The 115,343-nt window shown below is 58.5% G+C and carries 92 protein-coding genes and 1 pseudogene; 46 read left to right on the forward strand and 47 right to left on the reverse strand.

Annotation, left to right across the window (positions count from 1 at the left end; translation table 11 throughout):
* Window positions 1-39 precede the first annotated feature (39 nt).
* Both AMS69_RS14440 and AMS69_RS14445 read right to left on the reverse strand, forming a co-directional pair.
* Window positions 40-831 (reverse strand): aldo/keto reductase, encoded by a 792-nt coding sequence (locus AMS69_RS14440; RefSeq protein ID WP_053968753.1) that lies wholly within the window; start codon window positions 829-831, stop codon window positions 40-42.
* A 124-nt stretch (window positions 832-955) separates the two neighbouring features.
* Complete coding sequence (locus AMS69_RS14445) at window positions 956-1,549, reverse strand: hypothetical protein (RefSeq protein ID WP_394325232.1); 594 nt, start codon at window positions 1,547-1,549, stop codon at window positions 956-958.
* A gap of 121 nt (window positions 1,550-1,670) precedes the next feature.
* Here AMS69_RS14445 and AMS69_RS14450 point away from each other — a divergent pair, with 121 nt between their 5' ends.
* The 6 genes from AMS69_RS14450 (at window position 1,671) to AMS69_RS14475 (ending at window position 8,066) form a co-directional block, all read left to right on the forward strand.
* The gene (locus AMS69_RS14450) at window positions 1,671-2,495 is read left to right on the forward strand and encodes a M48 family metallopeptidase (protein WP_053968755.1); all 825 of its coding nucleotides are present in this window, start codon (window positions 1,671-1,673) and stop codon (window positions 2,493-2,495) included.
* A 124-nt stretch (window positions 2,496-2,619) separates the two neighbouring features.
* On the forward strand, window positions 2,620-3,624 hold the full coding sequence (locus AMS69_RS14455) for an alcohol dehydrogenase (RefSeq protein WP_053968895.1): 1,005 nt from the start codon (window positions 2,620-2,622) through the stop codon (window positions 3,622-3,624).
* A 122-nt stretch (window positions 3,625-3,746) separates the two neighbouring features.
* Window positions 3,747-5,081, forward strand: coding sequence for a metallophosphoesterase (locus AMS69_RS14460; RefSeq protein ID WP_053968756.1), 1,335 nt, complete (start codon window positions 3,747-3,749; stop codon window positions 5,079-5,081).
* Between the two features lie 215 nt (window positions 5,082-5,296).
* The gene (locus AMS69_RS14465) at window positions 5,297-5,869 is read left to right on the forward strand and encodes a helix-turn-helix transcriptional regulator (protein WP_053968757.1); all 573 of its coding nucleotides are present in this window, start codon (window positions 5,297-5,299) and stop codon (window positions 5,867-5,869) included.
* Between the two features lie 8 nt (window positions 5,870-5,877).
* Complete coding sequence (locus AMS69_RS14470) at window positions 5,878-7,632, forward strand: Nramp family divalent metal transporter (RefSeq protein WP_053968758.1); 1,755 nt, start codon at window positions 5,878-5,880, stop codon at window positions 7,630-7,632.
* Entirely contained in the window at window positions 7,620-8,066 is a 447-nt protein-coding gene (locus AMS69_RS14475) for a hypothetical protein (RefSeq protein WP_053968759.1), read from the forward strand. Before AMS69_RS14470 ends, AMS69_RS14475 begins: the two co-directional genes overlap by 13 nt.
* Window positions 8,067-8,097: 31 nt before the next feature.
* Here the strand turns inward: AMS69_RS14475 and AMS69_RS14480 are convergent, their stop codons facing one another.
* Window positions 8,098-11,142 (reverse strand): FAD-binding and (Fe-S)-binding domain-containing protein, encoded by a 3,045-nt coding sequence (locus AMS69_RS14480; RefSeq protein ID WP_053968760.1) that lies wholly within the window; start codon window positions 11,140-11,142, stop codon window positions 8,098-8,100.
* A 25-nt stretch (window positions 11,143-11,167) separates the two neighbouring features.
* Complete coding sequence (locus AMS69_RS14485; RefSeq protein WP_053968761.1) at window positions 11,168-12,946, reverse strand: L-lactate permease; 1,779 nt, start codon at window positions 12,944-12,946, stop codon at window positions 11,168-11,170.
* Window positions 12,947-13,618: 672 nt separating this feature from the next.
* Between AMS69_RS14485 and AMS69_RS14490 the strand changes: the two genes are divergently transcribed.
* The gene (locus AMS69_RS14490; protein ID WP_053968762.1) at window positions 13,619-14,359 is read left to right on the forward strand and encodes a ThuA domain-containing protein; all 741 of its coding nucleotides are present in this window, start codon (window positions 13,619-13,621) and stop codon (window positions 14,357-14,359) included.
* A gap of 191 nt (window positions 14,360-14,550) precedes the next feature.
* Here AMS69_RS14490 and AMS69_RS14495 read toward each other — a convergent pair whose 3' ends face one another.
* Complete coding sequence (locus tag AMS69_RS14495; RefSeq protein WP_053968763.1) at window positions 14,551-15,129, reverse strand: NAD(P)/FAD-dependent oxidoreductase; 579 nt, start codon at window positions 15,127-15,129, stop codon at window positions 14,551-14,553.
* 112 nt (window positions 15,130-15,241) lie between these two features.
* Between AMS69_RS14495 and AMS69_RS14500 the strand changes: the two genes are divergently transcribed.
* Complete coding sequence (locus tag AMS69_RS14500) at window positions 15,242-16,282, forward strand: zinc-dependent alcohol dehydrogenase family protein (protein WP_053968764.1); 1,041 nt, start codon at window positions 15,242-15,244, stop codon at window positions 16,280-16,282.
* 449 nt (window positions 16,283-16,731) lie between these two features.
* On the opposite strand, the gene AMS69_RS14505 is transcribed toward AMS69_RS14500, so the two are convergent.
* The 11 genes from AMS69_RS14505 to AMS69_RS14555 form a co-directional block, all read right to left on the reverse strand.
* A complete protein-coding gene (locus tag AMS69_RS14505) occupies window positions 16,732-17,952 on the reverse strand; it encodes an ABC transporter substrate-binding protein (RefSeq protein WP_053968765.1) in 1,221 nt (406 codons plus the stop codon).
* A complete protein-coding gene (locus AMS69_RS14510; RefSeq protein ID WP_053968766.1) occupies window positions 17,949-19,154 on the reverse strand; it encodes an ABC transporter substrate-binding protein in 1,206 nt (401 codons plus the stop codon). The genes AMS69_RS14505 and AMS69_RS14510 overlap by 4 nt, the downstream gene beginning before the upstream one ends.
* Before the next feature lie 136 nt (window positions 19,155-19,290).
* Complete coding sequence (locus AMS69_RS14515; RefSeq protein WP_053968767.1) at window positions 19,291-20,223, reverse strand: ABC transporter ATP-binding protein; 933 nt, start codon at window positions 20,221-20,223, stop codon at window positions 19,291-19,293.
* Window positions 20,223-21,338, reverse strand: a complete 1,116-nt coding sequence (locus tag AMS69_RS14520) for a FecCD family ABC transporter permease (protein ID WP_053968768.1) — start codon at window positions 21,336-21,338, stop codon at window positions 20,223-20,225. Before AMS69_RS14520 ends, AMS69_RS14515 begins: the two co-directional genes overlap by 1 nt.
* Window positions 21,338-22,318 carry an NAD(P)/FAD-dependent oxidoreductase gene (locus tag AMS69_RS14525; protein WP_053968769.1) on the reverse strand — a complete coding sequence of 327 codons (981 nt, stop codon included), beginning with the start codon at window positions 22,316-22,318 and terminating at the stop codon, window positions 21,338-21,340. The genes AMS69_RS14520 and AMS69_RS14525 overlap by 1 nt, the downstream gene beginning before the upstream one ends.
* Before the next feature lie 243 nt (window positions 22,319-22,561).
* Window positions 22,562-24,022, reverse strand: coding sequence for a carotenoid oxygenase family protein (locus AMS69_RS14530; RefSeq protein WP_053968770.1), 1,461 nt, complete (start codon window positions 24,020-24,022; stop codon window positions 22,562-22,564).
* Between the two features lie 52 nt (window positions 24,023-24,074).
* Entirely contained in the window at window positions 24,075-25,064 is a 990-nt protein-coding gene (locus AMS69_RS14535; RefSeq protein WP_053968771.1) for a DMT family transporter, read from the reverse strand.
* 303 nt (window positions 25,065-25,367) lie between these two features.
* Window positions 25,368-25,637 (reverse strand): DUF7571 family protein, encoded by a 270-nt coding sequence (locus AMS69_RS14540; RefSeq protein ID WP_053968772.1) that lies wholly within the window; start codon window positions 25,635-25,637, stop codon window positions 25,368-25,370.
* A 124-nt stretch (window positions 25,638-25,761) separates the two neighbouring features.
* Window positions 25,762-26,379, reverse strand: coding sequence for a class I SAM-dependent methyltransferase (locus tag AMS69_RS14545; RefSeq protein ID WP_053968773.1), 618 nt, complete (start codon window positions 26,377-26,379; stop codon window positions 25,762-25,764).
* 135 nt (window positions 26,380-26,514) lie between these two features.
* A complete protein-coding gene (locus tag AMS69_RS14550) occupies window positions 26,515-26,727 on the reverse strand; it encodes an SHOCT domain-containing protein (RefSeq protein WP_053968774.1) in 213 nt (70 codons plus the stop codon).
* 218 nt (window positions 26,728-26,945) lie between these two features.
* Entirely contained in the window at window positions 26,946-27,380 is a 435-nt protein-coding gene (locus AMS69_RS14555) for a pyridoxamine 5'-phosphate oxidase family protein (RefSeq protein WP_053968775.1), read from the reverse strand.
* A 102-nt stretch (window positions 27,381-27,482) separates the two neighbouring features.
* Here AMS69_RS14555 and AMS69_RS14560 point away from each other — a divergent pair, with 102 nt between their 5' ends.
* On the forward strand, window positions 27,483-29,318 hold the full coding sequence (locus AMS69_RS14560) for a bacteriohemerythrin (protein WP_053968776.1): 1,836 nt from the start codon (window positions 27,483-27,485) through the stop codon (window positions 29,316-29,318).
* 56 nt (window positions 29,319-29,374) lie between these two features.
* Here AMS69_RS14560 and AMS69_RS14565 read toward each other — a convergent pair whose 3' ends face one another.
* Entirely contained in the window at window positions 29,375-29,848 is a 474-nt protein-coding gene (locus AMS69_RS14565; protein WP_053968777.1) for a hypothetical protein, read from the reverse strand.
* Window positions 29,849-29,954: 106 nt separating this feature from the next.
* Here AMS69_RS14565 and AMS69_RS14570 point away from each other — a divergent pair, with 106 nt between their 5' ends.
* Entirely contained in the window at window positions 29,955-30,725 is a 771-nt protein-coding gene (locus tag AMS69_RS14570; protein ID WP_053968778.1) for a hypothetical protein, read from the forward strand.
* Between the two features lie 208 nt (window positions 30,726-30,933).
* Here the strand turns inward: AMS69_RS14570 and AMS69_RS14575 are convergent, their stop codons facing one another.
* The 3 genes from AMS69_RS14575 to AMS69_RS14585 form a co-directional block, all read right to left on the reverse strand.
* The gene (locus AMS69_RS14575; protein WP_053968779.1) at window positions 30,934-31,782 is read right to left on the reverse strand and encodes a hypothetical protein; all 849 of its coding nucleotides are present in this window, start codon (window positions 31,780-31,782) and stop codon (window positions 30,934-30,936) included.
* An 84-nt stretch (window positions 31,783-31,866) separates the two neighbouring features.
* Window positions 31,867-32,787: a hypothetical protein gene (locus AMS69_RS14580; protein ID WP_053968780.1), complete on the reverse strand. Its 921-nt coding sequence runs from the start codon at window positions 32,785-32,787 to the stop codon at window positions 31,867-31,869.
* 304 nt (window positions 32,788-33,091) lie between these two features.
* Window positions 33,092-34,390 carry an amidohydrolase family protein gene (locus AMS69_RS14585; RefSeq protein ID WP_053968781.1) on the reverse strand — a complete coding sequence of 433 codons (1,299 nt, stop codon included), beginning with the start codon at window positions 34,388-34,390 and terminating at the stop codon, window positions 33,092-33,094.
* 142 nt (window positions 34,391-34,532) lie between these two features.
* On the opposite strand from AMS69_RS14585, the gene AMS69_RS14590 reads away from it, so the two are divergent.
* The 3 genes from AMS69_RS14590 to AMS69_RS14600 all read left to right on the forward strand — a co-directional run bounded on the left by AMS69_RS14590 (window position 34,533) and on the right by AMS69_RS14600 (window position 38,934).
* Window positions 34,533-35,876 (forward strand): dihydroorotase, encoded by a 1,344-nt coding sequence (locus AMS69_RS14590; protein WP_053968782.1) that lies wholly within the window; start codon window positions 34,533-34,535, stop codon window positions 35,874-35,876.
* Between the two features lie 159 nt (window positions 35,877-36,035).
* Window positions 36,036-37,295: a threonine synthase gene (gene thrC / locus AMS69_RS14595; protein ID WP_053968783.1), complete on the forward strand. Its 1,260-nt coding sequence runs from the start codon at window positions 36,036-36,038 to the stop codon at window positions 37,293-37,295.
* A 232-nt stretch (window positions 37,296-37,527) separates the two neighbouring features.
* Window positions 37,528-38,934, forward strand: a complete 1,407-nt coding sequence (locus AMS69_RS14600) for a uracil-xanthine permease family protein (RefSeq protein WP_053968784.1) — start codon at window positions 37,528-37,530, stop codon at window positions 38,932-38,934.
* Between the two features lie 2 nt (window positions 38,935-38,936).
* On the opposite strand, the gene AMS69_RS14605 is transcribed toward AMS69_RS14600, so the two are convergent.
* The 4 genes from AMS69_RS14605 to AMS69_RS14620 form a co-directional block, all read right to left on the reverse strand.
* A complete protein-coding gene (locus tag AMS69_RS14605; RefSeq protein ID WP_053968785.1) occupies window positions 38,937-39,971 on the reverse strand; it encodes an LLM class flavin-dependent oxidoreductase in 1,035 nt (344 codons plus the stop codon).
* Window positions 39,972-40,070: 99 nt separating this feature from the next.
* On the reverse strand, window positions 40,071-41,063 hold the full coding sequence (locus AMS69_RS14610; protein WP_053968786.1) for an ABC transporter permease: 993 nt from the start codon (window positions 41,061-41,063) through the stop codon (window positions 40,071-40,073).
* On the reverse strand, window positions 41,063-42,163 hold the full coding sequence (locus AMS69_RS14615) for an ABC transporter permease (protein WP_053968787.1): 1,101 nt from the start codon (window positions 42,161-42,163) through the stop codon (window positions 41,063-41,065). The genes AMS69_RS14610 and AMS69_RS14615 overlap by 1 nt, the downstream gene beginning before the upstream one ends.
* Window positions 42,163-43,827: an ABC transporter ATP-binding protein gene (locus AMS69_RS14620; RefSeq protein ID WP_053968788.1), complete on the reverse strand. Its 1,665-nt coding sequence runs from the start codon at window positions 43,825-43,827 to the stop codon at window positions 42,163-42,165. Before AMS69_RS14620 ends, AMS69_RS14615 begins: the two co-directional genes overlap by 1 nt.
* Window positions 43,828-44,135: 308 nt before the next feature.
* On the opposite strand from AMS69_RS14620, the gene AMS69_RS14625 reads away from it, so the two are divergent.
* Complete coding sequence (locus AMS69_RS14625) at window positions 44,136-45,278, forward strand: BMP family ABC transporter substrate-binding protein (protein WP_053968789.1); 1,143 nt, start codon at window positions 44,136-44,138, stop codon at window positions 45,276-45,278.
* A gap of 195 nt (window positions 45,279-45,473) precedes the next feature.
* Window positions 45,474-46,592: a BMP family ABC transporter substrate-binding protein gene (locus AMS69_RS14630; protein ID WP_053968790.1), complete on the forward strand. Its 1,119-nt coding sequence runs from the start codon at window positions 45,474-45,476 to the stop codon at window positions 46,590-46,592.
* Between the two features lie 97 nt (window positions 46,593-46,689).
* On the opposite strand, the gene AMS69_RS14635 is transcribed toward AMS69_RS14630, so the two are convergent.
* Window positions 46,690-48,405, reverse strand: a complete 1,716-nt coding sequence (locus tag AMS69_RS14635; protein WP_053968896.1) for an N-acyl-D-amino-acid deacylase family protein — start codon at window positions 48,403-48,405, stop codon at window positions 46,690-46,692.
* Between the two features lie 149 nt (window positions 48,406-48,554).
* On the opposite strand from AMS69_RS14635, the gene AMS69_RS14640 reads away from it, so the two are divergent.
* The 9 genes from AMS69_RS14640 to yqeB all read left to right on the forward strand — a co-directional run bounded on the left by AMS69_RS14640 (window position 48,555) and on the right by yqeB (window position 58,835).
* Window positions 48,555-49,787 carry a Zn-dependent hydrolase gene (locus AMS69_RS14640; RefSeq protein ID WP_053968791.1) on the forward strand — a complete coding sequence of 411 codons (1,233 nt, stop codon included), beginning with the start codon at window positions 48,555-48,557 and terminating at the stop codon, window positions 49,785-49,787.
* 232 nt (window positions 49,788-50,019) lie between these two features.
* Window positions 50,020-50,574 carry a (2Fe-2S)-binding protein gene (locus AMS69_RS14645; RefSeq protein WP_053968792.1) on the forward strand — a complete coding sequence of 185 codons (555 nt, stop codon included), beginning with the start codon at window positions 50,020-50,022 and terminating at the stop codon, window positions 50,572-50,574.
* Window positions 50,567-53,017, forward strand: coding sequence for a xanthine dehydrogenase family protein molybdopterin-binding subunit (locus AMS69_RS14650; protein ID WP_053968793.1), 2,451 nt, complete (start codon window positions 50,567-50,569; stop codon window positions 53,015-53,017). The genes AMS69_RS14645 and AMS69_RS14650 overlap by 8 nt, the downstream gene beginning before the upstream one ends.
* A gap of 124 nt (window positions 53,018-53,141) precedes the next feature.
* Window positions 53,142-53,711 carry a (2Fe-2S)-binding protein gene (locus AMS69_RS14655; protein WP_053968794.1) on the forward strand — a complete coding sequence of 190 codons (570 nt, stop codon included), beginning with the start codon at window positions 53,142-53,144 and terminating at the stop codon, window positions 53,709-53,711.
* A complete protein-coding gene (locus tag AMS69_RS14660) occupies window positions 53,708-56,188 on the forward strand; it encodes a xanthine dehydrogenase family protein molybdopterin-binding subunit (RefSeq protein WP_053968795.1) in 2,481 nt (826 codons plus the stop codon). The genes AMS69_RS14655 and AMS69_RS14660 overlap by 4 nt, the downstream gene beginning before the upstream one ends.
* A 100-nt stretch (window positions 56,189-56,288) precedes the next feature.
* Window positions 56,289-56,660 (forward strand): DsrE/DsrF/TusD sulfur relay family protein, encoded by a 372-nt coding sequence (locus AMS69_RS14665; protein WP_053968796.1) that lies wholly within the window; start codon window positions 56,289-56,291, stop codon window positions 56,658-56,660.
* Window positions 56,657-57,010: a DsrE family protein gene (locus AMS69_RS14670; protein ID WP_053968797.1), complete on the forward strand. Its 354-nt coding sequence runs from the start codon at window positions 56,657-56,659 to the stop codon at window positions 57,008-57,010. Before AMS69_RS14665 ends, AMS69_RS14670 begins: the two co-directional genes overlap by 4 nt.
* Before the next feature lie 2 nt (window positions 57,011-57,012).
* Window positions 57,013-57,258, forward strand: coding sequence for a hypothetical protein (locus AMS69_RS14675; RefSeq protein ID WP_053968798.1), 246 nt, complete (start codon window positions 57,013-57,015; stop codon window positions 57,256-57,258).
* On the forward strand, window positions 57,255-58,835 hold the full coding sequence (gene yqeB / locus AMS69_RS14680; RefSeq protein WP_053968799.1) for a selenium-dependent molybdenum cofactor biosynthesis protein YqeB: 1,581 nt from the start codon (window positions 57,255-57,257) through the stop codon (window positions 58,833-58,835). Before AMS69_RS14675 ends, yqeB begins: the two co-directional genes overlap by 4 nt.
* A 17-nt stretch (window positions 58,836-58,852) precedes the next feature.
* Here yqeB and selD read toward each other — a convergent pair whose 3' ends face one another.
* Window positions 58,853-59,890 carry a selenide, water dikinase SelD gene (selD, locus tag AMS69_RS14685; RefSeq protein WP_053968800.1) on the reverse strand — a complete coding sequence of 346 codons (1,038 nt, stop codon included), beginning with the start codon at window positions 59,888-59,890 and terminating at the stop codon, window positions 58,853-58,855.
* 2 nt (window positions 59,891-59,892) lie between these two features.
* Window positions 59,893-60,141 carry a sulfurtransferase TusA family protein gene (locus AMS69_RS14690; protein WP_053968801.1) on the reverse strand — a complete coding sequence of 83 codons (249 nt, stop codon included), beginning with the start codon at window positions 60,139-60,141 and terminating at the stop codon, window positions 59,893-59,895.
* Between the two features lie 94 nt (window positions 60,142-60,235).
* Here AMS69_RS14690 and yqeC point away from each other — a divergent pair, with 94 nt between their 5' ends.
* The 6 genes from yqeC to phnE all read left to right on the forward strand — a co-directional run bounded on the left by yqeC (window position 60,236) and on the right by phnE (window position 64,748).
* Window positions 60,236-61,021: a selenium cofactor biosynthesis protein YqeC gene (gene yqeC / locus AMS69_RS14695; RefSeq protein ID WP_053968802.1), complete on the forward strand. Its 786-nt coding sequence runs from the start codon at window positions 60,236-60,238 to the stop codon at window positions 61,019-61,021.
* 42 nt (window positions 61,022-61,063) lie between these two features.
* Window positions 61,064-61,681 (forward strand): nucleotidyltransferase family protein, encoded by a 618-nt coding sequence (locus tag AMS69_RS14700; protein WP_053968803.1) that lies wholly within the window; start codon window positions 61,064-61,066, stop codon window positions 61,679-61,681.
* 32 nt (window positions 61,682-61,713) lie between these two features.
* A complete protein-coding gene (locus AMS69_RS14705) occupies window positions 61,714-62,094 on the forward strand; it encodes a Rid family detoxifying hydrolase (RefSeq protein ID WP_053968804.1) in 381 nt (126 codons plus the stop codon).
* 89 nt (window positions 62,095-62,183) lie between these two features.
* Window positions 62,184-63,059 carry a phosphate/phosphite/phosphonate ABC transporter substrate-binding protein gene (gene phnD / locus AMS69_RS14710; RefSeq protein WP_053968805.1) on the forward strand — a complete coding sequence of 292 codons (876 nt, stop codon included), beginning with the start codon at window positions 62,184-62,186 and terminating at the stop codon, window positions 63,057-63,059.
* Entirely contained in the window at window positions 63,056-63,877 is an 822-nt protein-coding gene (locus AMS69_RS14715) for a phosphonate ABC transporter ATP-binding protein (protein ID WP_053968806.1), read from the forward strand. Before phnD ends, AMS69_RS14715 begins: the two co-directional genes overlap by 4 nt.
* Window positions 63,870-64,748, forward strand: a complete 879-nt coding sequence (phnE, locus tag AMS69_RS14720; protein WP_053968807.1) for a phosphonate ABC transporter, permease protein PhnE — start codon at window positions 63,870-63,872, stop codon at window positions 64,746-64,748. The genes AMS69_RS14715 and phnE overlap by 8 nt, the downstream gene beginning before the upstream one ends.
* A 22-nt stretch (window positions 64,749-64,770) precedes the next feature.
* On the opposite strand, the gene AMS69_RS14725 is transcribed toward phnE, so the two are convergent.
* The 6 genes and pseudogenes from AMS69_RS14725 to rdfA all read right to left on the reverse strand — a co-directional run bounded on the left by AMS69_RS14725 (window position 64,771) and on the right by rdfA (window position 71,236).
* Window positions 64,771-66,105 carry a 5'-deoxyadenosine deaminase gene (locus AMS69_RS14725; protein ID WP_053968808.1) on the reverse strand — a complete coding sequence of 445 codons (1,335 nt, stop codon included), beginning with the start codon at window positions 66,103-66,105 and terminating at the stop codon, window positions 64,771-64,773.
* A gap of 119 nt (window positions 66,106-66,224) precedes the next feature.
* Complete coding sequence (locus AMS69_RS21185; RefSeq protein ID WP_053968809.1) at window positions 66,225-66,422, reverse strand: 30S ribosomal protein S17; 198 nt, start codon at window positions 66,420-66,422, stop codon at window positions 66,225-66,227.
* Window positions 66,423-66,567: 145 nt separating this feature from the next.
* Window positions 66,568-67,416, reverse strand: coding sequence for an NAD(+) synthase (gene nadE / locus AMS69_RS14735; protein ID WP_053968810.1), 849 nt, complete (start codon window positions 67,414-67,416; stop codon window positions 66,568-66,570).
* A 405-nt stretch (window positions 67,417-67,821) separates the two neighbouring features.
* A pseudogene (locus AMS69_RS14740) lies at window positions 67,822-68,645 on the reverse strand (hypothetical protein).
* Between the two features lie 156 nt (window positions 68,646-68,801).
* Window positions 68,802-70,592, reverse strand: a complete 1,791-nt coding sequence (locus AMS69_RS14745) for an archaea-specific SMC-related protein (protein ID WP_053968811.1) — start codon at window positions 70,590-70,592, stop codon at window positions 68,802-68,804.
* A complete protein-coding gene (gene rdfA, locus AMS69_RS14750) occupies window positions 70,589-71,236 on the reverse strand; it encodes a rod-determining factor RdfA (protein WP_053968812.1) in 648 nt (215 codons plus the stop codon). The genes AMS69_RS14745 and rdfA overlap by 4 nt, the downstream gene beginning before the upstream one ends.
* Window positions 71,237-71,790: 554 nt before the next feature.
* Between rdfA and AMS69_RS14755 the strand changes: the two genes are divergently transcribed.
* From AMS69_RS14755 to AMS69_RS14780, 5 genes are all read left to right on the forward strand, one after another.
* Window positions 71,791-74,955 carry a GAF domain-containing protein gene (locus AMS69_RS14755; RefSeq protein WP_053968813.1) on the forward strand — a complete coding sequence of 1,055 codons (3,165 nt, stop codon included), beginning with the start codon at window positions 71,791-71,793 and terminating at the stop codon, window positions 74,953-74,955.
* A gap of 70 nt (window positions 74,956-75,025) precedes the next feature.
* Entirely contained in the window at window positions 75,026-75,289 is a 264-nt protein-coding gene (locus AMS69_RS14760; RefSeq protein WP_053968814.1) for a HalOD1 output domain-containing protein, read from the forward strand.
* A 497-nt stretch (window positions 75,290-75,786) separates the two neighbouring features.
* Entirely contained in the window at window positions 75,787-76,329 is a 543-nt protein-coding gene (locus AMS69_RS14765) for a DUF7344 domain-containing protein (RefSeq protein WP_053968815.1), read from the forward strand.
* Between the two features lie 1,662 nt (window positions 76,330-77,991).
* Window positions 77,992-78,744: a UTP--glucose-1-phosphate uridylyltransferase AglF gene (gene aglF / locus AMS69_RS14775; protein WP_053968817.1), complete on the forward strand. Its 753-nt coding sequence runs from the start codon at window positions 77,992-77,994 to the stop codon at window positions 78,742-78,744.
* A 625-nt stretch (window positions 78,745-79,369) separates the two neighbouring features.
* A complete protein-coding gene (locus AMS69_RS14780; RefSeq protein WP_053968818.1) occupies window positions 79,370-80,176 on the forward strand; it encodes a glycosyltransferase family 2 protein in 807 nt (268 codons plus the stop codon).
* Window positions 80,177-80,272: 96 nt separating this feature from the next.
* On the opposite strand, the gene AMS69_RS20695 is transcribed toward AMS69_RS14780, so the two are convergent.
* Window positions 80,273-80,446, reverse strand: coding sequence for a hypothetical protein (locus AMS69_RS20695; RefSeq protein WP_170084326.1), 174 nt, complete (start codon window positions 80,444-80,446; stop codon window positions 80,273-80,275).
* 497 nt (window positions 80,447-80,943) lie between these two features.
* Between AMS69_RS20695 and AMS69_RS14785 the strand changes: the two genes are divergently transcribed.
* The 5 genes from AMS69_RS14785 (at window position 80,944) to AMS69_RS14805 (ending at window position 88,478) form a co-directional block, all read left to right on the forward strand.
* Complete coding sequence (locus AMS69_RS14785; RefSeq protein ID WP_053968819.1) at window positions 80,944-82,080, forward strand: Gfo/Idh/MocA family protein; 1,137 nt, start codon at window positions 80,944-80,946, stop codon at window positions 82,078-82,080.
* A 224-nt stretch (window positions 82,081-82,304) separates the two neighbouring features.
* Window positions 82,305-83,810, forward strand: coding sequence for a lipopolysaccharide biosynthesis protein (locus tag AMS69_RS14790; protein ID WP_053968820.1), 1,506 nt, complete (start codon window positions 82,305-82,307; stop codon window positions 83,808-83,810).
* 58 nt (window positions 83,811-83,868) lie between these two features.
* Window positions 83,869-84,369, forward strand: coding sequence for a hypothetical protein (locus AMS69_RS14795; RefSeq protein WP_053968821.1), 501 nt, complete (start codon window positions 83,869-83,871; stop codon window positions 84,367-84,369).
* A 656-nt stretch (window positions 84,370-85,025) separates the two neighbouring features.
* On the forward strand, window positions 85,026-87,206 hold the full coding sequence (locus AMS69_RS14800; protein WP_053968822.1) for a carbohydrate-binding domain-containing protein: 2,181 nt from the start codon (window positions 85,026-85,028) through the stop codon (window positions 87,204-87,206).
* A gap of 12 nt (window positions 87,207-87,218) precedes the next feature.
* The gene (locus tag AMS69_RS14805; protein WP_053968823.1) at window positions 87,219-88,478 is read left to right on the forward strand and encodes a hypothetical protein; all 1,260 of its coding nucleotides are present in this window, start codon (window positions 87,219-87,221) and stop codon (window positions 88,476-88,478) included.
* Between the two features lie 46 nt (window positions 88,479-88,524).
* Here the strand turns inward: AMS69_RS14805 and AMS69_RS14810 are convergent, their stop codons facing one another.
* The 7 genes from AMS69_RS14810 to asnB form a co-directional block, all read right to left on the reverse strand.
* Window positions 88,525-89,820, reverse strand: a complete 1,296-nt coding sequence (locus tag AMS69_RS14810) for a hypothetical protein (protein ID WP_053968824.1) — start codon at window positions 89,818-89,820, stop codon at window positions 88,525-88,527.
* 70 nt (window positions 89,821-89,890) lie between these two features.
* Window positions 89,891-91,072, reverse strand: a complete 1,182-nt coding sequence (locus AMS69_RS14815) for a glycosyltransferase (protein WP_053968825.1) — start codon at window positions 91,070-91,072, stop codon at window positions 89,891-89,893.
* A 73-nt stretch (window positions 91,073-91,145) separates the two neighbouring features.
* On the reverse strand, window positions 91,146-92,342 hold the full coding sequence (locus tag AMS69_RS14820; protein ID WP_053968826.1) for a sulfatase-like hydrolase/transferase: 1,197 nt from the start codon (window positions 92,340-92,342) through the stop codon (window positions 91,146-91,148).
* Window positions 92,343-92,453: 111 nt separating this feature from the next.
* Window positions 92,454-93,410, reverse strand: coding sequence for a glycosyltransferase family 2 protein (locus AMS69_RS14825; protein ID WP_053968827.1), 957 nt, complete (start codon window positions 93,408-93,410; stop codon window positions 92,454-92,456).
* A gap of 64 nt (window positions 93,411-93,474) precedes the next feature.
* On the reverse strand, window positions 93,475-95,265 hold the full coding sequence (locus AMS69_RS14830) for a hypothetical protein (protein ID WP_053968828.1): 1,791 nt from the start codon (window positions 95,263-95,265) through the stop codon (window positions 93,475-93,477).
* Between the two features lie 235 nt (window positions 95,266-95,500).
* Window positions 95,501-96,691, reverse strand: coding sequence for a glycosyltransferase family 4 protein (locus tag AMS69_RS14835; RefSeq protein ID WP_053968829.1), 1,191 nt, complete (start codon window positions 96,689-96,691; stop codon window positions 95,501-95,503).
* A gap of 130 nt (window positions 96,692-96,821) precedes the next feature.
* Window positions 96,822-98,711 carry an asparagine synthase (glutamine-hydrolyzing) gene (gene asnB / locus AMS69_RS14840; RefSeq protein WP_274378013.1) on the reverse strand — a complete coding sequence of 630 codons (1,890 nt, stop codon included), beginning with the start codon at window positions 98,709-98,711 and terminating at the stop codon, window positions 96,822-96,824.
* A gap of 266 nt (window positions 98,712-98,977) precedes the next feature.
* Here asnB and AMS69_RS14845 point away from each other — a divergent pair, with 266 nt between their 5' ends.
* Entirely contained in the window at window positions 98,978-100,150 is a 1,173-nt protein-coding gene (locus tag AMS69_RS14845) for a glycosyltransferase (protein ID WP_053968831.1), read from the forward strand.
* Window positions 100,151-100,217: 67 nt separating this feature from the next.
* On the opposite strand, the gene AMS69_RS14850 is transcribed toward AMS69_RS14845, so the two are convergent.
* The 4 genes from AMS69_RS14850 to AMS69_RS14865 form a co-directional block, all read right to left on the reverse strand.
* Window positions 100,218-101,132 carry a DUF1616 domain-containing protein gene (locus AMS69_RS14850; protein ID WP_238378510.1) on the reverse strand — a complete coding sequence of 305 codons (915 nt, stop codon included), beginning with the start codon at window positions 101,130-101,132 and terminating at the stop codon, window positions 100,218-100,220.
* 123 nt (window positions 101,133-101,255) lie between these two features.
* On the reverse strand, window positions 101,256-102,098 hold the full coding sequence (locus AMS69_RS14855; protein ID WP_053968833.1) for a glycosyltransferase family 2 protein: 843 nt from the start codon (window positions 102,096-102,098) through the stop codon (window positions 101,256-101,258).
* 381 nt (window positions 102,099-102,479) lie between these two features.
* Window positions 102,480-104,330: a hypothetical protein gene (locus AMS69_RS14860; RefSeq protein ID WP_053968834.1), complete on the reverse strand. Its 1,851-nt coding sequence runs from the start codon at window positions 104,328-104,330 to the stop codon at window positions 102,480-102,482.
* Window positions 104,331-104,728: 398 nt separating this feature from the next.
* Window positions 104,729-105,010: a winged helix-turn-helix domain-containing protein gene (locus AMS69_RS14865; protein WP_053968835.1), complete on the reverse strand. Its 282-nt coding sequence runs from the start codon at window positions 105,008-105,010 to the stop codon at window positions 104,729-104,731.
* A 791-nt stretch (window positions 105,011-105,801) separates the two neighbouring features.
* Here AMS69_RS14865 and AMS69_RS14870 point away from each other — a divergent pair.
* Window positions 105,802-106,437 (forward strand): DUF7344 domain-containing protein, encoded by a 636-nt coding sequence (locus AMS69_RS14870; RefSeq protein ID WP_053968897.1) that lies wholly within the window; start codon window positions 105,802-105,804, stop codon window positions 106,435-106,437.
* A gap of 59 nt (window positions 106,438-106,496) precedes the next feature.
* Here the strand turns inward: AMS69_RS14870 and AMS69_RS19805 are convergent, their stop codons facing one another.
* The gene (locus AMS69_RS19805; protein ID WP_077067813.1) at window positions 106,497-107,642 is read right to left on the reverse strand and encodes an alpha-D-ribose 1-methylphosphonate 5-triphosphate diphosphatase; all 1,146 of its coding nucleotides are present in this window, start codon (window positions 107,640-107,642) and stop codon (window positions 106,497-106,499) included.
* A 708-nt stretch (window positions 107,643-108,350) separates the two neighbouring features.
* On the opposite strand from AMS69_RS19805, the gene gfo6 reads away from it, so the two are divergent.
* Complete coding sequence (gene gfo6, locus AMS69_RS14875) at window positions 108,351-109,421, forward strand: D-xylose 1-dehydrogenase Gfo6 (protein ID WP_053968836.1); 1,071 nt, start codon at window positions 108,351-108,353, stop codon at window positions 109,419-109,421.
* Between the two features lie 898 nt (window positions 109,422-110,319).
* Window positions 110,320-111,534 (forward strand): ABC transporter substrate-binding protein, encoded by a 1,215-nt coding sequence (locus tag AMS69_RS14880; protein ID WP_053968837.1) that lies wholly within the window; start codon window positions 110,320-110,322, stop codon window positions 111,532-111,534.
* A 23-nt stretch (window positions 111,535-111,557) separates the two neighbouring features.
* On the opposite strand, the gene AMS69_RS14885 is transcribed toward AMS69_RS14880, so the two are convergent.
* A complete protein-coding gene (locus AMS69_RS14885) occupies window positions 111,558-112,244 on the reverse strand; it encodes an NADH-quinone oxidoreductase subunit B (RefSeq protein ID WP_053968838.1) in 687 nt (228 codons plus the stop codon).
* An 88-nt stretch (window positions 112,245-112,332) separates the two neighbouring features.
* Between AMS69_RS14885 and AMS69_RS14890 the strand changes: the two genes are divergently transcribed.
* A complete protein-coding gene (locus AMS69_RS14890; RefSeq protein WP_077067814.1) occupies window positions 112,333-112,989 on the forward strand; it encodes a helix-turn-helix domain-containing protein in 657 nt (218 codons plus the stop codon).
* A 925-nt stretch (window positions 112,990-113,914) separates the two neighbouring features.
* Window positions 113,915-115,159 carry a Cdc6/Cdc18 family protein gene (locus tag AMS69_RS14895; RefSeq protein ID WP_053968840.1) on the forward strand — a complete coding sequence of 415 codons (1,245 nt, stop codon included), beginning with the start codon at window positions 113,915-113,917 and terminating at the stop codon, window positions 115,157-115,159.
* Window positions 115,160-115,343: the final 184 nt, after the last annotated feature.

Below are 115,343 nucleotides of genomic sequence, written 5' to 3' on the forward strand. Positions count from 1 at the left end.
GCCGATTGGCATATGCTACCGATAACGCCCTGAATCGACTTACTCCCACGCGGCCGGCGCGAAGTCCGGGTTGATGCGCCGGTCGACCGTCTCGATGCCGTCGATGCGGTCGATTTCCGCGTCGGAAAGCGACAGGTCGAGGCTCGCCAGGTTATCCGTGATGTGGGCCTCGCTCGTGGCCTTCGGAATCGCCGTCACGCCCTTCTCGCGGAGCCACGCGAGGCTGACCTGGGCCTCGCTCACGTCGTGGTCGTCGGCGATGGCTTCGAGGACCTCGTGGCCGAACACTTCCCCGCGGGCCAGCGGCGAGTACGCGACCAGTTCGTAGTCGTGTTCCGCCGCGTGCTCGCGCAGTTCCGACTGCTGGAGGAACGGGTGGGCCTCGACCTGGTTTGCGAACACCGGTGCGTCGAGTACGTCCATCGCCGTTTCGACGTGGTGTGGTTCGAAGTTCGAGACGCCGACGTTGTCGATGAGGCCACGGTCGACGAGTTCATCGAACGCTGGGAGCGTGTCCTCAGGTTCGTACTCGCGCGCCGGCCAGTGGACGTACAGCAGGTCAACAGAATCGACACCGAGTTTGTCGAGGCTCTCCTCGGTCGTCTCGATGACATCGTCGTGCGAGAGGTTCGATATCCACACTTTCGTCGCCAGGAAAATATCGTCACGGTCGACGGCAGCCGCGGCGATACCGTCACCGACGGCGCTTTCGTTGTCGTAGGCCTGTGCGGTGTCGATATGTCGGTATCCGGCCTCTAGAGCTTTTCGGACGCTCTCGGCACACTGGTCTGCGTCGTCGTTCTGCCAGGTGCCGAGACCGAGCATCGGCATCCCGTTCGCTCGCGGGCCGCCTGTCGGGGACTGTTGCTTCGTCATATCCGATAGCCGGTGCTTGCGACTTTAAGACGTTTTGAAGCCGGCGCGGAAGACCGCCTGTGCAACGGGGCGTGGGCATTCAGAACCCATAGGCCCCGAAGAGCCAGAGCGCGGCGACGGGCGACGCGGCGAGGAGGACACCGAGGACCACCGTCCCGAGGACCGCGTCCAGCCCGATCTCGGCGAGCGGGCTGTCGTATCGCCACAGCTGAACGACGACGTAGACGGCGGCGACTGCCGCGCCGCCGAGCGTCAGGAACGGCGGAACCCCAAGCCCCGGAAACCGTACCGCCTGTAGTGGGTTCGAGCCGCTCGAAACCGCGAAGTCGATGCCGACGGCGACAGCGCCGACGGCGGTGGCCGCGACGACGTACGAGACGCCGGCGACGGCGTGGCGGAGCGCCGCGGTTGGCGAGAACGGCTCTCCGGCGGCCGGAGCCGCGTAGGTCCCCAGTCCGGCGTAGGGGAACGGAACGGTCAGGACGGCAACGGCGACGGCGTACGGGAGGACCGACGAGACGGCAACGATGAGTACTGCGACGGTCAGCGCGTACGTGCGGGCGGTCGCTTCCCCGAGCACGAGCGGCGGGACGAGAGTGACCGTACCCGCCACCAGAGCGAACAGACAGACGGGGAGAGAGTAGGGCCGGAACCGACCGACGTAGCGTTGGATCGACACGTCGGAGCGGTTCCAGACCCAGGTGTATAGGTGTTGCTACCCCGCACGGAAAGCGGAACGAGGCGACAGCATCATCAGTCAGACGGTTTATACGGCCGGACAGATTTGACCCTGTATGACAGACTTCGGACTACAGGTGCGGATGCTGGTGGTCGGTGCGATTCTGTTCGCGTTCTACGTGTTCGCCGGCACGGCGCTGTCGGTGCTGTTGGGCCTGCCGCTCGTTCCGGTGCTCCTCGTCGGCATCCTCGTCGTCCCGGCCGTCCAGTACAAACTCGGAAAGTGGTTGGCACTCCGCGGTGCGGAGGATATGCCGGACGACCAGCGGTTCGGCTACGTCCACCAGATGGTTCGGCGGCTCTGCAGAGACATGAATATCGAAGAGCCACGGCTGATGGTGATGGACATGGGCGTCCCCAACGCCTTCGCCGTCGGGCGCAAAGGCGCTGGCGTCGTCGTCGTGTCAAGCGAACTGATGCAACTCCTCGACGATGATGAACTGGAAGGTGTCATCGCACACGAACTGGCGCACATCAAGAATCGGGACGTCATCACGATGGTAGTGGGCCAGTCCATCGGGATGCTCGTCGGCTACGTCGCCTACTTCGCAGTGCTGTTCGGCGGCGAGCGGAACATGGGGTCGTGGATTCTGGCGATGATCGCCTCCTCGCTCGCAAACGCGCTCGTCATGGTGTTCGTGCTGGCGATCTCGCGGTATCGCGAATACGTCGCCGACGCGGACGCTCGCCGCGCCATCGGCACCGGCGAGCCACTTGCTCGTGCGCTCGAAAAAATATCTCGCGGTGCCGAGGGGCGGGAATCGACAGTCGAGGACAGCATGAACGCCCTCTGTATCTTCAACGCCGACACAGGGCTGTTCGAGCGTCTGTTCTCGACCCATCCGCCGACGGAGAAGCGCATCCAGCGGCTCCGATCCTGAGCCGACGGCCGGACTGTCGCTCGGCGGTATGTCGTGGCCCTGCCGGCTCTGTAGCCCCCGTAAGGATGTCTGCTAACTGGCTGTTTATCAGCGTCGAGCCGGAAGTATCGCTATGTCAGACACGATGCGAGCGGCGGTCGTGCCCGAAGCGGGAGCGGACTTCGAGGTCGTCGAACGTGACATCCCCGAGCCGGACGCCGGGGAGGTACGAGTCGCAGTGGACGCCTGCGGCATCTGCCACAGCGACGTGTTCGCAAAGGAGGGGACCTACCCCGGCGTCTCCTATCCGCGAATCCCGGGGCACGAGGTAGCGGGCCGCATCGACGCCGTCGGCGACGGCGTCGACGCCTGGGAGGAGGGCGACAGGGTCGGCGTCGGCTGGCACGGCGGCCACTGCTCGACCTGTGACCAGTGCCGGCAGGGCAACTTCCTGCAGTGCGAGAACGGCGAGGTCACCGGGGTGAGCTACGACGGCGGGTACGCCGAGTACATGACCGCACCAGCGGAGGCGCTCGCGAAGATTCCGGACTCACTTGATGCGGCGGCCGCAGCACCACTGCTCTGTGCGGGCGTGACAACGTTCAACGCGCTCCGAAACAGTGATGCGAACGTCGGTGACCTCGTCGCCGTACAGGGCGTCGGCGGCCTCGGTCACCTCGGCATCCAGTATGCACACGCAGCCGGCTTCGAGACGGCCGCCATCTCCCGGACGCCGGAGAAGGAATCGCTAGCAAAGGAGCTGGGAGCCGACCACTTCATCGACGCGGCGGAGACGGATGCCGGCCAGCGGCTGCAAGAGCTGGGCGGGGCCGACGTGGTGCTGGCGACGGCACCATCGAGTGACGCGATCAGTTCTATCGTCAGCGGAGTCGGTGTCGATGGGTCTGTCGTCGTCGTCGGTGTCCCCGGTGAACCGGTTGAAGTGAGCGCACAGCAACTCGTCCAGAGTCGGGGCGCTGTCGAGGGCTGGGCCTCCGGACACGCACGGGACTCACAGGACACGCTGGAGTTCAGTTCGCTCCGCGACATCGCGCCGGAGATAGAGACCTACCCGCTTGCGGACGTTAGTGAAGCGTACGGGCGGATGATCGACAACGAAGCGCGGTTCCGAGCCGTGCTTGAACTGTAATCAGCCAGTCCAATACCGGCTGGAACGGGGCTCTGACGCACGGTCATAGTTGGGATCTCGCCGCCCCGTCGCGATTTCCCGGAGAGCAACGCCTTTGTCCGTGGGTCAAGAACCCGTATTCAATGGACGGCACCGCCGACGACCGCGTCTATTACGTCATCAGCGATCTTCACATCGGCGGCGACGAGCAGCTGGAGGACGTCGAATTTCTCGACGAACTGCTCGATTTTCTGACCCGGTTAGAAACCACCGACGAGGACGCCGAGTTGCTCATTAACGGTGACGCGTTCGGGCTATGGGAGTTTACCGGTATGTCGGGACTGGAGAAGTTCGACGCCCTCGAAGAGACCTATCCAACTCTGTTCGAGCAGTTTCGAAAGACCGGCGAGAACATCGAAATAACCCTGATTCCGGGGAATCACGACCACGAACTCGCAGCCTACGACGAGTACGTGGAGCGGTTCGCGGCGTACAACGTCACTCTCGTCCAGTCGAAGTCGGTGACCCGGCCGGTCGGTGACAAGGCCATCCACCTCGAACACGGTAATCAGCAGGACCCGAACAACCGCATCGAGGACTGGGGCGACACCAACGTGACGCCGCTTGGCTACTACTACAACACACTTGTCACGAGTCGGGCCGGTCAGCTCTCGGACCGGGGTCGATACAACTGGCTCAAGGATGTCCAGGCTGTGACGCCGACGGAGCGGGTTCCGGTGTGGATGCTCTCGAAGTACTTCTATCGCGAGATGAACCCCCTGTTGCGGTATGCACTGGTACCGTTCCTCTTGCTGTTCAATATCAGCGCACTCCTGGCGATTCTGGCAGCGCTGAACCTCCTCGGCGTCTGGTCCGCGCCGGTCGAAACGACGACATCGTTTCTGGGCCAGTTCGGCACGGTCGGCACCGCCATCTGGGTGCTACTTGTGGTGAATGCGTCGCTGGCCGGCCTGCTGCTGCTCGTTGGCATCCCGTTGTATCTGCTGCGCCGGGACATCAAGAAGACGATCAACCGCTTCGGGGTCTTCGAGACTGATCTGACAGTCGACACCCAGACACCGTATAAGCAGGCCGCCCAGGAAGTGTTCGGGAAAACGGAAGACGTCGTTGTCTTCTGCTACGGCCACACACACCGGCCGAGCGTACAGTCGGTTGACGGCGGCCTGGTCGTCAACACCGGGACCTGGCTCAAACGCCTCCACCGTCGGGACGGCATCATCGGGCTTCTGCCCCCGGTGTTTTACCCCTCCTACCAGCTCTGTGCGGTGCGCATCACCGCCGAAGACGGGCGGGTGGTCGTCGAGTACGAGGAAGTACAGAAACCGAGTCCCAGTCCGGAGGAGTTGACACTCACAGAGCGCCTGCTGACGCTCGGTCGGAGACCCAATCCCGAACTGCCGGAGCGTGCGGTCGTAGAAACCGAGCAGTCGGTACCTACGCCGGAGCCAGCTGAGTGACGCTCGGACCGATCCAACGGTCGGGATGGCTGGCGGCGGTGACCCGATGAACAGGGGGTTTCGGCACCGCAGTATTGCTGGGTCTGCTGAGTGGGTCCGTTCCTACCTTCGTGTGTGATTGAGACCTGTCGAGCGTCAGACGGAGGGTGAGCGTTTGCTCCCGAAACGGAGATTCGTGCAGAAAAGTCTATTACATACGACTGTAATGGCTACGTATGAGCAATACCGCGGACGATGGTCGGGCTGACGGGTCGCCACCGTCCACGGCAGAGTTCACACCGGAGCGAGTGCTCTCGGTGTTTCAAGATCGGACGGACCAAGCGAAGCCGTTGACAGCAACCGATGTGATGGACGCGCTCGGCTGTTCCCGGAAGACGGCACACAACAAGCTCGACATACTCGTGGAACGAGGGGAGCTGGAAACGCGAAAAGTCGGCGCACGGAGTCGGGTCTGGTGGATCCCGTTCTCCCAGCTCGTCGGCACAGGCACGGAGCCACACCAGGACCGCGAGCCACCAGTCGAGCGCAGCATCGCCGATGCGGACCTACCGGGGACGGGGGAGACACTGGACGACCGACGTACGGCGTTGCGGGCCGCGTACGATTATCTTCGTGAAAACCCTGATACCGATGCCGGGAAACTCATTACCGAGGTGTTTCAGGAACACCCGGCGGGCTACAAAACCGCTGACGAGTGGTGGGACGCTATCGGACCCGCTCTAGAGGACCTCCCACAGGTTGACCTGGCTGCCGACCACGAACACGTCTGGCACTACGTCGGTGGGTGAGTCCATCGATGCCAGAGGAAAAGCCGACGGAACAGTCGGACGTAGCAGAAGAGACGGAGTCAGAGACAGCAGAGGTGTACGCCTCTCGAAAAGAGCAGCGGTATCCCATCTCATCGTACACCCCAGTCGCGTATGACAATCTCGAAGCGGCACCGGAGAGTGATGCCCATCCGGACACGGGAACGGGCGGGCGGTTCAGAGAACTCTCGTTGCCGAAAGTACCGAAGCTCCGCCACGTCGTCGGTCCCAGCGCAATCATGCTCGGGGCATCGCTCGGGAGCGGTGAGACGCTGTTCTGGCCGCATCTGGTCGCCAGCTACGGCTGGGGGCTGTACTGGCTGTTCCTCGTGGCTGTCAGCCTCCACTTTATCATCAACACCGAGATACAGCGGTGGACACTCGCGACCGGTGAGAGCGTGTTTCGGGCGTTCGAACGGGTTCATCCGGTCCTCCCACTGGCCATGCTACTGGGCGGGTTCGTCAGTCTCGGCTGGCCGGGCTGGGCCGCAAGCGCCGCGCGAATCGGGGCTGAAGGGCTCGCTCTCGGCACATATGACTTCGCCGGCGTCGACATCGTCGGCTGGCGGCTGTTCGGCATCGGGCTCATGGTGTTCATCTGGGTTACCTACCAAGTGACGCCGCTGATGTACAACGTCGTCGAGAGCCTCCAGCTTGTTCTGGTGGCGCTGTCCATCGCGTTCACACTGTTGCTGTTCGTACTCATCGGGTCGGTGGACGTGCTGTTTGGCGTCCCGGGAAGTCTGACTGAAGTCGGTGACTACTCGCCGGTCGGGACCATCGCCGTGCTGGTCGGCGCGCTGGCCTACGCCGGGGCGGGCGGCTACCTCAACCTCTCACAGAGCCTCTGGATACGCGAGAAAGGCTACGGAATGGGCCGGTATCAGGGCCGGATCAAGAACCCCTTCGCCGGCGATGACCCCGAAACCGTCCACGAAGACGGGTTCACGTTCACCCCAGACACGCAAAACCTCAAACGGTGGCGGGGCTGGTGGCGCGTCACACAGCTCGAACACCTCTTGACCTTCCTGCTTGGTCTCCTTCTGGTCACGACGATACTGGTCGTCATCGCGGTGTCGCAGGCACCGGGGACGACGAGTGACGCAGTAGATATGTGGCTCATCGAGATTGCGCCGTCGGTCGGCGGGGTCACGACGAGCGTCATCTACGTCACGCTGTTTCTCGCTCTGTTCACAACCGAATACGCGATCATCGAGTCGTTCGTCCGGAACAGTTCCGATATCATCTACGAGCTGTACGGGCGAGAAGCGGGCTGGAGCCTGCCGCGGCTGTTCTGGGGGTTGCTGACCGTCTTCTGTGGCTGGGGCGTGCTCATCCTCACCCTGCCGATATCGATATCCGACCCCTTCGGACTCCTGGTCGTTGGGGCAGCGATGTCCGGGTTGTTGATGTGGCCCTACATCGTCATCGTCCAGCTCGTCAACACAGTCCGGCTCCCGGAACATACGATGCCGGGCTGGGGGCGCGTCGTCGCGATGTGGGTCGCCGCCGCGTTTTTCGGGTATTTCAGCGTCCTCTTGATTGGCACGGGACTGACGACACGGCTGGGATTACGGGCGTTCACCGTCAAGCCAACCGTACTCGGCAGTGGACTGGGAGGGTACGTCCTCTGGGCAGTCTTCCTGCTCGTCCAGGTGTATACGATGTATCGAGTCGGACGTGCGAAGGTTGCGGCAGACGGAACGGTCGCTGACGCGGCCACTGCGAAAGGGTGGTTCTCGTGACCGACGAACTCCGCGTCCACTTGCACTATACGATGCGGGGCTCGTACCCGCTTCGGCTGGTCGACGTGTTGTTCTGTACAGAACGGGCGTACTTCGTCGAGTACGACTATCTGACACCCGTCGACCTGGTGTTCGGATCGCCGGGTCAGCGGGCCGCCGCGTTCGCCTCACGGGTGGTCGAAGAGGGCGTCCCGGCGGCCATCGAGACAGCCGAACAGGTCGACACGCAGTCATACGACACACTCGACAGCGTCGATATCCACACGGGTGGCCGAGTCGGTCGGCCGAAAATCACAGCACGGCCTCGAACAGAATCCGCAACGACGGTTCGCGTCCACGGGCAGTTCGACGCCGACCCGTTCACACAGGCGCTTCGGTCGACAGTGGACGGGCACGACGTCACCGTCAGACAAAGGGACGGTATCGGGTTCTAACTGCACACGGCGGTTGTCACCGGACACCCAGTTACCGTATCGCCGCTGCGACCATCTCGATTGGATGTGGCGGTTCCGCGTCGCCATCGGCGAAATCGTCAATCTGAGACCGACAGGACGCGCCGGGGGCGACAACCTGCTCGGCGGGCGAGTCAGCGATCTGTCCCAGCAGGAGATCAGCGATGCCCTCGCTCATCGAATAGTGTTCGGCCTCGTAGCCGAAGGAGCCGGCCATGCCACAACAGCCTGAATCGAGCGGGTCCACATCGTAGCCGGCCCGCCGGAGGACGCCCACGGCGTGATGGTCCTTCTTCGTCGCCTTCTGGTGGCAGTGGCCGTGGTAGGCCAGCGACTCGCCAGCCTCACTAAAGGAGATAGCCTCCCCAAGCCGGTACGTGTCGATGTACTCGCAGACGCCGTACGTGTTCTCTGCGACGGCATCGACGTCGTCGCCGGAAAGGAGGTCCCGGTAGTCGACCTGGTACATCACCGCGTCGGAGGGCTCGATAGTGACAACGTCCCAGCCCTCACGGATTCGCGGCGCGAGGGCGTCCACGTTCGCCCGTGCCGTCTCGCGAGCGTGGTCCAGCATACTCTTGGAGAACGCGGGCCGGCCGCTGTCTGTCACGTCGTCTGGCATGACGATGTGGACGCCCGCCGCCTCCAGCACTTCTACGGCCGCTTTCCCGACATCAGGGTGGCTGTAGTTCGTGTACGGGTCGGCGAGCAACAGCACCTTCCGGTCGGCTCTGCTCGCCGCGACAAGCGCCCCGCCGCGGTCGGCCCACCAGTCCCGGAACGTGGACCGGTGGAAGGCGGGCAGGGTACGCTCTTCCGTGATGCCGACCGTTTTCTCCATGAGGCGGCCCGCCCCCGGGAGGTCCATCAGCCAGTTCGACACTGGAGCGAATGCACTCCCGACCGAGAGTACCGTCTCGACGTTGGCGAACAGCCGGTCCCGGAGCGAGATACCCTCGCGCTGGTGGTGTTCGTGGACCACCTCGGCCTTGAGCTTCGCCATGTCGACGCCACTCGGACAGTCCTTCTTGCAGCCCTTACAGCCGATACAGAGGTCCAGCACTTCGGTGACAAACTCCTCGTCGAATGGGTCGTCGGGGAGGTCGCCGTCCATCGCCGACCGGAGCATGTTGGCCCGGCCGCGAGTACTGGTGATTTCCTCCTCGGCAGCGCGGTAGGTCGGACACATCACCCCGCCCGTGGTCTCCTGATGGCCGGTACAGCCCGCACACCCGTGGCAGAGTTCGACCATCCCCTGGAACCCGTTTTCGTTATCCCAGTCGAGCGCGGGCTCGAAGCCCGCGTCGAACGCGTAGTCGGGGTCGTACCGGAGGTCCTCGGCCGGGTCGTGGTCGCCGCAGATGTTGCCCGGGTTCAGCCGCCAGTCGGGGTCGAACGCCGATTTCAGGTCGCGGAAGGTTTCCCAGAGGTCGTCGCCGTACAGTTTCCGGTTCCACTGGGTTCTGGCGCGACCGTCGCCGTGTTCCCCCGACACTGACCCGTCGTACTGGACGACGAGATCCGTGATGGCGTCGGAGATGGCTTCCATCGTCTCGATGCCATCGCCGGATTTCAGGTTCAACAGCGGCCTGATATGCAACACGCCGGGGCCGGCATGGGCGTAGTATGAGGCGAAGGTGTCGTGCTCGTCGAACAGCTCCCGGATATCGGCGACGTACTCCGGGAGGTTCTCGGCCGGGACCGCCGTGTCTTCGACGAACGGCCAGTGCTTGTCGTCACCCGTTCGCGATAGCAGAATCGGCAGCCCGGCTTTGCGCATCTTCCAGAACTTGGCCTGCCGATCCGCGTCGTACGCCTCCAGCGCGTCGACGGCGTGAACGGGGGCGTCGGTGACCGACCCCGATCCCTCGCTCGGCGACGCCTTAGCGTCGTAGCCCGGGAGCCGGTCGGCGAGTAGGTCAGCGACCTTCTGAGCGCCGTCCTCGGCCGAGTCCGCGTAGAACTCGACGAGCAGCGTCGAATCCGTTTCTTCGGGAAGCATGCCGACGACATCGGCGAACTCCGGCGTCTCTGCGGCGAGGTCCAGCAGCACGTCGTCCATCACCTCGACCGCCGATGGGTCGTGGTCGAGAATCGGGGCCACGTCCCGCATCGCCGAGATAATGTCGTCGTAAGTCAGCATGGCGACGGCGGTGGCCTCGGGGACGGGTTCCAGCGAGACTGTCGCCTCCGTCACGACTGCCAGCGTTCCCTCGCTTCCGGCGAGCAGTCGGGCGAGGTTGACCTCGCCGCGCTCCCTCGCGTTGTCGACCAGTTCGTCGAGGTTGTACCCGGAGACGTTGCGCTTGAGGTCGGGATACCTGGCATCGATTTCGGCGGCGTCCTCCGAGATTATCTTGGCGACTTCGGCGTAAATCCGGGTTTCGAGATCGGCGTCCGGCCCGGCCTCGGCCGCCCGCGCTTCGAGGTTATCGATGTCGACCCAGCCGAATGTTGTTCGAGTGCCGTCTGCGAGGACGACCTCACATTCCTCGATGTACGCGTCGGTCTTGCCGTACTTCAGCGAGTGCGCGCCGGTCGTGTTGTTCCCGATTGCACCGCCGAGAACGCTCTTGTCGCCCCACGCGGGGTCCGGCGCGAATTTCAGGCCGTGGGGTTCGAGTCGGTCGTTGAGTCGAGCGATGGTGATGCCGACCTGCGCACGGGCCTGTTCGGCCTCCGGGTCGACCGACAGCGGTTCGTCCATGTGCCGCTTGAAATCGAGGACGACCGCCTCGTTTACCGACTGTCCGGCGAGACTGGTCCCGCCGCCCCGTGGGAGGACTGGAATGCCTTCCTCGGCGCAGTACTCCATCACCGCGACCACATCGTCGGTCGAGACCGGCGAGACGACGCCGATTGGGAGCTGTTCGTAGGCGCTCGCGTCAGTCGCGAACAGTTCCCGGGTGTACGCGTCGAAGCGTACGTCGCCGTCCACGCGACGCTCCAGGGCCGAAACGAGGTCCGGCCGGTTGACGCTGTCGCCCTGATAGTCGTAGTTCGCGCTCGGGTCTGTCGCCGGGTCGTGCTGTTGGGGGGGTCGGGAGTCGTATGCCATGAGTGAGAACGGAAAGGTAGTCGAGTTAGAACGCGCCCGGTGCCACGACGTAGGCCAGGATGAGCGTCAGTATGCCCGTGAACACGCCGTAGTACAGTACCGGAATCAGTTCGAGGCGGATGACGCGTCCCTCCTCGCCGATGAGGCCGACCACGGTGAGCGCGGCCACAACGTTGTGAATCGCGATGAGGTTACCGATTGCGCCACCGACCGCCTGTGCGGCGACGATGATCTGCGTCGGCGCACCGATCTGCTGGGCGGCCTGGAACTGGAACAGTCCGAACAGGATGTCGCTGACCGTATTCGAGCCAGCGATGAACGCGCCGAACGCACCGATGAAGCCCGAGAAGAACGGGAACATCTGGCCGGTCGTGCTCGCAGTAATCTCCGACAGCAGGCCGAGCATCCCGGAGTTGATCGGCGCGGTCTCCAGCACGACGGCACTGCCGGTTCGTTGCATAATCATGACCGTGGCAACTGCGAACCACAGCGCGACGACGGCTGGTGCGATGTTCCGGAGTGCCTCACTCCACGAGGCTTTGATACCGTCAGTGTCCATCCCGTGGAGCGCGTAGGTGATCACCGCGACCAGCACGAAGAGGCTGCCGGGGAGGTAGAACAACTCGACGCCCTCTGAGAACGGCGTGCCGAGAATGTTGTTCCACATGAGAACGCCGTTGGTCGCCAGGAACTCCTGAATCGGACCGACGACGCGAGTCACGACGAGCAGCGCAGCCACGAGGAGGTACGGCAGCCAGGCCATCCCCAGCGACATGTCCTGCGAATGGGATTGTTCAAACGTTGCCGTGCCGCCGTCGGCCGCAACCGTACCCTCTCGGCTGTCGCCCGTAGTGGTGCCGACACCCTCTCCGGGTTCGATGCTGCCGATCCAGTGGTCCGGCCACTGGTCCTGTGGACCGAAGTCCCACTCGTCGTCGGGAAGGAAGTAGCCGGCCCGGAGCGTCGTCGTGACGACGAGGAGTCCGACCATCGCACCCAGCAGGCCCGGGAACGTCGGGCCGAGGAAGTACGCAGTCGCGACGTAGGGAATTGCGAAGGAAGCCCACGCGAAGAGACACAGCGGCAGGACTTCGAGTGCGGGCTTGATCGACCGCTCCTCGCCGAAGAAGCGGGTCATCATCGCCACGCCGATAAAGGGAATGGCGATGCCGACGATAGCGTGGATGATCGCAGCCCAGACGCCTATCTGGGCGACGTATGCGCCGACGCTCTCGTAGCCGCCCTGCTGAAGCACCTGCTGTGCAGCGCCCGTCCCCTCTGCGAAGACCACGTCACGCAATCCGATTATCAGCGGCGTGCCGACCGCACCGAACGTGATCGCGAGGATGTTCCCCGTGAGCGCGACGACCACGGCGGCAAGCGGCGGGAAACCGAGGCCGACCAGCAGCGGGCCGACGATGGCCGCAGGCGTCCCGAAGCCGGCTGCTCCCTCGATGAACGACCCCATGAGGAACACGAGCAGGATGACCTGTACGCGCCGGTCGTCGCTAATCGAGGAGAACCCAGCATTGATCACCTCGAACGCACCGGACTGTTTCAGCGTGTACAGGAGGAGTATCGCCCCGAAGACGATAACGAGAATTCTGGTCGCTGTCAGCGCACCGCGTATCGACGCGGCGGCGATGAATCGGGGGGACATCTGCCAGCCGACGAAGGCGGCGATAGCCGCCACCGCCCACGCAATCGGCATCGTGCGTGTCGCGGGCTGGTACAGCCCGACCATCAGCACCGCAATCGTCGCCAGCGGCAGCAGTGCCAGGAGCACCAGTGTGTGCTCAGACATCGAGTCTCACCACCGAGAGACGCTCGTCCGGACAGGGGACACTTGCACCGCCTATCCGCCCCGGGAAACGATCCCGGGTACTCATTTCGGAACCACCTCGGTCCACAGCTCTATCGCTCGAAACCTTCCGAGACAGCGGTTTCTGATGGAATGCATCAGTCACGTCGTTTAGCAGGGAGTATATATACCTATCTACCGTTTACATTATAGTCTGCCCAGAATAGCGTCGAAACGGGATCGAGAGAGGTTGATACAGCAAAAATCAGGGATTATTTTGTACGAACCTCCGATATCGGATACACTCGTGTGTATCCGGTATAGCAGTTCTTTACTCGGGGATTTCACTCGACTGTACTCCTGCTGAAACGCCATACAGTCGTCTGTATTTGACGGTTTCAGAGCGACAGTCGCGGTCCTGTGGAAGGGGTTGGAGATCGAGTCGCATTGGCGTGCAGCGTCGGGGCCGTCATAGCCACTGTCGAGCGGCGCTGGCGCGCGCTGGGCGAACCGGACACGCAGCGCTGAACTACACGGAGCGGTATCTGAGGTGTGCAACGGTGCTGTAGAGAGTCCCGCAGCGAACAGTCGCTGAGACGAGACCGTATCGCGTTCGCTTGTCGTACGGATTGCCGCTTGGCGAACGCCGTTACGGCGGAGGTGGAAACCACGGGTATGACGCGCGTCACAGTCTGGAACGAGTACGTCCACGAGCAGGAACACGAAGCGGTCGCAGACCTGTACCCCGACGGGATTCACGGCGCTATCGCCACAGCACTGGAAGAGCGCGGGTTCGATACGGAAACCGCGACGCTCCAAGAACCCGAGCACGGTCTCACCGAGGACGTACTGGCAGAAACGGACGTTCTGACCTGGTGGGGACACGCCGCACACGACCAGGTCGACGACGAGGTGGTCGCCCGGGTGAAAGAGCGGGTCCTCGACGGCATGGGACTCATCGTGCTCCACTCGGGTCACTACTCGAAGATTTTCCGCGAGCTGATGGGGACGACCTGCAGTCTGAAATGGCGCGAAGCCGCTGAAACCGAGCGATTGTGGGTCGTCGAACCGGGCCATCCGATCACTGATGGTATCGACGAATACATCGAACTCCCGGAGACCGAGATGTACGGTGAGCGCTTCGACATCCCCGCGCCGGACACGCTCGTATTCAATTCATGGTTCGAGGGCGGCGAAGTGTTTCGGTCAGGGTGTTGCTACCGCCGCGGAGCGGGCCGAATATTCTACTTCCGGCCGGGCCACGAGACCTATCCGATTTACCACGACGAAGCGGTCCAGCAGGTCCTCGCCAATGCTTGCGAGTGGGCTGCGGCCGAGGACGGACCGGAACCGTCGTTTGGCAACGCCGACCCCATCGAAGACATCGACGAAAACGACGAACGGTCGGTCCACTGATCTCAGCCTCGCGTACAGCTGAATCGTGTGTAATGGATGTGTGATTGCGTTCTATGACATCGTATACGCACAGCAACGGACCCAATGCGGTCACTGTGGAAACACGGGCCGTGTTTTCGCTCGCCACCGTTTAGCACTTCCGAACTGCTCTACATCGAGCTGCATCCCCGTCTTGAGGGTCGATTCGATGCCTATGCTTCGGGGCCGAACATCTCGTCCGCGTCGGCGGGCGTATCGAAGTCGTGGAAGTGCTCTCCCTTCTCCTTCGTGAGAATATTCAGCGCTGCGGCCGCGCCGTCTCCGGCGGAGATGACGGCCTGCCACTCCTCGGCTCGGACCATACCCCCCGTCGCGTAGGCGTCGTCGACACTCGTCTCCATCGTCACGTCTACGTCGACCGTATCCTCGTCGGTCATGTCACAGCCCAGTGACTCGGCGAGGTCGCGGTTGGCACCCGTGGCGAGGACGAGGTAGTTCGCTTCTTGCGTGTCGTCCTCGGTGGTGACCTCGAATCCGGTGTCAGTTTGCTGTACGTTAGTCACCTCTGTCCCCTGCTTCCGGTCAACGCCGAAGCTATCGACCTGTGACCGGGCGGTTTCCATAAACGCGGAGCCGTCCTGAGAACCCACGCCGAGATAGTTGAACAGGTGTGCTTTGTGCATCCACGTCCCGTCAGTGTCGAAGACCGTCGTCTCCAGTCCGTTTTTCTGTGCAAACAGTGCCGCACTCAGGCCGGCGGGGCCGCCGCCGACGACAATGACATCGGTCATGTTCCTGCAATTATATTCCATCGCTGGTAATTGTTTTCATCCAAGAATACTGCCAGTCGGATTTGGTACACGGTATGAGAACGGTTTTGCACAGCCGACCCGAAGCAACCCCATGCGCGCAGCCATCTATCGTGGCCCCGGTGAGATTACCGTTGAAGAGGTTCCCCGACCCGAGATTGAATCGCCAACTGACGCGATTGTACGTGTGACCCACACCGCTGTCTGTGGCTCCGACCTGTGGTTCTATCGCGGCCAGAGCGACCGCGAAGAGGGGTCCCGCGTGGGCCACGAACCGATGGGTATCGTCGAGGAGGTCGGGGACGACGTTCGCTCAGTCGAACCCGGCGACCGGGTGTTCGCCCCGTTCGTCATCAGCTGTGGCCGGTGTGAGTTCTGCCGGAAGGGCCTGCATACGTCCTGTGTCAACGGCGATTCGTGGGGCGGCGACAACGGCGGCGGTCAGGGTGAGTACGTCCGAGCCCCGGAAGCCGACGGGACGCTGGTCCGCGTTCCCGACCGTCACGCCGACGACGAGGACACGCTGGAAGCGATTCTGCCGCTGACAGATGTCATGGGAACCGGCCACCACGCGGCGGTGAGCGCCGGTGTCAGTGAAGGGGACACCTGTATTGTTGTCGGTGACGGTGCCGTCGGACTGTGCGGGGTTCTGGCGGCACGCCGCCTCGGTGCAGAACGCATCATTGCGATGGGCCACCACGAGGACCGCCTCGAACTCGCCGAGTCGTTCGGTGCGACAGAGACTATCGCCGCTCGCGGCCAAGAGGCCGTGGACGCCGCGGACGACCTGACCAACGGCGGTGCAAACCACGTCCTCGAATGTGTCGGTGCGGCTTCAGCAATGGAGACTGCCATCGATGTCTGTCGCCCGGGCGGGACCGTCGGCTACGTCGGTGTCCCGCACGGTCTCGATGACTCCGGGTTAGATATGTTTTCGCTGTTCGGCGATAATATCGGACTCAACGGCGGTATCGCACCGGTTCGTGCCTACGCCGACGACCTGCTGGCCGATGTGTTGCAGGGCACGCTTGACCCGTCACCGATCTTCACGAAAACGGTCGATCTCGACGGCGTTCCTGACGGGTATCGGGCGATGGATGAACGCGAGGCGATCAAGGTTCTCGTCAAGCTGTAGTCGGTCTGTGGTGACGGACAGTTATGCGAACCGCAGCTAGATGTTATCCGCCCAGTTCTAGACAGTTCATACGGCCGAAGCTTCGGTACGACCGGTGCTGTTCCTGTGGCGAGTTACCTGATATCTATAGACGCAGCTAGACGAGCTTGCCGCACGAGCGACAGCGCGGGCGGTCAGCCGACGGGTCATACGCCAGCGCAACGTCGTTGCAATGACGGCAGTATCGGTCGGAGCCAGTGGTGTAGGAATGCGTGTTCCCTTCGTGTACTAACATATGTGGACTGATGGCATGGTAGTATAAATTCTTTCTGGACAAAGGGACCACTATACCCTTATAGACCATATATATTTGCAAGGATTGCTATAGTAGTAGACCATTCATCCACATATACGGCTACAGACCTCAATACAGCCACTCAAGCCGGTTCGGAGAGTGTGGCAGAGAGCGGTTAGATTTCCCCGTTGATGATGTCTGCCACTCGTTGTCGGTCGAACAGTTGCTCCGCGTCCGAGGTAGTACCAAGGCCGTGCCACTCGCCGAACGCCTCAGGGTAGAACTGTTTGGCGGCGGCTTCCGTCTGGAACAGATTAATAATCGGTCCCTGGTACGAAGTCCCACCGCGGTAGAGCCGGTCGTTCTGAACCGCTGCGAGTTGCTGACCGAGAGGGTCTTCGCGCATCGTGGTCATTCGGTCCTCGAACACCTCGGTCGAAACGTGCGAGAAGCCGTACTGGAACAGGAGGATATCGGGGTCGACATCCAGAAGTTGCTCGTAGTCCCACTCGGCGTAGCTCCCGTCGATAACATCGTCGAACGCGCCGCGCATCCCCAGGTCACGGTACTGCTTGTGCCCGTTCCCATCGTGGACGGGATAAGCGTAGAACGACCCGCCTTCGAAGTCGGAGTTGATCGAGAGCAGACCGACCGTCGGCCGTTCGCCTTCAGGCGGCAGCCCGTTATTGATTTTTGTGAGTAGCGAATCGTGGAGGTCAGCAAACGCCGCGTAGCGTTCGCGTTCCTGAAACACGTCGGCGATTCGGTCGAAGGCTTCGTACAGCGAGTAGTACCGGTAATCGTGCCAGTCGTCGTTCCGTCGTCGGATGCTGTTCCCGATGATCGGGCCGATTTTGGTTCTGACCTCAGTGGAGTCCGCATCGGACCAGGTGTCGTCAAGCACCCGGACGAAGTTCGGGTCGAACAGGTGGACGTCAGCGTCGATCTCGTAGAACGCCTCTTTGCCGAGACTCCCCTCGCGCATCAGTTGTGGAATATCATCGAACGTCACGTCGACGTTCGGGATGGCGTCGAAGAACGCCATGGGCCAGTTCTCAGTAAACAGCAGCCCCGCAAGGCCCTCAAGTTGCCCCAGCGCGATAGCCATGTCCCCGTAGGTGCTGAAGTAGGCCATCCACCGCTCAGGAGCCGAGTCGAACTGGACCTCGCCCATCGGCTCCATCGACACCGTGTATGAGTCCGCTGCAGTCGGTGTCGTCGTCGCGTCGGGGGTTGCAGTGACTGTCGACGCGTCACTGCCTGTCGATTCCGGCGTCGACTGTGAGTCGGCATCGCCGGTACAGCCGGCGAGCAGCCCACCACTGATAACTGCCCCGCCGTATTTCAGATAGGATCTGCGCGTCCGTGCGTCTGTTGTCGTGTCGTTGTCACTCATGCTTCAAATGCTCCGTTGATGATGTCTGCCACTCGCTGTCGGTCGAACAGCTGTTCCTCGGGCGGAATCTCAGGATACGGCCCCGAAGTGTAGGTCGGCCACTCGCCGAACTGCTCTGGATACAGTTGCTTTGCGGTCATCTCCAACTGGAAGAGATGCAGTATCGGGCCCTGATATCTCGCCCCCTGTGGGTAAATCCGGTCGTTCTGTACGGCCGTGATTTCCGACCCGACCGGGTCGGATTTGAACGCTTCCCGTCGCTCCGGAAGGCTCGTACTCGGTTCGAACCCACCGAGATACAAGATTACATCCGGGTCGGCATCAAGTAGGGTCTCGAAGTCGACTACGGAGTTCGTCTCGACCGACCCCTCGAAGGCGTCCCGTGGCCCGAATGGACGGGTATGCGCGGTCAGGAATCCGGGGTTGTCAAGCGTGTAGGCGTAGATTTCGTCGAGGTCAGCCGCGGCGAGCATCACTGCCGACGGGCGCTCAGCCTCGGGCGGCAGGTTCGCGTCGATAGTCGAGCGCATCTCGTCATGAATCGCCGCCAGCGCCTCGTAGCGGGCCTGTTCCTGAAACGCCTCGGCCACGCGTTCAAACTGCTCCCAGAGGGTGTAGTACTCGTAGTCCGCCCATCCGGACGGAGGGTCAGCGTGCCGGTCACTCAGTGAGTTGCCGAACCAGGGTGAGACGTTAGTGGCGATCTCCTCGAAGTCCTCCCGATCCCAGTTGTCCTGTTTGGCGATCCAGGCCGGGTCTGCCAGATGGATATCGCTGTCCAGTTCGTACAGTTTCTCCTTGCTCGGCTTCCACGAGGAGTACAGCCCAGTCCAGTCCAGCGACACCCCCGGAAGTCGGTCGACGAACTGGTTCCAGAGCCCGCTGTAGTACTCGGGAGCGTGCATTGCCGTGACGGTATCCCCACGCCCCAGCGCGAATGCCATGTCGGCATGGTGTGTGAGCCGCGTAAAGACGGTCTCCGGTGGCGAGTCGAAGGTCACCGTTCCCATCGGCGACATCGATACAGAGTACGAACCATCCCCAGTGGGGGTGTCCGTCTCCGCTCCGGATGCCGTTTCTGTGGCTCCCTGCTCGGCGTCACTGGTGCAGCCTGCAAGCAGCCCGCCGCTGAGAACCGCTCCCCCGTACTTCACGTACTCTCTCCGCGTCAGTGCCTCGGCGTCTGTAGCGTCGCCAGCCATCGTTTTTAGGCTAGCCTAAAAGTTATATATGTGTTCCGGTTCACCGACCCAAGACACTCCGGTATCAACCGCTGACTCCGGCGTCCGTGTCAGGAATCCGTCGGACAGAGCTCGATTTCGTGGTGGTCCGATGCGGCTACTCCGCAACGACCTCCTCAGCGCGGTCCGGTTCGGCAGAATCGTCACCAGCAGTGTGTTCGTCGCCGTCGTGGCGAGCGCGGATTGGATTCACGCGTGGACCGTGTGCCGTGGCCGAGACCTCTGCTTCAATCTCGAAAACGTCCGCAAGTAGTTGCTCGGTGACGACATCCTCGGGTCGTCCCCGTGCCTGTATCTCGCCGTCTTTGAGTGCGACCATCCGGTCGGCGAGCCGAGCCGCCTGCTCGATGTCGTGCAGGACGACCACGATGGTGATATCGCTCTCGTCCCGGAGCGTTTCGATTATCTCCATCACCTCGAGCTGGTGGTGCAGGTCGAGGAACGTCGTCGGCTCATCGAGTAACAGCACGTCGGTGTCCTGTGCAAGGACCATCGCGATCCAGGCGAGCTGTTTCTGGCCGCCACTGAGGCTGCCGACTTCACGCTCACGGATGTGTCCACAGCCGGCCAGATCTATCGCCCGCTCGACGGCAGCCTCGTCCTCTTCTGTGACACTGTCGAAGAACCCGCGGTGTGGGTAGCGACCGTGAAACACCAGATCCTCGACAGAGATACTGTTTGGCGACGTACTCTCCTGAGAAAGCAGGCCTAGTTTTCGGGCAATCGCTTTGGTCTCAAGCGTCTGGATGTCTTGCCCGTCGAGCAGTACCGACCCCGCGTCGGGTTCGAGCTGATTTGCGAGACCTTTCAGCAGCGTGCTCTTGCCCGACCCGTTCGGGCCGACGAGCGCTGTCACGGCCCCCGGTTCAGCGGAAATCGACTCGCCGTCAATGACCGGGTCATCCGCACTGGAATACGAAAGTACCACGTCGTCGCCGACCAGCGGCCTGTCCCAGCGGCCTGACTGGGACCCAGCAGCAGTGTCGTTGGTCGAGGCGATACCGTCCGAGTTCGAATTGTTCTGTGACATTAGATCTCACCCATCTGTTCCTGTCGCCGCATCAGGTAGAGGAAGTACGGGCCGCCGACGACGCCGGTGACGACGCCGACCGGCACCTGCGCGGGGTTCAGGGCCAGCCGCGCACCGACATCTGCGACGACCATCAGCGCCGGCCCGACGAACACGCAGCCGATGAGGAGCCGGCGGTAGTCGCTCCCGACGATAAGTCGGACGATGTGTGGCACTACGAGGCCGAAGAACCCGATGATGCCAGCGACGGAGATCGCCGTACTGGCCGCCAGAATGGCGACCGCGGACAGCATGAACCGGACCCGCTCGACACTCATCCCGAGCGAGCTTGCGGTCTCCTCACCGAGCAGGAGGAGGTTCAGTTGGCGCGCCCCGGCCAGCGCGAGTAGCGTCGCGGCCAGCGTCGGGATGGTAGCGATGCGGAACTCCTCCCAGCCGACGCCAGTAAGCGAGCCAGTAATCCAGGCCAGTGCTGACTGGACCACGCCCAGATCGTCGGCGAAGAAGAACAGCCCCCGCTGGAGGGAGGTAAACACCATGTTGACGATGACACCGGCAAGGACCAGTCTGACCGGGCTCGTGCCGCCCTTCCACGCAATCATGTACACGAGCAGGAACGCGATGGAGCCACCGACCGCAGCAAACAGCGGGAGGAACGGTGCGAGACTACTGAACAGAACGAGGGTTAGCAGGACAGTGAGCCCCGCCCCGGAACTCACGCCCAGCACGAACGGACTTGCCAGTTCGTTTCGCGTCACGGCCTGGAATATCGCTCCGGAGACGGCGAGACACATCCCCGTAAGCACTGCGACGATTACCCGCGGCATCCGGATGTTCCAGACGATGAGCGTCCGTTTCGGTAGTTCGGGGAGTTCGGCCCCGAGGAAAAACGACTGCCATGCCTGCACACTGAACCACACCTTCGGATCGAACACGGCCTGCCACGCCTGAAGAATCGTCATCGAATACGCCCCGAAGCTCACCTGAAGCAGCCCAGCTCCAAAGGCGACAGCAACGCTTGCGACACACAGCCCGAACAGGGACCCATCGAGAGTGGCGAGCCAGGATCTGGCTTGCGACCGTGCATCGGTAGCGCCCTGTGTCTCGCTGGACATTACTCGCTCACCTCCGTCCGTCCGTCGCTCGCAGTGAGGTAGTCCCGGATTGTTTCATCGTCCATCGCATCGAGAACAGCAGTCTGATCTAGCCCCGAAACGACCGCTGCGGGGTCTAGGTATCCAGCCAGTGTTTCCTGCCCTGTTTCTGTCCGGGCAGCTATCTCATCGGACGTGATATACGACGACCGCCGTTCGTCGATGACCGCCTCACGGACCCGCTGGAACTGATCCGAATCCGGCGCAACGGGGGCATCCTCGGCGTATCGGTCGTCGAAATAGTCGACCCAGGTTGCTCGCTCAGTCCATTCGTCGTCTAGCTCGGCCTCGCGACGGACCCAGTCCACGCCGTCAGCGACAGTCTCCCACCAGCCGTCATCTATTCTCACATCCGCGATTACCCGGCGGGCGACCCGCGCGCCCCGGCCGGCCGCAATGATCGCCTGCATATCCGCTTCGTCGGACGGTGACGCAACGTAGAGACCCGGAACCGGTGTCGTGCCGTCCGCGTTGGCATACTCACGGTCGAAGGTTTCGCGTTCCTCGCCGTCGTGTTCGTACGTCTCGAACATCGCCGCGTCGTCGTCGAGGCCACGCATGTACTCGCCGTCGTAGCGGGTCGCCGCGATGACACGGCGAGTCGTGGCCGTCTCTCCATCCTGCGTCTCAACGACGAATCCATCCCCGTCATCGGTTCTGTCGAGCGATTCGACCAGTTCGGAGACGACGGTACAGCCAGCGGCCGCAGCGTGGTCCTGAATGCGGTCGTACAGCGTCTCGATGTCGATACCGGCCGGGAAACCGAGGTAGTTTTCGAGGTGGGCGCAGCGCTTGAGCGACGAGCGGCCGCGGTCGTAGAGTACCGTATCGAGGCCCGCTCTGGCCGTGAACACGCCCGCCGAACAGCCGGCCGGACCGCCCCCGACGATGGTGACGTCGTGGTCGAGCGTCGTCTCCGACTGGTTCCCCACTCTCACCATGTTCACGACGCTCCGTTCGATATCCGTGATATCGACAGCCGGCGTGGCAGTTCAGCGGTGTCGATCAGTGCATTCAACATACTGTTTAGGGCAGCCTAAATGGATAAAGCGTTTTCGAATTTTAGGCAGGCCGAATATCATGTGTGCCAGTCACAATTTCTACCAGAGGGGGACTCCGGGCTGGTCGCTCAATAGGACTCTTTCTCGACTGACGAACTGCCAGCGGGCAAAGCGCCAGCAGCGTTAGTTGCCGGTCGCCACCCGAAGCTCGGGGAAGTATCGGCCGTGGAAATCAAACGGAGCTGCGTGGGGGAGCGACGCTCTGGCGCGCTCCGCAAACGTCTGACCGTCAAGGACGAGTAACCGGGACTGGTCGTCGTCCGCGTCCAGCGCAACGACCAGCACAACGCCGTCATCTTCGGCGTCGTCGTCGGGTGCGGGGACAAACACCGGCTCGCCGAAGTAGTCCCCTCCGTCGTCAAACGTCTCGACAGCACCAGTGTTCGTGTCGAGTTTCAGCACGCGACGGGCCCACTCAGTAACGGGGGTGTCCATCCCCATCGCGTACACGTAGCGGTGCGGGCGACACCAGCGCGACGGTGAGACGGTCGGCAGCGCGCTGCCGTCCGGGTACAACATCTCTCGCGACACCGTCACATCGGCAGGGCCGTAGCGGGTCACCCCGCTCCCGGTACCGAGGTCGACGATGAACCGCTCGATGCGGCCGACGATAGCGCCCATCTCGCCCGCACGAAGGGCGTCCAGATACAGAGAGTCGATAGTTGTCGCGTCGGGGACTGTTTCGAGATCGAACACGAGTTCCCTGCCGCCGGCTCGTTCGAACGCGTTGATGTGGTGAAAGCCAAATACGGCGTCGATAACCGGCTCGGCCACGACCGTCCCGGTAGTCCGGTCCATGATAACGATCCGGGTCCCGCGGTCGGGGTCCCACTCGAACTGCTCGATGAAGGGGGCTTGCCGGCCGGGCTTGAGAAACCGTCGCGGGTCGAGTCGAAGCGGGAACTCCGTCAAGACGACGTATCGGGGCGTAAGCGCGAAACTGTGCATGTACGCCGGCCGGTCGGTGTCGACGCTCCCGACGTGTCGCCGGGTCCCGTCGGGCGACATTGCGGTGACGTGGTACTGGCTTGTCCGTCCGAACGCCGTATCGACGTTGACGAGGACGCCGCTCATCGGGTCGCGCTTAACATGGGCACAGGAGAGTTGTCCTGTCGGCACGTCGTCGTCGTGTTCGAGGTGACCCGTCGTTTCGAGCGTGTTCGGGTCGAACCGCACCTTCCGGGGCGATTCAGTCAGTGCGAGGTACTCGCCACCGAACCGCTCGGCGATGATATTCGTGTTGTCGTACGGGTCGGTCAGGAACGTCGCCAGCCGCGAGCGAAGCGTCGTCTCGCCGGTCGCAAAGCCGCCCTCGAACTCGCCACTCGTCGCCGCCTTGTACGCGTCTGTCCGGAGGAAGCGGTTCCGGTAGTGAACAGTGTCGGTGTCAGGATCGAAGGTAAATCGGTACAGCATCGCGAAGCCGTCGAACCAGTGGTCGACACTGCTACCGTTCGGGAGAGAGAACGCGCCGGGTCCGTTCCGGATGAGACTGCCACGGAGCCAGTCAGGGAGGTCACCGGTCACGGAGATGGATGCCGCCGCCTCATCATACAGGGAGTGGAACCCGGGGTGAGAAGCCATACCGTTACATGGGGTGGCAGCGGCTAAGGCCTGACGCCCCTGCTCAGGGGCATCACTCGCGGGTCGTGTACGCGTTCCCGCTGACGACGACGCAATCGTCTCGTGGCCCATACGATCGATACGATGGCGAGTCCGTCCGGCGACGGCGTAACGACCGAAGCACGTCGGCTTTCACCCACGCGAAGCCGACCACGATGACGGCGAAGCCGGCGACGGTTACCGGGCCGAGTGTCTCCCCGAGCAGGAGCCAGCCGCTGATGGCCGTCACTGCCGGAACCACGTAGGACACCAGGCTGGTTTCAGCGGCCCCAACTGTGCTGATCAGGCGGAAGTAAAGGAGGAAGCCGATTGCGCTGGCGACGATGCCGAGATACGCGATTGCGGCTATCTGTTCGAGGCCAACCGTGACGGTTCCGAGTCGCTCCGAGGGCAACCCTGCGCTGACAGCGTGCAGGATGCCTGCCCCGAGCAGCGTCATCCAGGCCTGCAGGCTCACGAGCGGGAGCGAACTGGTGTAGCGCTCGGTCAGGACTGCGCCGACAGCGAAGGCGACAGCCGAACTGATGAGCAGGGCGACACCGAGCGGCCGACCGCCGACCGCTCCCGGTGTGGGGTTCGCAATGATGACCACACCGATGAACCCACAGACGGTGCCGATGAGTTCGTGTGGTCGAGCCCTGTAGCTCGGTATCAACGTCGATGCGAACGCCGGCGTCACCACCGGCGTGAGACTGAGCAGGATTGCGCCGAAGGAACTCGGGACGTACTGCTGGCCGAGAAACAGGAGCGCGAAGTGTGCCCCGATGAGGACGGTGCCGCCGATGAAAATCAGCGACCAGTCATCGCGAGTCTGTGGGCGCAATGACCGCCCTCGCCAGAGGGCGTAGCCAAGCAGGACGACTGCAGCGATGTCGTGTCGAACAGCTGCCAGCAACACCGGCGGGACGCTTTCGAGACCAGTCTTGATCGCCACAAATGAGAGTCCCCAGATGAGTGCGAGCGCAGCAAACAGCAAGCCGATATATCGTGTCGAGTGTGTCATTCCGGTAGAGACCATTCGTATGTGCTGGAGGTGTATGAAGCTTCTATCGCCACTGTGACGCACACACACGGCTTCTACGGGCCTCTCTGCTGTTCAGAAATTCCCGAAAACAGTGAGTATCCGCAGTACTATCGCGACTACTTGTACCGAGACGTATCGTTATTCTCGGCTCCGGAACACGGAGTGCCTATTTGGTCACCAGACAGTCTCTCAGTACGCTGTCAGTAACAGCAAAAGCGAGGATGATACCCACGTCGGCAGTCCCAGGCTCGCACCCGGGTCAGCAGCTAACGATGGCCGTGGTCAGCTGGACATCGTGTCGAAATGCCAGCCCGGGTCGCTCCCGGTCTTGTCGATGTACTCAGACCGGCACGCGGGGCAGCAGTCAGGAACCGCGGATTTGGACCTGGGAACGTACACCGCGCCGTCGCACTCCACACAGGCGTCTGCGACGACAGTCACGCAATCCGAACAGAGATTGAAGTCGTCGACTGTGAGGTCTCGCAGGGGTTCGAGTTGTTTGTCCAAGAGGTACTCGTCGATAGTCGCCTGACAGTTTTGGCACAGTTGCATAGCGATCCAACTTGACGCATGATACCACGACACAAATAGTTGCTGCCCGGTTATCGATTGTGAAGTTATCGACGGATGGCTATTCAAGAACGGCATCACCGAGAAGTGACAGCTACGAGAAGGGCTACGGCGCACGGAACACGCGAATGGTGTCCCGGGACGTGGGTTCACGGATTAGCTGCGCGAACCCGAGTTCCGAAAACACCTGCTTCCAGTTGCGGTGATACAGCGGGAACTCGTCGTCGACGTAACTCACCGCAGTGTCTTCGCGTCCACGTTCGGGGCTGTTCCCCTCGTTTTCGGCGATGATGAGGAGGTCCCCGGCGATACGGGCGACCTCTTCGAACACCCATGCGTCATCGGGGTGGATGTGCTGGAGCGTTTCGACCGAGTACACGACATCGAAGGCGTCGTCCTCGAACTCGGTGACGATGTCTTCGAGGGCACCGGTGTGGAACGTCCCCGACTCTGCGAGTCGAGGGTAGTGCTCAGCCATTACGTCGAAGGATTCGTCGTTGATGTCGATGCCGAGGAGATTCCCGTATCCGTTGGTCTGCAGGTGCGCCAGATGGCGACCCGAGCCACAGCCCAGTTCGATGATCCGGGCGTCGTCGTGGACGTAGTGGTCGAGTACATTGACCAGCGTCTCACTCACCTCGTTCGGTCCGAGTTCAGCGTAGTACGCCGGCGAGAACTTCCCGGAACGGGAGGCCCAGTCGTTGCGAACGTCGTCCGGGTCCATACCTACTGTTCACCGTTGCGGAATAAATGTACCACGAAGTGCGTGGCGGACAGTCGGTGGGCGCTAGCAACCGTTTACTGTGGTACAGGTGACGATCCAACCGGACTGAGAGCAGGTTAAACTGCCGGTGACGGCCTATGACTCGTACTGGAGCAATCGGTCAGCCCGTGTTTCAAGCTCAGTCTCGTCAATCTCGCCCGATGCGTACTGTTGTTTGAGCGTCTCCAGTGAATCCGGCTCGACGGTCGCTTCCCTCCGAAGCTGTACGTACAGCAAAGCACCGACCGCGATAGCAGTGATGATGAATACTGCGAACAGCAGCCACCAACCGCCCGGAGTCATGCCCATACCCATTCCCCCACCATGGGGCCCCATCGGTCCGTGCTGGAGTAGTGCAGTTGTTACCGGTAGCATCTGGGACACCTCTGTTTGTAGATACGAATCTCACGGTATAACCACGTGCGCTGGTTCCCACAGACTGAGAATACAGAGCGGGGCGAGTGGCTGTGAATGGAGTGCTGAAGGTGGGTTTGGAGCCAGTGGTATCAGTGGGTCGTGTCACCGGTTCACCCGACTCGGAATTCCCGTCCGTACCAGTCGTCGATTCGAAGTTCGTACGGCGTCGTCGTCGATGTGTCGTCCCAGCTAACTGGGTTCGGGGCGAACTGTGTGTTGCTGGCCAGCGAGGCAAGGGCCGGCTCTACCTCGTCGTACGTCGCCTCCGCCAGTTCACCCGTGACCACGACGCTCCGCCACACCGATTTAGGTTCGGTTTCCTCGTATACCGTGAACCCGACTGTGGCGTCTGCGCTCAGATACTGGTGTTTCTGGCTATCGTCACTCTCTGACAGGTGAAACGCCAGGCTATCCGTCGCTGGATCGTAGCCGAACGCCACCGGGATCGGATACGGGGCCGTCCCTGTTGGACTTGACAGTGCCAGCACGCCGATTCCGTTGTCGGTGAGGACATCGACGACCGCGTCGTCACTTAGTTCTTGCATCCCGAATACAACGCTATCTGGCAACTACTTGGGAATTAGACCGCATTTTCACTCGGTGGGAACGTGAGAGTTCCTTTTCAAATAATAGGTAACAGAACAGGTATGGGCACAGACTCGACGGGGGCGTTCGCCGAGTGGGACGAAGAACGGTACAGCACCAATATCGAGCGGTTCGACGAGCAGCACAAGCGCCTGTTCGGGCTACTGAACGACCTCCACACGGCGATGAACGAAGGCCACTCGGAGGAAGAGGTCGGTGACATTCTCCGGGAACTGGAACGCTACACGGAGTACCATTTCGGTGACGAAGAGGAGTTCATGCAGAACTGTGGCTACGCCATGGACTGCAGCGACTGTTTCTACAACCACCGTGAAATGCACGAGGAGTTCGCCGACAAAGTACGCGAACTCCGCGAGAAACACGAAAACGGGGAGTACGTCACGATGGAAGTCCTGACGGTCGCCCGGGACTGGCTCGATGCACACATCGCTGCCGGGGACGAAGACCAGAACTACGCGGACTACTTCCAGAACGAAGTCAGCGACGACTACGAGTACGAACCGGGGCAGCTCTATCATGACCGGACGGCATCAGAAGACCCGGTCCCAGTTGATCGCCAGAGCGAGGACGCCGGCGTTCGCCTCGACAGCGATATCTACGACGGGGGCTCGCTTTCGGTCCCGGAGGGGTCAGTAGCGGCCTGGTTCGAAGCTGTCGTTTCGGAGCACGGGGATCGGACCGCGGCGCTCGTCCGGGATGACGGCGAGTTCGTCGAGCGGAGTTTCGAGGAGCTGGCCGAGCGGGCGAAAGCAGTCGCTGGCGGCCTCCTCTCGACGGACCTACGTCCGGGGGACCGACTGGCAATCAGGGCACAGTCCCAGTACGAGTGGTCCGTCCTCGACTTAGCCTGTCACTTCGCCGGACTGGTCCCGGTCGCGCTCTACCCGTCTGCGAGCGATGACCGGGCAGCCCAGATTATCGAACGGACCGGCGCAACCGGACTCGTAGCAGCGGGGGACGTGACCGAAGACCTCGCGCTGGCCGTCGAAACCGTGCTTGCTTTCGAGGACGTACCGACCGAGGAAGCGAGAGTGCTTCCCGGCCTACAGACGGACGGTGACGAGGTTGCGACAGTCGCGTTCGACGTGGCATCCCCTGCGGAGAAGGCCGGCTGCGCGCTGACACACCGAAATCTGCTGGCGGCCGCAGAGAGCCTCCGAGAGGCGCTTCCCACAGGCCCCGACGCCACCGGAACGTGTTCGCTCCCGCTTGCACATATCTATCAGCGCGTCTCGACGTACTACCTCTGGGCGACCGGGAGCGCCGTCGCCTACCTCGGGGCCGATGAGTTCGTCGACCAGCTCGCGGCTGTTGAGCCGGATGTGCTCGTCGGTGTCCCGAAGATGTACCAGCAGCTCTACGGAACCGTTCAGGACCGTCTCGGCGACATGGGCTGGATGAAACGGAAGGTCGGCGGTCGAGTGGCGTCCTACGGAGAGGGTATCGTCGAGGGACGTGGGACGCCGCTGAAATACAGAGCCGCCAATCGCCTCGTCTACAAGCCGCTCCGACAAGAAGCGGGGTTATCGAACCTCACTTACGCGCTCTCAGGGACGGGCCGGCTCGACGATCATCTGCTGTACTTCTTCCGGGGGCTGGGCGTTCCGATATGCGAGCTATACGGCTCCGTCGGCACAACCGGTGTGGGCGCACTGAACTCGGCAAACTCCTACGTCGAAGGGTCGATTGGGGACCCGATGCCGGGCATTGAAATCGCCGTCTCCGAAAACAGAGAGCTACTGGTCCGAGGCCCCACCGTCCTTGGCGGGTTCCTTCACGACGATCAGACCGGCGCGCAGACGCTCCTCGACAACTGGTACCACACCGGCGAAGTCGGTGAAGTGGGACCGGATGGCACGCTTTCGCTCGGTGAGTGAGGGCGGCCCGTGAAGCCGAGGACAGTGCAATCGAGCGGTGCCGCGGTCACACCGGGTCAGACGAGCCGAAACCCGAGCGCGACAAGAGGCACAAGAACGAGTAGGTATCCGGCCGCCGAAATCGCCCAGTCGCGTCGGATGTCTGCGATTCGGGCCGATGGCAGGCGGGAACGTGGGAGCACGACGAAGACAAAAAAGCCGACCATCAGCGTGTAGAGGACAGCGGCAGCGAGGACCGCTGCGACTATCGATGGCCCACCCAGCAGCCCTTCACTGGTGAAAAGTACCCAGACGAACAGCGGGCCAGTCAGCCAGCCGGCAATGTAATGGACGACGCTCGCGAGCCGCTCAGGGGCGTTCTTCGGGGCGCTATCGGTCAATACGCCAGCGGCAATGAACGGTGGTGTTTCGCCTTCCGGCAGTCTGGCCATTACCAGATCCATCACAGCCGTCGCGACGACACCTGCGGCCACGCCGATAACAAACCGGAGTGACACCGTAACCGCCGTGACGAGAGGGACCGACTCCATGTACTATTGAGAGGACGGACCCGTATTCTGTCTGACGGTTCGGGCCGACAGCGGTACCGATTTGTTGGGTGCGAAAGCCTCTAAGGCCGTACGTCGTAAACTGCGCATGCGCACACAGGATGCGGGACACCGAGCGGCGGCAGTCGACGCCATCGCTGACCGGGACTACCGGCGCGCCGGCGACGAGTACACGCGGGCAGGCTGGCGTGTTCTTGCGGATCCGCGAGACGGTATCGAACCATTTGCGGCCGACGAGAAGGGGTGGGTCGGTGACGGGCTTCAGTACCTCGCGACGAGCGCGGTCTGTTACCGCGTCGCCGGACAGGATACGCGCGCCACCCGTCGCGGTGTCGAGGGCGTCGCCGTGGCCAAGGATTTGACCAACGGGCTTGAACACCCGGTTCAGCACGCCTGTCTCAAGGAATTCGTCGCAGACTTCCGGGCCGTCGGGGGCCTCGACGGGGTCGAGACGGCATACCGCGAGGCTGAGGCGGCATACAACGACGCCGGAAGTGCTGTGGACAATCCGCAGGCGTGGGGGACAACGCCGCTGTTCGAGGCCGCTGCGACCCTCATCCAGCATGTCGCTCGTGGCCCGGCTAACGGCGAAATCGCTATTCCCTGGGAAGACCTCCACGGCGCAGATCCGGACGACCCGGGCAGCTTCCTCGCACAGCGAGCCATCGTCAAGCGCCAACGGTTCCCGACTCTCGTCGAGCAGGTAAGCAACGACGGCTTCCTCGCCACCCCTCGTGGAACCACGGAGTACGACACCGACCACCACCGCTGTCCACATTGTGATTCAACAGATGTGAACTGGGTCGCAGAGAGCGTCGTTTGCCTGCGATGTTCCCGTCCGACAGCCGAAACAGGCTAAGACACACCGTCTTCTCCCAGAGTATGGCGAAAGTTCGCAAGACCTTACCCATATTTTGGTTTTTAATTGTCGGTATTACGGGTATAATATTGTCTGAGGATTTTTGGCTCATTTTGGTACTAATCGGTCTCTCTTGGCCAGGTATGTAGTTATTCGGCCAGCAAGAATCGGCGAGTAGAGGACAACAGCTGTGCAGAGACTGCGTCGGTCACGTTGTCGGTTCGGACGACTCGGGCAGTGACGCCGAATCAGTACGCCCTTCGAGAAGCAATCGGCGATTAACAATGTGGTCGACAACAGTGGTACTGTCGAGGATTTCTGTGTCACCGTCGTGGGTTTCTGGGTCACCGGCGTACCGCCGGATCTTGAACGAATCCATCGCGTTCCGGTTCTCCGAGACTGGTTCGATGACTTCGAGGTACTCTCCGGTGGCGGAGTTGCGGTAGGTTTCGCCCGTGGCAAAGCCGACAACAGGGACATCCGCCGGCCATTCCCACGAAAACTGCCGAAGATACTGGTCGAACTGCCAGACGAGATGTGCCGGGTCGAGATCGTCGTCAAGCGCACCGACAGTGGCAGAGTCGAGCGTCCGATCCCAGTAGTCGACGACGCACTCCCTGAGGTCGTCTTGCAGGCAGTCTTCGACCAGTTTCTGCTCGATCGGATAGCCGATCTCGATGGCAACGACGGCGTGTCTGTCAAGATGGGTGAGACAGCGCTGGCATTCGATCTCGAACACGGACAGGCCAAGCGGGTTATCAGCAGTCAAGTGCGCCAGTTCGTTCCCGCAACTGGGACACCAGAGAAACAAGACCCCGTTGTCCGCACCGGAGAGTTCGCCGAGTACGGTCAGATCCTCGAAGGTGGTGTCAGGGTCGGTCATCCGGGCCTCGGATGGCGACTCCGGAACGGGCGCTGTGTCATCGTCCGCGTACTTGGCCAGCTTCCTGTCTTTCAGTAGTGACTTGATAACCGAGTCATGCGAGGAATGCGACTCTGTGTCTCGTATTTTCTCTATCTGTTCTTTCGTCCAGTCGCGCACGCGAATGGTTGCCATTTATCCCACATCCAAACCAGACTACAAAAACGTTTTCCTTTTATAATGAAGGTTAATTCTCCGCGCGACCACCGGGGAGGTTCGTCACTGACTGGTGCCAGTGATACGGCGCTTGATTTCGGCGTTTGAGACACGGATCTGATTTGCTGCTAGCCGATGAGTGACGAGGTCAAGGAGATCCAGCTCCGACAGTAACCTCCGTGCGTGCGTCTGGCTCAACTCAAGCCGCTGGGTTACCTCGTCCAGAGACGTGGCCTGGGTAACAGTCTGTGCGAGCTCAGCCACCGTCACGTCCCGAGAGATACCGAGTCCATCGGCGACGAGATTGTCGTCGCTGTCCTGCGAGTCCGCCTCAGCGAGCAGTTCAGCGACAGATCTGGCTCCCAGTCCGTCCGGTCTTTCGGCTTGACTGGTGTCGCTCTCCCTGTCGTCAGAAGGGTCTGCCCCGTCGGACGGAGCGGAATCGGTGTCGGAATCACCCTGCACGTCTGCGAGGCTGAGTCCGCCTGCCTGTGGCGTCGTGTCAGTCGGGTCATGGATATCGTACTCCACCATGTACCGACGGACCGTTTCGGAGGTGACATCGGCGTCAAGCGCTTCGGTCATCTCCGGGAACGTATCGCAGGCGTCGTAGGCCGCCCGGAGTGCCTCGGGGTCTTTGTATGCTGGCACGGAATCCGACTGCGAGAGGGTGTCCGCCAGTTCGTTGGCCGTGTCATTCTCCCCGTCTGATGGAACCGGTATGTCGGTTCCGACGGGGACGGTAACAGTCACGTCAATCTCAATCCGTTTGTCAGTCACATCGAACTCCTCCGCGTCAACGGATACGTCATCGTGGATCGAGATCCCACCGAACACCGGCGTTGCGAGCGTCAGATCGGCGCTGATTTCATCGTTATCCGCGGTCGTCTGACCCTTCACTGAGACCGACTTGACCTCAGTGTCAGACGAGTCGAGGCATTCGAGTACCTGCGTGAAAGTCTCAAAGGCGTCACTAACTACCATATGACACTCACGCACACAGCCCCACTATTACATATGGGAACCAGAAATATTTGCTACAATATACTGTGTAGACAGATTTGGCCCCTCGTCCACGCTGGAGGGGAATACCGTGTGTACAGAATGTGCACATTGGCGGTGAAATCAGAATTCCAACCAATAATATACACCCTAAGGGTGTAAATATATGCGCTGTCGGAGAAGCGCCGTCACGAGAGATATCACCAAACTAAATTCACACACTAAGGATGTTATTGTTCGGGCCTGAACGGCAACAAGTGAGGATTACACCGATCCGACAACGTGCTTACAACCGGTCCCAGAGTTCGGCACTCGCATCGCCGACGGCGGCCATGTCCGAATCGTCGACACCAGCGACGCCTGAGTTCTGGTCGTACACAGGCACCCCGTCGATAATCGTCCGGGTCACGTCCCCACGGCTTGCGGCGCTAACGACGTAGTAGGGCGCACTTTCGTCCAGCACCGGATTCGGTCCCAGATCCAGCGTGACGAAATCACCGCGTTTGCCGACCTCGATACTACCAACAGCGTCGTCCATTCCCAGCACCGCCGCACTGCCGATTGTCGCCCATTCGAGGGCGGTGGCCATGTCGAAGCCGCTCGGGTTGCGTTGCTTGAGTTTGTGTATACCGACGGCCGAACGCATAGTCTCGAACATATCCGGATCCCACCCGTCATCACCGAGTCCGATTGTCATCTCGTGGGCTTGCATCGTTTCCACATCGGCGACACCGACGGCGTTGTTGATGTTAGAATAGGGGTTGTGAGCGACGCTCACATCGTTTTCCGCGAGAATTTCGATTTCGGACTCGGTGGAATGGACGCAGTGGGCGGCGATGACTTCGGCGTCGAAAAAGCCCATGTCTTCTAACGCTGGCACCGGTCGTTTCCCGTAGTCGGCAATGGATTCGTGAACGTCGACCAGTCCCTCTTCGAGATGTATCTGGATAGGGCGGTCGTCGTCGGTCGCCCTGTCGACGCACTCTCCCACGATGTCTTCGGTGTTGGTGAACAGCGTGTGGAGGCAGTAGTGGCCGGACACGGAGTCGTACCGGTCTTCCGCTTCGTCGATGAATCGCTTGTTCTCCGCGATGCCGTCTCTGGCCTGGGCCTCGGAGTTTCGGGCTGTCGTCTCGAAGGAAATCATCCCGCGGATCGGCGTCTGTGACACCCCCTCGGCAACGGCATCGAGACCGCCCGGCAGCGTGTTCGGCCCAGAGTAGTTGTCACAGAACGTAGTGACGCCGCTTTGAAGCATTTCGGCACAGGAACCCAGTGCAGACAGGCGAGCGTCACGTTCGGTAAACGCCTCGTCGACGTTCCACCAGATGTCGACAAGCGCTTCGTAGAAGCTCTCAGGTGACGCATCGAGGGGCGCGCCGCGTATCGGGAGCGCGTACATGTGGGTATGGCAGTTCACCAGTCCCGGAATAACGACTTCGTCAGTGGCGTCAATCACGTCGCCCCCCGACGCGTAGCCGTCCTCGATAGCGACGATATCACCGTTCTCGACAACGACGTGTCCCTCCGACCGGACCGTTCGCTCATCGTCCATGGTGATGAGCGTCCCTGCGTTCAGTATCACAGGTAGGGGGAAACCATCAACCGACTAAAAGCTACGCCGCCCCAGAACAGCCTTAGCAGCCACTGTATCACAACCAGTGTGTGCGACAGATGTGGCGTCTCACACACCAACTGTTTTCGTCATTCGCCCGGGCCGTTACAGCATGACAGAGGTTCACATTACAGACGCACAGCTGGTGACGGGGGGAGGCGTTCAACACGGCGAAATAGCTATTTCCGGCGGGACGATAGACGCTGCTGGTCCGCCGTCGTCGGTCCCGACACCCAGTGACCCGGAGACTGTCATCGACGCGGACGGCATGATCGCGCTTCCGGGGGCTATCGACGTGCACACGCACATGCACGACGACGAGCTGTTTCCGGACGGGATCGACTTCGCGTCACAGACCGCGAGTGCGGTCGCCGGTGGAGTGACGACGGTCATCGAGTTACCGACGCAGACACCCATCACAACCCCAGAGGCACTGCAGGAGAAGGCGGAGACGTGCTCGGCGCTGGCCCACGTCGATTTCGGCCTCGTTGCGGGCAACGTGCAGGACCCGGACATCGACGTGGCCGGCATCATGGACGCCGGAACGGCAGATTTCAAGACATTTACCGCTGACCCGTATCTGGCTGACGACGAAACCATCGCTCGGCTCATGCGGCGTGTCAGCGATGCCGGCGGAGCAGTACGCGTTCACTGTGAGACGCAAGGACTGCTCGACGACGCACGGTCGACTATCGACGGCGACGAGCCCGACGTGTACATGGACTCACGACCGCTGGAAGCCGAACTTGACGCGATCTCTCGGGCAGGCTATGTCGCAGAATACGCCGACTGTCCATTACACGTCGTCCACATCTCAAGCGGGAGCGGCGCGCGCGAGGCCGGGCGCTTCAAATCACGAGCCAACGTTCCGGTTACGCTCGAAACCTGTCCACAGTACCTGGCCTTCTCGAAGGGTGACGTTGCCGAAAAGGGACCGTTCTTGAAGGTCAATCCAAGCCTCAAATCCGACACCGAGCGAGAGCGGCTCTGGGATGCTGTACAGGACGGGACAATCGACCTTGTCGGCACAGATCACTTCCCGACTTACCGCGAGACACGCGAAGCCGGCTGGGAGGACATCTGGGAGCCCTACGCCGGCCTCCCGGGCGTCGAAACGATGGTCGAGTTCCTCGTCAGCGACGGCGTCCACGAAGACCGCATATCTTGGCCGCGGCTCCGCGAACTCGTGTGTGCGGCTCCGGCCCGGAACGCTGGTATCTATCCCGAGAAAGGCTCGCTGCAGCCCGGAACAGATGCGGACTTGGTGCTCATTCGGACTGAGGAGTACGAGGTCACTGCCGACGACTATACGTTCGTCGGTGGCTGGACGCCATACGAGGGACAGCACTGGAGTGCGCGCGTGGACACAGTCATCGCTGGCGGTGAGATCGTCGCAACGGACCACGAGGTACAGTCAACAGCGGGCCGTGGCCAGTTTCTGGACCGCCCGCTGTAGCGTTTTGCTGTCCGTCGACCTGATATTCAGTTCACAAATAGATGTGTGTCCTGTGCGGGGCGTGTGTGAGGGTGTGGCAGCCACGACAGAGGCGCTTCGCCTCACAATCGAGTTGGAGCCACAGTACGGTTTTATGCCCGGTTGTACTCAGAGTGTAGTATGGGCATGACGCAAGTCACAACCCTCGAGTGTACACTCTGTGGGGCGGAGTACGACCCGAACCAGGTCATCTACACCTGCCCCGAACACGAGGGCGTGAAGGGGATTCTCGAAGTAACGTACGACTACGACGCCATCGACGACGCCTTCGACGGCGACCTCGGCGGGCCGATAGCGAGCCAGTGGAAGTACGAGGCGTTCCTCCCGGTCGCGGAAGACGCCGACGTGGTCACGCTCAACGAGGGCGGGACGGACCTCTTCGACGCGCCGAACCTCAGCGACGCGCTGGGCGTCGAGACGCTCGTCAAGGACGACGGCCGCAACCCGACGGGCTGTTTCAAGGACCGCGCCAGCGCTATCGCGGTCACGAAGGCCAGACACGCCGGCCGCGACATCATCACCTGCGCCTCGACGGGCAACGCCGCCGCATCGCTGTCGGGCTATGCCGCCCGCGGCGGGATGGACTGTCGCATCTTCGTTCCCGGTGACGCTCCCACGGGCAAACTCGCGCAGCCGCTCGTCTACGGTGCGGACGTCCTCGCTGTCAACGGCAGCTACGACGAAGCCTACGACCTCAGCGTCGAAGTCACCGAGAAGTACGGCTGGTACAACCGCAACGCCGCCATCAATCCGTTCCAGGTCGAGGGCAAGCGCACCGTCGGTCACGAACTCGCTGACCAGTCCATCGCCCGCGGACACGTCCCGGACTGGGTCGTGTTCTCGATGGGTGACGGCTGTACGATAGCCGGTGCCTGGAAGGGGTTCAAGGAGTTCTACGACCTCGGCTACGTCGACGACCACCCGAAGATGCTCGGCGTCCAGGCCGAGGGCGCGTCGGCCATCCACGACGCCTTCCACGACCACGAGGACATCGACGACATCGCCGAAACGCTGGCCGATTCAATCGCGGTCGGACGGCCGCGGAACACGATCAAGGCCTGCCGCGCGCTGGAACAGAGCGGTGGAACGAGCGTGCTGGTCTCCGATGAGGAGATTCTGGAGGCCGAAACGCTACTTGGCAGCACCGAAGGGATCTATTCTGAGCCGGCGGGAGCAGCGCCTATTGCCGGCGTCCAGACGGCACTCGACCGGGGTATCATCGGACAGGACGAAACCGTCGTCGTAGTATCCACCGGTTTCGGTCTGAAAGACACGAAAAGCGCCGAGAAGGCGACCGGTGGAGTAGACCGAATCGACCCCAAAATCGCGGAGGTCGAAGGCCTGTACGGCACGGCCGAGGAAGCCGCGGCCGACGACTGACGCTATCGGACGGTTGCCCCAGCACGGACCAGCACGCTTTCGTTTTGCGATCAGATTCGGCACACTGGCAAGACAAGCGGCTACAGTTTGAAAGTGAAGCGGATCACATATCCGACAAATATCACCTGTTCGAGAGACAGACGAATAGGTATCTCGGGTAAAGTTAAACACATATATTGGTATAAGGATTCTAGTAGGTGGATTGAAAAGACAGGCGACTGGATGGCGTCTCATGAGCGGCCCGGAGAGAGAACAGCAATCAGTCGTACTGTACGATATCGAGGACAAACCGCCGCTGGGGAAGGCAATCCCGCTCGGCATCCAGCACGTGCTCGCGATGTTTCTGGGCAACGTCGCGCCCCCACTTATTCTCGCGGGGGCCGTCGGCTCAGTCACAGGTGAGACGACGTTTCTCGTCCAGATGGCGCTCATCGTCGCCGGTATCGCAACCATTGTTCAGGCGTACCCGGTCGGGCCCGTCGGCGCGCGGCTTCCGGTGGTCATGGGAACCAGCTTCGCGTTTCTCGGCCCACTTATCGGCATCGGCAACCAGTTCGGTATCGCCGCTGTCTTCGGTGCGTCGCTGCTTGCCGCGCCCGTCGAGGTCATCATGGGAGTTTCGTTCGACCGGTTCAGGCGGTTTTTCCCGCCGCTGGTCACCGGCATCGTCGTGATGCTCATCGGGCTAACGCTCATCCCCACCGGGATGAACTACGCCGCTGGGGCCTCGGCCGGCCCATCGGCGGAAGGGTACGGCTCTTTCGTGAACCTCGGCCTCGCGGGGCTCGTTCTGATTGTCACAGTCGGATTGAATCAGTTCTTCGAGGGGTTTCTCCGCGTCATCAGCGTGTTCGTGGGCATCGTCGTCGGCTACCTCGTCGCGCTCGCGCTGGGCGTGGTCGACCTCTCGGCCGTCGCCGCTGCCGGCTGGGTTACGGTTCCGGTCCCGCTCAAGTACGGCCTCGCCTTCGAGCCAAGCGCCGTCGTCACCGTGGCGTTCCTCTACATCGTCACCGGCATGGAGACTATCGGTGATATCTCGGGGACGGTGTCCGCCACCGGCCGGGACGCTACCCGGGAGGAAATCCGCGGCGGCCTCGTCGCCGACGGCGTGATGAGCGTATTCGGCGCTGTGTTCAACGCGCTCCCGAATACGTCGTTCTCGCAGAACGTCGGCCTGGTGAACTTCACCGGGGTCGCCAGCCGGTACGTCGCCGGCATCGGGGGCGTCGTCCTGCTGGCACTCGGGTTTGTCCCAAAAGTCGGCGCGGTCGTTTCAGCGATGCCCGACGCGGTGCTGGGCGGCGGCGCGCTTATTCTGTTTGCGATGATATTCTCCTCAGGAGCACGCCTCATCACACAAAACGTCGAACTCGACCACCGTAACTCGACTATCTTAGCACTGTCGATGGCGCTGGGCCTTGGGGTCGCGTTCCGCCCAGAAATCCTCCAGAACTTCCCGTCAGAGGTTCAGACGCTGTTCGGGTCCGCGCTCGTCACCGGCGGGATGGCTGCCCTCGTTCTCAACATCGTGTTCCCGGGTGGGAGCGTCGGAACGGGGCCGACGGAATACACCGCCGGGCTGGAGCCGAGTCCGACCGACACCGGTGCCGGCGCGCCGCCGGTTGACGACGACTGAGCCTACAGGTAGCCGTCGGCAAACTCGTCGATCAGCAGCCGCCGGTCGTCGCCCAGCGGGTAGAGAATGGGACACTGACAGCCAGTCTCTGCGTACTCCCGGACTTTCTCTCGGCACTGTTCTGGCGTGCCGCTGGCGGTGAGTTTGTGAACCACGTCGTCCGGAATGAGATGCATCCCCTCTTGAATGTCCTCGTGGTCAGCCGGCCACCCGCCGATTGTCTCGCCCACCTCGTCGATGAGGTCCTGGCTGACGCCGCTGGCCTTCATGATATGGGGCTGTTGCCCGAGGTACTGCGTGATGAGTTCGCGGGCGTTATCCAGAGCTTTCTCCTCGTCGTGGTCCATCGAACAGACGACCAGTTGTGGTCGGTCGATGTCGTCAAGCGAGCGGTCTCCGCGCTCCGCTCCGGTCTCCAGTGCATCAAGGGCCTTCTTGTTGTACTCCGGACTGACGAGGTAGTTCAACAGCGCGCCGTCGGCGAAGTGACCAGTGAGTTCCAGCATCTTGAACCCGGTCCCGCCAACGTAGACTGGCACGGTGCGTGGCCCGTCGTCGCCGTGGACGACGTCCAGTTCCACGTCCCGCATCTGGACGAACTCGCCGTCGTAGGTGACGTTCTCCATATCGAGCAGGTCCTGCGTCACCTCGACGCATTCACGCATCGCCCGCAGTGCGCCGCTGCGGTCGATGCCGACTTTCTCAGCCAGTGGGTCCCACCAGGCCCCGATACCGCACATGATGCGGTCCGGACCGGCGAGTTCTTCTAGCGTGCTCATCGACTGCGCTATCAGCGCCGTGTTACGCGTCCAGTTGTTGATGACACCGGTCCCGAGTTTGATGTCGTCGGTGACCGCGGCGTACGCGCCGAGCGGGGACACGGCGTCGCGTGCGAGTCGCGATTCGGCCTGCCAGATTTCGTCGATGCCCTGCTCCTCTGCGTACTGCACGAGTTCTACGTTCTCTTCTAGCGAGTGTTTGTCCTGGAGGTAGAGACCGACACGGTCGCCTCTCTCGAAGACCTGATTGGCGCTCATGAGACATGCGAGATTCAGCGAATATGGATAAATAGATTTGGCCACACACACGGTCTGTGGGAGGTGTGGCCGCCGATACTGGCGCGCGTCGCGGACCAATCAATCCGTCTCGCGGCTATAGGACTGCAACAGCGCCGACGGGACCGCGAGCTGGTCGCTTTTCGTCCGGATGACGGCGTAGGCCAGCACGATAATCGTCGCCAGATAGGGGTACGTCCCCATGATCTGTGGCGTCATGAGGAACTCGACGATCGGGTTAATAACCCCGGCGAGCGGCGCGTCAGGACCCAGCGTCAGCGAAATCGACTGCGAGCGAATGCGCAACGCGTCGAGCAGCCCGAACAGGTACGCCCCGACGAGCATCCGGCGCGGCCGCCACTGCGCGAAAATGACCAGTGCAACGGCAATCCATCCCCGGCCCGCGGTCATGCCGGGGACCCAGAGCTGTGAGAAGGCCAGCGAGAGGTGGGCTCCGGCCGCACCGGCGAACCCACCACCGATGAGTACCGCCAGATACCGCAGCCGGAACACGGACACGCCCATCGTGTCCGCCATCTCGGGGTCCTCACCAACCGCAATCATCTCCAGTCCGAGGTTCGAGTGGTGTAGGAAGTACCAGACCACGACCAACAGGCCGAGGGCGAGGTAGTCCGTCGCCGTACTCCTGAAGAGCGCTTCGCCGATAACCGGGAGGTCGACGAGATACTGTCCGACGAGCGGGAGGGTCATCTGCGGGAACCCGTCGATGGACTCCTCGACCCACCCGGAGCCGAAGAACGTCGTCAGCCCGGTCCCCAACAGCGTCAGCATGACGCCGCTGATGACCTGATTCGACTTCAGCGTGATACAGAGGAACGCATGGACCAGTGCCAGTACCATCCCGAGGAGGATGCCGACGCCGAATCCGAGCCAGTGGCTCCCCGTGACGACAGTGGTGATAAACCCACCAAGTGCGCCGACGAGCATCATCCCCTCGACGCCGAGGTTGAGGACGCCCGCCCGCTCGCTGATTAGTTCTCCCATCCCAGCGAGGAGGAGCACAGTCGCCGCCTGAACTGTGGCATCAAGCAGGCCGGCGATGAAGGTCACCATCAGTCGTCACCCCGCTGTGGCTTGGCAGGCGTCTCTGCTGGCCCGCGTTTTAGATCGATACCGACGCGGTAGCTCTTGAAGAATTCCGCCGTGATCAGGAAGAGAATGACCAGCGCCTGAATGATCTCGACCAGCGCCGCGGGCACGCCGAACGCCACCTCCATGCTCGACCCGCCGACGAACAGGACGGCGAAGAACAGGCCCGCGAGCAGCACTTTGACCGCGCTGTTGCGTCCAAGCAGCGCAATCGGAATGGCCGTAAAGCCGTACCCTGGTTCGAACCCGGCGCGGTACCGTCCCTGGGCACCGGCAATTTCGCTGATGCCGCCCATAGCCGCGAACGCGCCCCCGACGACGAACACGAAGAGATACACGTAGTACTTGCTCATGCCCGCCTGCTGGGCGGCTTCGTCGTTCGAACCGACGAACGTGATCTCGAATCCGAGCCGCGTTCTCGTCATCAGGACGTAGGTCACCGCGACCATCACGATGGCGACGAGCAGACCGGCGTGGACGCCGCTTACCAGTTCAGGAATCGTCGCGGCCTCGGAGAACCGCTCCGACTGCGGGAAGTTCCCGGTCCCGCCCTGCATCGGCCCGCGGAGCAGGTAACTCTGGAGTTCGAGCGCGACGAAGGTAAGCAGCAGCGACGTGATGATTTCGTTGACATCCCACTTCGCACGCAGGTACGCCGGGATACCAGCCCAGATACCGCCGGCTACGGCCGCAGCGACGAACATCAGCGGGACTAGCGCCAGACCCGGGAGCGAGACGTTGAGGCCGATCCAGGTCCCCGCGAGCGCGCCGGCGACGAGCTGGCCCTCGGCCCCGATGTTGAACAGGCCCGCCTTCAGCGGGAGATACACCGCAAGGCCGGTCAAAATCAGTGGCACTGCCTTCGTCAGCGTCTCAGTGAGGCCGAACTCGGTAACGAGCGTGTCGACGAACATCGTCGCGTACGCCGCGATAGGGTTCACGTCAAGGACGACCAGCGCGATAGCGCTGACCGCCAGCGCGGCGAGAACCGTGAACACGGGTGTCCCGTACGCCAACCAGACGGGAATGTCCTCGCGTGCGTCGACGGTTACTGCGACGTTCATCAGCTCTCACTCCCCTGCGTGACTCCGGGGGAGGGCGGCGATGTGTCTACCTCGCCCCCATCGTCGCCACCACCGCCAGTCATCTCCAGACCGATCCGTTCCCGGTCGGCCTCGGCCGGTGTCGTCTCGTAGACGAACTCGCCCTCGTAGACGACGAGAATCCGGTCGCTCAGGTCGAAGATTTCGTCCAAGTCCTCCGAGAGGAGGATGATGCCGGTACCTGCCTTGCGCTGTTCGAGCAGCGTCTCCCTGATGAACTCGATTGCCCCGACATCGACGCCACGGGTGGGTTGGTTGGCGACGAGCAGGTCCGGGTCGCGGTAGATTTCCCGCGCCAGGATGAGCTTCTGGAGGTTCCCGCCGGAGAGGTCACCGGCTTTTGTCTCGGTCACGTCGCTGACACCGCGAACATCGAACTCATCGACCAGCGTTTCGGCGTAGTCACGGAGTTTCCCGTAGTCAAGGAACGGCCGGTCGCCGAACCGGCCGTCTCTGAAGTCCTTCATCGTGGCGTTGTGCATTACCGAGAGATCCTCCGCACAGCCATACTGGAGTCGATCCTCGGGGACGAACGAGACACCGCTGTCGACGAACGTCTTCGGTTTCGCGCCGGTGATATCTTCACCGTTGACCAGTATCTCGCCGGCCGTCACGTCACGGATGCCAGCCATGACCTCGGCGAGTTCTTTCTGGCCGTTGCCGCTTACGCCCGCGATACCGACGATTTCGCCCTGCCGAACCGTCAGGTCGACGCCCGAAAGGGCTTCGATATTTCGGTTATCGGTGGCCTTTACTCCGCGTGCGCGCAGGACCGGGTCACCGAGGTCGACCGCGTCCCTGTCGATCTCGAACAGGACTTCACGGCCGACCATCATCTCCGCGAGGTCTGCACGGGTGACCGACGACACCTCGGCGGTGCCGACGTTTTTTCCCTCCCGGAGTACTGTCACCCGGTCGACGATAGCGTCGACCTCTGTGAGCTTGTGCGTAATGAAAATTATCGAGAGTCCTTCGTCGGTCAGCCGTTCGAGCGAGTCGAAGAGCCGCTCGGCCTCGGTCGGCGTGAGAACCGCGGTCGGTTCGTCGAGAATCAGGAGGTCAACATCGCGATACAGCGCTTTGAGTATCTCGACGCGCTGTTGCTGGCCGACATCAAGCTCCCAGATCTTTGCACTCACGTCGATGTCGAACCCGTACTGGTCCGCTAACGCCTGAATCCGTTGTTCGGGCACGTCGAGGCCTAACGAAAACTGGCCGGCAAGCGATTGGACGAGACTGTTGTTCCGAACTGCCGCCGGAAGCCAGCTGTCCGCCGAATCGCTGCGGAACGCTGTGGCCGGTTCGCGTTCACCGAGTACGACGTTCTCGGCGACGGTCAGGCGTGGTATCAGCATGAAGTGCTGGTGGACCATCCCGATACCGGCGTCGATGGCGTCCTGTGGCGACTCAAGATCGAGTCGCTCGCCGTCGAGATAGATGTCGCCGTCGTCCTGCGAGTAGAGCCCGTACAGAATCTTCATCAGTGTACTCTTTCCCGCACCGTTTTCGCCGAGGAGGCCGTGAATTTCGCCGCGCTCGACGGAGAGGTTGACGTGGTCGTTGGCGACGACCCCGGGGAACTCCTTCAGAATCCCCTCCATCCTGAGCGTGGTGTGTTCGGACATGCTCTCTGGTCTTGGCCGGGTATCAACAATGTAGTGGCATAATTGTTTCCAAAGGTAGCCATATTCGCCGTCCAGACCGGGAAATGCCGGACATTTGCCAAGTATCAGTTGTCGTGTGCTAGCGACTGTTGTCGATCTGGGTTGCGTTTGTCGACGCCGACAATAGTATTAACATATAATCCAGATAGTTGCCAGATATAGCTATATTGGTCCAATTCTATAGCGGATATCTGAATAATAGGGTAGCGAAAGCTGCGTGAACGGAACAATTTAAGTCACTGATTCTGCAATGGCTACCCGGTTAGTCAATGGTTGACAAGAGTCACACTAGATCGAGACGAGAGTTACTGGCAGCGCTTGGGGCAGCAGGAATTACCGGACTGGCCGGTTGCAGCGGTGGCGGTGATGACGGCGACAACGGGGGCGGGACCGGCACCGCCGACGGGGGAGCCGCTGCGGGGACCGGGACCAGCAGTGACGGCATGGATTCGGTCACCGCCGCGTGGGTGTACAATTCCGAGGTCGGTGACCTCGGCTGGTCCTGGGCACACAATGAGGGTCGGAAGGCAGTCGCAGCAGAGTACGACTGGCTAGAGACAGAGTACACCGAGGCTGTTGCCCCCGCTGATTCCGAACGGGTGTTCGAGCAGTACGCACAGGGCGACGCCGACATCATCTTCGGCTGTACGTTCGAGTATCAGGACCCGATGGCGTCCGTGGCGGAGCAATACCCCGACACATACTTCGAACACAACACCGGCTACCTGACGATGGAGAACATGGGACGGTACATGGGCCGGATCTATCAGCCCCGGTATCTCGCCGGACAGGCCGCGGGGACCGTAACAGAGACCGACACGCTGGGATACGTGGCGGCGTTCCCGATTCCGGAGGTCATTCGTGGCATCAACGCCTACGCACTCGGGGCCGCGTCTGTCAACGACAGCGCGACGCTGAAAGTCAGATGGACGAACTCCTGGTTCGACCCGCCGACCGAGAGCGAGGCGGCGAACGCCCTGCTGGACGAAGACGTCGACGTAATGGCCCAGCACCAAGACTCCCCCGCAGCGCTCAGAGCGGCCTCTGATGCAGGTATCTGGGCGACCGGCTACGACGCTCCGATGGGCGACATCGCCGGCGAGAACTATCTCACCTCCCCGATCTGGCACTGGGAAGAGTTCTACGGTCCGACTATCGAGTCCGTCAGAGACGGGACCTGGGAATCCGACGCGTACTGGAAAGGCATCGAGTCGGGCATCTGTAGTCTGGACGACTGGGGGCCAGAAGTGCCCCAGGAAGCGAAAGACACCGTTTCGGAGTCACGAGCAGCGATACTCGACGGCGACCTGAACATCTGGGCCGGTTCGGCATTCGAAAGCGAGGGCGACGAGTTCCTCTTCCAGGAGATGAGTAGCTACGTCGACGCCGTCGAAGGTGAGGTCCCGAACTGATCCCGCCACCGCTTTTCGACTGCAGTACTCGCCTGGGGGTTGCTGTGGTCCGCAGGCGTATATAACCACGTTCGTAGTACTATTCCGGATTGTATGGAGTTTCTGCCCAATTTTAATCAGATCTATTCGTTCGCTGCAAGGTCAAGAATGGTATCGCTTAAGTAGGAGTTTCCGCTACCTCTACCCAGTTCAGTAATGGTGAATACCAACCGAACGATATCGCGGCGGGAGATGCTGGGCGCGCTTGGGGCAACAGGAGTAACCGCACTAGCCGGCTGTAGTGGCGGGAGCGGCGACGGTGAGACGACTGACGGGACAACGACCGGCGGCGATGGAGGCTCCGGGTCCGACTCCGTCACCGCCGCCTGGGTGTACATCTCAGAGGTGGGCGACCTCGGGTGGTCCTGGGCCCACGATGAAGGCCGAAAGACGGTTGACGAAAAGTACGACTGGCTGGAAACCGAGTACACAGAGGCTGTCGCGCCGGAAGACTCGGAACGCGTATTCGAGCAATACGCGCAGGGTGACGCCGACATCGTCTTCGGGACGACGTTTGGCTACCAGGACCCAATGTTCAACATTGCGGAACAGTATCCCGACACCTACTTCGAGCACGCGACCGGCTATCGAACCCGGGAGAACATGGGGCGGTACATGGGTCGGATCTACCAGCCCCGGTATCTCGCCGGGCAGGCCGCCGGGATGGTGACCGAAAACAACACCATCGGCTACGTCGCCGCGTTCCCGATTCCCGAAGTCATCCGTTCTATCAATGCGATGGCGCTCGGTGCGCGGTCGGTGAACCCGGACGCGACGTTCAAAATCCGGTGGGTCAACGCGTGGTTCGACCCACAGACCTCGAAACAGGCCGCCAACTCACTCATCGACGAGGGCTGTGACGTTATCTCACAGGAGCAGGACTCTCCCGCTCCGGTCAGGGCCGCAAACGAGGCGGACGTGTGGGCCTCCGGCTACAACGCGCCGATGGGCGAGTTCGGCGGTGACAACTACCTCATTTCGCCGGTCTGGAACTGGGAAGAGATCTACGACCCGACCATCTCTGCGGTCCGGGACGGGACCTGGGAATCCGACGCCTTCTGGGGCGGCATGGAGACGAACCTCCCTGCGCTCGACGAGTGGGGGCCGGCGGTCCCACAGGAGGTCAAAGACACCGTCGCCGAAACGGAAGAGAAAATCGTCAACGGCGACCTCGACGTCTGGGCCGGCTCGCCGTTCGAGGGTGAGAGCGACGAGTTCCTCTTCCAGGAGATGAACAGCTTCGTCGACGCCGTCGACGCCGAGGTTCCGGAGTAAGAGGGGTTCTTCCGTTTTGCAGTTCGACACCGCCGACCGGTAGCTAGCAGTCGGGCCGGTCAGTCACGGTCAGCCGGTGGCAACAGGCACCAGCCGCTCACTCGTCGACAGCGCGGTCGAGTTCCGGACGGGACGCCCCGCCCCACTCCTCGTAGGAGCGAAGCACGTCGCCGTTTCGCTCGCCGGTCAGTTCGCCGTCTCGGACGGCGATCTCGCCGCCGACGAGGACGTACTCCATCCCGTCGGAGAACTGGAACGGGTTCTCGTACGTCGCATTCGCCGACACCGAGGTGAGGTCGAAAGCAACGAGATCCGCGACGTATCCCTCGCGGATGTAGCCGCGGTCCCTGAGGCCAAGGATATCGGCCGGGTTGCCGGCGGCCTTGTGGACCATCAGTTCCGGCGAGAGCACGTCCCGCTCCTGGACGTATCGTTCGAGGATGCGACTGAACGCCCCGATAGCCCGCGGGTGGGGCTTGCCGCCGAAGATCCCATCCGTACAGAACGTGCCGCGGTCGTCCGCGAGAAACCGCTCGATGTCCTCTTCGGCCATCACGAAGTCCGCCATCGTCACGTCCAACTCTTCCGCGACAAGCAGGTCACACATCGCGTCGACCGGCTCGCTGTCAACCTCGGCGGCGATGTCTGCGATGGTGTCGCCCTGATAGCGTCCGCTTCCCGTCCGCGTAATGAGGATGTTGTCCCACGAGCCAGCGGCGTACGCGAGATTCTCCCAGTCGCCCGGCTGAGAGATGTCGGCTGCGATGCGGTCCCGAACTGCTGTGGAGTTGAGGCGGTGACGGATGGCTTCCGAATCACCCTGTCGCGCCCACGGCGGCAATAGCGCGGTGAGCATCGTCGATCCGGCGGTGTAGGGGTACTGGTCGAAGGTGACCCGCTGGCCCCGGGCAACGGCATCGTCGAACAGGTCGAGGACAGCCTCGGAATTCCCCCAGTTCTGCTGGCCCCCGACTTTGAGATGGGAGACATGGGCGTGACAGCCGCCGCGGCGGCAGATGTCCAGATACCGGTCGATAGACTCAACCACGCGGTCCGTCTCGTTCCAGACGTGTGAGATCATAAACGAGTCACGCTTGGCGAGCGTGTCCGCCAGCGCCACCAGTTCGTCGTCGCGGGCGTACGAACTCGGCGGGTATATCATCCCTTTAGACATACCGAACGCGCCTTCTTCCAGCGCTACTTCGAGCTCCTGTCGAATCGCGTCGAGTTCACCGGGCGCTGTGTCGTGGTCAGCCGTCGGTCTGTGCAGTCGATGACTGGTGACTGGCCCGGCGGCGACGACGTGTTCACCGCTGAGTGGGCGGTCCTCGAATCCGGCCAGCATCGACCTGATGTTGCCATGTGGGGCGTAGTACGCACAGTTGACGGCGGGTTCGGCGGACTCGAGCGCCTCGAGATAGCCGGAAACGGTGTGCCACGGCCACGTTTCGCCGAGCGTGCCGTCGAGTGACTTGACCCGTTCCGCCCACTCGTCAGTGAGGGTTGGCGGCACCGGCGCGACGCTGACACCGTCCTGGCCGAGGACTTCCGTCGTGATCCCCTGTGTCAGTTTCTCTTTTGCGCCGGGCTGTTCGAACAGTCGAAGCTCCGAATGCGCATGCATATCGATGAACCCCGGCGCGAGATAGGACCCGTCGAGATCGACGACGCGGTCGGCGTCAAGCGGGGCCTCGCTGACGGCATCGATTCGACCGTCGGCGACACGCACGCTCGCAGTGAACGGAGGGCGACCGCTCCCGTCCAGCACCCGCGCGTCTCGGAACGCGATAGACGCGACACTCGGCTCGGTCATGTCTGTCGACTCGCGGAACGGTCGTTTGGCTCTTTCGGTGGTCTCAACCGTGTGTGACAGCGGGCGAGCGCGTGCCACACTGCGTCTGTCAATCTGTGTGTCACCACCCCGACGCAATCTTCAAGACGACACCGCAGAACAGCTACCCAATGCCATCGGTCAGTCTCGATAGCGAGCGGTTCAGACGGCGCTTCGATACGTTTAACGAAATCGGCGCGACAGAGGCGGGCGGCGTGAACAGGCCGAGCCTCTCAGACGAGAACAAGGCGGCCCGGGACACGCTGGTCGAGTGGTTCCGCGAGGCCGGGCTGGAGGTCCGTATCGACACAATGGGCAACATCTTCGGTCGCCGAGAGGGGGCCGACGGTGACGCCGCGCCGGTCCTGTTCGGGTCACACATCGACAGCCAGTACAACGGCGGGCGGTACGACGGCGTTATCGGCGTCCTCGGTGGACTGGAAGTCATCGAGGCGTTCAACGACGCCGGGGTGACGACCGAACGCCCGCTAGAGGTCGTCGCCTGGAGTAACGAGGAGGGCGTCCGCTTTCAGCCGGATATGCTCGGCAGCGGGGTCTACTGTGATATTTTCGACTTCGACTACGCGTACGAGCGCGAGGACAAGGACGGGAAGCGGTTCGGCGACGAACTCGAACGCATCGGATACAAGGGCGAAACGCCCTGTGAAGCGGACGATATCCACTGCTACTTTGAGATGCACGTGGAACAGGGGCCGTTTCTCGAACAGCAGGACATCCCAGTCGCCGCTGTCGAAGGCGTGTTCGGCTTTTCCTGGCTGAACGTCACTTTCGAGGGCCAGGCAAACCACGCCGGGCCGACGCCGATGGATATGCGCCACGACGCCTTCGTAGCGACGGCGGACGTAACCCGCGCTGTGCGGCGAATCACGGCGACCGAAGGAACGGACCTCGTCGGCACAGTCGGCAGTGTCGACGTGTGGCCAAACGCCATCAACGTCATCCCCGAGACGGTGGAGTTCACGCTCGATTTCCGCTCATACGACGATGCCGTTGTCGATGCGGCCGTCGAACAGATCAGAGAGGAGATCGCCCACGCCGCCGAGCGCGAAGGGCTTGAATACGAGGTCGAGGAAATCATGCGAGTCGATGCAGACCCGTTCGATCAGGGCTGCATCGATACGGTTGTCGAGGCCGCCGAGACGGTCGGCTGTGAGTACACGCGGCTGGTCAGCGGCGCGGGCCACGATGCGAACTACCTCAACAAGATAGCCCCGACGAGCATGATTTTCGTCCCGAGCGTCGACGGGATTAGCCATCGCGAAAGCGAGTTTACCGAGTGGGATGACATCGTCACCGGGACGGAGGTGCTGCTGAACGCCGTGCAGGCGAAGGCCGCCGAATGAGCGGGTCCATTTACAGGAAGTATTTGTCACAGATTTGCCACATGTCACACATCACCCGGCACGTCTGTCGTAGCTGTGTCAGTTTAGTCTCATGTAGTGGGACGTGGCCGTGATTTCTTCTGGCAATATCGCAATCGAGTACCTGTGAAGCATACCTATATGAGAGAGTGCTGTACAGTTGTTCACTAAGAGGTGCGTGTGCGTATCGCATACCGCAACTGGAGGGACCCCTGTGGACATCGAACTCACAATCAACGGCGAGCGGACGACAGTCGAAGCCGGGTCGGCGGACGACCTGGCGACGGTATTGAGACAGCACGGGTACATCGGCGTGAAATGTGGCTGTGACGGCGGAACGTGCGGCGCATCGAAGGTGTTCGTTGACGGCGAAGTCCGGATGGCTTGCGGAATGGCCGCAGTGGACGCCGATGGGAGTGAGATACAGACCGTCGCAGCGCTCGGGACACAGAACGACCTGCACCCGGTACAGCAGGCGTTCGTCGACAACTTCGCCGTCCAGTGCGGGTTCTGTATCCCGGGAATGGTTATCCAGGCGGTGGCACTGCTGGATTCGAACCCCGACCCAACGGAGCGGGAGGTCCGGGAGGCGCTAGACGACAACGTCTGTCGCTGCACCGGGTATCAGAAGCCGGTCGAAGCCGTACTCGACGCGGCAGAGCGAATGCGTGGAGCGCAGTCGGTAGCCGCCGACGGCGGCCACTCTGTCACTGTGTCGCCGAATGCGAACGAGTCGACCCGCTGCTGCGGAGGTGACTGCGATGAGTAGCGACGACGAGGCACCCACGGCCGACGGGGGGACGGCCTCGCAATCGGAGGCTGTCGAGGATAGGCGGTCCGAAGAACACCCGCTCGAATGGGACGAACCAGAGAACAACGACAAGGCACCCGACGAACGCGACAGTGTCTCCCACCGGACGGAGAAGTACGACGACCGAAAGCTCGTCACCGGGCAGGCGAAGTACACCGCCGACTACGAGGAGCGGTATCCCGACCTGGCGTACGCGGCGGTCGTCCGGAGCGACATCCCACACGGCCGCGTGACCGACATCGACACAAGCGACGCCGAGGCGATGGACGGCGTCGACGCGGTCTTGACACCCGAATCCGACGCAGTGCCGGACGGAAAATACACCAGCGCCGGACAGTCCTATCCTGAACCGAGCCCGTGGGATATGCACGTATTAAACAAGCACGTCCGGTATATCGGCGACCCGATTGCCGCCGTCGCCGCCGAGGACCGGACAACTGCAACGGCCGCCGTCGAGGCCATCGAGGTGTCCTACGAGGAATACGACTACGTCACTGACCCGGAGGCGGCCTTCGACGAAAACGCGCCGCAGTTGTTCGAGGACGTCGAGGTCGAGAACGAGATCGTCGGCCACGATTACGACCGCAACCGGATGGCACACATCGGGGGCGAACTGGGCGACGTGGCCGCGGCGCTCGACGGCGAGACTCACGTCCACGAGACCGAATGGGAGACGATTCGACAGTCCCACGCCAACGTCGAGAAACACACCTCGTTGGCGTACACGAACGAGGATGACCGCCACGTCCTCATCACCAGCACGCAGGTGCCCAACCACACCCGGAGACAGCTCGCCCACCTGTTCGACATCCCCATCCGTGACATCCGTGTGCAGAAACCCCGCGTCGGCGGCGGGTTCGGCGGGAAACAGGCGATGGTGGTCGAGCCGATTCCGCTGGCGCTCTCGCTCGCAACCGACCGCCCGGTCCTGTACGAAGCCAGCCGCGAGGAGGAGTTCTACGCGATGCGCTCGCGCCACCCGATGAAGGTCAAAGCGAAGACCGCCGTCACCGACGAGGGCGACATCGTGGCCATCGACATCTACGCGCTGTCGAACACCGGCGCGTACGGGAGCCACGGCATGACCGTCGCGGGCAACGTCGGGAGCAAGCCGCTGCCGCTGTACTCGAAGGTCCCCAACGCCCGCTTCGAGGCCGATATCGTCCACACGAACACGCCACAGACCGGGGCGATGCGGGGCTACGGCGCGCCACAGGGCACGCTCGCGCTGGAAGGCCATCTCGACGAGGTGGCTCGCGACCTCGGTCTCGACCCTATCGAATTCCGGCGGCGGCATCACATGGAAGTCGGCGACCTCGACGAGATCGCGGGAATGATGGGCGGGGAGGGAGCGAACCGCCGTATCCGCTCGTGTGGCCTCGACGAGTGCATCGAGCGTGGCAAGGACGCCATCGGCTACGACGACCTCGAACAGCCCGACGAGGACCATCTGCACCGCGGCATCGGGATGGCGCTGTCCGCACAGGGGACCGGCGTCGCCGGGGACGAACTCGGGGCCGCCCAGATAATGATGAACGAGGACGGGAGCTTCCATCTGCAGGTCGGCGGCGTCGACATCGGGACGGGCGCTGACACGGCGTTCCTCCAGATTGCCGCCGAGGTACTGGGCTGTGACGAGGACGACATAATCGTCAAATCCGCTGATACTGACGTAACACCCTTCGACTACGGGGCGTACGCCTCTTCGACAACATACATCAGCGGCATGGCCGTCAAGAAAGCCGCGGAGGATGCGAAAGCGCGAATTCTCCACTGGGGGTCGAAGCTGCTAGAGGAGCCAGTCGAGGAGCTGGAAACCGGCGACGGAACCGTGTACAGCGAGGCCAGCGGCGATTCGGTCACACTCGAAGACATCGGCTACGAGGCCGCCTACGGCGGCGACGAGCGCGAACACATCTTAGGGAAGGGGACCCACTGCACCGAGGAGAGTCCCCCGCCGTTCGCTGCGCAGTTCGCCGACGTGACGGTCGACGAGACCACCGGGGAGTTCGAAGTTCAGAAACTGGTCGTCGCCGTCGACTGCGGCGTCGCAATCAACCCCGGCATGGCCGAGGGCCAAATCGAGGGCGCGAACCACATGAGCTACGAGATGGCCGTCAGCGACGGAATCACGCTCGACGACGAGGGACGGGCAGAGATAGCTGACTTCGACGAGTACGGCCTGCCATCGGCGACAGAGACGCCGCCAATCGAGTCGATTCTGGTCGAGACCCACGAACCGACCGGTCCCTTCGGCGCGAAGTCGGTCGCCGAAGTCCCGACCAACACGGTTCCACCGGCGCTGTCAAACGCCGTCAGAGACGCCGTCGGCGTCCGTATCCGGGAGATGCCGATTACCGCCGATAAGATCAAGACGCAACTGGACGAGCGCAACTCCTGACTCGGAACGGGGTGCCAGTCACGGCAAAACCCGGTGTGGCGGCGTGCCATATCGCAAATCCGCGATAGCTATTTACCGTTCTGTTCGTCACGTACCTGACATAGCTAGCGAGCTGATGAGCCATATGGAAATCGAACTGGAACTGAACGGTGTGGAGCGGACTGTCGAAGCATCGAAGTCCGATTCGCTGCTCGATGTCCTTCGACGGAACGGGTACACTGGCGCGAAGCGGGGGTGTGACACCGGCGCGTGTGGCTTCTGTACGGTACACGTCGACGGTGAGCCGGTGAAATCCTGCGTCGAGCCGGTGACGAAAGTGCAGGGCGCATCCGTCGAGACAATCGAAGGGCTGGGTACACAGGACGACCTGCATCCGGTGCAACAGGCATTCGTGGAGAATACTGCGCTACAGTGTGGGTTTTGCATTCCCGGGATGATTATGCGCTCAACGGCGCTACTAGAAGCGAATCCGGCCCCGACCGAACAGGAGGTTCGGGAAGCGCTGTCGGACAATCTCTGTCGATGTACTGGCTACAAGAAAATCGTCGAAGCGGTACTGGACGCCGCCGAGCAGATGGACGACGGGACAGCCGTGGCCGCGGACGGTGGACGGGCACTCGATAGCGACGATGGAGCCACCACCGAAGTCGAGTGTTCACGCACCGACTGCGGCTGCACGGAGGGCGAGAAGTGAGCGATTCCGACCGTGCCCGGGAGACGGCCGAGCAGTCCGACAGGACAGGAATAGAGGAAGCGGATGCTGCCGAAGCCGAGAGGGAGGCAGCGGCGGACATCGCACGCGAACCCGACCGGAAAGCCGAATCCGAGCGCGACGCCATTACCGTGAACGAAGAGAAAGACGACGCGCGGAAAATCGTGACTGGTGAAGCCCGTTACACGGCGGACTACCGCGACCGGTTTCCGGACCTCGCTCACGGGACGGTAGTTCGCAGCGACATCGCTCACGGCTACGTCGAAGCAGTCGATACGAGCGCAGCCGAAGCGATGGATGGCGTCGACGCCGTCATCACGCCGTTCGACGATGTGGTTCCGGACAAACTGTACTCCAGTTCGGGCCAGTCCTACCCCGAGCCGAGTCCGTGGGATCTGAAAGTGTTGCGCGAACACGTCCGCTTCGTCGGTGACCCGGTCGCCGCAGTGGCAGCTGACGACCCGGAAACGGCCGACCGAGCCGCACGGAAAATCGAAGTCGAGTACCAGGAGCTGGACGCCGTCTTCGACCCCGAAGAAGCACTCGACGAGGACGCGCCACAGCTGTTCGAAACCGACGACGTGGAGAACAAGCAGTCGGGCGCAGACTACAGCCGAAACCTCGAATCACACTTCGAGGGGGAACTCGGTGACGTTGCTGGGGCGGTCGAACGAGCGGAGAGTGAGGACGACCGGCACGTCATCGAGACGGAGTGGGAAACGCCGTACCAGTCCCACTGCGTCCCGGAACCGCACACAACCATCGCCTACACGGACGAGGATGACCGGCACACGTTCATTACAGCGACGCAGGTCCCCTTTCACACCCGCCGCCAGATAGCACACCTGTTCGACGTGCCCATCCGCGACGTGCGAGTGAAGAAGCCGCGAATCGGCGCTGGATTCGGGTCAAAACAGGAGATGGCAATCGAGCCGATAACGTTCGCACTGCATCTGGCGGCCGACCGGCCGGTCAAACTGGAGATGAGCCGGCAAGAGGAGTTCACCGCGCTTCGCTTTCGGCATCCGATGCAAATGCGGATGCAGACCGCAGTGACTGACGACGGCGACATCGAGGCAATGGATCTCTACACACTGTCGAACTCTGGAGCCTACGGAACCCACGGCATGACTGTCGCAAACAACGTCGGAACGAAGCCGCTCCCGCTCTATCCACGCGTCCCGAACGTCCGCTTTTCCGGGGATGTGGTGCATACGAACCTCCCGATGGGGGCGGCCATGCGAGGGTACGGCGCGCCGCAGGGCCATTTCGCCGTCGAGTCACACATGGACGAGGTGGCCCGCCGCCTCGACCTTGACCCAATCGAGTTCCGCCTGCAGAACGCGGTCCGCGAGGGTGATCTCGACCGGAGCGTCGCAATTCTGAAAGACGGTGACCGCTTCACCAGGGAGATTCGCTCGTGTGGCATCCGCGACTGTGTCGACCGCGGGAAGGAAGCCATTGGCTACGACGACCTCGAACAGCCCGACGAGGACCACCGCAAGCGCGGGGTCGGAATGGCGCTTATCGCCCAGGGAAGCGGCGTTGCGGGAAAGGAACTCGGCGCGGCACAGGTACAGATGAACGAAGACGGGAGTTTCCACCTGCAGGTCGGCGGCGTCGACACCGGCACGGGCGCGGACACGATGTTCTCTCAGATCACCGCCGAGGTGCTGGGCTGCACGCCGGACGATGTCGTCGTCATCGCCGCCGACACCGATCTGACGCCGTTCGATTACGGCGCGTACGCCTCCTCGACGACGTACATCAGCGGTCGAGCGGTGAAGAAGGCCGCAGAAGACGCGAAAGAGCGGGTGCTGGAGTGGGGGTCGAAACTGCTCGACGAGCCGCCGGAAGCGCTCGACACTGGCGACGGCGGCGTGTACAGCGAGCGAACCGGGAACCGTGTCTCGCTGGAGGAGATCGGCTACGAAGCGACCTACGGCGACGACGAGCGCGAACACATCCTCGGTGACGGCAGCCACTCGACCGACGAGAGTCCACCGCCGTACGGTGCGCAGTTCGTCGACGTAACTGTCGATACGGAGACCGGCGAGTACGAACTCAACAAACTGGTGTTCGCGGCGGACTGCGGCGTCGCCATCAATCCCGCGCTGGTCGAAGGCCAGATAGAGGGCGGCGAGCACATGAGCCTCGAATACGCCACGAGCGGCGACCTGACCTTCGACGAGGACGGGAACCCGGACGTACTCGGCTTTCGCCAGTACGGGATGCCGCGGACGACCGACCACCCAGAAATGGAGACGATTCTCGTGGAAACACACGAACCCACGGGTCCGTTCGGCGCGAAGTCCATCGCGGAACTCCCGACAAACGGGGTCCCGCCAGCCCTTTCGAACGCGATCCGCGACGCCGTCGGCGTTCGGCTGACCGAGCTACCGTTCACTGCGGACGACCTGAAGGCGGCATTTGATGAGCAGTCTGCAGACGGTAGATAGATTTGTTTCGGGCAGTTTTCCGCTTCGTAATATCACACACGGAGTGTTTTTCAGTGTGTCGAGCAAACTATTAAGCGCTGTTCGGGAAAACTTCGTCAGTATGGCGTACATCGGTTTTCTGCTGACAGGGGGACCCTTCGACAGTGAGCGGTGGCGCACCGCCTACGAGCTGGGGCGGGCGGCGCTGGATCAGGGCCACGAGGTGAGCTACTTCCACTATCTCGACGGCGCGCTCGTTCCTGTCGCGGACCAGACCCTGCCCGGCTGTTCGGACAGCGGGCTGTACGACGAGATGCCGACAGAGAAGTTTCAGGAACTCATTGCGGACGGAGCGGCGGTCATCTGCTGTGGGCTCTGTGTCGACGCACGCGGCATCGACGCGCCCGCCGACTACCCAGATGGCGTCGAAGTCGGGCTGCTGCCGGACCTTGCGGACATCATCGGCGAGGCCGACCGGGTGGTCTCGCTATGAAACGGGATGTCGTCGTCCTGCTCACCCGTGCGCCGTGTGGGCGTGTCCATATCCCGGAGGGGCTGCGCGCCGCCCGTGGTGTTGCGGCCGGCTTCGACATGCACGACGTGACCGTGATATTCACACAGGACGGCGTGTACGGCGCTCGAAAGGCCGTCGACCGCAACGCGCTCAACATGGGCGGACACGTCGCCGATCTGGAAGAACAGGGCGGACAGATGGTTGCGGACAGCGTGGCGATGGCCGAGCGCGGTGTCGACGAGAGGGACATCGCCGACGACGTGGCCGTCTGGTCGGACGACCGCGTTACCGCCCGCATCCGTGATGCCGACCGAACACTGGACTTCTGACAATGCTGTATCTCATCGACAAGCCGATGGCAGAAATCGGGCTGCGTACCGCCGCCGGGGACCCCGAGGCACGCGTCGTTCTGATTCAGGACGGGGTCTACCTCACGCCGGATATCGACGCCCCCGTCTCAGCGGTCGCGAGAGACGTGGATGTGCGTGGCGTCTCGCTACCACCGGACATCGACCGAATATCATACGACACCGTAGTCGAGCATCTCGTCGAACAGGAGGTCAAGAGCTTCGTATGAGCCTGTTCGAACGACTCGACGAACTGGCCGCGAAGGGAGAACCGGCAACACTCCTGACTATCGTCCGCAAGGACGGCAGTGCACCGCGGGACGTAGGAGACAAGATGATAGTCACAGGCGACGACGAGTACGGGACCATCGGGGGTGGCACGGTCGAGCATCTCGCCGTACAGGACGCCCGGTCAGTGCTTTCAGGGGCCGACGACCCCGGCGTCCGGACGTACGAACTCGAACCCGGCGGCAACACGGGTATGGTCTGTGGCGGCGAGATGGACGTGTTCATCGACCGCGTTCGCGGGCAGGCACGGCTCTATATCGCCGGCGGCGGCCACATCGGCGTCGAGCTGGCTCCGCTGGCCGAGCGGCTGGGGTACGCCGTCACCGTAGTCGACGACCGCGAGGCGTACGCCGACCCGGGGCAGTTCCCAGACGACACGGACGTGATTCACGGCGACTACGGCGACGTACTCGGTGACCTCCCGATGGGGACGGAGACAGCCGTGGCCGTCGCGACGCGAAGCGGGACGTTCGATCAGGAGGCCGTCGCAGCGGCGCTGGACGGTGGGGCTGGCTACGTCGGCCTCGTCGCCAGCGAGACGAAGGCCGACCACGTCCTCGACTCGCTCGTCGAGTCGGGGTACGCCCGACGGGACCTCAGCCGGGTCCGAACGCCGGTGGGACTCGACCTCGGCGGGAGCGGGCCGGCCGCCGTCGCGCTCTCGATTCTCGCCGAGGTCACTATGGACCGCCACGACGCGACCGGCGAGCGGGCGACACGGTTGAACCTCGACGACCTGGTCGTCGTCCGCGGCGGCGGCGACCTCGGGAGCGGCGTCGTCTATCGCCTCAAGCAGGCTGGCTTTCCGGTGATTGTCACAGAGGTCGAACAGCCGACCGTCGTCCGGCGGGCGGTCGCCTTCGGCGCGGCGCTGTACGAAGACGAAGTGACGGTCGAAGGAGTCACTGGCCGGGCAGCCGCGGACATCGACGAGACACTGGAACTGCTTGCCGACGATGTCGTGCCGGTACTCGTTGACCCCGAGGCGGCCGTCGCCGACGAACTCGACGCCACAGTCCTCGTCGATGCTATCATGGCGAAAGGGACGTTCGACACCGGTACTCGAAGGTCTGACGCCGACGTCGTGGTCGGAATGGGGCCGGGGTTCGAGGCCGGCGAGAGTGTCGACGCGGTCGTCGAGACTGACCGCGGGCACGAACTCGGTCGGGTGTTCTACGAGGGGACAGCGAGCGAGTACGACGGCGAGCCGGGCGAGCGTCGCGGCTACACCCACGAACGGGTGCTCCGCGCGCCGACTGATGGTGAGTGGACCCCAACAGTCGCCATCGGCGATACTGTCACAGCTGGCGATGTGGTCGGTACGGTCGGTGACCGGCCGGTCGAGACAGAAATAGACGGGCTGGTTCGTGGCCTCGTTCACGCCGACCTCAGCGTCAGTGAAGGCACTAAGCTCGGCGATGTCGACCCCCGTGGCGAGTCTGTCGACCCGACGAAGATCTCCGACAAGGCGCTGTGTCTCGGCGGCGGGGTGCTGGAGGCAGTGCTGCGGTTGCAGTAGAAGGGTCCTACTCGACGTTACGAACTGACTTCTTCGATGGTCGGGTCGTCAATCGTGACGCCGCGTCCGGCCGTAACGCGGCCAACAGCGCGATAGAACACGTCGGCGTCGTCGAACGCCGATTCGACGGCAGCAGTCGCAGCCGGTGGGACGGAGACGAGCAGGCCGCCGCTGGTCTCCGCGCTCTCTCCGTCAGGTAGCCCGTATCCGAAAAGCGTCGAGAGAGCGGGCGTCCCTGCGATGACTGGCAGGTGCGTCAGGTCGATACCGACGTTCGATCGGGCGGCCACCACGCGGCTCTGGCCGGCGAGGCCGAAGCCGGTGATGTCGGTCGCCGCGGTCGCGTATTCGCGGCATGCGACCATTGCGTCCCGGTTCGGGGTCGTCATCCACCCGATGGCCTCCGAAGCAATGGTGTCGAGCGGGCGGTCAGTGGCGTCGGTGACTGTCTCGACAAACTGCTCGTCGGTCACACGGGTCGCCCCCATCGCCGGTTGTGTCCCGAGCGGTTTTGTCAGGTAGAGTCGGTCGCCGGGGCTAGCCCCTTGTGAAGTGAGCAGGTCGTCGGGTCGTGCTGTCGCCGAAATCGCTCCGCCGGCGAAGGGCCATGGACTCATGATGGTGTGGCCACCGGCGATGACGCCGTCCATCGTGTCCAGCGCGTCAGCCATGCCGGCGAGGATCGGTGCTGCGCTCTCGGTCAGTTCCCGCGGCAATCCGAGGACGACGAGGCAGTCAACGTTTTCGACCGCACCTGTAGCGAACCCATCGCTAGCGGCGTTACAAGCGGCGATACGGCCGAAGTCGTACGGGTCGTCGACGATAGGTGTGAAGAAATCCACCGTCGAGACCAGCGCTATGTCGTCGGTAAGTTTCCGCGCAGCGGCGTCCTCACCGATGCCGAACAGCAGCGCGTCGCTCTCACCGGTGAGGCCGGCATCGGCGAGCAGCGAATCGAGGTCGCTCTGGCCGACTTTGCAGGAACAGCCGTGGAGTTCGGCGTACTCCGTCAGGCGCGTCGTCTCGTCGTCCTCAGTCGTCACGTCGGTACCCACACTCAGGCCTCCGACAGCGACGCCATCTCGGTCACCCGGAGTTCGAGTTCGAACTCGTTGGACTCGCCAGCGGTCTCCGCGGTCGTCACGTCAATGCCGTGCGTCGTACACATCCGCCGAAGGTTCTCTTCAGCGGGGGGGTAATCGCCCCGCACGACGAGCGTCTCACCGGTATCAAGGTCCGAAAGCGCCTGTCGGACGATGAGCGCCGGCCGGGGACAGATTTCACCACGAACGTCTACGCGAGCCATACCGCTACGTGTGTCACCATGTCACAAAAACGCTATCACCGCCACACGCCGTTGCCCCGGTAAGCTATTTGTGTGTCTTCCGCGGAGCCACCGTATGCATCTGGCTGCTGCGCTGGGCTTGGGGTCCAGCGCCGCTGTCGCCTTTGTCGGGGCCGGCGGAAAGAAAACCGCGATGGGACAATTGACGGTGGAGGGAACTGACGAAGGGTACGACGTGGGCTACACGACGACGACAGCGATGCCACCGCCGTCTGACCTGCCGCTGACGGTCACCGGTCCGGGCGCGTGGCGCGCCGACCTCGAAGCACACGACCCACCGATTGCCGTCGCTCGAGAGGAAGTAGCCGACCCGGCTCGAGTCGACCGGAAGGTTCGCGGGTTCGAGCCGAGTGTAGTAGAACAGCTATCCAGTGCCGGACTGTTCGACTGGCTCCTCATCAAGGCTGACGGGGCACGCAGGCGGGAGTTCAAAGCGCCTGGCGACGGGGAGCCAGTCGTCCCACGCACGGCCAGTCACGTCGTCCCGGTCACCTCGGTCACCGCCGTCGGTGAACCGCTGACGACAGACGTGGTCCATCGACCGGAGCGGGTAGCGGCTATCACCGGCCTCAGTGTGGGTGATACGATCACTGCGACGGCTGTCGGAACAGTACTCACACATCCCGACGGTGGCCTCCGAAACGCGCCGTCCGGGGCGTCTGTGATACCGGTAATCAACAAAGCGGATACCGAGCCACAGCAGCGTACCGCCAGAGACGCACTCACGCACTCGCTTTCACAGACGAAGCGGTGTTCTCGGGGCGTCGTCACGTCGTTTGCCTCCGATATCTGTGAGGTGGTCTCAGCAGCAGATCTGCAAGAGTCCGATAGCAATGACTGACGGTGAGGAAACAGCCAGTATTGGTTCGAGAGGGGAGCGAGCATGACCGGTCGGCACCAGACCGAAGTCGGCGGCGTTATCCTCGCCGCTGGTCGGAGCACACGGTATGAACCGGGTAACAAACTGCTGGCGACCACCGACGGGACGGCGGTCGTCCGGCAGGTGGCCGAAACCGCCAGCCAGTCACCGATGTCGGACGTTGTCGCCGTCCTCGGCTACGAAGGCAAGGCCGTCGCTGCGGCGCTCGATGGCCTCTCGCTGTCCCTCCGCCACAACAGCGATTACGCGACTGGGCAGAGTACGTCAGTTCGACACGGCGTCGAGTTCGCCCGTTCGGCCGGCTGGGACGCCGTCCTGTTCCTGCTTGGCGATATGCCGTTCGTCCGCGTCGAAACCATCGAGACACTTATCGAAACGTATCGTACAGGGTCGGCAACCATTGTCGTTCCCACACACGATGGGAGGCGTGGGAATCCGGTGCTTTTCGACAGTTGCCATTTCGACGCCCTCGCCTCGGTCTCCGGCGACCGCGGCGGGCGAGACATCATCGAGACCAACGAGAAGACAGCGTTCATCGAGGTTTCGGACCCCGGAATCCACTGGGACATCGACACTGCCGCAGACCGTGCCGAGTTCACCGACCGCCGCGACGGCCTGTGAATTTAAGATGCTGATGGTGGAACTCCCGATTGATGAAACGGACTATCAGCACAACCGATGCCCCAGAGGCGGTCGGCGCGTACAGTCAGGCAACGACAAACGGCTCGCTCGTGTTCACCGCGGGCCAGATTCCGATGACGCCCGACGGCGACTTGCTCGACGACGAGCCGATAGCGACACAGGCGGAACAGGCGCTATCGAACGTCGAAGCGGTGCTGGCTTCCGAGGGGCTTGAGATGAGCGATGTACTGAAGGTGACGGTCTATCTCGACGATATCGACGATTTCGAGGCGATGAACGACACCTATGCCGGCTTCTTTGACGACGCGCCGCCGGCCCGGAGCGCAGTTGAGGTCGCTAATCTGCCGAAGGGTGTCGGCGTCGAAATCGAAGCCATCGCAACGAGCGACTGAGGCCGACAGACACGTACTGCACTTGTGGGCCACACAGCCGGGGTGTGGCGCACCAAAGTTTCAAGCCCGGCGACTCGCATCGAAGCATAATGCGACCCACGAGGCGTGAGTTCCTGGGTACAGCGGCAGCACTCTCCCTGTCGGGCTGTCTCGGCAAGACGGTGACGCCGACGCTAACGGTTGGCGTCGTGCCCGACGTGGACCCGGATACCGCCATCGAACAGAACACTGAACTCGCGACGTATCTGGCAACTGAACTCGACGTCGAAACCGAGCTACGCACAGCGGCTGACTACGCCGGGATGGTACAGGCGATGGTCGCGGAGCAGGTCGATATTGCCTACTACGGCGGTGTGTCGTACATCCTCGCGCATCGTCGAGCGGGCGCAAAGCCAGTCGTCGTCGGGTCACGGAACGGACAGACCGAGTGGCACTCCGTGTTCATCGCCCCATCAGACAGTGACCTGACAGCGATGGCGGACGTGGTCGAAACCGCAAGCGAGACCGAGCTGGTATTCGGTGATCCGCTCTCGACCAGCGGGACCGTGATGCCGACGTATCAGCTGCAGACGAAGTACGATGTCACCACCGACGCGTTCGCACAGGTCACACACGTCGGTGCCCACGACGCAACGGCAGAGACAGTCGGTCGGACGAACGGGGTCGTCGGGGCGCTGAACGCCCGCATCTACGACAGACTGCTCGCAGACGACGCCGTTGAAGGAGTCCGAGAGCTGTGGCGAACACCCGGGTTCCCGGATTATCCGTGGGCCGTCGCCCCCTCGCTGGAGGCGACGACAGCGGACGCTGTGCGTACAGCGTTCACCAGCCTCGATTCGAAAGGACGAACGGACATCCTCAATCAGCAAGCCGTCGACCAGTACGTCGAAGTGAGCCACGACGCGTTCACCTCGCTGGAAACGGCGGTCGAGATGGCTGGCATCGAGCAGGGAGGCGAGGAATGAAGAACGGGCACAGGGCGCGGTCAGAGGGAACACAGTCAGGGCACGGGCTCGTCTTCGACAGCGTCACCAAGCGTTTCGGCGGGAATGTCGCGGTGCGGGATGCCTCGCTCAGTTTGGATCCCGGTGAACAGGTCGCCGTCATCGGCCCATCTGGTGCCGGCAAGACCACGCTTCTCAGGCTGGCAGCCGGTGCGTTGCGGCCCGATGCAGGTACGGTGACGTTCAGCGGGAGCAACGGTGCGGGGTCGACTGCGACACTTGCGTATCAGGGGGAGACGCTCGTGGACCGGCGGACGGCACTGTCGAACGTCCTCACTGGGCGTCTCAGAGACCTGTCCTGGCTCCGCGGCTTCATCGAACCACTGCTACCCGCGCACCCAGAGCCGGCCCTCGAACGCCTCGATGCCGTGGGGCTGGTCGAGCGGGCCGATGTCCCCGTGAAATCGCTGAGTGCCGGCGAACGCCAGCGGGTCGCCTTCGCACGGGCACTCATGCAGGATGCCGAGGTCGTGTTAGCTGATGAGCCGACAGCGAACCTCGACCCCAGCTCCCGTCGGAACGTCATCGACGTACTCGACAACGCTCTGGACGGGGAACTGCTAGTCACCGTCCTTCACGATGTTGACCTGGCACTGGAGCACTTCGAGCGGATCGTCGGCATGGCTGACGGCCGAGTCAGGTTCGATTCGCCCGCATCTGCGGTGACCGACGACCAGCTGGATGCCCTCTTTGCAGCGGGCGCATCTACGCCGAATACCGACACCGGGCGAACGGGGAGGAAAAGAGAGGGCGAGGCTCCGGTCCCGCGGTATGTCTGAGAAGTATAGCGGTCCAGACACGGCCCGGCCCGCTGCTCTCGGCCTGTCGAAGCGCCAGCTCACGACACTACTCGGCGGCTGTGTCATACTGGCCGGCGCGGCGTGGATCGCCGAAGTGGACCCGATAGCCCTGTTCGCAGCCGGGGCTCGTGAGCAGATAGTCGCGTTCGTCGCAGAGGGCGTCCCACCGGAGAGTAGCCGTGAATACCTGCTGGGACGACGTCTTCGGGACGGACTGCTGTGGGCTGTCGTCGAAACGCTGGCTATCAGCGTTGTCGGGACCACGCTCGCTGTCGCGCTTGCTGTGCCGCTCGGTCTGACCAGTGCCGCCACCGTCACCCATCGCGGCCCGCTGTACAGGAACGCCGCAGCCGGCCGTATCGCCGTCGGCCGCGGACTCTATCACCTCAGCCGAACCGTGCTCAGCTTCCTGCGCTCCGTTCCTGGCATCGTCTGGGGATTTCTGTTCGTCACCGCTATCGGCCTCGGCCCGTTTGCAGGCGTGCTCGCGCTGGCAGTTCACAACGCCGGTGTGCTGGGAAAGCTGTACGCCGACTTCCTCGAAGACACGGACCCGATGACGACCGAGGCAGTTGCCGGGAGTGGCGCGACGCGCCTGCAGGCGGTCTGTCACGGGATGGTCCCGCAGGTGACGCCCACAATCGCCTCGTACACGCTGTACCGCTGGGAGTGCACCATCCGGTCGGCCGCCATCCTCGGGTTCGTGGGTGCGGGCGGCGTCGGGTACTATCTCGTTATCACTATTCAGCGGCTGCAGTACGGGAAGCTCTCGACCGCCATCGTCGCCGTGTTTGTGCTGGTCGTCACAAGCGACTGGCTCGGCTCGCGGTTGCGGACGCGGCTCGGCTGACGCTCGGGCGAGAGAACAGGCCTCAGGGCTTCTGTTGCTGTGCGGACTTGCGTTCTTCTTCGAGGTCCATCTCCAACCCCATTGTCGAGGCCCGAGAGCGGACTGCGTCAGCGTCGATGGCGGTTACGTCGCCGTGTTCCATGAGGACGTTCCCGTCGACCATCGTGAATCGCACGTCGTCGCCGTGTGCCGCAAACACCAGATGGGAGAGCACGTCGTGCAGCGGCGTCGCGCGCGTGAGGTCGGTATCGAGACCGACGATGTCAGCGCGCCATCCCTCCCGGATCGCGCCGAGTTCCTCGAACCCAGCGGCTTTCGCGCCGTTTCGCGTCGCCATCTCGAAGATCTCGGCCGCTGGCGTCACCGTCGGATCTAGCTGGTCGACTTTCTGGAGGAGACTCGCCTGCCGCATCTCGGTGAATGCGTCGAGCGTGTTGTTACAGGGCGGGCCGTCGTTGCCGATAGCGACGTTGATGCCGCGGTCGCGATAGTCCCAGATGGGCGCGATGCCGCTTGCGAGTTTCATGTTCGATGACGGGCAGTGTGTGACGTGGGTCCCCGTCTCAGCGAGGACTTCGCGCTCGCTCTCGTCAGTCCAGACACAGTGCGCAAGGACGACATCCTCGCCGGTGAGGCCCACCTCGTCGAGCCAGTGGATGTTGCGCATCCCAGTATCCGCTTTCACCGTCTCGATCTCGCTCTGATTCTCACTGGCGTGGGTGTGGATGCGGACGCCGTCGTATTTGTCCGCCAGTTCGCGCACTCCACGGAGACAGGCCTCGCTACATGAGACGGCAAAACGCGGGGTGACAGCGTACCGGATCCGGTCGTTGTAGGCGCCGTGATACTGCTGAATGAGGCGCTCAGATTCGTCCAGTGCGGCCTGTGTCTCCTCTAGCAGACCGTCCGGCGAGCGCTGGTCCATCAACACCTTGCCGAGCACGCCGCGGATACCGATCTCGCCCGCCGCTTCGAAGGCGCGGTCCGCGTGGGCAACCGAGAGGTGGTCGATACAGGTCGTGGTCCCGCTTTCGATCATCTCTAGATAGCCCAGTTTCGCCGCGACTTCCATCTCTTCGGCGGTCAGGGAGGCTTCCATCGGCAGAATGTAGTCGAACAGCCAGTCGAGCAGTTCCGTGTCGTCGGCGATGCCACGGCCGAGACTCTGCACGGAGTGGATATGGCCGCCGACGAGTCCCGGCAACAACACGTCGTAGGACTGGTGTTCGTGATCAGCGTACTGCGATTCGAGTTCGGCCCGTGAACCAACAGCTTCGATACGGTCCCCGGAGACGACGACCGCCCCGTCCTGCAGGACGGTCTCGGAATCTGCAACGACAGTCCCAGTGAGTAACATACGTTCTGCAAGACGGTCTCTGTATAAAGAAGGTCCTCATATGAGGGCGGCCGCTGAGTACAGACAAGCCGGGCACAAACGTGTGGCACTCCGTGTGGCGCGTGTGGTTCGCGGTGGTCTCATGTTTTCGGGCCGTTTCGCGTCCGTTTCTCACGGGTGATGTATCTCGTGAGTCGGGTCTGAGTGCGAAACGAATCCACGCTGGCAAGTCGCTGAACGAGGCGAGTGTTTGTTTCGTACTGCTCAGTAAACAATTCAGGATACTCGGACAGTAGCCTGTCGCCGATGTCGATTATTTTCTGGGGGTCGGCCTGCATGGGTGTGAGAATCGCGGAGTGTCGCTGTTAACTGCTTTGCTCACAGAAACACCACGGTTTGGCTCATACTGTTGGCCAGACTTGTTGCGTGAGATTTGCGGTCTCCGCGGTGGCGAAATACATCACAGGCCGACGGATGAGAGTGTCAGTTATCCATTGAAGGCTTTGGTGGCGTGTGTCGCTTGTGGCGCGTCCTGGCACACCACTGAATCGTACGCTCAACGACAGATTCGCCAACACCGATTTTGTCGGCCACCATCGACGCAGAGTAGTCTCTATCAATCGCGAAATGGAGGACGCTATCGAGGTCTTGCTGGTCTAAGCCCAGTTCCGCGGCATCAGTTGCCCCAGTGTGCCCCACTGGACGTGAAGACTGGTCAAGGAGGTCCGACGGGACAGCAAGTGCAGCAGCCAGAGCCTCAATCTCAGTCCGATAGAGATCGCCAAACAGTGACAGATCCACGCCGTTCTCGCCGTGTTTCGTAACGGAGCCCAGCAGCCGGTCAGTCCGTGAGACCGTCCCGACGACCAGTTCGTTTCTGGTGTTTGCGACGTAGTACTTACACGCCATCCGGAAGCGCTCGCCTGCGTTTTGCATCGCCACGAGGTCGTCGGTTGGCTCACCGGTCTCACCGACGACTCGTTGGAACGCTGTAAGCACTGGCTGCAGGTGGATTCGGTGGCAGTCTATATCAAGCAGCGACGCGACGGTTTCAGCCGTCCGGGCAGGTCCTTCGTCGCTTAGCTGTACCGGCATCACGAGTCCAGTCACGTATTCGGCCCCGATGCCGTCGACGGCCAGCGCCGCCGCAACCGTCGACTCGATGCTGCCGTCAAGTGGAACGACTAGTCCATTGGCCTCTGCGTCGATAAGCTTCTTTTCCAGAAATGCTTGGAGAATCCCCTGTATCCGTCTCGTCGCTGCCGTCGACGTCGCCAATCCATGTTCCTCACGCGGGAGGGTGAGCGTGTGAGGGTGCGTTGATTTACTCACTGCGATTCTCCCGCCCCCTGTCCAGAGGACACTTCGAGATGCGACTAACGAAACGCATGCATCCAACCGGGCTACTCATACTGTGACGTAGGTCACTGGCCCGGTATAACTGTTGTCGACAAACGTCATGGGTGTCTTCGGTAGCCTCGATACACCTTATATATTACTTAGAGGTATCAAAGATTTCAGCGAGGATTCTAACCAATATCGAGCCTATTTTGATCTATAATTTGAGACGCGCTGTACAATACTCGGGATGTTGTACGGATTTCAGGTCCCAAACCGATGCGAATAGACCTTTCGTCGAGTTCTACTCCGCCCCTCATCTCGGCTCCTGTCAGACCGCGTTCTGAAAGGTAGACCAGCTCCACTAACAATAAGCCACGTCGGCTACCTCACGGTTCACTACGTCGTGAGTTCGGTCGTTTCGATGGACTGCTCAGTAACAACCAGTTCACGGTTGACAATCCAGTCGACGAGCGTACTGCTGTCAAGCCGGTCCGAGATGACATCGCCATCTGCAGTGTAGCGTCTGATTTTGTAGGAATCCATCGCGTTCCGGTTCTCGGTGATAGCTTCGACGGCTTCGATTCGCTCGTCAGTCACAGTGTTGGAATACGTGACGCCCGGAACAAAACTGACAGTCGGGATATCAGTCGGCCAGTCCCAGTCGAACTGCTTGTGGTATTGGTCGAACTGCCACACGAGACGAGCCGCAGACGGCTCTGTTTCGACCGTCTCAGTAGTTTCCGCCTTCAGTGTCCGGTCCCAGTAGTCCATCACGCAGGATTTGAGATCCGCCTGGAGCTGTCCCTCGATCATCTTTTGTTCGATTGGATACCGCAGCTCGATAGCGACGATGGCCTGACTGTCAAGATGGGTAAGACACCGCTGGCACTCCATCTCAAACACGGAGAGGCCAATCAGCTGCGTAACCGTGAGATGGACGAGTTCGTTTCCGCAGTTTGGACACCACAGGAACAACACGTCGTCGTGACTCCCAGTCAGTTCCGCCAGCACAGTCAGATCAGCGAATGCTTTGTCACTGTCGGTATCCTGTGACTGGGGGGACTCGCCTATCGCGGTATGGCTGTCCTCGTCCGCGTACTTCGCAAGTTTATGATCTTTCAGTAGTGTTTTGATAACCGAATCGTACGATGAATGCGACTCCGCGTTCCGTATCTCTCTCAGTTTTTTTTTGTCCATTCTTTTACCCGAACACTCGCCATATGATTGATAGATATCCCGGAACCCCATAGTTTCTTTGTATAATGGTCCTAAAATTGGAATTACATCTATGAGAGTTGCCTCGTTTCTCAGATAACAGCGGTATACAGTCGAACGCGAGACTGGGCGTCAATCATGGAATGAGAACGTGGAAAGGCTCAGTCAGCCGAGGCCGCTTTCTCGTTCGCAACAGACCACTGTGTCGGGTCAATCTCGCGTCCGTCGAACGCGGTGTATTCCGGGTACGCAGTGAATACCAGATACTCGGTTCCCTGCTGCAAGTATTCGATAAGGGTGTGCAGATTGTCGTCATCGAGGCCGCCTAGCCCGTCGACAAGCAAGAGCGGAACAGCGTCGCCGACATCGAACGACTGGCGGCCAGCCAGCGCTGCTACAAAACCGATGAGTTCGAGTTCCCCCTCGCTGAGGGCATCTAAGCTCGCTTCCTGGCCGTCGCGAGCGACCACGATATCGAAGTCAGCGGTGAGTCGGGCCGTTTCGAACCCCGTCCCAAATCGGGAGAGGATGTCCTGCATCGCCGTGTCGAACGCTTCCCGTGACTCACGCTTGATTCGGTCTTTCCGGTTTCGAAGTTCCGCGAGGTCGTCCCGGAGCGATTCAAGTTCGGTCTCGAGCGTGTCGGCGCGGGCCGCTCTCGTTTCGAGTTGTGCCAGTTCGTCGGCGGTGTCTTCAAGCTCGGCCTCGCGGTACTTGATCTCACTCTCGACATCCGAAAGTTCCGCCACGGTCGCGTCAACGTGGTCTGAAAGCCGCTCTACGTCTTCCTGTGCCTGTTCGAGCCTGTGTCTGGCTGTGCCGAGGCTCTGTTTTCGGTCGGCCAGCGTCGTTTTCAACTCAGCGATATCTTCCTCTAGATCGGCCTTTCGCCGGCGAGCCTGACTGATTTCCTCGCGCTGTGTTTCCAGTTCCTCGACAGTATCTCGGTAGGTCTCCTTCTGGGCGCGAAGCGCTGTGAGTTCGCTTCCGATTGTGTCAAGTTGGTCAGCCAAATCTGCTCGTGTGGTCTCACTGCCGCAGGTCCAACAGGCGACGGTGTCCCCGGCGATATCACGCTCCACCTCGGTCAGCAAGTCGAGTCGGTCTTCGCTGAGTACCATCTCGGTGGCCGAGTACACAGACTGGAGTACTTCAGCGTCGCGCTCCACCTCTGAGAGCCGTTCCCGCGCCTCCGAGAGCCTGTCCTCAATATCATTGTACTCCGGGATTTCGAGGGCGTCGAGGGCGTCTTGGCGGTCAGAGAGGCGCTGTTCCGTCCGCTCGATGCTTTGCTCCAGTCGTTCGACGCGGTTCTTGGCCTGATTCTGTTCAGTTCGTGCTTGACTGAGCTGCCGGCGCACCGACTCAGAACTGTCGTCGCTTCCCGCCTCGCTGTCGATTGTCTCACGTCTGCCCCGCAGGTCTTCGATTTCGTCTTCCAGTCGCGTCACCTTCTTCTGGACGCTTGGAATCCGCTTTTTTGCTTCGCGAGCCTGCGTGAGTTCCGTTTCAATCTGTTCTCGCTCCCGCTGTAACGTCTCGATCTGTGAGTCGATATTCTGGAAGTCGAGCGGCCGCAACAGCACATCCTCCAGGTTTTCTCCTGCTCGGACGGCACGACGGACCTCGTTTCGTTCGTCCAGGCACGCAAACAGTTCAGCGCGGATCACGTCGTACTCGTCACTGAGATACGGTTCACCGTGTCGGACCACGGTACCGTTCTCGCGGCTGAGCGTCACGTCGTAGGCCCCAGTTGGCGTTTCGAGATGCACCGCACCGTTGTCTTCCCCTTCAGTCAGTTCAGTAGAAGTGCCAAGGGCCGTCTTGATGGATTCGATGAAGCTCGATTTCCCCTGCCAGTTCGAGCCACGGACAACATTCAGTCCCGGTTCTATCGTCGCCGACCCCTCAAGTATCCCCGCGATTCGTTCGATTTCGATGTTCCAGCTCATGAGTTGTGTGCTGACAGGTTCGCGCTCCGGTGTTGCTTGCAGACGTACCCACGCTCAAGTGCGACGGCGAACGGAACACGAGTCGGACAGTCCGGGCATCCGAGTTGTATCTGAGCCTCTATCTCCGCGGTGTCACCGCCGTCGATGTCACCCTTGTTCGCGAGTGAAGACAGTGCTGTTTCGGCTTTCCGTTCGGCGACAGTTTTAGCCGTTGCCACGCTTTCTCGCTCCCAGTTCTTTGTCGCCTCCTGGGGCTCTTTTTCTCCGTCGAGACAGTCGTTGAGATGCGTCCGCATCGTCCCCCACGAAACCATGTCATCGCGGATCGATGCACCGGGAATGCCAGTCGCCTGGAGTCGCTCTATCAGTTCGTCTCGCTGTAGATCGTCTTGGCCCCGCAATGTCTCGTAATCACTGTCTATGCGGGTATCAAGGGCTTCACGCCCGTGTTCAGTGTAGACTTGTTTAAGTAGTCGTTTGTTGAACCACGCCGTCAACGACCGATACCCCATTTCGGTCCGGTCATCAGCACCAGTCCAGCGTGCGAGCAGGCCATCGTCGAGGGAGTCATAGACAGGGTCTGCCGACGCCAACGCGTACTTGTCGATGACCGCGTCTACTTTGCAACCGGAATCAGCAGCCATTGTCCAGTTGTTCCGGCCTGCTCAGTAATAGTTTTTGACGGTGGCGTGGCCACAGTCTGCTTTGCGTAGACACTCCCTACAAAAAGATACACCCTTAGTGTGTAATTTTGATATCGAGCTACAAAAACAGAGACGGAACTGTCTGCCAGCCACCAACGATGTAATATATGTGTCAGGAACTCTGTAATGAATTTTAACTGATATGATAGCGGCACTATTACAGGTCCACGATACGCGATACCGTATTCGTTTTTCAGTCACCTTTCGCAGTAAGGCTGCATTGAATATGTACCACCTCTCACTGGGTTTGAGCGATGAAAGTGTGCTTTGAGTCTTACAATATTTCCAGATATATATCATTCCGAGAGGAGAGATCAACAAATGCCACTGGGGTAAAAGTTGTAATATCTAAATACATTCTAAGGATCAAAACTGCTCACTGGCTTGTCAGGAAGCGGATCCCCCCAGAGAGACAGGTAGTAGCAAACGTAGAACCATCGCGGCGTTGTAACCAAATTAAACGTTTATACCGTCTGTCTCGTAATTGATGTAGTATGCGGAAGTTGGCCGGTGAAACCGGGCCGGCATCAGCGGATAGTGGGACGGTCGCTTCGAGAATCAAGGTACTGTTAGTCGATGACTACGGGGAGTTCCGGCGGACGACAGCGGAGTTGCTGGAACACGAAAACGACCGCATCGATGTCATCGAGGCCGCAAGTGTCGAGGATGCACTCAGCTACTTCGATTCCGAGTCGATCGACTGCATCGTCAGTGACTACGAGATGCCCGAAACTGACGGGATTGAGTTCGTAGAGACGGTGCGACAGTCCAACGGGGACCTCCCGTTTATTCTGTTGACAGGCCAAGGGAGCGAGAAACTCGCCAGCAAAGCGGTTTCCGCCGGCGTCACTGATTACTTCGTCAAAGGTGGCGGCCCGGAGCAGTACGCAGTACTCACGAACAGAATCGAGAACGCGGTCGAGTCATACCGGTTCCGCCGAGAAACTGCGCGGCTATCACGGATTAATTCACTGTTCCGGGAGATTAATAGGCAAGTACTACTGGCATCGACGGCAGAGGAAATCAAAGAAGCCGTCTGTGAGATTCTGACCAGTTCGGACGCCTACCAGTTCGCCTGGATCGGCGAAAAGAACGAATCGGGTGATATCGTCCCCACTGCAGGCGGTGGGGACGCCTTCGAATACGTCGAGGCGATGCTCTCTAGATACGGCCGTTCGGCGTTCGACGACGGGCCGTTCGGCCACGCTATCGAAACCGGCGAACAGCAGGTGATGTCCGATATCCGGGTCGAATCGTCGGGCCAGCCCTGGCGCGAACTCGCATCGGAGTACGGTTTCCGGTCGATGATCGTCCTCCCGATCCAGTACACGGGATCAGTCCCGAGCGTCATTTCGATATACGCGGATACACCACACGCCTTTGACGAGGCGGAGCAGACCGTGCTGTCGGAGCTTGCGGAAATCGTCGCTGACGGGCTCCACTCAACGGCCACGCGTGCCGAACTCGAAATGCGCGAAGAGGTCCTGCGAACGATTACCGAAGTGTTCACCACGCGAGATGGGGCGCTACGAGAACAGATAGCTGAACTCATGCAAGTGGGCCGCAGCGTACTGGGAACCGAGTATGCGACGCTGTCACAGATCAGTGGGATGGAATACGGTTTCGAAGTACTCCAGACACCTGACGAAACGATCTTTTCAGGAGGGACCATTCCGTTGTCAGAAACGCCCTGTGAGAAGGTTATTGCGAGAGAAGAGACGGTCGTGATGACAGATGTCGATACCGAATGTGGCGACAGTGGTCGAGATCATATATGGGACGGCGAAGTCAATCGGTACCTCGGGACACCACTCACTGTTGGCGAGAGTATCTACGGGACGCTCTGTTTCTACGGATCTGGGAGGAGCGGAACCGGGTTCTCGGACTGGGACGTGACGCTCGTGGACCTGCTGAGCAAGTGGATCGGAAACGAACTGCAGACACAGCGTGCGGAGATGGGCTTTACGCAGTTGTACGAAACGGCAACGGACCTCTTGGGTGTGACATCAGAGGAGGAAGCCGCGAAAATCGTCGTCTCCCGGGCGCGCGACATCATCGGACTTCCCGAGGTCGTGCTGTATACGTTCGACAGCGATACGAACGCTTTCCGCCCGCTTGCGGCCACGGATACCGGATCGCACAGGGCGATCCCGGCAGACGAGGATAGCCCCGTGAGTTCAGCCTTTTTCGCCGAAGAAACGATATTGCGTGACGAGGAGTCGGCCGGTGCTGCGAACGGACAGACGATAGCCGACGGAAAAGCCGTGTTCGTCCCGCTGGGGGACCACGGCGTCCTTCGGGCAGGTGACACCACCGGCGGCGTGTTCGATACCCAGACTCACCGGATTACCGAGCTCCTCGGGGCGACGATTCGAACGGCGTTCGATAGGCTGACCTACGAGACGGAACTCGAAGACAGACAGCGCGATCTTGAGCAACAAACGGTTCAGCTTGAGCAGATGAATCGGTTGACAGAGCTGAGTCAGAAAATTCACGAGCGAGTCCTCAGGGCAGACAGTCGCTCCGAAATAGAGCAAGCGGTGTGTGACCAGTTGGTCGCATCTGACATCTGTTCGTTTGCCTGGATCGGCGAATACGAAGCCGATAACGACCGAGTCACACCACGGACGTGGGCAGGAACCGACCGTGGCTTTTTGGAAGAATCCCGCACGCCCTCGAATGAGACGCCGCCTCCACCAGCAGTCCAGACAGCCCGGACTAACGAACAGACGCTGAACAACAACATCGCGGATGGCCTCAGGGGGAAAGGGTGGCAGCGACGGCTACTGGAACGAGGGTTCCAGTCAGTCGTCAGTATTCCACTCAGCTATCAGCAGCTCTCCTACGGCATCCTGACCGTGTACGCGAAAACGCCGGACACGTTCGATCTGCCGACACAGTCAGTGCTCGAAGAGGTGAGTGAGACCGTCGGATACGCCATTAACAGTATTGAGACGAAGCAAGGGCTCGTCGCAGATCGGGCTGTCGAACTCCAGTTGGAAGCAACGGAGTCCGACGATATCATTCATCGGATCGCAAGCATCGCCGATGCAGAGGTCACATTCGAGGGTATTGTTCCACAAGGCGATACTAGCTGTATCGTGTTTTTCAGCACTGACGCTTCCCCCGATGACCTACAAGCATGTTTGGACACCGTTCCCCGGATTGAGCGACTAGAGTGTTTAACTGATACTGAAGACACGAGCTTGTTCGAGGCAACGGTCTCGGGAACACAACTCGCACTGACAGTCGCCGAACAGGGAGGGGCCCCGCAGTTACTCCGGTCCGACGGTGAGACGCTGGAGATACAGCTTGAGGTCCCACAGACTGTCGATATTCGCCAACTCATTGCTGAATTACGGCGTTCGTGTCCAGATATCGAACTCGTGAGCCGTCACAAGCGGGAGCGTGGTGTCCAGACCCGCGAGTCATTCCACTCGGAGTTGACGGCACAGCTGACCCCCCGGCAGTTCGAGGTCCTGCTTGCAGCCTACTATAGCGGGTTCTATCAATCTCCCCGGGACAAGACCGGCCAGCAAATCGCCGATACACTCGATATTTCACAACCAACGTTTAGCCATCATCTTCGGGTCGCTGTCCGGAAACTACTTGAGCAACTGTTTAGCGAAGGTGGAACGACCCAGCATCTAGATAGATAGCGTCTGTAATCTCAGTTTGCTAGTCTGATAGAGTATATCCTGATACGGCAGTACGTCCATACAAAGAACAATGAGTCTGGAGTGGAACGAGACAGAAACTGTCTTCTGGGCAAACCAGTACGAATCACCGAGTGAAGCAATTGTGACCGCGATTGCATCTAAAGAATCCGTTACAGAAACGAGCCTCCCGCCGTTATATAATCAAATCGACCCGGACGCCCTCGACACGCTTGTCACGGGGCAGTCCAACGACGATATACAGATCAGTTTCACATACAGTGGGTACACCGTTCGAATCCGAGACAGCGAGATAATCGAAATCACGCCCACGTAGCCGGACGGCAGCTTCCTACTTGTTCTTCAGTGAGTACACAACCAGTGCCACAGACCCCGATATATTATTAATAGGATACTACGTAGTTTCTGTCTGCTCTTGGTAGAGTGCAAGAGTGTAGTTCTAATATTTATATAGATACTAATAGAAGTAGATTCGGAGTCTGGTAGTGTGAATCAGAGGGTTGTCTCAACCGAGTACGAACCTACCGTAGGGCGCTTTCACCAGCATGCTTGTTTGTTGTCTACACTCAATCGTTGTAGTTTAGGTGTGTAGTATAGCAGATACGTCCACATCGCAAGCACAGAGGTTATATGCTGACTGTGGCCGGTAAGTGACGGACAGAAATCTAATGCATCATACAAGTAGCTATTTCTTACTGAGGAATTAGAGGGTAACGGGGGTGTAACAAAACGGTACCCCGGGTTTCGTGTATATATGTCGCTCTCGCGGCCTGAACATAAACCAATGCAGCAACAGAGGTCATGAGTGCACCGATGGCAGAAGAAGAACAAGAGCTCTCGCGCGACCAAATGTTCGATATCCTCAGCAGTTCTAGGCGTCGATACACACTTTATTATCTGCGCCAACAGATAGAACCAGTCCAGCTGACCGATTTAGCTGAGGAATTGGCTGCGTGGGAGAACGATACAACCGTCGAAGAACTCTCCTCGCAGGCGCGAAAGCGGGTGTACGTTTCGCTGTATCAGACCCATGCTCCGAAACTTCAGGAGGCAGGGCTAATAACGTATGACGCTGATACGGGTGAGATAGCTCTTCGAGAGGATGCCCCGGAAGTTGAACCGTTCATCAGCAATGGCGATGACGAGTCGAAATGGTATCAGTACTATGGCGCAGTGGCGCTACTTAATGCCGTTTTGGTCATAGCAGCGATCGTCGGTGTACCTCTGCTCAGTGCCGTTAATCCGTTGGTTATTGGACTAGTCGTCATCAGTTCATTTCTCGTGCTTTCTATTGCTCACGCGGTTTCCAGACGCCGAGGAAAAAAGGACAAAACCTTTGATATCGGTGAGCCGTGAACGACGCTGTGGACTGGTTAAAGAGACACCCCCCAAGGGCGTGTTATTCTTCGTCGTCGGCCGCACCATCCGGCAGTAACTGATCGGGCGACCGTTTGTACATCGGAGTGCTCGCGAATTCCGAAATTCGTTCCATTTCGCTGTCGGAGATATGTTCCGGCATACACCGCTACGTGTAACTGTTACAGTTTAGTAATTGAGTTCATATTTGAGGTAGTCAGCTTCTTCTAGACGGCTGTCAGTTGTCAACGTCCCGAGGCATACCTGCACCGGGCTTTCGGATGTTCGTTATAACTGTCTAAATTTTGTGGTCACTGAGGATCCTTTGCCCAGACGTTGGCGGTGAGAGGGTCCATGACATATTAGTAAGATTATAATATCTGGTCCTCTGTTACAATTTCGTGCTGCCCGTTGCACTGAGTCTGGTAGATACCAGTGACTGTCTCAGAACCGGGTCCTAATTTGAGAGGGCTGTAGTGTCTCAACAATAGTCAGGGAACTGGTGAAGCTATAGTAAAAGATTTGCCGTCAGTAGACACAACTAAGAAGCCGAGACCGGAGTGAGCCGGGAAACGGTGTGACCGAAGCCGCTCCGGCTCACTGTCAAAGTGGAGAGAGCGATCCGAGTCGACAGCGACTATACAGGGCACGAGCGTCCCTGAGGGGGGTGGTAAGGATTGGGCCGGTGTTGTGGGTGTCGGGTAGCTGCCCTCTCCGTTAATCTCTTGTACGCAGGGGTGTATTGTTATAGTCGTGTTATTCTGGCATAGCTGAGCTTACCACCACAACGTACTAGAGCACCGGTAGCTGCTCAGATGAGTCAAATGTCGAGGCCAATGAACGTCCCCACTGACAACATTTGAGAGGGCGTTGTTGAATTGGAGGTTCAGGCGTAACGACCACAGCCAAAGACATGTACGGGACTGTCAATCAGAATCCGTAGATACAGAAGTTATTGGTGTGGATGTCCCAGAGAAGTTTGAGTGAGCTTTAGCTGACTTCAGTATTCACTTGTATACGTCACAGAACAATGTCATCCACAAGTCCCATCCTGGCGAATAGCGAAGTAACTTTATCTTACTCGCGTGGATTAGGGGTTTTGTTGAGTTCGAGATCGTGGAATAGACTGGTAAGTAAGTAGAATGTATTTGGTATAAAAATATTGTATATGGGGACGCAATATTTAATATAGTAATTACACCTTTCCGAGATATGCTCGATGTCAGCGCGGTAGAGAGTGGGTATAAATATCGTCTTAATATGAGATTAGGACTATTGGACCGGAGTCAAGATTCACCGTTGACACACAAGTGTTTGAGCTTGTCAAGATCAGGATATTTGAATGGGGTAGCAACTGAATGATGACCTCAGAGGAGTGGGAAGACGTAGCAACAGACCCAGACTGGGAATCGGATCTAGGCTACGAGATGGAGGAACTCACTGTTGTCAAATCTTCGACCGATTCACAATTGATATTTTTACCGGAGCACGAGTCACAACTCGGCGAAGAAGAGTTCATTGTCATTCATTCGGATTCACTTCGAGATCTACGTCGATAGCTGAACAGCGCTGGTGACCGAAACAATATGTAGTTCACCTATCCATTATAGGTTCTAATTAGTAGCAGCATTACAATGTGGCATCTGGGAAAGCGTGTGAGTGATGAAAGCAGTAGTCCTCGCAGCCGGGAAGGGAACACGACTTCAGCCACTGACTGATGACCTTCCAAAAGCGTTAGTCAAGGTAGACGGAGCGCCGCTTCTGACACACTGTCTTGACGAACTCGTTTCTCTTGATGCAGACGAGTTTGTTATCGTCGTCGGATATCGCCAAGAGCAGATTATCGACTACTACGGAGACTCGTACGATGGCGTCCCGATAACGTATGTCCATCAGGAGGAGCCTGCTGGGCTAGCACACGCCTTGTTACAGGCTGAACAGGAAATTGAGGACGATTTTATGCTGATGCTGGGAGACAACGTGTTTCGAGGGAACCTCGACACAGTCGTGCAACGACAACAAGAGCAACGCGTCGACTGCGCATTTCTGGTAGAAGAGGTCCCTGAAAGCGAGGCATCCCGGTATGGCGTTTGCGTGACAAATAAATACGGTGAGATAACCGATGTGGTAGAAAAGCCAGACGACCCCCCATCTAATCTGGTCATGACCGGCTTTTACACGTTTTCCCCAGCAATATTCAAAGCATGCAGCCTGGTTCAGCCCTCTGATCGGGGGGAGTACGAACTCAGCGATGCCATTGATTTACTGATGGACAGCGGAAGAACCATCGACGCCGTTCGTCTCAACGGGTGGCGTATCGACGTTGGATATCCTGAAGATAGGGATGCTGCAGAACAGCGCCTTTCAAAAGAAGCAGCCACACCAGCCTCTAGCGGCGGCAATATCCCCCAATAGCTTCGCCTCTGAGGAGGTAATAAACCACGTGGCGTTGATCGCTGTGACCCGATTGCGAAATACATGTGCTTCGATTCATTGTTTTAGAGTGCCAAATGCAAGAGTACGATTTTTGGGGCTTCTCAGCTGATATCTCAGTTAGAACATCGTACACCGCAGCTATTCATACAGTAACTGCTGCTGGAAGCATCGCCCAGGTTTCTGGCCAGTAACACGCGCTAGTAATAGCATAACAAAACAGGAAGGCATGTATTGACGTAGCTATGTGCGCTGGCTGGGTTCGACAGTTTGTGGGCGTGTTCGTCGTCTGGCTATCAACGACGTTGGGGGGACTGATGTCTATTGGTCGGTGGAACCCGTTATTGTATTACCTGCTCAGCTATGCGGGGTTTCTCTTTGCGGTCGAACTCAGTAAGCCAGATGGCGCCAGACCAAAGAATCACAGGCGACTACGCTGGGTTTCCATGGGTGGGTTTGTGGTGTTTGTTTACGGAGTTGTATCGTGGGTGCAGGCAGTTATTGCAACCATGCCGGCATAGGCCAAAGTAACGAATGTTGTGCCTAATAATGACAGGTAGGCTATACTAATATATTGAACGCGATATCACCTTCATAGAAGGATTACATGGTATCGGTCAGCGTTGTCATCGCGACACTGAAGCCCCGAGATGAGATTGAAGCAATACAGTGCCTCGAGCAGCAGGCATTCGACGACTTCGAGGTTATCGTATGCGATGAGAGCCCAGTAACCAGAGCACGGAATGAGGGGATCAGACGTGCCTCAAGCGACAAGATCGTGTTTCTCGATGATGACTCCCGACCCCGACCGGGATATCTCCGAAAAGCCAGCGAGGTCCTCGAAACAGAGGCAGCCTACGCCGGTCGAACCATTCACCCAGCAGATGACGTATTTGCCCGACATTTCACCGGCCACTACGATTGGGGAGACGATGCGTGCTACGTCAGACACTTCTGGGGGTGTAACATGGGCGTTCACAGGGACGTGTTCAGGACCGTCGGTGGGTGGGACGAACAGATGGGGTGGGGTCACGAAGAAAAAGAACTCGCCAGGCGGGTCAGAAGCAAGTTTGATATTCTGTACGACCCCGAGCTCATTGTCGATCATCCGTACGCGTCTTCTATTACCGAATACTGGAAGAAACAGTATAAACTCGAAACGAAGAGTCCATACTACTGGTCAAAGTGCAACATCTCGCGAGCGGACCAGCTAAAGAATATTTTCTGTGAGGTATTTGACCCACTGAATTACCTCAGGATAACACCGACAGCTACCGTGGTAGAGGCCGGTAGTACTGTTGCAAAGACAGCTGGGCGTCTTCGGGGCTTCCTCGGTCATCTCCAGGACGAAGCGGAAAGGGGCGAGGCACCAGAGATTGATCGCTCTCCCCAATCCGTAGAACCGTCAGAATAACGTTACGCTGGATTCCATCAGTGTTGGATTTAGGCAACCGGGCAGCTACTGCCACAATTCTATCCGTAAGCAAAGTCGAGAGAGATTCCGCGCTAGTCACTCGCCGAAGCCCTGTTCACCATACCCATCCTCACCGTATCCACGATAGAAGATTTCCCGCTTTACAAGCACTGCAGCAATAAACGAGAGTCCAGTCGCGACGAGGGCAAGAATGGTCCGTCGGGTGGCCTGCTCCGGTTCCACGGTCGTGGTCTCTTCATCTGAAGACATCAGTACCGTGGGATAGTCCTGCTTGCTCCTGTAGCTACGCTATGTCGGCGGCTATTTTGGTCCATCGCTATCAGGAATCCAATGACGGGGAGCGTTTTAGTAAACAGGCCATACTCTCAGCCATATTGTATTCTATCCTGCTATTGATACCCATGTGGTTTGGACAGGGACCCAGTTACTACACACGTAGAGGTCACTGAAAGTAAACGTCAACTTGTATGGCTGTCGTCGTGTGTTTGCTCGAGAGGGGGGTCAGGTGACGACGGAAGAGCTAGGTAGTTGTGATCTATGTGTTCTGATCGGGATCCCGGGGAGTCCGAGTTAACAGTCATATAACCACATCATGTATGTTTCAAAACCCGATGAGATGGGGGCGTACTGATACAGAGTTTCAGCTATAGTCAGGATCGTGTTGAGAGAGCGGGGGGTCGTTGTAGACTGTTTGAGTGAACAGTACGAGGTTACTACTATTGAGGCTACTGTCCCACTCTCAACCGATGACGTACACTGTCGCAGTCATTGGGACTGGTGCAGATCCGGACGACCCGGATACCGACGGGTTCGCAATGGCATACAGACATGCAGGCGCGTACAGGCGGTTAGATTCGTGTGAAATTACCGCCTGTGCCGACGTCGTCCCGGAGAATGCGAAAAACTTCGGTGAACGATGGGACCTCCCGGATGGAAACGTCTACACGGATACTGAAAAGATGCTCGCGGCTATCGAACCCGACATCGTCAGTGTCTGTGTTCCGCCCCATATCCATGCACCTGTCGTGATGACGTGTGCTGAGAGTGGGGTAATGGACGCAATCCACTGCGAAAAGCCGATGGCAACGAGATGGGAGGACTGTCAGACAATGGTGTCGGCCTGTAAGCGGGCCGGCATCCAACTCACATTCAATCATCAACGGCGGTTCGGAAAGCCCTTCCGGAAGGCCAAGTCGCTGCTTGAAAGCGGAAAGATAGGCTCTCTAGAGCGAATCGAACTGGGTGGAAAAAATCTATTTGACTACGGGTCACACCTGTTTGACCTTTGTGGGTACTTCACTGATCAAGCGATGTCGAAATGGGTGATGGCCGGAATCGAATACAGCGAGGAAAACGTACAGTTTGGGGCCCACAACGAGAATCAGGCAATCGCGCAATGGCGATATACGAACGGTGTCAACGGGCTTGCATCGACAGGGGATGGTGGTATTGTCGACTGTCATATGCGACTGCTTGGTACAGACGGAGTCATAGAAATCGGTGGAGAGGTTCCCCTACGGCTCCGGACCGGGAAAAACTGGACAACAATCGACACTGATGGAGAGGATGTACATGGGCCCAACGAAACAATATTTGACGCTGCAAAACAGAAGGTCAGCGCTCGAATACCGGGAGTCACTGTAGAGAACGCAAGACCGGAAACCTATATTGACCGTGCCATTGCGGACACCGTCGACGCACTTACCACGGGCCGTGAACCCGAGCTTTCAGCAGACAATGCACTGCAGGCAACAGAGCTTATATTCGGATGCTGGGAGTCCGCTCGCCGGTGCGGGCGAGTCGATTTCCCACTGGAGATCGACGACAACCCGCTGGAGTCGATGGTCGAAAGTGGACAAGTACTCACCGCTGACAATCAGTAAAACCCGATCCACTCGGCCAGTTGCAACCCAAAGAGGTCGGCAAGATACGCCCCGACAATTCAGGGGTGTCGCAGTTATTCCGTTCATAACAAACAGATGGTATCCAAAGTGTGTAGCAACGGAGAGTCTATGCAGGCACAGCAATATAGAGTATTGCGTCGGAAAGACACATTTCAGTTTAGTATAGTGGCTCGGTACAGACGTGACGAGGAGTTTGGACGGCGATGTTAGATAAACTAAAACGATTGATAAAGCGGCTGCTCCCTGCCAGTGACGATGTCATGGAGCAGGCTGTCAAAAGTGGCGTCTGGGTCGGCGTAATGAACGTCACTGAACGGGGGTTAGAGCTGCTGTTGCTAGTCATCGTTGCTTCACTGTTGTCCCCACGTGCATTCGGGTTAATGGGGATCGCGCTGTTGACGCTATCCTCACTCAAAAAATTCTCGGAGTTGGGTATCAAGTCCGCTCTGATACAGGCGGAAGAGGACAACGTCGACGACGAACTCAACACGGCTTGGACAATCGAGACAGCAAGAGGGACAGTAATTGGCTTGATCCTGTTCCTTGGGGCACCGTTTATAGCTTCGTTATTTAACCAACCTGCGGCGACCGACCTATTTCGGGTCATCGCCCTTTCGCCGTTTATTGTTGGGTTACGAAACCCTGCTGTCGTCTATTTCCAGAAGAGTCTAGATTTCCACAAAGAGTTCGTCTACAGAGTCAGCGGTGCGGTGGCATACTTCGTTGTCACCGTAGGCATAGCTCTCTATAATCCAACCGTATATGCCCTGGCAATCGGATTCATCGCCGGCGACGTCGCCCGGTTTCTCGTTTCATACGTCGCAGACGGATACCGGCCATGGCCTTCGTTTGATCTCGACGTTGCGAAAAAACGGTACAGTTTCGGGAAGTGGGTTACGGCCAACTCGATCCTCTATTTCCTATACAGTAGAGGGGATGATGCGTTTGTCGGCTGGGCGCTCATGGCGAGTGCACTAGGGTTTTACCAGCTTGCCTACCGGCTCTCGAACGCGCCGGCGACCGAAATCACACAGACGATCTCCAGTGTGACGTTTTCGGCCTATTCGAAGGTTCAAAACGATATCGAGAAGCTCCGATCCGGTTATCTCCAGACGCTCAGGATGACTACTTTGGCTTCGTTCCCAGCAGCAATGGGTATCGCGGCGGTCGCACCCGCATTTGTCGAGGCATTTTTTACCCCAGAATGGCGGCCAATGGTCCCGGTAATGCAGTTGCTAGCTATCTATGGGCTGCTGCGTTCAATGGGTGCGACGATGGGGCCGGTCTGGAAAGCGGTTGGACGACCGGACTATATTGCGAAACTCTCCGCTGTACGTGTGACCCTCATTGCTATATTCATCTATCCAGCTACGATGATGTACGGAATTGAGGGTACCGCGGCCCTCATTACGGGCATCTACATCTTCCCGATGATGCCGATAGACACCTACCTTATTTCCCGGACTGTCGAGGCGTCTCCGGTTCGAGTGCTCAGAGAGGTCTCGTATCCACTGGCAGCAAGTCTTGGGATGGCAGCCGCAGTGACCTACGTCTATCAGACAGTGACTCTCAACGCGCCGGTATTGGAGTTTATTCTGATGGTTCTAGTCGGTATCGGAGTCTATGTGGCTCTGGCTCTGGCTCTCATGTTTAGTTTCAACTGGGAAGTCAAGCAGAATCTCGAATCAATATTCGATACGTTGGCGTGATCAAAATGAAACAGGCACTCCAGAGCGATTGGCTTGGCGAACGGGGAGGTAAAGCGCGATGAAGCGACGAACAGTGCTTGCTGGCGTCCTTCCGTCACTACAGGGCGGGCGCTGGTTAGAGCAGTTGTTGCTCGTTAATCAGGGTGAGATCGTTCAAAAGCGGTTCGTCGGTATCGCAGCGGGGGAATCGACTGAGATCGCTTCCATTGACGGCGATGGGACGACTGTTTCGTCCAAGCACGAGGGTCAGCTTGAGCAATCACCTGAAGAAATATCGGCAACGGTCGCAACTTCGCTTCGAGAAACGTACGACTCATTACGGTTCCATGTCACAGTCGCCCATGATGACGGTAGTCTCAAGATGTTCAGCCGGACGGGGCTGGTAGAATACCGGACATCAAGAGCGCTCTACAACGGGATCACAGTGGGCGATCACATTTCGTTTCAGACATCTCTCCTGAACAGCGATACCATCATCTCGTTGTCGTGTCTGGCAGAGGAGGAGGAGTCCCTACAGCGCCGGTGTCGGGTTGGAGTCGAAGACCCGACTGCGGAGTGAGAAAGGGTAGAGACCTATTCTAAAATATTGTGTAGAGCGTGGCCGCAGTTTTCCGGAAAATGTCCCGGGGTATTCTCATGGGCCGGTACCACCAGCAAGTTGTTTTCGAGTGTATCACCACGTTCCAGAGTGTCAAATACTGGCGTACTGACTCGCGAGAATCTAGTATTGCCGTAGTTATCTAATGGAGATAACTACTAAGCCGAAGATACTCTAGAAGCCGAACGGTTCAGAGCTAAAAGGCGGGAGCGACAGTCATCGTATAATCATTGCTGAGAACGGCAGAGACAGCCATGGGCTGAGAGCAAGGGAGAACCTATTCGTGAACTGTTCGGGGATGTTGTATCCACGAGAAAGCAGAACAGGCAATCTCGTGCTCTCTGAAAGAACACTCGTAGCGTGGGGCGGTTTACGTATCACAGAACGAGTCCGGTGGCTACGAGTGAGATTGATTTCGGGTGGTAGCATCTCCTTAACATTCAAAATATCCAGCAGAACAATTATGCTAAATGGAAAATGATTTCTCAAGTGCCATTTTCAGCCATAAGATTCGGTTTAAATATGGTATGCAAGAAAGTACCTCGTGGGCAAAAAGTTATGTAAACGAAACTCAAGCGGTAACAACGGATAAAATAGTAAATAGGGATTACTGGAGTGTGACCAACGAAGAACAGAATCGCTCGCACGACAGTGGTGATGTGTCGCGAGATAATAGTAGTTCGGCGGGAAAGACCGTCGTAGACCGCCGCACGTGCATGAAATTAGCAGGTGTAGCCGTTGCTTCCTTGGCAGGCTGTGCCGGTAAAGGTGATCCTACCACTGGAGGGTCGGCAGCAACATTCGGCTATGGCGGTGAGCCGGCAGTTACGACTCAGCTCAGCGCAGTCGATGTTTCGCAGGTGGCCGAAGACACCAGTACGGCACGGTCGGTCAGCAGTCTCAGTATCGATTCCCCACTCTCGACAACACTGTCTCCAGGTTCCGCTGATCTATTTGCGTTCACCCCCGACAGCGAGGACCTGGCGGTTGAATTCACGCCGAGTACAGACACAGGTGTTGCTGCGCTCGGATTGTTCAATCCAGACGGTGAACTCCTCTCCCAGGCGTACGCGAGTTCGGATGCACCAGTGTATCTCCCGGAATCTCTCTCGACCAGTGGCACACACTATCTGCAAGTCATGGACGTCAGTCGAAGCGGTGGCGATTACTCACTGACTGTTTCAACGGATAGTACGACGCAGTCGCAGTCGCCGTACGAGGGATCTGTCAGAGCGATTCCCGGCCGTATCCAGGCACAGAATTTCGATATCGGTGGCGAAGGTGAGGCGTACCACGACACGTCTGGCGGAAATATATACGGTTCTGCAAACCGAGATTCTGACGTTGATATCCGGCCAACAGGAGACAAGTCCGGAAAGTACAACATCGGCTACTTCCAGGCCGGAGAGTGGCTCGAGTATACAATTGATGCCACATCTGGAACGTATGATATCAGTGTCCGAGTGGCGTCGGCACTTTCTGACGGGCAACTCGAACTGTCTATTGGAGATCGCACCATCACAACTGTCACTGTCCCCAACACGGGCGACTGGACCTCGTGGGAGACAGTCACCGTAGAGGACATCGAAATCGAGTCCGACCAACAGGCGACGCTTCGCGTCGAAGCGCTGGATTCCGGTGTGGAATTCAATTGGATCGAATTCGAGAAAGTCGACACACAGAAACCGTACGAGGGGACTCAAGTCACGATTCCCGGACGCATCGAGGCTCAGAACTTCGACACAGGTGGCGAAGGAGTATCATACTCCGATACGACCGCTGGGAACGAATACGACACCAGTTATCGTGACACCGATGTCGATATCCGAGAGACCCAAGACGACTCCGGCGAGTACAACATCGGGTACTTCGAGGACGGCGAATGGCTCGAATACTCGGCTGATGTTTCGCCCGGGCAATACGACCTCAGGGCCCGCGTTGCAACAACGCGAGACGATAGACGGCTCAGGTTCTATCTCGGCGATCAGGAGTTAGGAACCGTTGACGTTCCTAATACGGGAGGCTGGACGGCGTGGGAGACTGCCACGCTAGAAGACGTGACCATCGAAGCCGACGGACAGCGAGTGCTTCGGGTCGAAGCCGTCGGGTCCGGTATTGATTTCAACTGGGCTGAGTTTGAAGTCGCCGAGAACCAACCGTTCGACGACGTTCCGACGCTTCCCGGTAGGATACAGGCCCAAGCGTACGACTTAGGCGGCGAAGGCGTGTCGTATCATGATACCACTGCTGGTAATGAGTACGACCTCGGCTATCGGGATTCTGACGTCGATATCCGGGAAACGAAGGACAGTTCCGGCACGTACAACATCGGGTATTTCGAGGACGGCGAATGGCTCGAATATACCGTTGAGGTGCCGGCCGGAACGTACGATATCAACGTTCGCGTCGCAACGACACGCGATAACAGGCAACTGCAGGTCAGCCTCGACGGTGATAAACTCGGGACAGTAGACGTGCCGAACACCGGTGGCTGGACAGCATGGGAGACAGCGACCCTTCCTGACGTAACGGTTCAGGACGGTGGCACCCACGTCCTCCAGGTGAAAGCAGTCGGCTCTGGCATCGACTTCAACTGGTTCGAATTCAGTGAGGTAGCAGAGACGGAGACAGCGACTGAAACAGAGACATCGACAGAAACCGAGACGGCGACTGAAACAGAGACATCGACAGAAACCGAGACGGCGACTGAAACAGAGACATCGACAGAAACCGAGTCTGGTACTGACGACTTCGGCAGCGAAAGCTACGGAATGGGTGGGTACGGGGGTACCCAATAACGCAATAGACCAATGGCAGAACGATACAACACGCCCGCAGAGGGCACGCTCGATTGGCACGTACCGCTTAACGAAAACTTCGAGAAGCTCGACAACCACGTCGAGCTCCGGGATGCTGAGTCGAACATCAGCCAGTACGAACCGAAGACAGGGTCGAAGTTCCTGGCGACCGATACCGGCACGGTATACATTGGCGACGGCAGCAACTGGAACCGTGTGGGGAGCCTCAGTGCATCCGACGATTCAGTGTCTGAGGCCGACGACGGGTCGCTCATCGCACCGCCGGGCGACGTACAGTCTGTGATCGATCAGGCGTCGAAGTCACATACTTGGGCACAGGGCCCGAGCCGAACAGTAAAGCTCGTCTCCGGCGAGAACTACTTCCCCTCGGACACTATCAAACTGAAACGGAACGTCCGGCTCGAATGTAACGGTGCTCGGATCATTCCGGAAGGCGATTTCAACGTTATCGAGATGTACCGTGGGACGCAACTCATCAATCCGTTCATTGATACCCGGTCGGTTAACTGGAATTCGACCCAGGTCGTCGTCGGCGCACCGGACGCGGACAAGGTCGAACTGGCGAACCGCGCAACCGTTGAAAACGCCTATCTCTGGGGAACTCCCGGCGAGGGCATCGGACTCCAGTTCTTGGGCGGCTCGAGACCCTGCTCGATGCAGGTCGCTAGCGGAACAATACACGGGTTCGATATCGCGATCGATCTTTATGCCAGCGGGGACGATTACAGCGGACAGGGGGACTGGTCGAACGGGAACCAGTTCTACGGCTCACTGGAAGCCTTCCGTGTCGGCGTCAACCAACGCTCTGAAGGCGCGGAAGTCTCGGGGAACGTTTTCAAGCTGATGGTCCAGCCCGACAACGACGTGAGCGAGTGGCTCTGGTACATGGAGGACGATCCCCGATCCGACAGCGACCGAGACGACAATATGTACCGGAAGTCCGGGAACACCATGATGGTGTATCCGTGGGACAACAACAATTACATGGACAACAATCCGTTTGCCGAGAGCGGCGACCGGAAACCGCCGATATGGTACATTGGCGAGGGAATAAACTACGGCAATTCACTCGTTGACCAATCCGGAAAACTGGGGAACCAGTACATCGTCAACAATTCGGATTACCCGGATCGGAACGGGATTTTCACCTATCACGGTGGAAAGGTTACCGGCACCAGACAGTTCTCACACCCGCCTGCGTACCAGCGGAACAGCGATAGTCGGATGTGGCACGAGGACTCGAAAAACTAGCCGTCTGAGGGGTCACCAGACGAATATAGTCACAAGGGACGGTCTACTACTCAGTTCGCGACTGCGGGTGCCACTTTCGGCTATCGTTTTGCTGATACGCTGGTTTTGTCTCGAACTCTGTTGTACCGACGACGAAGCCACCGTGTGCAGTGAAGATACCGTTTCTGTCAGGCGTATCTGAATCGTTGAGTACGTACTGATTTCCGCGCACCCCGCTCATATCCAGAAGTGAATTCCCATACCGGCGACCACGCCCGATGAACCAGAATGGCGCATCCCGGTCACTCTCTGAATAATACGAGTTGTTCTGTTTGAACGACGAGACGTCCCAGGGATATGCCATTACCGTATTGCCTTTCATAACGTACATGTTATCCTCTCGGGACTCACGTGGATCGTCCTCCATTTTCCAGAGCCACTCACTTACTTCTGGTTCAGGTTGTGTCTGGACGCGAACGGTGTTCCCGCTTACCTCTGCACCGTCAGAGCGCATGCTAATCCCGATCCGGAAGTCCTGTATCCGTCCCCAGAACTGGTTCCCGTTCGACCAGTCGCCCTGTGGATCGCGGTTCTCACCAGCAGCGTAGAAATCGATGGCCCGGTCAAATCCATCGATGGTTCCGTTTGCGACCTGCATCGAGCACGGTTTCGAACCACCACGGAACTGTATGCCGATGCCCTTGCCTGCATCTCCAAGGAGGTATGCGTCTTGTACCCAAGCGCGATTGGCTGTATCTAACTTTTGTGCGTTTTGAGGGCCGATAACGACTTGTGTCGAACTCCAGCTTTTGCCGCGAGTGTCGACGAACGGGTCAATGAGAACGGTATCACGGCCGAGTTCAAAGACGTTGAAATCCCCGGTTGGAACTACTTTAGCCCCATTGCATTCCAGTCTGACACCGCGCTTTAGACGGACAGTCTCTGGTACTTCGTACGTCTCACCGGATACCAGCTTGACGGTCTGTGCGGGAGCTTGCCCAAACTCAGATCCAGTAGATGCGGTATCGATAACGTCCTGTAGTTGTCCCGGTTGAGCGATGAACGTTCCGTCACTCATTACTGTGGCTCTCCCACTGTTCTCGCCAAGCGAGACCGAGCGCGCGCGTCCTGCCGCACTACCGAACTCCAGCCACTCCTCTCCGTTTCCAAGAAATATACGTCGCGAATCTGTTGCGAGGAACTTGGCACCCTCCTTTGGTTGATACTGATCCAGATTTGCTGCGGCGTCTTTGATCTCGACTTCGGTGTCGATGCGAGAGAAATTTTCGTTCAGCGGTATATGCCAGTCCTGTGTTCCACGATCCGGACGCTGATAGCTATGATTCGGCGTCTCTTTAGCCATATCGTTCAGTTTACACAAGCCAAGTAAAATATACTGATGCTACTCTCGGCATAAACTTTCGGAGGGATCATTACTCAATCAGCGGCTGTGCGTAGGCGGTCTCTTCAGGCCTGCTTTCGAGTTCCCGATACACTCGCTCGAAGCCGTCCACCATCGATTCGATCGTAAACTCACTTGCCGCCCGCTCCCCTGCGGCGGTTCCAAGCGTTTCGGCGAGAGACTGATGCTGCTGTAGACGAATGGTCGCCCACGCAATTTCGTCGGGTGCCTGTACGTCGACGAACACCCCCGTTCGGTAATTCGCCAACAGATCGCTAGTCCCGTCCACAGGTGTCGCGACAATCGGAAGCTCCGCAGCCATCGCTTCGATTACTGCACCCGGAAGCCCTTCATAGTGGGAGGGGAAGACGAAGAGATCCATCGCACCGAGAAGGGCTGGTACATCCTGTCGCGTTCCGAGGAAATGAACTGACTCAGCACAGCCGAGTGAATCGACCCGTTCTGCCAGCCGCTCCCGGTCGGCACCATCACCGACGAATACGAGATGTGCATCGGGAATCTCGGAGACAATAGTTGGCCATGCATCAAGAAGGTCGAAGTGGCCTTTCCGCTCGACGAGACGGCCGACGGTTCCGATGACAGTGCTCTCCGTCGGGATGTCTAGCTCTGCTCGCAGATTCGCTGGCTCTGCCGACCGGTACTGTTCGATGTTCCGTCCATTGTAGACCACCGCCACGTTTTCTTCTTTTGCACCACGTTCAATGGCGTATTCCCGTCCCGCTGTGGAGTTCGAAACGATGGCATCTGAGAATGAAATCGTCATCCGGTCGAGAACGCGGCGGACAACCGGTTCCTCGTTAGGCACCTCCCGGATGCCGGTAATAATAGTTGCAGAGCAGAACACGCCAGCGATCCTGGCAATTACATTGTCATAAAAGAGAAACGACTGTATGAGATCAGGTTGTTCACGGCGCGCGGCGAGACAGAATTTGACCGGGGCGAACACATAAACGAGCGGGCTTTCGACTCCATCTATTGCCCCGTTCGCTACACGACCAGCGTCTGTAAGCGACCGAACGGTGACCTCAGGCGAGAGTTCTGTCTCAAGTGGGTTCGTCGAAAATATTGTCCAGATAGTGACATCGTACTCCCCATCGTCAACCTCGTTCGCTAGATCAACGAGTGTGCGCTCGGCACCACCGACGACAAGCGCGCCGATGAAGTACCAGAGAGTCGTACGCTCCGCAGTCATTCCTGAATCACTCCGTTCCGTTGTACGCTATCGAAATGAAGCGTGGACTCCGTCTTCACGCGAACGCTCATGCTCAGAGGTAACCCATGTTTTCGAGCTGTTCTGTCGTGTTCTCATCGATAGCACGCACTTTTTCCTCACTCTGTCCAGAGAGGATGGCTGCGATATCCGCCCGCGCTTCGTCCGCGGTAAACTGTGGATTTCCATACGACTGATGTCCCGGCATAAATCGAGAGTACGAGTCTCGAACCTTCTTGTTGTGGAAGACCTGTCGTCCAAAGGGTTTCTGCAGTAGCAGTGCCAGATATATGATCGATGACGTCGTTTTGTGTCCGTCAACGAACGTGTGCCCACCGTGTTCGTCCCAGAGGCTCTTGATCGTCCGCTCAAACCCGCCAGTGAGACTGACAATCTTCTCAGCGGGTCCCGGTAACGAGCCGTATCGAATGTGGTTCAGGTGCGTGTAACCAGTCGTTCGACCTTCTCCTTCTGTATTCCCATCCAGCCGACCGAAATCAGGTTTCGAGGCCATCGCGCTTGCGACCGTCGGTAAGATGTCCACATGGTGTAAGAGCCCGTTCTCACCGGAGGGAGCTAGCTCCGGATGAATGAATGATGTCGGAACGTATACCACCTCAGGCGTCGCGAGGTGTGTGTGTCCGAAGTACCCGTACTCTCCGAGTACCTCGCCGTGGTCACTGGTATAGATGACGAGAGTATCTTCGCGAAGCCCTCTACGTTCAAGCGTCCGAAGTACGCTCTTGAACTCTTCGAACGAGCGGTCGACACCGTCGTAATAGTCATCTCGCGCCGTTTCCGGGTCCGACGATACGCGCCAGAGGTATTCAAGGGCGGTTTCGCTGCGGTATTCGTAGTCGTCCCAGTCGAATCCATTGTACGGCGCGTGGCCACCGGGCCGACGCGCAACGTGGACAAAGGGGGGTTCGATATCGGCAATCGATTTGCGTGGGGGATTACCAAACATTTCCGCAATACTGTGGTTCATGCCGCCTTGAGCGGCTATAGAAACCTCGTGACACTCAATATCGAATACTGAGCGGACGTTGGTGGGCACGGAGTGCTTGAAACTATGGATGCTGCTGTTCGGTGGTAATAGCCCGGTCAGTAGACTCCCAAACGACGTAGGCGTGTGTGTTGATGCTGCAACCGTCTTGTGGGTCTGCCCGAGTTCCGCGAGATCATCGTTAACTGCGTTATATCTGACAGCGTCGTCGACATATATGAGGACGTTCTCTACGTCGAGATCCATGCTACCAGAGGGTGGCTACTACAACAGTATAGTAAAGACACCCCTACGGAGTATGAAACAACAGATAAAAACACTACCAGGTGGCCGGGCAGAACATTTATCTAATACACCTCATTTCGTAATTGCTTCACTTTTGATTGAGTTGAGGGCCTTCATTGCGTTTTTCGCCGGCTTATAGCTCAATCTGCCCCCAAGTGCAGCGAGTGCGAACATCCATCTATCGGCTCGAAACGGCCAATAATACACTGATTTAAGTAACTGCGTTCTCGCATCAGAGTACGCTCTGGCGCGTAGCGCTTCCTGTCCAAGAATGAACAGCAGTGACGCGAGAAAGGCCCGCTCGTATTTTCGTCCGTACCCCGCAGCGAGCCTCCGGTGTTTCTCAACCATCAGCGGGTAAGAGATGTCTCGCTTTTCAGTGTAGTTATTGCTGATTCGATCCGTCCCTTGGGGACAATGCCGACGTGTCAATACTTCTTGGATTACGCGAAATTCAGCATGTAGCGAGAGCCGTATCAGCCACTCCCTATCTTGCCAGCTGGGAAACCGTTCGTCAGGGAGGCCAGCTCGCTGGATAATGTCTGCCGCGACCATCAGTGTCGAGAATTCACCGAATGACTCACCTGAGAGGAGATCCTTGGTCACGTTCCCTTCGGCGGTAAAGATAACCTCCCGTGTGTAGTCTCCGTAATCGTACTCACATCCAGTGTAGACTACCCCGACACTGTCAGCGCTCTCTTCCATCTCGGAGACCTGTCGAGCAATCTTTTCTGAGTCCCAGGCGTCATCGTCATCTAACAACGCGATGTATTCGCCTTCTGCCCGTTGAATTCCTGTGTTCCGTGCCTGATTCGCTCCTCTGTTCTCTTCGTGACGGACACAGTTGACTTCGATACCCTCCAACGACTCTCCAGCAAGTGTATCAGCTGCCGGCTGCGGGGAGTGATCGTCTACAACGATGAGTTCGATGTTTGAGTACGTCTGACCTGCAACGCTCCGTGCTGCACTCCGAAGCTTGTCCGGTCGTTTATATGTCGGAAGGACAACGCTGACGAGCGGATTTGGCATGTGGCTGGTGGTGGTTTGCGGTATCGAAGTAAAGTTAGTGTCTAGCTATGCCTCACCCTGCTGGCTAATTTTGGGGCGCCACAGACCAGCCAGTGAACCCACCATTGGTGTACACCTTGTTTGCCGTCGGGTCGTTGTGCATCCGCACCAGACTGTCTTCATCGTATCGGAATAGATACTCCTGCTGGTCTTTTGTATAATACGACGCAGTGTGCTGTTTGACATCGTGCGTTTTCGTGACGACGTAGCTCCGCCCGAACGTGTCGGATGCGATAACATCCGGACTGAAATAGCCGAGATTCCGTGGCAAGTTATTTCCCATACTGAAACTCTGCGGGTAGTAGCGCGGATGGTTTGTCCCCAAGACGAACGCTTCCATCTTGTGTGACGTATCCATTGCATGAATAGGAACCCCTTCATCGATATTTGTCGCCATGAATTGGGACCCGTCATACTCTGCGTACGTCATGTGTCGGTTCGGCTCGTAGGCAGCATTGGCTGCGAGACAGGCGCTCAAAAGCACGAGTACCGTCAGGCAAACGGTGATCACCGAGTGCCGCCTGATAGCGCTATTGATGAGCGCCAGCCCGACAAGGACTGCAGCGAACAGGAGTGCGTATCTGTTTACTCTGATTATTCCCTTCACGATAAGATTGCTCAGGAGGAAGACTGCTGCGACGGCGAGTCCCGCGACGAAGTGAACCGAACCGAAACCCCAGTCGTACTGCATCCCTTTGGAAAGAAACCAGTATAACGTGAACAGAACGAATAACCCAGCGATAGCGAAGTAAATTGTGGTCGAACCGTACAGGGTGATGAATTTCTCAGCGAGTTCCATCGGTGAGAACTGAACTGAGCCGGCTCGCTGTACCTCTCTAGCCGCTGGGTTCACCTCATCCTGCGACGCAACGACCTTTATGATGGCCTGGCGCGTCTGCCCGAAATTAGTAAGCCAGGCGAAGAGGAGCGGAAAGAAGGCCACGCCGAGCCGCGGGCTGAGTTGCGGGGTAGACGACAGGGAAAGTCGTCCGAACACCCCCGAATACACAGATGTCAACAGTAGTATACCCAACATAAACAGAGTTGTCATCGGGTGCGAGTAAATGACAAACAGACCAAATAGGAGGATCAGGAGAAGGTACTCATTGTCGTTACTCCGTCGATACAGTTCCGTAAGCGTGAGCAGGACCGGGACAATCATGAATGAGTTCATCGCCGGATGGTTTGAGAGATGGAAGGTCGTATACAGGAGTGCGCTGCCCGCTGCTAAGCCGGCTGCCAGACTCCCTCGTTTATCTGAGAGTGTCTTCACAAGGACCCCGATTCCGATGATGTGAAGGGTCGTAAACAACAACGCGACCAGGTACGGCATCGCGTCCATGGGGACACCCAGCATCGCCATCTCGGCCATCAACACGTGTTCACCGGGATACCAGATTCCGGGAAGTGAGCCAGTTTCAAGGATTGCCCTGACATCGCCGAAGTGTTGCAGTGCATCTGCTGTTCCCTGTCCATAGAACCGATAGCCGCGAGCTTTCGGGAGAAAGAAATACAGCGCGTAGTTTGAAACGACGAGGCCAAGACCATGTCGCCAGTACCCCGTTCGGGTAATAGCTGCTGCTATCAATGTCAATATGCCACCAATCATGACGGAGTAGAAAGCGAACCAGAACAGCCGGGACAGTCCGTCCACCAGCGAGGTTTCATATCCGGTTACCGGTTGAATGGAGAGGAAGAGCGCGGTCTCAAGGACAAGAATCCCGGACAGGAGTATGACCAGATATTCTTGAATGTCACGGTTGGCGAACTCGAAGCTGTCAAACGATTCCCGATCGAAATTTGTCTCGTGACTCATTTATTACCCTTCTGACCCGCCACGCAGTGTGATATCAACGTCTTGCCCAGTTGTACGTACGGTAGATAATAAGTAATCAGCGACTAACGTGTTTGAGGTGATTGCTCTCACCAGATGCAGGCCCCGACCAGCGCCAACAAACCATCTTAACCACAGCGTTGCTCGGGTTATGAAAACGCAACAGGGGGATTCAATTGCGCAACCTGAACTAAGCGAGGCTCGACGCGCCATTCGTTCAGCGTTCGTCCTTGATCGCGGGCGCGGGACTGCTAGTCACCTCTGTTTTATCTTGAGCCACAGAGTCACCGGGTTCAGCCACTTGGCCCAGTATTTTCGTCGTTGCCTGCACTGTTTCTGCCCAATTGTAGCGTGTCGTGACGATTTCTCGACCGTACTTTCCGAGCTCTGAGAGGTGGTGCGGATCGCTAAGCAGATCGGCAATCGCCGTCGCGAATCCCTCAACATTGCCAACTTGGACTGTTTTTCCAGTTTGGTTGACTATTTTCGAGGTCTGTTCAAGATCGCTGGCAACGACTGGTGTTTCACAGGCTAACGCTTCAATAACTGTCCGTGGAAACCCTTCGGTCCGACTCGGAAGGACAAAGAGGTCCGCTGCTCGGAAGACCGAGGGCATTTGCTGATAGGAGACCCGGCCCAGAAACTCCACGGCATCTGTAAGTCCCCTGTCAGCGACCGTCGATTCAAGACTGTCCCGGAGTGGGCCATCGCCGCAGAAAAACAGCGATGCGTCCGGACAGCGCTCTCGTATCGTATCGAACGCAGCTAACACGTCTTGAGGGCGCTTCCCGTCGACTAAGCGGCCAACAAATACGATTGCTTGGCCGCTCTGGTTCGCGATACGGGAATAATCTTCTCCCGCGGGTGAGAAGCGGTTAGTATCGATCCCGTTGTTTACAACCGCGATGTCAGCATCGACACCGAGATCACGGAGTTTCGATTGCTCGACATCAGTGTAGCAAAGCGTGACATCGGCCGAGTCATACGTCCACTTGCCCAACGTACGAAGGTGTGCACGCGAGAACCAGAACGGGCCTCGTTGTGAGTTGAGGCCGTGACATGTGATTGCAACTGGAATATCGGCTAATCGGCAGTACAGTGCGGCCACGTTACTCGAGAAAAACAGGTGAGAGTGAGCGTGAACCACGTCGTAGTCTTCCATGCCGCGTAAATCGCGAACGGTGTTGGCGAAAATCTGGTTGCCAAGGAGCTCTAGCTTCGGCGGTTGTTTGATCAGGGTGTACCCGTTCTGATCAGTGACCTCGCGCTCTTCGACATCGTCCGAGACAGTCAAAACAGTGACCTCGTGGCCCATCGCAGCCTGATCGCGGCTCAGGGCATGTATGTGATATGGCGCACCACCGACAGTTTCAGGAAAGATGTCCTGGGCGACCCGGAGTATATGCATTTATTTCGCCCGACCTTTACAGAGAGACAGGTATAGTTAATAGTCCGATTTTTTGAGTAATACGCCTCTATAACCAGTTTGTGGCACCAATTTGTGGCGTGCCATCACAGTGAATCCTTACCCCGTATTCCTATTCGATGACCCCCTGTTCTTCCATGCGCAGCGCCCAGTGTTTGAAGACGTATACAGTCCAGAGGAACCGCGAATGATCGTGGTTTCCGTTGAGATGTTCTTCGAATAGGTCTAAAATCGCAGCGGTGTCAAGAATGCCTAGCTCGGTAGAACGGACCATCGAGACAAACTCGTCGGCAAGTTCGTGTTTGAACCACTCACCGATCGGCATATCGAACCCGTGTTTGTTTCGCTGTAAGATAGACTCCGGCAGCACATCATCGAAAGCTCGTTTCAGCACGCGCTTTCGATCACGGCCAGTTAGTTTGTGGTCTGTCGGGAGACTGAGTGCATACTCAACGACATCAGTATCGAGGAACGGAACACGCACCTCAAGTGAGTTGTACATACTGGCCTGGTCGACTTTCGTGAGCATCTGATCTGGGAGCGACAAGCGGGTGTCAACAGCCTGTATCCGTGCCAAACTCGCCCTATCAGTCAACTCAGGTGATATCGCGGCGTGCTGTGTACGGAGCGTGGTCTGCCCGGCTTCGATTGGGTCAACGTTTGTGACGGACTGGATGGCTTGGTCATCGGATACACGCATTAAATCGAAGTGACGTTCTGGAACCGATCGTTCTCCGCTTCGGTTTATGAACCACTGTCCTTTGTATACGGCGTCACCGATTGCAGTCCCGCGTGAGGCTGGTAGCGCATTCACAGCCGGTTCAACGGCGTACTTTCGTATCTGGGATGGCAGCGCTCGATAGTATTTTGACAGGGACTCAACTCGGTACTTATCATAGCCAGCGAACAGTTCGTCGGCACCGTCTCCCGAGAGTGCGACCTTGACGTTATTTCTCGTGGCTCGGGACACAGCATAACTCGGCATCAGTGCCGGGTCGGCGAAGGGCTCCCCCAGTTTATTCAGCACATCTGGCACGGATTCACGGACATCATTCGCCGTGAGCGTGATCTCGTGATGGTCGGTGTTGTGGAAAGACGCCACCTCTCGTGCCGCCCAGGATTCGTCGAATCGATCCTGATTGAAACCGACGGTAAACGTCTTTACGGGCTCATCGAGTAGCTGTGCCATCGTCCCGACAATTATCGTCGAATCGATCCCCCCACTGAGGAACGCTCCGAGTTCAACATCAGCCATAAGGCGTTTTTCCACCGCCGATTCGACGAGCGAGCGGAGGTGTGCGGCAGCAGTGTCAATATCAGGGTCACGAGGCGTGATCGAGGGGTCGTGGTATTTTTCTCGGTCGATCCCATCGTCGGATACGAGTATCCGCTCGCCGGGTCGGACCTTCGAGACGTTACGGAAGGCCGTTTTCGGCGCAGGAATATAGCCGAATGCGAAGTACTGAGCCAGTGCGTCTCGATCTATGCCGCCGAGTTCCATCTCGCTCTCGAACAACGATGGGAGTTCGGAGGCGAATGCAAGCTTGTCGTCAGTTTCGGCGAGAACGAGCGGCTTGATTCCCATCGGGTCACGGGCTAGTAACAGACGGGCGCGGTCACTGTCCCACAGAGCGAACGCAAACATTCCGTCTAGTTCGTCGACAAAACTGGGACCTTCTTCTTCGTAGAGATGAACCAACACTTCCGTGTCAGTCTCAGTGGTAAACCTGTGTCCGGCGGACGTGAGTCGGTCTTTGAGACGACCGTAATTATAGATCTCTCCGTTGAAGATGACGGTTACCGTACCGTCCTCGTTGTGGATCGGCTGGCCGCCGCTCTCGGGGTCGATGATACTGAGTCGTCGGTGCGCGAGCCCAACACTTCCATCTCTGAAAATCCCATCGTCGTCAGGACCTCGGTGACACTGACAGTCGTTCATACGTTCAAGAACATCGGTTGTAGGTGAGCCAGATCGAATATACTGACCACAGATTCCACACATTGTTCGGGTACTCTACACCAGTGCTCAAAATTATACCCTCCCTACACAGACGAACTAGACGGATTATCTTTTGCTCTACGCCACCCACATCAGTATTGCCAGTCCGCTGGTCGCCCCCACGGAGGAGTTCTGTCCCGCCACGCTACCTGGTTTACCGATTCAAGACATTGGAATCAATCAAATCACTGCTGGAAGGTCAGAAACGCATCCGATGAATCGGCGTAGGGTGAGTATAAACAAGCCCTCTGACACAGATGGTGAAACTAATGGGTAACACTGGGCCGATAGCGTTCTTCGTTCCCTCTCTGACAATCGGTGGTGCCGAGCGTGTGACAGTTTCTGTCGCGAACGGGCTCTCTCAGCGCGGATATGACGTAGACCTTGTCGTATCATATCATGAGGGTGACTTCCGGTCCGATGTTGCTGGAACAGTAAACGTCGTCGACCTCGGAACGCAGCGGATACCAGGGATAGGGATCGGTGCGAGCGTTCCTGCTCTCGTTCGCTATCTGCGTCGACGTTCTCCGCAAATACTCTTTTCACAAATGACATATGCTAACGTCATTCACATGGCTTCACAGGTTCTATCGGGTGCTGATACGGTCACTATCTCGACGATCCACAACACGCTTGGAATGCAGGAGGAATCGAAAGAGAAGCTGGTCCAGTGGCTGCAGCGTCGCCTCGCTCACCAATCAGACCAGTTCGTCGCCGTTTCAGAAGGTGTCGCCGACAGCGTCGTGGAACACGTCGGCGTCGACCGCGAGAAGGTGTCCGTTCTCCACAATCCGATCCCGGTCAGTGAGGTACAGGAGCGAGCAGGGGAGTCGGTGGAGCATCCCTGGGTCGACTCTGCGAACCGAAGTGTCGTTCTCGGTGTCGGACGCTTGGAGAGAGCGAAGAACTTTGGGTCGTTTCTCCACGCTTTCGAACGAGTTCATGCCGCTCGACCGGACACGCGTGCAATAGTAGTCGGTCGCGGATCAAAGCGGACCGAACTCGAAACGTTGGCGGCCGAGTTAGGCATCGACGACGTGGTTTCGTTTCCTGGTTTTGTCGACAATCCCTACGGCTACATGGCGGGTGCGGATGTCCTCGCAATGTCTTCAGTCCACGAGGGTTTACCGACCGTTCTTATAGAGGCGCTTGCCTGCGGATGTCCAGTCGTCTCGACTGATTGTCCCAGTGGCCCGGCGGAGATCCTCAAAGACGGTGAGTACGGCCCACTCGTCGATGTCGATGACGACGAAGGACTTGCAGCGGCCATTCAGAGAACGCTCGACGATCCACTCCCGAGTGATGTACTGGTTGAGCGTGCGAACAATTTCGCCCCGGCGGCCGTGATAGACCAGTACGAAGCCTTTATTCGAAGCTTCGCGTCGGTGGATAGCACTGATGATATCGGCACCCGATCCGAGCCGCCTGCTCCATCATCGTGAGTGACCGTAGCTTACAACAATCATCAAGCTGTCCAAAACTGACTCTCAGTTACCTGTTATTGGTCGCTCACGGTACGTCGACCCAGATGTGAGTCTCACGATACGCGTTCTCAGCTGTGGGTTGCTCGGGGAGACTTCCCTTGTACAGTAGATACGTCAACCGTAAGCGCTCCCCTTCCAGTACTGGCGTAACCGTGTGCCGCTGCAGCCACCGGTCTCCAGCCGCGGTCCGGTTATCATAACTGTCGAGACGTGTGCGCTCAATCACCTCTCCCGTCGGTGCGGTTCTGGCTAACTGCACGACGACGACATACTCAGTTGTCTCCATCTCGTGGTTGATGACAGTGAAATACATCTGTTCGGACTCACCCATCGCGATCTGTTCTGGATAGCCACTGGCCTCCAGATCGCCAGTCTCATTCTCGGTCAGCAGTCCGAACTCTGTGTAGGCTTCACCGCGTTGTGGCTGAGCCGCGACCAAGGTTACGCTGGCGAATGCGACGAGTATCGCCACACCCACAACGATAGTCCCCAGCTGTATCCCTTCTCCGTTGGAACGTCGACTGGCGGCCCGTGAGTTTTCAGAGGGTGTCGAAGCCTGCCCGAGACCAGTCGGTGTCCTTCTGTGGCGCCGATACCCCGCGATCCCAGATGCCACCACAGTGATAATAGCAAGGGTAGTGAGAACTGGTATCGGGCGAATTGGCCACGGTGTGAACTCAAGGTTGACTCCAACGATGATTGCCAAACAGATACTCGCCGCAACTGAGTACAGTATCCGTTCGGTGACGATCAATCGGTGGTTCTCGTACTCCGGGTTCCAAGTGGGAAACAGTGACGCGACCACGGCATAGCCCGGGACGAATAGTAAGAACGGGAGGGCGACGGCTGCGAGGAAAATGCCGTCAAGAGACGACAGTAAGGCGAGGAGCACAACTGCTGTGTACCCAACGGCAGCAAGCAAATCGACAGTCGCTGGCAAAGTATCAGACCACCTTCCCATGCGTTCCGCTCACGCCTGCGACATGATAAGTAACAACTGCATACCAGTCTTTGAGTATGTCGCTTGCGGTGTCTGGAAACGACGAACACCCGCACGGAGTGGTTACTCCGATTTCGTTCGGGAGAGATACTTTTGTTGTAACCGCCAGATGTACCCACGAAATAACAGAAGAGATAGCTTCGGAACGAACGAACCGTATCTGATCCCACTCGACTCGTCGCCGTAAAAAGCCTCCATCGGTACGTCTCGTACGGTCATTCCATTAGCGTCTAACTGGATGAGCATATCGTTCAGGAACCCGTAGTCGTCAAACAGATCGTTCAGCGAGAGTTCTTCGAGCGCTGTTGCGGAAATCGCGGTGTATCCGTTCTGTGGGTCGCGCATCTCCCAGTGTCCGCTTGCAATCTTTGTCAATATCGTGAGGAGCGCGTTCCCGAAAAACCGCCAGTTGGACATCTGTGCACAGTGGCGTCGGGATATCAAGCGGTTACCCTTCGCATAATCCGCTTCTCCTTCCACGACTGGGTCGAGAATCTCATCGAGGATGTTCGGATCCATCTGACCATCGCCATCAAGAACTGCAATCGCATCCATGCCGCTCATAAGCGCGAGTTCGTACCCCGTTTGTATAGCGGCCCCGCGACCACCGTTTGTCTGGTGACGGACCGGGACGATCCGTTTGTCGAGGAACGTCTGACTTTCAGAGATCGTTGTTCCTGCCCCATCGGCAACAACTATTTGCTCCGCAGAATCACCGGTCACACCTGCCTGTTTCACTTCGGTATCCACGTATTCCTTGATCTCGGTCCACGTGCCATCTGTCGAGCAGTCGTCGATAACGAACACCTGGTCGACATACTCCGGAAGTGAGTCGATGACGTCACAGATAAACCCCTCTTCATTGTATGCGGGAACAACAACACCGATTGTCGAACCGTTATACACGCTATGTCCCCCCAGGGAATAAGCCGTGTCGCTTCGCTTCTGTCAGTTGCACAGCACAGTCGCATTGCTGGAGGGACTCCGCTACGGTGTACACAGAGTTATCGACAGGTGAACTACTCATCTCGGGTCGGCGTTCATGCCCAACCCACGCGCCAACAGCAACCTCTGGTTCAGTGGTAATCATGGTAGGTAGTAGGGCCAGTCACCGGCCACCAATGGGGCCCTCTCTGCCGCCATGTTGGAGAAATCGATCTATTGTTATTCCTTACTTTCCAGGGTTAGCGGTCATATACAGTGAGGCATCAGATCGATAAATATCTCATTAGGTCAATCCCAAAAAGTGCCTGTGTACGTCGATTACTCGGTAAAGGCGAGAGGGAGTTATTCGAATTGATCCTGATACGTCGTTCTGATGTCCGCCTGGCGACTGGCGGTTAGGTTCTCGTACGACGCTCCGTAGGTGTCGTTGGCCAGTTCGTCCCACGACTCAATCCGGTCACCGGAATCAGTCTGGAACTGTGAATCGAAGTCAGCTTCGACCTTCTGTTGTGTTTCAATATCTAACCCAGTGAAATTAAACTTGTCGCCAGCCTTCACGTCGGCCCCATACTCTTGCCGGGCGATCTCCTCACGCGTCCGCACCTCTGCAACCGCAAGGCCGTCCGCGAACGGCTGGCGTTCATGGATCTCTTCGATCTGGCGCTTCGTTTCGCCGCTTACCTCGTTATAGTAGAGGCCATACTTATCCTGCGTTATTTCGTCAAGCGACGCGCGCTCACCCTCAGAGACACTAGTACTGCCGCCGGAACCGCTGGATCCGCCACCGTCCTTAGCCCACGACGGTTTGACCGACATGGCTGTTGACACACGCGCGTCTTCTGAGTAAATACCATAGACGTACGTCTGCAGACTTAATGGTTCTACAGGATAATCTGTCGAGTCAGTTACTGTGTATTCAATCTCGAACCGCACACGGCTTGACTCGCCAGGTGCAAGCGTAACGGTTCTGTTGACTCCATAGGTCTCTGGTCGGTCGTCGTCATCGCTGTCGATGCGATGCTGGATCGATTGGGTCCCAGTTACGTTGCCAGTGTTCGTTACGCTCGCGGAGAACACAGCTGTATCACCGACGTACAAGACGTTCGGTCCATCCAGATCCGACACCTCGAAATGGCTGTCCTCTACCGTCATCGAGACGGTCTCCTTGTCAGCAGCAGTCCCAAGCGAATGGTTGTGTTGCCCGCGGCTCAAATTCGTCGTTTGCACCCCAATAGACACCGTCGTCGACTCGTTAGCAGCGAGTGAAACGGAGCGTGAATAGGTGGTATTCGTGGAATCACTGCGGAGCGTTACGTTGTCGGTACCGCCCACATCGCCTACGTTCTCGACGACAACGGAGACGTTGGCAGTTTCACCTTTCGTTACGTTAGCCGGTGCGGTCATGTTCTGTAGCCGGAACGTCGCCGGTTGCTGAACATTGAGGGTCCCGGTCGTTGTAACGTTCTCCGTGGCGATCTTGTATTGATACTCATCTGGAGTCAAACCAGCAGTGTTGACCGTGGCAGTGCTCACCTGACTCTGGCCGCCTGCAAGCGAATATACGCTCTCGTTTAACGTTTCAGTGTCGGAGTATTGGCCGTTCCGGTCAGTATCGACAGCAAATCGAACGGTCTGGACGCCGCGATAGGCACCGACATTGGTCAGGTTTGCTCGGATTGAGGCGTTCGTGCCACGGACGATAGTAGCGTTTGCAGTGGTATCGGCCAGTACAAACGTGGGCGGAGTGAGTACAGCCACATCACCAGTTGTCTCCGGAGACGACGAGTCACCGACAGCAACGGCGTACGTGTACTCTCCGGAGCTGAGTTGGTCAGGCTCGACAGCCAAGGTCACGTCTGTCGGTTCAGCTGCCGAAAGCTCAACTTGTTTTGTGATTACTGTTTCGGGAGACTGTTGATCCCCGTCGCCGCTCAGTCGTAGCGCTACCTGTTTCGTTGTCGTTGCCGACCCTGGGTTCGTTATTCGAAGGTGTACACGCAACGGCTCGTCCGGCCGAATCTCTGCTGGAGACTGCACAGTGGTGATCTCCAGTTCGTCCTCGCCGACAGTGGTCTCCGAATCTGCGGGTACATCAGCGAAGCCACCGATTCCGAGCCCTACCGTAGCACCTCCAAGGACTACCAGTCCAGCAACGCATCCAATCAGTAATTTTCCATAGCCTATTGACAACATGCGTACGCAGGTACGTTACAAATCATTATTGTTACGGCCGCTATACCCGCAGGTAGACGCTCTTTGCATTCAAGATCAAAGAGCGAGTTTCCTCAGCAGACATCTCAGAACAGGTAGCGTTCATTTACCGCCAGACACGTCCGTCAAAGTGACAGCGGCCAGCATAGTCGTAGTGAGTTGATACCGCTCGTTGGCACTCAATTAAACGACTGCCGCAAGCTGGATTCCCGGGAAACACACCACTCGTGACACAATCTCAGATTTGATGCAACAGAGTATCACGTACGCAGGAGTTCTATATTTGTTGTACGTTCAGCTCCACTCAAAATGAAGCACGGAGAAGGTTCTAAGCCGATGCATGCGTACAATCTTGCTAACGCAAGTCCGAGATGTGGTAGCTACGCCATGTTCTTCCGTTCGATTGTTTCCCAAATATCGACACCTTTCTCCGTGATATCGTATACGCGGCCCTTTTTTCGATCTTCCGAAACTAGTAAATCAACAAGTTCCGACTCACGAAGCTCTTGTAACGCACGTGAGACATGTGCAATACTCATGTCTCTATCGTCCGCGATCAACGACGGTGTCGCGGGGCCTTCTGACAATCGGCGGAGAGTCTCGACTCGATACCGTGAACTGATGACGTAGCTCACTTCATCCCACTGATCAAAGTCTGCCATCGTATCTATTCGTATGCACGAGTGTCCCAGCTACCATCTTTGGATACAAACTCGTGTACAGTGATATTCCATGTGCTTGTGGTTAATTGTTTCGCTTGTGTCGCTTGGTCTCGCTTCGTAACCATACACCATGCCGGTTGATTACCCTGCATACTGAGTATATGGTGAGTAATACCGTGCTTCCATCTGATTTCCTGATAGTGCGTTTCATCCACTCATTGGGCCATCAGGAGGTTCCTGATCAGATATGAACACTTCGAAGCCAGTAAGGTTGCAATTCCTGAGGGCTTCATAGAGAAGGGGTTCACCGGAAACTTCGTCTATGCAGGAGGGTTTCAGCGGTATAGCTGTCCGCTCAATTGAGGGTCATAAGATTACGTTACTTGTACAGCCCACAGAAACGCTCGATATACGCTACGATTTATATCAGACGGTGAGAGGAGGAGAATTGTGGATAACCGCGATATTATTGCGGTTCAGCCATTATTACAGCCGTCTTGTATATTTCTCTTGTCCCACCACCCACCGAAGCTGTATTTTACCGGGAATCGTCAAAAATTGATTCAGAGAGCCTCGTTACTCCCAGGATACCAATGCAACTACTGACTACCCCTACCGGTAACCAACGAAAAATTATCTAATATATTACATAACAAAGTATTAAGTGGCAAGGTGATGTTGATTTGAAATGCTGGCTGACAGCGTAACGATCCGTCGATACAGCCGGGGGGCTGTGTGAACGCGATTCCAGACGGGTGGACGATGTCGCAGCACACAGGAAGTGGGTAAATATGGGAGTCAAAGACACCGCACAAACTGAAGCAGAACCGGATAATAAACTAAACGACGAATCCGTCCCAGCGCCGACGGGGACGGAAAGCAGTGGCGACCAGGCGACGTCGCAGGAGCAGGACGATGCTGATGTATCTCTGGATGTTATATTTGAAATACTGAAAAACAGCCGCCGCAGAGAGGTTCTCCACTTTCTTCGGGAACGAGACGAGCAGGTCTCTCTTGGGGAGCTTGCAGAACACGTCGCGGCTATCGAGAACGAAACCACGACTGATGCGTTGACATCAAGTGAGCGCAAGCGCGTGTATGTCGGGCTTTACCAGTGCCATCTCCCAAAGATGGACGATATCGGCGTCGTTGATTTTAATCAAGATCGTGGGCATATCACCCTTACTGAAAAGGCCGACGACTTCGAGAAGTACCTCGATCGCTCCGAAGATGGCGAGGCCCATCAACAGTGGTATCAGTATTACGCAGCCGTTTCGGTACTGGGCGCAATGGTCCTCGCTGCCTCTGTCGCCTTCTCACTCCCCGGGAGCATAGTGTTGGGACTGTTCTCTTTAGTCGTAGGTGTTGCAGGCGCGTGTTCCGTGTATCACTGGTCAGTTGAGCGGGAAATGCCGGAAGGCGAGTAGCCGGATAAGAACCGTTTGGTTCCGCGCCGAAGTTTTACGCAGTACGGATGGTGAGTCAGCTACGCAGAGCGATACACTTCATCGCCGGCAACATACGTTCGTTCTATGGATGGTGCCGGAGTAGGATCAACAATAATAATATCTGCTCTTGCCCCACGCTCCAACCGCCCACGGTCGTACAAGCCGGCAGCAGCAGCTGGCGCAGTGGAAACACGTACCACCCGGTCTGTCAGAGAGTCATTGTTTTCAATGAAAACAGAGCTAAGCAATGATTGCGGCCGAAAGTCGCTGCAAAGGATGTCTACGACGCCGTCTTTGATTGCCTGAGACGCGTCGGGTCCGTCCCACAGGCTCCCACCGCGAACCACATTCGGCGCGCCCATTGCGACAGTCAAGTTTAGTTCCGTTGCACGCTGCGCAGCACGGTGAGAGAGCGGATACTCGCTGATGTCCACACCGATGGCAGCGGCGTTATTTACACTCGCAACAGTTTCATCATCGTGTGAGGCGACCGGTATATTTCGACTGCTCGCTAAATCTGTAATCTCTCGTGCGCGCGCCACTATTTCTGTGTCTGAAACACTGCTACGGCGCGTCTCAAGGGCCTGAATGCCTGCTTCTAGTTCCGTATCAGGACGGTCATAGCGTTGTGCGATTGTATTTTCTCCAGCGAACTGACCCTGTCCGGGGATGTGTGAGACAAGAGAGACGAGGTCGCCCCCTGACCGGATTTCCTGCGAAACAGCGTCAACTGCCGCTTCATTTGTTAGCTCACACCGCATATGAAGCCTGTTGTCGACACGAGCACCAGTTTTGCGGTCAAAATCACGTATCTGCTCGGCGAGGCGACGGGCCAATTCGATACTCCGGTTATCATCCGGAACATCTTCGAACGAGATAGCATGATACTTTGTCGTAATACCTGCACTAACGTTAGCAATATCACAGCGATCTAGAGCGATAGTCGTGTCGACACGCTCCCCGGCTCTCGGAAAGAGATGCCGTTCAATGTCATCACCGTGGAGGTCAATCAGTCCAGGCAGGACATAGTTACCCGTCGCATCAATATCGGGGGTGTCATGAGGGTCTGCGTCCACTGAGACTATTTTTCCGTCGGAAAACGTCACCGTCCCGTTCTCTATTTTCCCAGTAGGCGTAACAACAGTTCCTCCTGAGATTAGTGTCTGGTTTGCATTATCGCTCATGTGCTGTGACTCCCTGTATGATGATCAATGTGGTAACACCTCACTGTCTAAAAGCATGAATATATGCTTACTACGGCTACGCTATGGCCAGATATAGAGTCTATATTTATATAGAATAGATTGTTGTAGCTGTGGTTTCACCATATAGATACTGGGAGACAAGCCAGTCAGTTTCAGTCTTGACTCGTAAAAACGAGCCCAGACCACTCCAGCAATGAATCGTGGTTTGAATTTGAAACCCAGCCTAAGCGATTATATCCACATGATATTCTGAACAGTCACCCACATGTCAGGAGTTTATAGTTTCTAACTTATATTTATATAATATCATAGTAGCGGTCGCAGGATACGGGTAATTCTGGTGAATTCATATTTATTAGGTTACACCTACTCGCATAATACCGTATTAACTGACTGGACAAGGGTATTTGACCGGTGATTTCTCACTATTTTTCCGATGATGGGAGAGAGTATAATAGCACCTACGTGAAGAACGCGACCGTTTGTATCAATATCACGGTACAGCAAATGACCGATTCCGGTGACCCCACCCTACTCACAACCATATCAGACGCTACCAAGCAACAGTGTTGAGGACGCATCGTTCACTCGAAATTGTAGGGAGATTCTCTTGATGCTACCGCTGACATGGCGGTTGCATTTTCAGAACCCGAAGGTTTTAGCGACCAGCATTTGGAACAAGTTCGTATGAAACACTGGGTTGATACATATGACGAGCGTGACTGGCAAACCACCACAGATGGGACTATTCGGTACGCACTACTCGGCCTCGGCTGGTGGACAATCGACTTGGCGCTCCCCGCGATTCAGGACTCTGAGTTCGGTGAGGTCACGACGTTCATAAGTAGCTCATCAGAAAAAGCTGAACGGCTCGCCGACGAGAACGGCGTCGACCATGGGATCAGTTACGAAGAGTTCCACAACGGGGAGGCTGCCAACGCATTTGATGCTGTTTACATTGGAACACCGAACGCCTTACATCTGGAATACGCCGAGACAGCCGCAGAGTTAGGCAAGGCCATCCTGTGTGAGAAACCAATGGAAGCGACGGTCGGGCGGGCAGAAGAAATGGTCGAGGTCTGTGAAGACGCCGCTGTGCCGCTGATGATTGCCTATCGGATGCAGACCGACCCCGCTGTCAGGCGCGCAAAGGAGCTCATCGAAGACGGATTTATCGGGGAGCCAGTATCCGTATACGGAAACAACAGCCAGCCGCTGCTTGAAATGAACCCAGCCAAGGACCAGTGGCGCCTCGATCCGGACCTGTCAGGATACGGCACCTCAGTGATGGACTTGGGGATTTACTCGATTAACACGACTCGGTTCCTGCTCGACCGAGAACCACTGGCGGTACAATCGCAGATGGATTCGCATGGAGAGGCCTTTGAAAACGTGCCCGATGAGCGTTCTGGGACCTTGCTTGCGCTGGAGGACGGTATCAAGATGGTCACGACCGATAGCCAGAATGCCCACAGTGATACACAACTGAAAATAACGGGCACCGACGGACAGATCGACATTCGTCCAGCGTTCCACGGGAAGGCGAAGCTCCACCTGTCTCGAAACGAGACCACAATAACTGTCGAACAAGAGAGTTTTGATGCGGAGGACGAAATGCGGGAAGAGTTCGATTACTTCGCTGACCGCGTTCTGACTGATTCTGACATTGTTCCGGACGGCCGCCATGGTCTCCAGGATATGCGGATCATCCGGGCAATTCACGAAGCTGCGGAGAGCGGTGACGTTGTCGAGCTGTAACTAAATCGTTCGGGTTTTCCACACCTGCCGCTGATTCGTTGGCTCGTGACTCGTTCCTATGCCAATGCCGCTGTTGTGTTGTGACAGTCAAAAGTAGATACAGCGCTCTCGCCGGATGGTATTTCGAACACGCTTCCGGATGCGTGGTTCTATACTATCCACCGATCCGGAACTGGATAGCAGCTTTGGAAGACCCCGTCAACTGAGGGGTGTACCGAGAGTTTACAAATTATCGCGCTACACGTCGCGTAAAAACCTATGGCCTAGTGACGAGACGAGAATCTAATAACATCTGTACAGGTGTTATATGTCACCAGCAACTCGACACGCTATCGGCGGCCAGTGCTCTGGGAAGGTTTTGCTCTGGGTGGTAGCCTACTGATGGGACGGAAGAACTTCGATACAGAATTTGGTTATATTTTCAGCTACCGATAGCTAGTTGCAATCTGACAGTATTTGGAGTCATAAGTGCGATATCTCATTATCAAAGTCGAACCTACAAACGAATTGGGCCAATTTATCTCCTATTCCTCAGATGCATATGTGGACCCTGCACGCTTGATTTTGACAGCGAGAATGTTGATCTATATCCATAGCAGTGATGGCATGCTCAGTCGCTTGCGCTGCAAGCAAGTCAGAAGCCATCCGTAGTGAGGCAACTTCCTGTCGTGAACTAACTGGCACCACCAATGCGAACCGACTGTTCGGGAGTTATTAGCGAGTTTCTCTGGTGGGACCCCTCGGTGACTAACTGCATTATTGAGCGAAGTTGTTCAGAGGACTGCTGTGGAAGTTCGAACAATAATCGTGAGTTACAATTGGAGCTGCTAGTACACCCCCATCATAGCCAGCCATGTAATGCGAAAGTCATATAGGTGGTATTAGGCCAACCTAAATCATGGACGAGACAGGAGATACAGGAGGTTTCACCCGGCGCCACTACCTCTCCGGCGGTGGCTTGCTCCTCGGCACTTCCATCATTGCTGGCTGTTCCGGCAACAGTGCTGAATCGGCGAGTACAGCTACATCAAGCAATACCGACACGGACGGAGCGACGCCATCAGATAGCGGCTCATACACTGCTTCACTTTCCCCTGTTGGAGAAGTCGAGTTCGACTCCATTCCGGAGAATGTCTTCACGATGTACAATCAGTATGCGGACATGCTAGTGGCACTTGATTGCGATGACGCAATCAATTCGATGTTCGTCCCAGATATGGCTGGGCCATCGATGAACCACTACTACGAGCGACTTTCGGGTGTCTCTTTTGACTGGGAAGACCTTCCGAACCCTTACGATAATTTCAGCAAGGAGTTCTTTTACAGCCTCGATAGCGACATTCACTTCCTAGATCCCGCATGGGCGATTACCCAGGAGAACTGGGATCTGAGCGATATCGAGGAAGTTATCGACAACATCGGACCCCTTTTCGGAAATTTCTACAGCGGAACACACGGCGATCCGCAGGAACCATACAGTGATGACTATCGGTATTACACGCTGTGGGAAATCTTCGGTCGTGTAGCCACCGTGTTTCGAGAGCGAGAGCGCTACGAACAGCTCAGATCAGTTCACGAAGAACTCATAGAAACCATCCAGACGAACCTACCACCGCAGGAAGAACGGCCGACAGCAGTTCGGGTTACACTTGGTGACGGGAAGTTTTGGACGTATCACCTCAACCGGCCGGGATTCTGGCTCGCCGACACGCGTCCGCTCGCAGCCAACGACGCCTTCGGGGATGAGACATGGGACGGTCTCTGGGGTTCGGTTGGCTACGAAACGATGCTGGAGGCAGACCCTGACGTAATCCTCCATCTCTGGGGAATGACACCACGCTACGATATTGACGACATCCGCAGAAGACTTGCCGCACACAGCGTTGGCAAAGAGCTCGCGGCAGTCAAAGACAACCGCGTGTACGCGCACGGGATGAGATATCAGGGTCCAATCATGAATCTCTTCCAGATCGAAATGACTGCTAAACAACTGTACCCGGATGTCTTTGGCGAGTGGCCTACCTACGAAAATGAGGACCACTATCCGGAAATTCCACCGGATGAACAGCTTTTCAGCCGCGACCGCGTTGCTAAGATTATTACAGGCGAATAATGAAGTCGAGACGCCTCTGAAAGCTATGGCGCATTCCAGTCGTATCGCATGACGAGGTCGTTCTCGTCGATTTCGCTAGCAAGCTTGGACACCAACTCGTCTCGTTCAAGATCACCGAACTGCTCGAGTTCATACGGCTTGACCGTCACCGGCGAAGACTCGCCTTCGGCGATGCGCTCCTGTAGCTTGGCGACGCCGTAGATGAGCGCCTCGGGACGTGGTGGACAGCCCGGGACGTGGATATCGACCGGAATGACTTGTTCTGCACCCTTGATCACGTTGTATCCCTCCTGGAACGGGCCACCGGATATGGTACACGACCCCATCGAGACGACGAACTTCGGTTCGGGCATCTGGTCGTAGACGCGCTTCATCCGCGGTGCGAACTTCGAAACGATGGTTCCCGGGACGATAATCAAGTCTGCCTGTCTCGGTGATGCCCGAGGGACTCCAGCAGCAAATCGGTCAAGGTCGTGTTTCGTAGCGAGAGTGCCCATCATTTCAATGGTACAACAGGCAATCCCGAACTGCAGCACAAACATCGAAGAGCCTCGAACCCAGTTCATGAACGTGTCGAATTTCGTGAGAATGAACGGAGACGAGCCAAGTACCTCCCGGAGTGTAGAATTACATCGGTTCTTCGTGCTTCTGCCGCGGGATATTCGCTGGTCAGACTGTGCGTCGTCTACGTTTCGCCGATTACTGCTCATGAACAGAGAAAAATAGCTACTGAGAGTGAATACGCAAACTGTCGTATGCACTAGTGTGTTTATAACGAAGCCGTCTCAGAACTCGCCCATGAGATATCTCCGCTTGGAAATCAGGTATGCATCGGAGTATCAGCGTCCGATGCATCGTTTCATGACCGAAAGCGAGGCAATCAAGCGCGAATGGCTCGTCACATGGAAAGTCGGCGTCGAGGACAAGATCGCCTATACGTTGTTCTATGTCGTCGGCGACCGGGAGCCCTACGAATCGGCGCTTTCTACGGTTGAAGCCATGGAGAGCTACGATATTACACCCGTTCGGGACGAGGCGTTCTACGCGTTCGTCCGTGGCCGAGAGACTGACCAATCACGGCAGTTCTACACGGCGTTCGAGCAACCGACGCTAATGGTCGTCCCGCCGGTTGCCTACCGACCGAACGGAATTGTGTTGTTTGACGTCGTCGGGGAGCCTGCTGTTCTCGAAGACGTCCGGAGGGAACTCCCAGACGGAATTACGGTAAATGTCCGAAAAGTCGGTGAATACGATGCCAGTCCCGGAACATTCGAAACCGACCTTACTTCACGCCAGCGCGAAGCGCTCGCTGCGGGACGGGAAGCCGGTTACTACGATGTCCCACGAACTGGGAGTGTCGAGGACGTCGCTAAGGAACTCGGTTGTGCGCCCAGTACCGCGTCGAACCATCTCAGGAAAGCGGAGGCACAGCTTGTCGAACGTGTGTTCCGGTGACAGTTGTCACAGAGACAGTAAGATGTCGGTACACCAATTTGTATCAGAGTTGTTCGACTGGGAGGGAGACAGCAGAACCCGTCAGTTGGATAGTTCGGTATCGTGATGATTGGCACGCAGGCGAACGGTAAAACAGGTAGTATTCAGTGACGATATAGGTCCAGTAGCGGCCATGGTGAATATTCGAGGGCGCTGCACTGGTCACTACGAGTTACCAAGCGAACAGCAGGACGCAGAACACCACAGTGTCTGCAGTAATACTATGTTAGAAGGTCTATACAGCCATATTACTGCGGACATTGTGGCGTCTGACCGATGGAAAGAGCGCATAGTTCTAAGTAGACACCACAATGTCCGCTGTTCCACCGGGCGTTTGAGAAATCAGGAGCTTATTACTGCGGACATCGTGGTGTAATTCCGGCATAGGCACACCACGATGTCCGCTGTTCTGGCGGCCGGAGAAGAGAACAGCGGACACAATGGTGTGTTCCAGAGCTACGCTACCGCTATTATTTGTCCAGAGAAGGGTTGAGGAGTGTGAATCAGACAAATAGGCGGAGCCAAGACTCCCACCCCACTTTGTCCGCTGTTCTTCGAAAAAGACAGGGAGGGGGGAAGCAGAGACGGCAATTGTTGAGTGGAAATGTAGTTCGTCTAGTCTAGACAGACTACCACCTAACAGTGTAGTCGTTTGTGTTGCGTCTATCAAATTGCACTACGGTCTAGCTCTACACACACCAATATAAACTTTTCCCTTATTTAGAGTTCAATTTCTACCCCCTCCTCTTCTATCTCAGTTACTGCGGACATAGTGGGGTGGGAGGGTCCCCCTGATTACTTATAAATAGAAGAACAGCGGACACTCCGGACACTCCGGACAGGGGTGGTTTTATATGACTTCCTTCCAATACATCAACCAACGACTATGGGGATGTTCGAACGCGACACCGAGATTTACCTGGACCGGGATGCCCTTCGAGAGGACTATCAGCCTGAGAACCTCGTCGGGCGTGATACTGAACTCAATCGGTATCGAGCAGCTCTTCAGCCCGTGATCAACGGTGAACAGCCAAACAACATCTTCTTGTACGGTAAAACTGGAGTCGGAAAGACCGCCGGCACGCGGTATTTAATCGACCATCTCGAAGAAGACGCAGCGAAATACGAGGATATCGACCTCACGGTGAAGATGCTAAACTGTGATGGGCTCTCCAGCAGCTATCAGATCGCTACCCGACTCGTCAACGAATTCAGGGACGAAACGAGTCAGATCAGTACGACTGGATATCCTCGTGCCACGGTGTATGATATGCTGTGGACCGAACTCGATTCCTGTGGCGGTACTATCTATATTGTTCTCGACGAAGTCGATCACATTGAGGACGATAGTATTCTGTACCAACTCCCGCGCGCGCGAGCAAATGACAATCTTAGTTCTGCGAAAATCGGTATCATCGGTATCTCGAACGATTTCTCTTTTCGCGATGATCTCTCCCCGAAAGTTAAGAGTTCACTCTGCGAGGAGGAGATCCAGTTTCCCGCATACGACGCGAAGGAGTTGATCCAGATCCTGCAACAACGCGCTGACGTAGCGTTTCACGATGGTGTTCTTGAAGATGGTGTCATCGAACTCTGCGCTGCCTACGGCGCGAAAGATGCCGGTGACGCGCGACAATCACTCGACCTGCTCATGAAAACGGGTGACTTGGCCCGCGACAAAGCCACAGACACGATCTCGGAAGACCTCGTTCGAGAGGCACGCGACGTTCTGGAACGCGGTCGGATCCAGGAAGGCATCTCGGGACTGACCCAACACGGCCATCTGGTTGTGTACGCAATGGTTACGCTTGACCAGGAAGGGAAGACGCCGGCCCGAACACGGGATATCAGACCTCGATACACGAACTTCGCAGAAAAGGCGGGAATCGATCCGCTTGTTCCACGCCGGATGCGTGACCATCTCGGCGAGCTGTCGATGTTGGGCATTATCTCAGCAATCGAGCGGAACGAGGGACGCCGTGGGGGAACGTATCGCGAATACTCTCTCGAGATGGACCCGGAAATGATTCTCGCAGCACTTGAGAAAACCGTCGACGATGTTGGAATTCACAAATCCGTCACTAACCTCGTCGACAGCGAAGCGACGCTCTCGGATTTTCAGTCCACTTAGGAACGGCGGACATTGTGGTGTCGAAACCAGTCGACACGGGACCGTTTTCAGGATATAGAACAGCGGACAAAGTGGTGTTGTCGCCGACGACTGGGGTCTCCCACATTTCGTCAAATAACGCGTAGAACTCCGGACACGGTGGTGTCTCTTTGAGACATCTCTTCTTTTGCTGCGATAACAGCTC

The sequence above is a fragment of the Haloarcula rubripromontorii genome (assembly GCF_001280425.1).
GTDB lineage: Archaea > Halobacteriota > Halobacteria > Halobacteriales > Haloarculaceae > Haloarcula > Haloarcula rubripromontorii.

Bases quoted from the DNA above. Each gene is read 5' to 3' on its own strand.
- AMS69_RS14440 (WP_053968753.1), bottom strand. From the start codon at position 831: ATGCCGATGCTCGGTCTCGGCACCTGGCAGAACGACGACGCAGACCAG.
- AMS69_RS14450 (WP_053968755.1), top strand. From the start codon at position 1,671: ATGACAGACTTCGGACTACAGGTGCGGATGCTGGTGGTCGGTGCGATT.
- AMS69_RS14455 (WP_053968895.1), top strand. From the start codon at position 2,620: ATGCGAGCGGCGGTCGTGCCCGAAGCGGGAGCGGACTTCGAGGTCGTC.
- AMS69_RS14460 (WP_053968756.1), top strand. From the start codon at position 3,747: ATGGACGGCACCGCCGACGACCGCGTCTATTACGTCATCAGCGATCTT.
- AMS69_RS14465 (WP_053968757.1), top strand. From the start codon at position 5,297: ATGAGCAATACCGCGGACGATGGTCGGGCTGACGGGTCGCCACCGTCC.
- AMS69_RS14470 (WP_053968758.1), top strand. From the start codon at position 5,878: ATGCCAGAGGAAAAGCCGACGGAACAGTCGGACGTAGCAGAAGAGACG.
- AMS69_RS14480 (WP_053968760.1), bottom strand. From the start codon at position 11,142: ATGGCATACGACTCCCGACCCCCCCAACAGCACGACCCGGCGACAGAC.
- AMS69_RS14485 (WP_053968761.1), bottom strand. From the start codon at position 12,946: ATGTCTGAGCACACACTGGTGCTCCTGGCACTGCTGCCGCTGGCGACG.
- AMS69_RS14490 (WP_053968762.1), top strand. From the start codon at position 13,619: ATGACGCGCGTCACAGTCTGGAACGAGTACGTCCACGAGCAGGAACAC.
- AMS69_RS14495 (WP_053968763.1), bottom strand. From the start codon at position 15,129: ATGACCGATGTCATTGTCGTCGGCGGCGGCCCCGCCGGCCTGAGTGCG.
- AMS69_RS14500 (WP_053968764.1), top strand. From the start codon at position 15,242: ATGCGCGCAGCCATCTATCGTGGCCCCGGTGAGATTACCGTTGAAGAG.
- AMS69_RS14505 (WP_053968765.1), bottom strand. From the start codon at position 17,952: ATGAGTGACAACGACACGACAACAGACGCACGGACGCGCAGATCCTAT.
- AMS69_RS14510 (WP_053968766.1), bottom strand. From the start codon at position 19,154: ATGGCTGGCGACGCTACAGACGCCGAGGCACTGACGCGGAGAGAGTAC.
- AMS69_RS14515 (WP_053968767.1), bottom strand. From the start codon at position 20,223: ATGTCACAGAACAATTCGAACTCGGACGGTATCGCCTCGACCAACGAC.
- AMS69_RS14520 (WP_053968768.1), bottom strand. From the start codon at position 21,338: ATGTCCAGCGAGACACAGGGCGCTACCGATGCACGGTCGCAAGCCAGA.
- AMS69_RS14525 (WP_053968769.1), bottom strand. From the start codon at position 22,318: ATGGTGAGAGTGGGGAACCAGTCGGAGACGACGCTCGACCACGACGTC.
- AMS69_RS14530 (WP_053968770.1), bottom strand. From the start codon at position 24,022: ATGGCTTCTCACCCCGGGTTCCACTCCCTGTATGATGAGGCGGCGGCA.
- AMS69_RS14535 (WP_053968771.1), bottom strand. From the start codon at position 25,064: ATGACACACTCGACACGATATATCGGCTTGCTGTTTGCTGCGCTCGCA.
- AMS69_RS14540 (WP_053968772.1), bottom strand. From the start codon at position 25,637: ATGCAACTGTGCCAAAACTGTCAGGCGACTATCGACGAGTACCTCTTG.
- AMS69_RS14545 (WP_053968773.1), bottom strand. From the start codon at position 26,379: ATGGACCCGGACGACGTTCGCAACGACTGGGCCTCCCGTTCCGGGAAG.
- AMS69_RS14550 (WP_053968774.1), bottom strand. From the start codon at position 26,727: ATGGGCATGACTCCGGGCGGTTGGTGGCTGCTGTTCGCAGTATTCATC.
- AMS69_RS14555 (WP_053968775.1), bottom strand. From the start codon at position 27,380: ATGCAAGAACTAAGTGACGACGCGGTCGTCGATGTCCTCACCGACAAC.
- AMS69_RS14560 (WP_053968776.1), top strand. From the start codon at position 27,483: ATGGGCACAGACTCGACGGGGGCGTTCGCCGAGTGGGACGAAGAACGG.
- AMS69_RS14565 (WP_053968777.1), bottom strand. From the start codon at position 29,848: ATGGAGTCGGTCCCTCTCGTCACGGCGGTTACGGTGTCACTCCGGTTT.
- AMS69_RS14570 (WP_053968778.1), top strand. From the start codon at position 29,955: ATGCGCACACAGGATGCGGGACACCGAGCGGCGGCAGTCGACGCCATC.
- AMS69_RS14575 (WP_053968779.1), bottom strand. From the start codon at position 31,782: ATGGCAACCATTCGCGTGCGCGACTGGACGAAAGAACAGATAGAGAAA.
- AMS69_RS14580 (WP_053968780.1), bottom strand. From the start codon at position 32,787: ATGGTAGTTAGTGACGCCTTTGAGACTTTCACGCAGGTACTCGAATGC.
- AMS69_RS14590 (WP_053968782.1), top strand. From the start codon at position 34,533: ATGACAGAGGTTCACATTACAGACGCACAGCTGGTGACGGGGGGAGGC.
- thrC (WP_053968783.1), top strand. From the start codon at position 36,036: ATGGGCATGACGCAAGTCACAACCCTCGAGTGTACACTCTGTGGGGCG.
- AMS69_RS14600 (WP_053968784.1), top strand. From the start codon at position 37,528: ATGAGCGGCCCGGAGAGAGAACAGCAATCAGTCGTACTGTACGATATC.
- AMS69_RS14605 (WP_053968785.1), bottom strand. From the start codon at position 39,971: ATGAGCGCCAATCAGGTCTTCGAGAGAGGCGACCGTGTCGGTCTCTAC.
- AMS69_RS14610 (WP_053968786.1), bottom strand. From the start codon at position 41,063: ATGGTGACCTTCATCGCCGGCCTGCTTGATGCCACAGTTCAGGCGGCG.
- AMS69_RS14615 (WP_053968787.1), bottom strand. From the start codon at position 42,163: ATGAACGTCGCAGTAACCGTCGACGCACGCGAGGACATTCCCGTCTGG.
- AMS69_RS14620 (WP_053968788.1), bottom strand. From the start codon at position 43,827: ATGTCCGAACACACCACGCTCAGGATGGAGGGGATTCTGAAGGAGTTC.
- AMS69_RS14625 (WP_053968789.1), top strand. From the start codon at position 44,136: ATGGTTGACAAGAGTCACACTAGATCGAGACGAGAGTTACTGGCAGCG.
- AMS69_RS14630 (WP_053968790.1), top strand. From the start codon at position 45,474: ATGGTGAATACCAACCGAACGATATCGCGGCGGGAGATGCTGGGCGCG.
- AMS69_RS14635 (WP_053968896.1), bottom strand. From the start codon at position 48,405: ATGACCGAGCCGAGTGTCGCGTCTATCGCGTTCCGAGACGCGCGGGTG.
- AMS69_RS14640 (WP_053968791.1), top strand. From the start codon at position 48,555: ATGCCATCGGTCAGTCTCGATAGCGAGCGGTTCAGACGGCGCTTCGAT.
- AMS69_RS14650 (WP_053968793.1), top strand. From the start codon at position 50,567: ATGAGTAGCGACGACGAGGCACCCACGGCCGACGGGGGGACGGCCTCG.
- AMS69_RS14655 (WP_053968794.1), top strand. From the start codon at position 53,142: ATGGAAATCGAACTGGAACTGAACGGTGTGGAGCGGACTGTCGAAGCA.
- AMS69_RS14665 (WP_053968796.1), top strand. From the start codon at position 56,289: ATGGCGTACATCGGTTTTCTGCTGACAGGGGGACCCTTCGACAGTGAG.
- AMS69_RS14670 (WP_053968797.1), top strand. From the start codon at position 56,657: ATGAAACGGGATGTCGTCGTCCTGCTCACCCGTGCGCCGTGTGGGCGT.
- AMS69_RS14675 (WP_053968798.1), top strand. From the start codon at position 57,013: ATGCTGTATCTCATCGACAAGCCGATGGCAGAAATCGGGCTGCGTACC.
- yqeB (WP_053968799.1), top strand. From the start codon at position 57,255: ATGAGCCTGTTCGAACGACTCGACGAACTGGCCGCGAAGGGAGAACCG.
- AMS69_RS14690 (WP_053968801.1), bottom strand. From the start codon at position 60,141: ATGGCTCGCGTAGACGTTCGTGGTGAAATCTGTCCCCGGCCGGCGCTC.
- yqeC (WP_053968802.1), top strand. From the start codon at position 60,236: ATGCATCTGGCTGCTGCGCTGGGCTTGGGGTCCAGCGCCGCTGTCGCC.
- AMS69_RS14700 (WP_053968803.1), top strand. From the start codon at position 61,064: ATGACCGGTCGGCACCAGACCGAAGTCGGCGGCGTTATCCTCGCCGCT.
- AMS69_RS14705 (WP_053968804.1), top strand. From the start codon at position 61,714: ATGAAACGGACTATCAGCACAACCGATGCCCCAGAGGCGGTCGGCGCG.
- phnD (WP_053968805.1), top strand. From the start codon at position 62,184: ATGCGACCCACGAGGCGTGAGTTCCTGGGTACAGCGGCAGCACTCTCC.
- AMS69_RS14715 (WP_053968806.1), top strand. From the start codon at position 63,056: ATGAAGAACGGGCACAGGGCGCGGTCAGAGGGAACACAGTCAGGGCAC.
- phnE (WP_053968807.1), top strand. From the start codon at position 63,870: ATGTCTGAGAAGTATAGCGGTCCAGACACGGCCCGGCCCGCTGCTCTC.
- AMS69_RS14725 (WP_053968808.1), bottom strand. From the start codon at position 66,105: ATGTTACTCACTGGGACTGTCGTTGCAGATTCCGAGACCGTCCTGCAG.
- AMS69_RS21185 (WP_053968809.1), bottom strand. From the start codon at position 66,422: ATGCAGGCCGACCCCCAGAAAATAATCGACATCGGCGACAGGCTACTG.
- AMS69_RS14745 (WP_053968811.1), bottom strand. From the start codon at position 70,592: ATGAGCTGGAACATCGAAATCGAACGAATCGCGGGGATACTTGAGGGG.
- rdfA (WP_053968812.1), bottom strand. From the start codon at position 71,236: ATGGCTGCTGATTCCGGTTGCAAAGTAGACGCGGTCATCGACAAGTAC.
- AMS69_RS14755 (WP_053968813.1), top strand. From the start codon at position 71,791: ATGCGGAAGTTGGCCGGTGAAACCGGGCCGGCATCAGCGGATAGTGGG.
- AMS69_RS14760 (WP_053968814.1), top strand. From the start codon at position 75,026: ATGAGTCTGGAGTGGAACGAGACAGAAACTGTCTTCTGGGCAAACCAG.
- AMS69_RS14765 (WP_053968815.1), top strand. From the start codon at position 75,787: ATGGCAGAAGAAGAACAAGAGCTCTCGCGCGACCAAATGTTCGATATC.
- aglF (WP_053968817.1), top strand. From the start codon at position 77,992: ATGAAAGCAGTAGTCCTCGCAGCCGGGAAGGGAACACGACTTCAGCCA.
- AMS69_RS14780 (WP_053968818.1), top strand. From the start codon at position 79,370: ATGGTATCGGTCAGCGTTGTCATCGCGACACTGAAGCCCCGAGATGAG.
- AMS69_RS20695 (WP_170084326.1), bottom strand. From the start codon at position 80,446: ATGTCTTCAGATGAAGAGACCACGACCGTGGAACCGGAGCAGGCCACC.
- AMS69_RS14785 (WP_053968819.1), top strand. From the start codon at position 80,944: ATGACGTACACTGTCGCAGTCATTGGGACTGGTGCAGATCCGGACGAC.
- AMS69_RS14790 (WP_053968820.1), top strand. From the start codon at position 82,305: ATGTTAGATAAACTAAAACGATTGATAAAGCGGCTGCTCCCTGCCAGT.
- AMS69_RS14795 (WP_053968821.1), top strand. From the start codon at position 83,869: ATGAAGCGACGAACAGTGCTTGCTGGCGTCCTTCCGTCACTACAGGGC.
- AMS69_RS14805 (WP_053968823.1), top strand. From the start codon at position 87,219: ATGGCAGAACGATACAACACGCCCGCAGAGGGCACGCTCGATTGGCAC.
- AMS69_RS14810 (WP_053968824.1), bottom strand. From the start codon at position 89,820: ATGGCTAAAGAGACGCCGAATCATAGCTATCAGCGTCCGGATCGTGGA.
- AMS69_RS14815 (WP_053968825.1), bottom strand. From the start codon at position 91,072: ATGACTGCGGAGCGTACGACTCTCTGGTACTTCATCGGCGCGCTTGTC.
- AMS69_RS14820 (WP_053968826.1), bottom strand. From the start codon at position 92,342: ATGGATCTCGACGTAGAGAACGTCCTCATATATGTCGACGACGCTGTC.
- AMS69_RS14825 (WP_053968827.1), bottom strand. From the start codon at position 93,410: ATGCCAAATCCGCTCGTCAGCGTTGTCCTTCCGACATATAAACGACCG.
- AMS69_RS14830 (WP_053968828.1), bottom strand. From the start codon at position 95,265: ATGAGTCACGAGACAAATTTCGATCGGGAATCGTTTGACAGCTTCGAG.
- AMS69_RS14835 (WP_053968829.1), bottom strand. From the start codon at position 96,691: ATGCATATACTCCGGGTCGCCCAGGACATCTTTCCTGAAACTGTCGGT.
- asnB (WP_274378013.1), bottom strand. From the start codon at position 98,711: ATGTGTGGAATCTGTGGTCAGTATATTCGATCTGGCTCACCTACAACC.
- AMS69_RS14845 (WP_053968831.1), top strand. From the start codon at position 98,978: ATGGGTAACACTGGGCCGATAGCGTTCTTCGTTCCCTCTCTGACAATC.
- AMS69_RS14860 (WP_053968834.1), bottom strand. From the start codon at position 104,330: ATGTTGTCAATAGGCTATGGAAAATTACTGATTGGATGCGTTGCTGGA.
- AMS69_RS14865 (WP_053968835.1), bottom strand. From the start codon at position 105,010: ATGGCAGACTTTGATCAGTGGGATGAAGTGAGCTACGTCATCAGTTCA.
- AMS69_RS14870 (WP_053968897.1), top strand. From the start codon at position 105,802: ATGGGAGTCAAAGACACCGCACAAACTGAAGCAGAACCGGATAATAAA.
- AMS69_RS19805 (WP_077067813.1), bottom strand. From the start codon at position 107,642: ATGAGCGATAATGCAAACCAGACACTAATCTCAGGAGGAACTGTTGTT.
- gfo6 (WP_053968836.1), top strand. From the start codon at position 108,351: ATGAAACACTGGGTTGATACATATGACGAGCGTGACTGGCAAACCACC.
- AMS69_RS14880 (WP_053968837.1), top strand. From the start codon at position 110,320: ATGGACGAGACAGGAGATACAGGAGGTTTCACCCGGCGCCACTACCTC.
- AMS69_RS14885 (WP_053968838.1), bottom strand. From the start codon at position 112,244: ATGAGCAGTAATCGGCGAAACGTAGACGACGCACAGTCTGACCAGCGA.
- AMS69_RS14890 (WP_077067814.1), top strand. From the start codon at position 112,333: ATGAGATATCTCCGCTTGGAAATCAGGTATGCATCGGAGTATCAGCGT.
- AMS69_RS14895 (WP_053968840.1), top strand. From the start codon at position 113,915: ATGGGGATGTTCGAACGCGACACCGAGATTTACCTGGACCGGGATGCC.